Source organism: Nocardioides sp. Soil774 (assembly GCF_001428125.1).
In the GTDB taxonomy this organism is placed as follows: Bacteria; Actinomycetota; Actinomycetes; order Propionibacteriales; family Nocardioidaceae; genus Nocardioides.
In genome coordinates this window covers 394338-505161 of the sequence record NZ_LMSM01000008.1, presented here as the reverse complement: position 1 = coordinate 505161, position 110824 = coordinate 394338, and the positions used below count along the sequence as shown (strand labels likewise).

Genomic DNA, 110824 nt, shown 5'->3' with positions numbered 1-110824 from the left:
CGGAGCCGCTCACCGAGGTTCACGGCTGCTCGAGGCGGTAGCCCGCCCCCCGCACGGTGGTGATGGTGCTGGTGCCGAACGGCCGGTCCACCTTCGCCCGGATCGCGGCGAGGTGGACGTCGATGACGTTGCTGCGCAGGTCGGTGTCGCCGTCCCAGACCTCGTCGAGGATCGTGAACCGCGAGACGACCGATCCGGCGTGGGTCGCGAGGAGCCACAGGATGTCGAACTCGCGCGCCGACAGCTCGATGTCCACCGCCCCCCGTCGCACCTGCCGGGCGCCGAAGTCGACCACGAGGTCGCCGAGCGTCACGACCGGCTGCTGGTCGTAGGCCGCGCGCCGGTGCAGCGCGCGCAGGCGGGCGAGCAGCTCGTCGAGGTCGAAGGGCTTGGGGAGGTAGTCGTCGGCGCCCGCGTCGAGCCCGCTGATCCGGTCGGTCACCGCCGCGCGGGCAGTCAGCACCAGCACGGGGATGGTCACGCCCATCGCGCGCAGCCGGCGGCACACCGTGAGCCCGTCCAGGCCCGGCAGCATCCAGTCGAGCAGCAGCAGGTCGGGCGGGTCCTCCGCCAGCGCCCGGGCGTACGCCTCGCGTCCGTCGGCGACCGCCTCGACCGCCCAGCCCGCCTCGCCGAGGGCCTGCACGAGGATGGCCGCGAGACGCGGGTCGTCCTCGGCCAGCAGCAGCCGCACGGTCAGCCTCCTGCTCGGTCGCGGGTGCGGGCCCGTCCCGGGGGTGGACGGGCCCGCCCCACCATGGTGCGCGGGCGAACCTGCACACAACCTGACTCCGTGCAGGGGTCGTCAGAGGCGCGGCAGCCGGACCCGGAAGACGGCCCCGTCGCCGGTGCCTGCGGCCTCGTCGAGGGTGACCTCGCCCCCGAAGGACGTCGCGACGCGACGGGCGATGCCCAGCCCGAGCCCGGCTCCGTCACCGCGGGTCGACACCCCGGGCTCGAACAGCGTGGCCCGCACGGCCTCGTCGACGCCCGGTCCGTCGTCGCGCACGACGACCTCGACCCGGTCGGGCAGGTCGGTGGCGTCGAGCACGACGCGGCTCCGGGCGTGGCGCGAGGCGTTGTCGACCAGGGGAGCGAGCACGCGTGCCACCAGGCCGGCGGGCGCCGCGATCCGGGCCGTGGAGGCGACGGTGCGGTCGACGACCTCCACCGGACCGGTCGGCGTCGCTGCGACGAGCGCCGGCACCACGTCAGCGAGTCGGCACTCCTGCTCGCGGCTCGTGGTCCGGGCGTCGCGGGCGAGGTCGAGCAGGGTCGTGATCACACCGGCCATCTCCCGCGACGACGCCGCGATCTGGCGGAGGTCCTCGCGCACCGCCGGGTCGTCGACGCCGCGCAGGAGCGCGAGGTCGGCCGAGCCCTGGATGCCAGTGAGAGGGGTGCGCAGCTCGTGGGCCAGCTCGGACGTGAGCCGCTGCTCGGACCGGATCACCGACGCCACCCGGTCCAGGAGGTGGTCGAGGGTCTCCCCCAGCGCGGCCAGCTCGTTGGTGGGCGGCCCCAGGTCGAAGCGGTGCGACAGGTCGTGCTCGCTCCAGTCGGCAGCCCGCTGGGCCATCACCGTGACCGGCTTGAGCGCCTGCGCGGTCACGCGCAGCGCCATGAGGGCCGTGGCTCCCACGACCAGCACGCCGAGCACCGCGGCCGCCAGCAGGGCGTAGAGCTCGGAGCGCTCGTAGGGGGCCGTCTCCTGGCTCACGACGAGCACGCCCCGGTCGCCGGCCCGGGTGGTGAACGGGGTGGCGAGCAGGCGGTCCTCGTCCTCCGCCCCGCGCGTCGCGCGCACCCGGTCGGTCGTGGCGAGCCCGTCGGCGGTGTCGCGCACCGCGGTGGCCACCGATCCCGCGACCCGCTCGCCCGAGGCGTCGTAGACGACCATCCCGGGCTGGAGCACGTCGTCGTCCACCACCAGCGGGCTGTCCTCCGACTGGGCCAGCACGCTCACGACCGCACGTGAGCGCTCCTCCAGCACCTGCTGGACGTCGCGCTGCGCGGTCCACTCGAGCACGACCTGGATGCCGAGCACCACCACGACCATGGCGATCGTCATCAGCGCGACCGTGGAGGCGACGATCGACCCGCGGAACGACCGCGGCGCCCAGCGACGCAGCCCGGCGGGCGGTGCGTCCAGCGGCGGCTCGGTCTCCATCACCTCAGTGTGTAGCCGACACCGCGCACCGTCGTCAGGTGCAGCGGCGAGTCGACCTCGGCGAGCTTGACCCGGATCCGGCGGACGTAGGAGTCGACGGTGTTGTCACTGACCATCCCGCCCTGCGGCCACGCGGCGGCGACCACGGCCCGACGGCGTACGACCTCGCCGGGGCGCGAGGTGATCGCGGCGAGCATCCGGAACTCGGTCGGCGTCAGCATCGCCTCGCGACCGTTGCACGAGACCGAGTGGCGGGCGGGGTCGAGCACGAGGTCGGTCGGCGCCGACGCGACCACCAGGCGCCCGCGCCGGGCCAGCGCCTCGACGCGCGCGATCAGCTCGAGGACGTCGAAGGGCTTGGCGAGGTAGTCGTCGGCGCCGGCGCTGAAGCCGGCGAGGCGTTCGTGCACCGCGCCGAGGGCGGTGAGGAAGAGGACCGGTGCGCTCTGGCCGGCCGAGCGCAGCGCCTGGCACACGTCTCGACCGTCCGCGTCGGGGAGGCCGATGTCGAGGATGACCACGTCGAGGGCGTCGTCGTCGACGAAGAGGCGCAGCGCCTCACCACCGTCGTGCGCGGCCACCACCTCGTGCCCGGCGATGCGCATGGCGTCGGTGACCACGCGACGGATCGTCGCGTCGTCCTCGCAGAGTCCCACCCGGGCCATCAGTCGTCCCTCACTCCTCCTCGCGCCGCTCACCCTGCCACCCTGCCGCTCCGGGCCTGCACGCAACCTGACTGACGAGCCGGGTCACGCGGTCAGGCGGGGTGCAGGTTCGCCGTCCTAGCGTCCGCGTCATGTTCGATCTCATCAACGGCCTGCCCGTGCACCCCCTCGTCGTCCACGCCGTCGTCGTCCTGCTGCCGGTGGCCACGATCGGCACCCTCGCGATCGCCCTGCGACCCGCGTGGCGCCGCCCCTACGGCCTGCTGGTCGTGGCGTGCACCGCCGTCGCGACGGCGCTCATCCCCGTCGCGACGTCCAGCGGCGAGGCGCTCGAGGAGCGCGTCGGCAACCCCGGCGAGCACGCCGAGCTCGGCGACCAGCTGATCTGGTTCGCCATCCCGATGCTGCTGCTCGCCGCCGCCCTGTGGTGGCTCGACCGCCGCGCCGCGACCACGGACGCTGCCTCGGCGGGTCGCGCGACCAGCCTCACCACGATGCGCGCCGTCTCCGCGCTCGCGGTCGTCGCCGCCCTCGCCACGACCGTGCAGGTCTACCGCGTCGGCGACTCCGGCGCGCGCGCCGCGTGGGGTGACCAGGTGTCGTCGTCCTCGTCGGAGTGACCTAGCCTGCGGGGCGTGGACAGGCGACTGCTGGCGGACACCCGCCCCCTCGCCAACCCGCACTTCCGCCGCCTCTGGCGCGCCAACATCATCACGGTGGTCGGTGCCCAGCTGACCGTCGTGGCCGTGCCCGCGCAGATCTACGCGATGACCGGCTCCTCGGCCTACGTCGGCCTCACCGGCGTCTTCGGCCTCGTCCCACTGGTGGTCTTCGGCCTCTGGGGCGGGGCGCTGGCCGACGTATTCGACCGGCGCACGCTGCTGCTCATCACCACGGCCGGGCTCATCCTCACCAGTGCGGGCTTCTGGCTCCAGGCCGCGTTCGGCGCGGAGGACGTGTGGCTGCTGCTCACTCTCTTCTCGGTGCAGCAGGCGTTCTTCGCCGTCAACCAGCCGACCCGCTCGGCCCTGCTGCCCCGCATCCTCGACGAGCACCTGCTGCCGTCGGCCAACTCGCTCAACATGACCGTCATGCAGGCCGGCGGGATCGCCGGGCCCCTCGTCGGCGGCGCGCTCATCCCGCTGGTCGGCTTCTCGTGGCTCTACCTGCTCGACACCATCACCCTCTTCGCCACCCTCGGCGCCGTCGTACGACTCCCACCGCTGCCGGTCGTGGGGGTGACGGTGACGCCCGGCCTCCGGGCGGTGGTCGACGGCTTCCGCTACCTGCGCACGCAGCCGGTGCTGATGATGTCGTTCGTCGTCGACATCATCGCGATGGTCTTCGGGATGCCCCGCGCCCTCTTCCCCGAGCTGGCCCACGTCGACTTCGGCGGCCCGAGCGAGGGCGGGCTGGCCTTTGCGCTGCTCTTCGCCGCCATCCCGGCCGGCGCGGTCGTCGGCGGCGTGCTGTCGGGCTGGGTGTCACGCGTCGAGCGTCAGGGCCTCGCGGTGGTCGTCGCGATCCTGGTCTGGGGCGTGGCCATGGTCGGCTTCGGCGTCGCAGCGATGCTCGCCACCTTCGCGCCGGGCCCGATGCTCGTCGTCGCGGTGCTGATGCTCGCCGTCGGCGGCGCGGCCGACATGGCCTCGGCCGCGTTCCGTACGTCGATGCTGCAGGCCGCGGCGGACGACTCCGTGCGCGGGCGGCTGCAGGGGATCTTCATCGTCGTGGTCGCGGGCGGTCCCCGCGTCGCCGACGTGGCGCACGGCGCGACCGCCGCGGCCACCGGCGCCGCTGTCGCGGCCGCGGGCGGCGGGGTGCTGGTGGTCGTCTTCACGGTCGTCGCCGCGCTCGCCGTGCCGGCGTTCGTGCGCTACCGGGTGACGCGCCCGGCCCACGCCTGAGAGGCCACCGCCGCACATGCGGCGGATGTGGCCCCCGGACTCATTCCGCGAGGGCAACATCCGCCGCAGGTGCGGCGGCGTACGACGTCAGGTCACGAAGACCTCAGGCCACGCGGCCCTTCGGCGAGTTCTCCGCGGTCATCCTCGGGTCGCGGATCACGACCGAGCCCATCGCGTCGTCGATGCGCTTCATCACGTCGGCGTCGAGCTTCACGCCGGCGGCCTTGACGTTGTCGGCGACCTGCTCGGGGCGCGAGGCGCCGACGAGGGCGGCGGCGACGTTGTCGTTCTGCAGCACCCAGGCCACCGAGAGCTGCGCCATGGTGAGCCCGCAGTCCTCGGCGATCGGCTTGAGGTCCTGCACGGCGGACAGCACGTCGTCCTGCATCCAGCGCGAGATCATGTCGGCCCCGCCCTTGGTGTCGGTCGCGCGCGAGCCCTCGGGCGGCGCCTGGCCGGGGAGGTACTTGCCGGACAGCACGCCCTGCGCCATCGGGCTCCACACGATCTGCGAGACGCCGAGCTCGGCGGAGGCCGGCACGACCTCGTCCTCGATGACGCGCCAGAGCATGGAGTACTGGGGCTGGCTGGAGATCAGCTGGAAGCCGAGCTCCTTCGACAGCTCCACGCCCGCGCGGATCTGGTCGGCGGTCCACTCGCTGACGCCGATGTAGAGCGCCTTGCCCTGGCGGACGATGTCGGCGAAGGCCTGCATCGTCTCCTCGAGCGGGGTCTCCGTGTCGTAGCGGTGGGCCTGGTAGAGGTCGACGTAGTCGGTCTGCAGGCGCTGGAGCGAGCCGTTGATCGACTCCATGACGTGCTTGCGCGAGAGGCCAGTGTCGTTCTTGCCGCCGGGGCCGGTGGGCCAGTAGACCTTCGTGAAGATCTCCAGCGACTCGCGCCGCTCGCCCTTCAGTGCCTCGCCGAGGACGGTCTCAGCCGCCGTGTTGGCGTAGACGTCCGCGGTGTCGAACGACGAGATCCCCGCGTCGAGGGCCGCGCGCACGCACTGCGTGGCGACGTCGTTCTCCACCTGGGAGCCGTGGGTGAGCCAGTTGCCGTAGGTGATCTCAGAGATCTTCAGTCCGCTGTTGCCGAGGTATCGAAACTCCATGCCGTCGACACTAGCGGGGCACGCGAAGGCCCTCGGGGGTGGCGCGCAGCCGGCGGTCCAGCCGGGCGTACGCCGCGAAGAGCAGCAGGAACAGCACCGTGACGCCCACGCTCACCAGTGCGACCGCGCCCCAGCCCTCGGCGCCGGCGTCGAGGAACGGGTAGGGCACCCAGCCGCCGACCTGCCCCACGACGAGGGTCCAGACGAGCCACACGACCGGCCAGCACAGGGCGTACGCCGCCTCGCGCGCGGTGATCCGCGGGCGAGGCCCGACCGCCGCCCACGCCGCGACCGCGAGGAGCGGCACCGCGACGTGCAGCAGCTTGTCGGCGATCCAGTCGGCGCCGTGGAGGTCGAGCAGCGGGCGCAGCAGCACGAAGTGCACGAGGCCGGTCACGGTGATGCCGACGAGCCCGGCCAGCCGGACGACCCGCCAGACCGGGCGGTCGAGCGCCGGCTCACGTGCGAGGGCCGTGGAGGTGATCGCGACGAGCAGGTTGCTCTGGATCGTGAAGTAGGCGAAGAAGCGGTAGATGCGCGCCGCGAGCCCGGGCGGGTCGTCGTCGACGAGGATCACGGTGCCCTTCACGACCAGCACCAGCTGCAGCACCACCGCGACCCAGGCCACGACGGCGACGACCGCGTGGACCGATCGGGCGCGGGCGGTGGTCACGGGGTGGGCCGGTCGATCAGTCGAGGACGACCAGGACGTCGCCGTCCTGCACCACGTCACCGACGGTGACGCGGATCGCGGTCACGGTGCCGCCGCGCTCGGCCAGCATCGGGATCTCCATCTTCATCGACTCCAGCAGCACGACGGTGTCGCCGGCCTCGACGCGGTCGCCCTCGGCGACCTCGATGCTCAGGACGTTGGCGACCAGCTCGGAGACGATCTCGAGCGACGTGGTGCGGGCCATGGCGCCGACGCTAGCGGTTACCCGGGCGTAACCGATGATCGCGGCCCGGGCGCGCCCTCACAGCTCGGCAAAGCGACGCGGCTCGGGGCGGTGGGGTCCGGCCTCCTCGGCCCGCCGGCCGCCGCGGCCCTTGGTGCCGGTGAGCGCCAGGTCGGCGCGGATCAGGACGTAGCCGATGACCAGCCCGAGCACGAGGGAGTACGCCGCCCGCAGCGCCGCCTCGACGTACGAGCTGTCCGGGGCGACCAGGCCCGTCGCGAGCGGGACCGTGGCGGCCACACCGAAGGCGCACACCCACCAGCCCTGCCGGCGGCGGGCGCGCAGGTGGGTGCCCCACACCAGCGCCGGGATGCCCAGCAGCACCACCAGCGGGCGCGGGAACGCACCGATGCGGGCCGCGGTCCAGTCGGCGAAGTCGAGGACCGACGACACGAACGACTGGGCGCCGTAGCGCCGCAGCAGCTCGGCGTAGGCCAGCGTGACCACGAGGACGGCGAGGCCGGCCGCGACCACGAACATCCCGCGCCGGCCCAGGCCGTGGAGGCCGGCGCCGAGGCGGTAGACGATCGTGAAGGCCAGGCCGAGCGCGAGGAAGAGCGCCGCGAGGTCGAAGCGCTCGGTCGCGACGGTCGGCTCGAAGCCCACGGCGGCGAACGCGGTGACCGCGGCGACGAGCACGGCGATCAGCGCCTCGCGCACCGCCTTCCACCACGTCACCGCGGGCACGGTCACCATCACGGCGTAGACGCTGCCCACGACGCAGGTCATCACCGAGGCGCCGGTCGGCAGCACCTTCCCGCCCACCAGCAGGCTCGCGACACCGAGCGCCAGGGCCAGCCCGGCCGAGACGATGGCACGACCGGCGGTGCGGGTGGCCAGCAGCCACGACAGGGCGGTCACGACCGCCACGGCGCCGGCGCCGTCGAGCCACCCCGGCACCGGTCCGATCTGGCTGAGCTGCTGGCTCTCCTGGAAGAGGCCGTTGAGCGCCGCCCAGCCGAGTGCGGCGGTGCCCAGCACCAGGACGCCGAACCACAGCGCGAGGAGCGAGCGGCGCGGGCCGTCGGGGAAGTCGGTGGTGAGGGTGCGCCCGGCTGCGGGCTCCGCGACGACCGGCTCCGGTGCCGCCTCCGGCGTGACCTCCGCCGTCTGCTCCGGCGTCACGTCCGGCGTCACCTCGGGGGCCGGCCTGGGCCTCCGGGCCCGGCGCAGCCGCGAGGGCGGCCGCTCGGCAGCCCGCTTGCCGCGGGAGGACCCGCGCGGGCTGTCGGAGGTGGGGGAAGACACGTCGCAGGAGGTTACAGCCGACGGTTGGCCAGGGACGGATTGGTGCGCCGGGCCGTCTCGAGCGCGGCACGGTCGAGGGTGACGTCGAAGGTCTCCTCCGCACCACCTGCCTCGGCGAGCACGTCGCCCAGCGGGCTGACGACGGTGGAGTGGCCGCAGTAGCGCGGCTCGGGCTGGGCGGCGGCGACGACGAAGCAGGTGTTCTCGATGGCGCGGGCCGCGAGCAGCGTGCGCCAGTGCGCGACCTTGCGCTCGCCCGGCAGCCACGCGGCGGGGACGACCAGCACCTCGGCTCCGGCGTCGACCAGGCGCCGCGCGAGCTCGGGGAAGCGCAGGTCGTAGCAGGTCATCAGGCCGACCTTCCAGCCCTCGACGTCGACGACCACCGGCTCGGGGGCGCCACCGGTGAGGCGGTCGGACTCGCGGTAGCCGAAGGAGTCGTAGAGGTGGATCTTGCGGTACGCCGCCCGGCTCGCGCCCGCGACGACGAGGGTGTTGAACGGCCGCGCGGGGTCGGGCGAGGTCTCGAACATGCCCGCCACCACCGTGCACGAGGTGGTGTCGGCGACCCGGCCCACCGCGTCGGCGAACGGTCCGTCGAGGGGCTCGGCGTAGGGGCTCACGTCGGAGCCGGCCTCGCCGAAGTCGCGTGCGAAGGCCTCCGGCAGCACGACGAGGTCGGCCCCGGCGCCCACCTCGCGCACCAGCCGCTCCCGGTTGGCCGCGGGGTCGAGCCCGCTGGCCCACTGGTGGACGCGCACGCGCAGCTGCTCGCTCATCCGCCCAGACTGCCAGAGGACGACGCCATCGCGGGCTGGGAGGATGACCGCATGGACCTCGACCTGACCGCGGGCGGCTTCAGCGGCGTCGTCCTCGCCGGCGGGACAGCTGCGCGCATGGGCGGCATCGACAAGGCGAGCGTCGAGCTCGACGGCCGCACGCTGCTCGCCCACGCCCTCGACGCCTTCATCGACGCCGACGAGGTAGTGGTGGTCGCCCCGACGAGCGTCCCGACCGACCGACCGGTGACCACCGTGTGCGAGGACCCGCCGCGCGGGGGGCCCGTCGCCGGCCTCCTCACGGGCGTCGACGCGCTGCTGCGCCGGCCTCGGATGGTGGGGGTGCTGGCGGTCGACATGCCGCGGGTGGGGGCGGCGACGATGCGGCGCCTGCGCGAGGCGGCGCGCGGCCACGACGGGGCGTTCCTCGTCGGCGCCGACGGTCGCCGGCAGCTGGCGGGGGTGCTCGACGCGGCCCGCCTCGACGACGTACGCCCCGAGCTGGAGGGGCAGCACAGCATGGCGCTGCACCGGCTGCTCGCCCCGCTGCGCCTGGCGGAGGTGCCGGCGATCGGCGACGAGGCCGTCGACATCGACTCGTGGACCGACCTGCGCGACCTCGGTGGCCGCGGCGACTGACCCGCGCCCGAGCCCGGGTGGCCTTGCCGCCGCCCCGGACGGTGAGAGACATTGGGGGGGTGAACCTCCACGACTGGATCGACGAGCTCAGCGACGTCCTCGACGTCGAGACGGAGCTCGACGAGGGCCTCGTCCTCGACCTGGCCCGCACGGCGGCGCAGAACGTGCAGAAGACCGCGGCACCCATCACGACGTACCTGCTGGGCTACGCCGCCGGCGCAGGCGCCGCCGACCCCGAGACGGTCGAGCGGCTCGCCGCGCGCGCCCAGCAGCTGGCCGAGGGATGGGACCGCCCGGCCGACGCGCCCGACCCCGACGACGTCGACGACGAGGTGCCCGACGACTCCACGGTCGACCACTCCACCGACCTCTACGAGGACTGATCACGTGCGTGCTGTCGTGACCACCGGCACCGGTGGCCCCGAGGTCCTGTCCGTCGGCGAGGTCGCCGACCCGCGCCCCGCTGCGGGCGAGGTGCTCCTCGACGTGGTCGCCACCGCGGTCAACCGCGCCGACACCCTGCAGCGCCAGGGCTTCTACCCCCCGCCGCCGGGCGCCCCCGAGACCATCGGCCTCGAGTGCAGCGGCCGCATCGCCGAGCTCGGCGAGGGCGTGGAGGGCTGGGCGGTCGGCGACGAGGTGTGCGCGCTGCTCGCCGGTGGCGGGTACGCCGCCCGCGTCGCGGTGCCGGTCGGACAGGTCATGCCGGTGCCGTCGGGCGTCTCCCTGGTCGAGGCCGCAGCCCTGCCCGAGGTCGCCGCCACCGTGTGGTCCAACGTCTTCATGACCGCCCACCTCGCGAGGGGCGAGCGGTTCCTCGTGCACGGCGGGGCCGGCGGCATCGGCACCATGGCCATCCAGCTGGCGGCGGCCCGCGGCGCCGAGGTGTTCGCGACCGCCGGGTCGCCCGAGAAGCTCGAGCTGTGCCGCTCCCTGGGCGCCACCGCCATCTCCTACCGCGACGAGGACTTCGTCGAGGTGCTGACCGACGCCGGGGGTGCCGACGTCATCCTCGACAACATGGGCGCGAAGTACCTCGGTCGCAACGTCTCCGCGCTCGCCACCGGCGGCCGCCTGGTGATCATCGGCTTCCAGGGCGGCACCAAGGGCGAGCTCGACATCCAGGCGCTGCTGCGCAAGAGGGCCTCGGTGACCGCGACCTCGCTGCGCGCGCGGCCGCTGGAGGAGAAGCGGGCCATCTGCTGCGGGGTCGTGGAGAACGTCTGGCCACTCGTCGCCTCGGGCAAGGTGCGCCCCGTCGTCGAGACCACCATGCCGCTCGACGACGTCGCGCGCGCCCACCAGCTCATGGAGGACGGCGGCCACTCCGGGAAGATCGTCCTCACGCTCTGAGGGCGCCTCACGGGTCGGGTCCTAGGGTGGGTCGCATGAGCGAGCAGCCGCAGCCCGGGACCCCTGCGTCCGAGGACCAGGTCGTCGTGATCGGACCCGACGGACAGCCGATCGGCACCATCCCGGCGAGCGCCGTCCCGGCGATGGCCCAGGCGGCCGCCGACGCGTCCGACGGCTCGTCCGACGGTGACGGCGAGCGTCACATCACCGAGCTCGTCGAGCAGCCGGCCAAGGTGATGCGGATCGGCAGCATGATCCGCCAGCTCCTCGAGGAGGTGAAGGCCGCTCCCCTCGACGAGGCCAGCCGCCAGCGCCTCAAGGAGATCCACGCCGCCTCCATCAAGGAGCTCGAGTCGGGCCTCGCGCCCGAGCTGGTCGAGGAGCTCGAGCGGCTCTCGCTGCCCTTCACCGAGGAGGGCACGCCCTCGGAGGGTGAGCTGCGCATCGCCCAGGCCCAGCTCGTGGGCTGGCTCGAGGGCCTCTTCCACGGCATCCAGACCGCGATCTACGCCCAGCAGATGGCCTCGCGCGCCCAGCTCGAGCAGATGCGCCGCGCGCTGCCGGCGGGCTCCGGCCACGCCCCGCACCAGCAGCCGATGGGGATGCCGACCATGCCCTCCGAGGAGGGCCCGGAGTCCGGCAGCTCGAGCGGCGGCATGTACCTCTGACGCCCGCGCGATAGTCCGTATCAAGTGGGCTGCCTGACCCGGGTCCAAGCAGCCCTTTTGACACGGACTACGTCGGCAGCGGTGTGATGCGCGACCTCAGTGGCGCGCGAGACGGCGTACGACGACGAGGCCGAGCAGGCCGATGATCGCGGCAGCGGCCCCGGGAGCGGCCGCGCGCGCGAAGCCCGGCGGCGCGGAGTCCTCGACCTTGGTCAGGACGGCCTTCGGCGGCGGGGGCGGCTCGACCGAGGTGCCCTCGCCGAGCAGCTTCTCGATCTTGGCGACCTTGGTCGGGTTGGCCACGCTCGTGCCGCCACAGCTGTCGGCGTCGTAGGGCGCGGCGGTGCCGGTGGCGAGGAAGACGTAGGTCGTGCCGACCGAGAGCTCGCCGAGGCCGCAGGCGCTCTTGCCACCGGCGGAGAAGACCTGCGTGGAGCGCTCGGGCGAGCCCTGGTAGGCGCGCGAGGCGGTGATGTCGTAGGTGTAGTCGTTGCCGGCGGGCTCCACCTTGTCGATGGTGCCGATGAAGATCGCGTCGGCGCGCTTGACCTGCTGCTCGAGCTGGCCCTGCTTGCAGGTGCACGCGGCGGAGGCGGGCGAGCTGACGGTGAGGACGAGTCCGAGGCACGCGAGCAGCAGCACGGCGGCGAGGCGGGCGGCACGGATCATGGCGGGCAGCCTAGCGAGAGGGGGCGGCGGAGAGGCCGAAGAGGTCGGTGAGCACCCGTGCCACGCCGTCGTCGTCGTTGCTCGGCGCGAGGTGGTCGGCGAGGTCGCGGACGCTGCCGTGGGCGTTGGCCATGGCGTAGGACGTGCCGGCCCACTCGAGCATCGGCAGGTCGTTGGGCATGTCGCCGAAGGCGACCACCTCGGCGGCGACCACGCCCATCTCCGCGGCGAGCGCCTCGAGGGTCGAGGCCTTGGTGACGCCGGCGGCGCTGATCTCGACCAGGGCGAAGGACGACGACCAGGTGGTGACGACCTGGTCGCCCACCACGGTCTCGACCTGGCGCCAGAACTCCTCCGGCTCGAGGTCGCGGTGCACCGCGAGGACCTTCACCACGTCGTCGCGGAAGATGTCGGACAGCTCGCCGCTCGTGCGCTCGGCGCGGTCGTCGGGGTGGCGCGGGAAGTCGACCTCGCTGGCCCAGCCGGCGGTGTGCTCGATCGCGAAGTGCGTGCCGGGCACGGCCGCGCGCAGCTGCTGGGCGATCGACACGCCCACCTCGCGCGGCACCGCCCGGAAGTCACGCACCTGCCGGCGCGCGACGTCGTACACCAGGGCGCCGTTGCTGCAGATCGCGAGCCCGTGGCCGCCCACGTCGTCCCACAGCTCCTCCATCCAGCGGATGGGCCGCCCGGTGGTGAACACGACCGGTACGCCGCGGGCGTCGAGCTCGGCGAGCACGGCGCGGGTGCGGTCGGTGACGGTGCCGTCGGAGTGGAGCAGGGTGCCGTCGAGGTCGGTGGCGACCAGGCGGGGAGCGCGAGGGGGCACCTCAGCCGCCGGCGGGCGGGAACCAGCGCGACATCTCCACGGCGGCGCCCTCGTCGTGGACGGTCGCGGTCACGTGGTCGGCTGCGGCCTTGACCTCGTCGACGGCCTGGCCCATCGCCACGCCGAGGCCGGCCCAGCGCAGCATCTCGATGTCGTTGCGGCCGTCACCGATGGCGAGCACGTCGTCGGGGGTGAGCCCGATCTTGTCGACCACGTGCTGCAGACCTGAGGCCTTCGAGACGCCGACCGGCGACAGGTCCATCCAGGCTGTCCAGCCGACGACGTAGTCGGTGCCGTGCAGCCCGAGCTTGCCGGCGAGCTCGAGGAAGTCGTCGGCGGTCGCCTCGGGGTCGCGGACGATCACACGGCTCACCGGCTCGCCGACGATGTCGTCGACGTGGGTGATGATCTGGGCGCCGGACAGCTCGCCGTCGGGGAAGACCCGGTTGACCCGGTATCCGCCGACCTCGCGCTCCTCGACGGCGACCAGCGCGTGCGGGTGGTGCTCCAGCACGGCGGCGACGGCGGGGGCGGCGTCGAAGGTCTCCTCGTGGACGACCTCCATCGGCGGGTAGCGGAAGACCACCGCGCCGTTGGACGCCACGACCCACAGCTGGTCGGCCTCCTCGCGCGGGATGTCGAGCAGGTCGGCGATGCGGGTCATGCCGTGGGGCGAGCGCCCACTCGCCAGCACGACGTGCGCGCCCGTGTCGAGCGCACGGTGCACGGCGTCGTAGACGTCGCGGGAGACGGTCTCGTAGTCCTCGGTCTGCCCGTCGACCCACTTGAGCAGGGTGCCGTCGATGTCGAGGGCGACGACGCGGGGCTGCCAGTCAGACAAGGGGCTTCAGCACTTCCAGGCCGCCGAGGTAGGGACGCAGCGCCTGCGGCACGGTGACCGAGCCGTCCTCGTTCTGGTGGGTCTCCAGGATCGCCACGATCGTGCGGGTGATGGCGGTGAGCGTGCCGTTGAGGGTGGCGACCGGGACGGTCTGGCCGTCCACGCGGGTGCGGATGTCGAGGCGACGCGACTGGAAGTCGGTGCAGTTGGACGTCGAGGTCAGCTCGCGGAACTTGCCCTGGGTGGGGATCCACACCTCGCAGTCGAACTTGCGCTGGGCGCTCAGGCCCAGGTCACCGGCCGCCACGTCGATGACGCGGTAGGCCACCTCGAGCCGGTCGAGGAACTCCTTCTCCCACGCCAGCAGCCGCTGGTGCTCGGCGTAGGACTCCTCGACGGTGGTGTAGACGAACATCTCCACCTTGTCGAACCAGTGGACCCGGATGATGCCCTTGGTGTCCTTGCCGTGCGAGCCGGCCTCCTTGCGGAAGCACGGGCTGAAGGCGGCGTAGCGGCGCGGCAGCGCGGCGGCGTCGAGGATCTCGTCGGAGTGGTAGGCCGCCATCGCGACCTCGCTGGTGCCGACGAGGTAGAGGTCCTCGCCCTCGATGCGGTAGACGTCGTCGGCGGCCTGGCCGAGGAAGCCGGTGCCCTCCATCGCGCGGGGCTTGACCAGCGACGGGGCGATCACCTGGGTGAAGCCGGCGTTGCGCGCCTGGTCCATGGCCATGTTGACCAGCGCAAGCTCGAGCTGGGCGCCGATGCCGGTGAGGAAGTAGAAGCGCGAGCCGCTGACCTTGGCGCCGCGCTCGAGGTCGATCGCGCCGAGCATCTTGCCGAGCTCGATGTGGTCGCGCGGCTCGAAGTCGAACTCGCGGGGCGTGCCGACGTGCTCGAGCACGACGAAGTCGTCCTCACCCCCGGCCGGTGCCTCGTCGGCGGCCGGGTTGGGGATCGCCCTGATGGCCTCGTCCCAGGCGGCCTCGGCCGCGTTGCGGGCGGCCTCGGCGGCCTTGACCCCGGCGGCGAGGTCCTTGACCGCGGCGAGCAGGGCCTGCTTCTCCTCGCCCTGCGCCTTGGCGACACGGGCGCCGCTGGCCTTCTGCTCGGCCCGCTTCGACTCGAAGTCGGCGATCGCCTGCCTGCGGGCGGTGTCGGCCTCCAGCGCGCGGTCCACGACGTCGGCGGACAGCCCGCGCTTGGCCTGGGCGGCGCGCACGCGGTCGGGGTCGTCACGGAGCAGGCGGGGGTCGATCACGGTGAAAGGCTAGCCGGATGGGCGTGGGGCCGACGATTCGGTTTGGGCATACTGCGCGGGTGACTCCCCCCTCTCGCCGCCGCAGCGTGGTGCTCGCGCTCCTCTTCGGTGTGCTCTACGCCGTGCTCGCCTACTCGGTCACCCAGGACCGGGCCCCGCTCGACGGCTTCGACGTCGAGGGACGGGCGCTGGAGGACTGGGCCGACAACTCGCGGCTCGCCCTCGACACGCTGCGACTCATCGAGGAGCTCTTCGGCACCCTCGGCATGACGATCCTGACCGTGCTGCTCGTGCTCGCGCTCGTCGTACGACGCCAGCGCTGGGCAGCGCTGCTCGCCGCGGTCGTGATGATCGCCACCTCCCTGGCGACGACGTTCTTCAAGACCTGGCTGGGCCGCGACCGGCCGGAGTGGCAGGGCACCGACTTCAGCCCGCTCAACTCGTTCAGCTTCCCCTCGGGCCACGCGTCGTCGGCCGCCGCGTTCGCGGCGGTCCTGGTGACGCTGATCGTGCTGTTCGTGCGCCGGGCGAGCCTGCGCCGTCTCGGCATCGCGCTGGCGGTGGTCTGGTGGCTGACGGTGTGCCTCGACCGGGTGCTGCTGGGGCGGCACTTCCCGACCGACGTGATCGCCGGCTCCCTGCTGGCGCTGACGGTCTACTTCCTGGCGTTGGCCCTCATCGACCCGCGCCCGCGGTCGACGGCCGCGAAGGCCGAGCCGCTGCCGGAGGTCTACACCTCCGAGCGCCGGCTCGCGGTGATCCTGAACCCGATCAAGGTCGAGGACGTGGGCCAGTTCCGCGCGATCGTGTCGGAGATGGCGAAGGCGTCCGGCTGGTCGGAGCCGACCTGGCAGTACACGACGATCGAGGACCCCGGCACCGGGATGGCCGAGAAGGCGGCCGTCTCGGGCGCCGACCTGGTCATCGTCTGCGGCGGCGACGGCACGGTGCGCGAGGTGTGCGCCGAGCTCGCCGGGACCGGCATCCCCGTCGGGATCGTCCCGGCCGGCACCGGCAACCTGCTGGCCCGCAACCTCGACGTCCCGCTCTACCTGCGCTCGGCGATCGACGTCGCCCTCAACGGCCAGGACCGCGCCATCGACCTGGTCAAGGTGGGCGGCGACGGCATCGAGGACACCCACTTCATGGTCATGGCCGGCATGGGCTTCGACGCCGCGATCATGGAGGGCGTCAACGAGGACATCAAGAAGAAGATCGGCTGGGTGGCCTACGTCGTCTCGGGGCTGAAGTCGCTGATGTTCCCCGCGATCAAGGTGGAGGTGCAGATCGACGACGAGGAGCCCTCGGTGCACCGGGCGCGCACCGTCGTGGTCGGCAACGTCGGCTTCCTGCAGGCCGGGATGCCGCTCCTGCCCGACGCGACGATCGACGACGGCATCCTCGACGTGGTGATCATCCACCCGCGCCAGTTCCTGTCGTGGATCACCGTGGCGATGCGCGTGCTGCGCAAGAGCACGATCGTCGACGAGACGCTCGACCGCCGCACCGGCTCGCGGGTGCGGGTCAGGGCGTCGACCGACACCCCGCGCCAGCTCGACGGCGACTCGATCGGCGAGGGCCGCGAGCTGTGGATGGAGTGCATCCACGGGCGGCTGCTGGTGCGCGTCCCGCGCTGACGTACCCCCCCCTTGTAACGCCGGGTTGGTGCTTGTAGGCACCCCCGTAGGACATGGGTAGAACAAGACCCAACCCGGCGTTACAGCACCCGGCCTCCGCTCAGGGGCGGGCGTGCTCGATCGCCTCGTCCTCCTCGGGCGAGAGCTGCTGCTCGCAGGTCCAGCCGGCCACCGACTTGGCGTAGGTCCGGGCCTCGCTGCGGCCGTGGATCGAGGTGAGCACCACGCCGTTGCCGGCGTCGTCGAGCACGGCCAGGCTCCAGCTCAGGTGCCCGCCGACGTCGCCGAACGCGTCGTAGCGCACCACCGAGAGGTGCCGCAGCGCGTCGGAGCTCTCGGCCTTGAGGGCAGCGACCTCCTGCCGCAGGCCGTGCACGTCCTCGGGCAGCGCGTCGACGCCCTCGCCGCCGGGGCGCGACGTCGTACGACGCAGGGCGAGGCCGGCGAGCACGCAGGCCAGCGCGGCGAGGAGGACGGCGAGCACGGCGAGCATGGGGTGACCCTATGTTCGCCCGGCGGTCACGGCCCGCCGGACACGACGGGAGGTGACACACTCGCCCGGTGAGCCGCCGCATCGCCTACCAGGGAGAGCCCGGGGCCAACTCCCACCTGGTCTGCCAGCAGGCCTACCCCGACTGGGAGCCGTGGGCGTGCGCGTCGTTCGAGGACGCCTTCGCGGCCGTGGAGAACGGCGACGCCGACCTGGCGATGATCCCGATCGACAACTCGATCGCGGGCCGCGTGGCCGACATCCACCACTTCCTGCCCACCTCGAGCCTGCACATCGTGGGCGAGCGCTTCCTGCGCATCCAGTTCTCCCTGATGGCGCTCCCCGGGGCCACCGTCGACTCGCTGCGCACCGTCCACAGCCACGTCCACGCGCTCGGCCAGTGCCGTGGCGTCATCCGCGAGCTCGGCCTCACGCCGGTCGTCGCCGGTGACACCGCCGGCGCCGCCCGCGAGGTCGCGGAGGCCGGCGACCTCACCCAGGCCGCGATCGCGCCGCCGCTGGCCGCCGGGATCTACGGCCTGCAGGTGCTGCGCGAGGAGATCGAGGACGAGGACCACAACACCACGCGCTTCGTGGTGCTCTCGCGCGACTTCGAGCAGGCGCCCGCGGGCGTCGGGCCGGTCGTGACGACGTTCATCTTCAACGTGCGCAACCTGCCCGCCGCGCTCTACAAGGCGCTCGGCGGCTTCGCGACCAACGGCGTCAACATGACCAAGCTCGAGAGCTACATGGTCGGCGGGCACTTCACCGCCACCCAGTTCCTCGCCGAGGTCGACGGCCACCCCGACGACCCGGGCGTGCGCAACGCGCTGGAGGAGCTGGCGTTCTTCACCACCGAGGTCAAGGTGCTGGGGGTCTACCCCGCCGACGCCTTCCGCGCGGAGTGACTGACACACTTCCCCGGTGATCGATCTCCTCGTCGTCGCCCTCTCCTTCGGCGCCATCTTCGTCGTCGAGCTGCCCGACAAGACCTTCATCGCCACGCTGGTGATGTCGACCAAGATGCGCCCGCTCTTCGTCTGGATCGGCGTGGGCCTGGCCTTCCTGGTGCAGACCGGGGTCGCGATCGGGATCGGCAAGGCCGCGTCGTTCCTGCCCGAGCAGGTCATCCACACCGTCGCCGCGCTGATGTTCGCGATCGGCGCGGTCATCCTCGTGCGCGAGGCCCGCTCGGCCGACGAGGACGAGGCCGAGCAGGAGGCGGAGTACGCCGCCAAGGCCGACGCCACCGCCCACGGCCTCAAGGTCGTGGTGACGTCGTTCCTGGTGCTCTTCGCCGCGGAGTGGGGCGACCTGTCGCAGCTGCTCACGATCTCGCTCGTCGCGAAGTACGACGACCCCGTCTCGGTCTTCATCGGCGCGTGGGGCGCGCTGCTGGCCGTCTCCGGCCTCGCCGTCATCGTCGGCCGCGTGCTGCTCCAGCACGTCAAGGAGTCGGTCCTGCACTACGTGGGTGCCACGGTCTGCGTCCTGATGGCAGTCTTGACCGTGTGGGAGATGACGCGCTGAGCCCTCGGCTCGTGATGGCGGTCCACGACCGCTACGTCGCGGTCAACGGCGACCACCCGATGGGCCCCGACGACGAGGCCTACGTGCGCGAGCACTTCGTGCCCGCCACCTCCGAGGCGCTGGAGCTGATGCTCGCAGACCACCTGCCGCTGCCGTCGTACGTCCTCGGCGACCAGACGCCCATGGTGCCGCCCGCGCACGGCGAGCTGGCCGAGGTGGCCGGCGGCGTCGAGCGGCTGCGGAGGTGGTTCGTCGCGTTCTGGCCCGACGACCCCGCGACCGGCGAGCAGGAGTGGGTGCACTACCTGTCCGGGCAGCACGTCTGCCTGCGCGAGGTCACCCCGGTGCGCATCCGGCAGCGGACCGAGCGCATCGCCGAGGCCGCCGCCGCGCTCGACCTGCTGCGCCGCGACCCGCACGACCCGACCGGGCGCGGGATGCTCGGCGAGGCGGTCGACGGCGTGCTCGGGGTGCCGGGCCTCGACACGCTGCTGCTGCCGATGACGGCGTACGACCGGCTGCGCTTCGGCGGCCCCACCGACCGTGAGCGGTGGGTCGACGGCCCGCGCGCGGAGTTCCTCACCCCGGTGCCGCCCGTGTGGCCGCTGCGCACCGAGCGGCTGCTGCTGCGCCCCCACGAGCCCGGAGACGCGGAGGCCTACGTCGAGGCGTGGGCGTCGGAGGAGTGGACCAGCCTGCTGCTCAGCCGCGCGATGAACCGCGCAGAGGTGCACGAGATGGTGCGTCGTCGCACGCAGCCCGGCGACGGGAGGTTCGTCGGCCTCGTCGTCGAGCACGACGGCGAGGTCGTCGGCGACTCGATGCTGCACCTGCAGGGCACGGGTCTCAGCGAGGGCGAGATCGGCTGGACGGTCCTGCCCCAGCACGCCGGGCGCGGGTTCGCGACCGAGGCAGCCCGCGAGGTGCTGCGCATGGCGTTCGAGCACTACGGCCTGCGCCGCGTCGTGGCCAACCTCGACGCCCGCAACGAGCGCTCCGCCGCCCTCTGCGAGCGCCTCGGCATGCGGCGCGAGGTCGACCGGGTGGCCGACTTCTGGTCGAAGGGCACGTGGACCAGCTCCTACGAGTACGCCATCCTCCGCGACGAGTGGCGGGCCGCGTCGGCCTGAGTCCACCGCACGTGCGGCGGAACTGGCCCTCGGAGCGCGCGACGGAGGGCCACGACCGCCGCACCTGCGGCGGGGGCTGTGGATGACCGGCGCAGGACGCCGGCCGACGGCGGCACGATCACGGGATGGACCTCGACCTGCACCAGCCGTTCCGGCGCCAGGCGGCGATCACCGCGGGCATCACGCCCAAACAGCTGCGCGGACCGGGCTTCCGCACGGTGCTGCCCGGCACGTACGTCGCAGCCGCCACGGTGGTGACCCCGCTCGTCCGGGCGCGAGCGGCCCTGCTGCCGTACGCCGGTGTGGCCTGGGCGAGCCACGCCACTGCGGCTCGCGTCTACGACCTGCCGATCCCGACCATCGGGTGGGAGCACGTGAGCGTCCCGAGGGCGGGCCAGCGCCGCCGGCACCAGGGGGTGAAGGTCCACGTCGGCGGTCGGGCGGGATCGCGCACCGGACGGCAGGTGACCACCCGGGTGGTCCAGGGCGTACGGGTGTCGGAGCCGTGGATGCTGTTCGTGGAGATGGCGTCACTCCTGAGCCTGGTCGACCTCGTCGTGCTGGGCGACGCGATGGTGCGACGGGGGCTGGTGAGCCAGGCGGCCCTGGTGCGGTGGTGCGCCGAGGTGTCGCACCCGGCTGCGCGAGCGGCCGCGCAGGCAGCGGCGTACGTCCGGGCGAAGGTGGACTCACCGATGGAGACGCGACTGCGGATGCTGGTGGTCCTCGCGGGGCTTCCCGAGCCGGTCGTCAACCTCGAGGTGCGCGACGCGGACGGCGAGGTGCTCCGCAAGTACGACCTCGCCTATCCGGCGGTCAAGGTGGCGGTCGAGTTCAACGGCAAGGTCCACGTGCTGACGCCCGAGGCCTGGGAGGCCGACCTCGAGCGACGCGACGCGAGCGACGACGACGGCTGGCGCCTGCTGCCGGTGATCAGCTCGGGGATCTTCGCCAAGCCCGCCGAGACGCTCGCCCGCGTCCACCGGGTCCTGCTCGCTCGCGGACTGCCCGGCACACCGCTCCGTCTGAGTGACGCCTGGCGTGCCCACTTCCCGGGTCACGCCAACGCCGCGTGAGCACGTGCGGCGGACATGGCCCCTCCCGATCGGCAACGCGGGGCCACGTCCGCCGCACGTGCGTGCCCGTGGCTGCACATCGGCGAGCACCCCGGCCGCTCGCCCGGCCGCACCGACCGGCACTAGAGTCCGGGCCATGGTCACCTCTCCCCACGGCGCCGACAGCGAGGTCGGCCGGCTGGCCACCGTCATGCTCCACCGCCCCGGCAACGAGCTCAAGCGGCTCACGCCCCGCAACAACGACCGGCTGCTCTTCGACGGCATCCCGTGGGTCAGCCGGGCGCAGGAGGAGCACGACGCCTTCGCCGAGACGCTGCGCAACCGCGGCGTCGAGGTGCTCTACCTCACCGAGCTGCTCACCGAGACCCTCGACAGCGAGCTCGCCCGCAACCACGCGATCACCAGCGCGCTGTCGGGGCTGCACCTCGGCGACACCATGCGGCGCTACCTCGCGCAGGCGCTGCGCGACCTCGCCCCGGCCGAGCTGACCGACGTGCTCACCGCCGGCATCCGCAACGACGAGGTCCGCGGCGGCCACGGGCTGGTCACCAGCCTGCTCGACCCCCACGACTTCCTCGTCGACCCGCTGCCCAACCTGCTCTTCACCCGCGACTCCAGCGTGTGGGTGCGCGACCGGGTCGCCGTCACCAGCCTCGCGATGCCCGCGCGCAAGCGCGAGACGCAGCTGACCGAGCTGATCTACACCGAGCACCCGCGCTTCGCCGGCACCCGCAAGATCCACGGCTGGCACAACGAGCACGTCGAGGGCGGCGACGTCCTGCTGCTGGCCCCCGGTGTCATCGCCGTCGGCGTCGGTGAGCGTACGACGCCCGCCGGCGTGGAGCGCCTCGCCCGCCAGGTCTTCCACGCCGACCTCGCCCACACCGTGCTGGCCGTGCCGATCGCGCAGGAGCGCGCGACGATGCACCTCGACACCGTGTGCACGATGGTCGACGTCGACAAGGTCGTGATGTATCCCAACGTCGCCGACACCCTGCGCGCGGTGACCGTCACCCTGGCCGACCCCGGCTCGGGCGAGTCCGACCTCACGCTCGACGTCAGCGAGTCCGAGCCGTTCCTCGTGGCCGCGGCCAAGGCGATGCAGATCGACACGCTGCACCAGATCGACACCGGCCTCGACCCGGTCACCGCGGAGCGCGAGCAGTGGGACGACGGCAACAACACGCTGGCGCTCGCGCCGCGCGTGGCCGTGGCCTACGAGCGCAACGACGAGACCAACGACCGGCTCGAGGACGCCGGCATCGAGGTCGTCCGCATCGCCGGGTCCGAGCTGGGCTCGGGCCGCGGCGGACCGCGCTGCATGAGCTGCCCGGTCTCGCGCGAGCCGTTGCGGGCCGACTGATCGTGCGACGACGGGCATCACGTTCGGCCCGGTGGCTCGTTGACCGGGCATGACTGACTCCATCCTGGATGCCCTGGACCCAGCCGACGTCGAGCGCGTCCTGGCCGGCGGCAGCGCGCTGCGGCTCCCCCAGGGCTGGTCGCCCATCGCGGAGAGCACCCCGGCCGACAAGGCCTACCTGATCACCGAGGGCGAGGTGTCGGTGCGCAAGGGAGGCGTCGAGATCGCCACCCTCGGACCCGGCGCGGTCGTCGGGGAGACCGCGATCGTCAACCGCACCCTGCGCTCGGCGACGGTGGTGGCACTGACCCCGCTCCGGGTCGTGCACTTCACCAGCGAGAAGATCGAGCAGCTCGCCGACGAGGTCCCGGCCTTCGGCGCCGCCCTCCGCGCCGCAGCGGCCGGGCGCGTCACGGGCGACTGATCGCGGTGGGCGCGCTCGACGCGTTCCTGCTCGGGCAGGAGCCCAGCCTCACCCGGGTCGAGGTGGCCGAGCGCGCCGGCGTCCCGCTCGACCTCGCGGTGATGCTGTGGCACCAGCTCGGCTTCCCGCACCACACCGACGACGACGTGGCCTTCGCGGAGAGCGACGTCGAGGCGCTGCGCACGACCGTCGACCTGGTCGAGATGGGCATCCTGCCGCCCGAGTCGCAGGCGGCGCTGGTGCGCACGTGGGGTCGCAGCTTCGCCCGGCTGGCCGAGTGGCAGACCACCCTGCTTGCCGGCGCCGCTGTCGAGGGCGCCGACCCGAGCCGCGCGCTGACCGACCTGGCCAGCGACGTCCTCCCGCGCGTCGAGGCGCTCCAGTCCTACGTCTGGCGACGACACCTGGCCAGCGCCTCGCAGCACCTGCTGGAGGACGCCGCGACGCTCAGCAGCACCGAGACCCACATGTCCGTCTGCTTCGTCGACATCGTGGGCTACACCACGCAGAGCCGGAGCCTCGACGGGGCGGAGCTCGTCGAGTGGGTCGACCGCTTCGAGCAGGACACCACCACGCTCGTCGTCGACCACGGCGGCCAGGTGATCAAGACCATCGGTGACGAGGTGCTCTTCACCGTCCCCGACCCTGCCAACGCGGTGGCGCTCGCCCTCGCGCTGACCGCCCGCGGGGACGACCCCGACGACCCCTTCCCGGCGGTGCGCGTCGGCATCGCCCACGGAGCCGTCGTACGCCGTCTCGGGGACGTGTTCGGCTCGACGGTCAACGCGGCCTCGCGCCTGACCTCGGCCGCCCGACCGGGCACCGTGCTGGTCGACGCCGGCGTCCACGAGGCGCTCACCGGCGCCGACGAGGCGGACCCGGACGCACCGGACGCCCCGGACGCCCCGGAGCAGGAGTGGCGGTGGCGCCGCGTGCGGCGGGTGCCGGCGAAGGGTTTCAAGCACCTCGAGGCGTGGCGGGTGCGGCGGAGCCGCGACTGATCGCGCGAGCCCGGAGCGGACGATGTCGGGTCGCGGGCATGCGATCGGCATGCGGGGGTACTGGCGGTGCAGGCTCGACAGGCAGCCATGACTGCCCCTGAGCCGAGGCCCGAGTGCTCATGATGGCGGGCACTCGGGCCGCCCCCCGGGTCGAGCACAGGGCTCACCCGGCGTGGATGTGCGGCCGACGGCGCCGCTGGGGCTCGGCACGGCGCACCACCTCGCGGGTGACGGGTGCCACCTCGCCCACCCCGAAGAAGAGGAACCGGAGCAGGTTGGGCAGGGGGTTGCCCTCGGTCCACTCGAAGTAGATGTGGGGGCGCACGCCCGTGCGGTCACGGATGTCGAGCAGCAGCGACGCCAGCGTGTTGGGGACCGACGACCCGGTGACGGTGAGCACGCGGTAGTGGTCGTGCAGCACCTCGCCCCGCACGTCGATGCGGCTCTCGAAGTCGGAGTAGTCGCCGATCGTGACCTCGACGAAGATGATGTCGCCCGCGTTGGGGAGCTCGTGGTCATCGGTGACCTGGCGCACCTTCTGCTCGTACTCGTCCAGGTCGCGCGCACCGGGCTCGTGGGCGACGAGCCGGATCGAGCGGCGCGCGCAGTCGCGCAGGAAGGCCTCCGCCGTGCCGTCGTAGGTGATCTCGGTGGTCCGCAGCTCCAGCGCCCGCGCCAGGCGCGAGAGCACGGACACCCCGATGATGGCGGCGATGAAGCAGGCGCCGATCTTCACGCCGTCCGGTCGTTCGCGCACGTTGTCCAGGGTCGTGTAGACGAGCACGAGCGTGATCGCGGCGAAGCCCCACGTACGCCGTCGCTGCCCGGCGCGCCGGGCGGCCAGCGTGACGGCGACCGCGGCCGACGTCATCAGCACCAGCACGCCGGTGGCGTAGGCGCCGCCCTGGGCGTCGACGTCGGCGTCGAAGACCCACGTGATCAGGAACGCGGTGGCGGTCAGCACGAGCACCAGCGGGCGCACGGCCCCGGCCCACTCCGGTGACATCCCGTAGCGCGGCAGGTAGCGCGGGATCAGGTTGAGCATCCCCGCCATCGCGGAGGCGCCGGCGAACCAGAGGATGAGGATCGTCGAGACGTCGTACGCCGTGCCGAAGGTGTTGCCGAGGTAGCGGTGGGCCAGGTAGGCCAGCGCCCGCCCGTTGGCAGCGCCGCCCTTCTCGAACTCCGCGGCCGGGATGAGCAGCGTCGTGACCAGGCTGGAGGCGATGAGGTAGCAGCTCATGATGCAGGCGGCGGTGGTGAGCATCTGCTGCGTGTGCCGGATCCTGCCCTCGGGGCGCGCCGGTTCGTCGGTCGGCTCCCCGCGGACGTGGCTCATCACGGCCACCCCGGTCTCGAAGCCCGACATGCCCAGGGCCAGCTTGGGGAAGAGGGTCAGCGAGATCGCGACCATCATCACCACGTCGCCGTGCTGGGTGGTCAGGGCGGAGGTCCAGTCGGTGACGACGCGGGCGTCCTGCGCGACGTGGGCGGCGGCCACCCCGATCACGACCGCGTTGAGCGCCAGGTAGACCACCACGAGGACGACGGCCACCCCGATCGCCTCGGTGAAGCCCTTGAGGAAGACCGCCCCGAGCAGGGCGATGAGGCCGAGGGTGATCCACAGCTCCTGCCCGACGAGGAAGGCGGGCACGTGCGGGTTCTCCACCACGTGCGCGCTGGCGTCCGCGGCCGACAGCGTGATGGTGATGATGAAGTCGGTGAGGGCGAAGCCCAGCAGTCCCAGCACGAACAGCTTGCCGCGCCAGAAGGGCAGGAGACGCTCGAGCATCGCGATCGAGCCCTGGCCGTGCGGGCTCTCGGCCGCGACCCGACGGTAGACCGGCAGCGCGCCGAACAGCGTGAGCAGCACCAGGATGATCGTCGCCAACGGGCTCAGCAGCCCGGCTGCCAGGAACGCGATGCCGGGCTGGTAGCCGAGGGTGGAGAAGTAGTCGACCCCCGTGAGGCACATGACCCTCCACCACGGCTGGGGGGCGTCCCCGGCCGCCGCGCTCGCGTGCGGTCCAGCATGGCGCTCCGTGGTCTCGGGGCGCTCGAACAACCACTCCCTGAAGCGTTCTGCCCGCGGCTCGGCCGGGATCACGTCTGTGCTCACGCCTTCGATCAAACCCCGCCGGGGGCCCGTACCGGGGCGGCCTAACGCAGCCATAACGGCCTCGGTCCGCTCGGCCGCCTGAGTGCTGCAAGCGATCGGCTCCAGCGCGTCAGGATCGCGTCAGGACTCCCCGGTGGGCCCTGCATGCGCGCTTGACTCGGAGCCATGGAACACGGTGCGGTGACCGACGAGGTCGAGGTCCGGTGCGGCCTGGGCGCAGCGACGCTGCTGCTCCTGGCCGCCGTCGGACCGGCGGGGTTCGACGGCGTCGCGCTCCTGCTCGTCGCGACGACCGTGCTGGCGCACTTCCTCGACGCCACCCGCGCCCTGCTCCTGGGCCTCACGGGCTGGGCCCTCGCCACGGGCTTCGCCGTCAACACCGCGGGCGAGCTGACCCTGGCACCGTGGGACGCGGTGCGCCTGGGCGTCTTCGTGCTGGTCGCCGCCGGCGTGGCGGCACGGCGGGAGCGGAGGTGACCGGCACCACGCTCGCTCCCGGGGGCACAATGAGGACCCCGCGATCCGCGGGCGGCGATGCGTCAGGAGGAGCGATGGTCCGCGGCAGCCTCAGCGAGCGGCGCCGTCTCGCCGGCTACGCGCTCGCCGTCATCGGGGCGGCAGCGCTGGTGGCGGTGCTCGTGCCGGTGCGCGAGCACCTCGGCCTGGCCAGTGACGCCCTGCTGTTCATGCTCCTGGTCGTCGGCAGCGCCCTGGTCGGTGGCCTGGGGCCGGCCCTGCTCGCCAGCGCGCTGAGCGCGGGGCTGCTCAACTTCTTCTTCACCGAGCCGTTCCACACCTTCCGTGTCCAGCAGGACACCGACGTCGTCGCGGTCCTGGTCTTCGCGGCCATCTCGGTCATGGTCGGCTGGGTCGTCGACCTCGCCGCCCGCCGAGCGTCCGCCGTACGCCAGGCGGCCGAGCTCGAGGCGGGCAACAAGCTGCGTACGGCGCTGCTCGTCGCCGTGGGCCACGACCTGCGCACCCCCCTCGCGACCGCGAAGGCGGTGGTCTCGGGACTCCGGTCCCCCGACGTGGTGATCGACCGCGCCGACCGCGACGAGCTCCTGGCCACGGCTGACGAGGCGCTCGACACGCTCGCAGCGCTGGTCGACAACCTGTTGGACCTCAGCAGGCTGCAAGCGGGCGCCATGCCGGTGCGCACCCGACCGTTCCCGCTGGAGGACGTCGTGGCGTCTGCGCTCGAGGACATCGTCGTCCGACGCCGCAGGGTCCTGGTCGACCTCCCCGACCACCTGCCGGAGGTCGTCGCGGACCCCGGACTGCTGGAGCGGGTGCTGGTCAACGTCGTCGCCAACGCCCAGCGGTTCGCCGTCGATCCGCCCGTCGTGCGCGCCGGCGGAAAGCAGGACCGCGTGGTCGTGCAGGTGGTCGACCACGGACCCGGCATCGCCGCCGCCGACCGTGAGCGCGTCTTCGTCCCGTTCCAGCGCCTGGGCGACACGACGCCCACGGGGCTCGGGCTCGGCCTCGCCCTGTCCCGCGGCCTCGTCGAGGCCATGGGCGGCACCATCGAGCTCACGGACACCGTCGGGGGCGGGCTCACCGTGGTCATCGACCTCCCGGGCGTCGCGGCCGCCCGCGCCGGGGAGCCGGTGTCGCCGTGAGTCGCATCCTCGTCGTGGACGACGAGCCCCAGATCGTCCGAGCCCTCGCCATCCACCTGCGGGCGAGGGGCTACGAGGTGGCCACGGCCAGCGACGGCACGGAGGCGCTGGAGGAGGCCGCCGCGCGGGTGCCCGACCTCGTCATCCTCGACCTCGGGCTGCCCGACCTGGACGGCGTCGACGTGATCACCGGCCTGCGCGGCTGGTCGAGCGTCCCCATCCTCGTGCTCTCGGGGCGTGCGGACAGCATCGACAAGGTCGACGCCTTCGACGCCGGCGCCGACGACTACGTGACGAAGCCCTTCGGGATGGACGAGCTGCTCGCGCGCCTGCGCGCCATGCTGCGGCGCAACGCCCCCGAGGGCGAGCAGCCGCGGGTGGAGTTCGGCGAGGCCTGCGTCGACCTGGCCGCCACGCGGGTGACGGTCCGTGGCGCGGAGGTGCGCCTGACCCCGACCGAGTGGCGGCTGCTCGAGCTCCTCGTGCGCCACCCCGGCAAGCTGATCAGCCAGCGCCAGATCCTCGACCAGGTGTGGGGGCCAGGCTACGAGAACGCGCAGGGCAACCTGAGGCTCTACATCGCCCAGCTGCGGCGCAAGCTCGAGGCCGAGCCATCGCGCCCGCGGCACCTGCGGACCGAGCCGGGGATGGGCTACCGCTTCGAGCCGTAGCGGCGATCCCGGCGCCCGGAGACGTGAAAGCCCGGTCGTTGTTGACGGGGGAAACAACAACGACCGGGCAAGGACAAATCTACTCCCGCGCAGAGCGCCCGCACAACCGTTGGCCCGGTTGTGTTCAACCCGTGTCCAAGCCGTGGAGCGGGGTGGGGCCCGGGTGGACCCCGGGTGGAATCGTCCCTCAGGCCCCGCCCTCAGCGGATGGTGACCTGGCGGTTGGCGAGGCCGGCGCGGGCCGAGCGCTCGGCCGCGGTCAGCTCGCCACCACCCAGGGCCTGCTCGAGGTCGGCGGCGAAGCGGGCGGCCGGCTCCTCGAGCACCTCGGCACCGGTGCCGAGGGGCAGGTCCCACACCGGGGCGAGCAGCCCGTGGGCGCGGAACATCCCGACGAAGCGCGACCCCTCGGCGACCGAGTCCTGGCCCGCCGCGTGGAGACGCGCGAGCGCGTCGAGGAGCTGGTCCTCGGGGTGCGGCATGACCCAGCGCAGGTGCTCCTTGGTGCTGACGTCGGTCCAGTACGCCGCCTCGACCGAGGTGAGCCGCGTGGTCGGCATGACGCCGGCGTTGGCCTGCTCGAGCGCCGCCTCCATGCTCGCGTCGCGGTCGGGGATGTCGTCGATCCAGTAGTCGAAGCCCTCGTGGACGGTGATGTCGAGCGAGGTGTCGCTGATGAGGTCCTGCAGGGAGGGCCCGTCACCGGGAGCGCTCATGAGTCCCACGATGCCCGGCTCCTCGGTCGCAAGGGCGAGCTCGAGGACCGCGCCGAGGTCGCGCGCGGGGTTGCCGTAGGAGTGCTGCACCTGGAGGCCGAGCCAGATGTCGCCGGAGTCGCGCACCATCGCCGGCGCCGCACCCGGCAGGAGGGTGGCGAGACGGACCGTGCGCCCACCCTCCTCGAGCGTGAGCGGAGCGGTCGCGGCGGGCACCAGCTCGCGCAGGGCGATGACGTCGCACTCGCTGGGCATGCCCTCGAAGGGACGGGCCACGAAGGTCGGGGCCGCGCCGCCGGCCGCGCCGTGGCAGGCCTTGTAGCGCTTGCCCGAGCCGCAGGGGCACGGCTGGCGGGGGCCGACCTCGCCGGCGGCGGGGGCGGACGGGGTGCGGTTGCGCGACTTCTTGGCCATGCCCGAACCCTAGTCGTCAGCGAGGGACGAGCGGACGGCGTGGGTGAGGGGGTCGAGCAAGCCCGCGACCGAGCTCGCGAGGTCGCGACGGCGCGTCGAGACCAGCGAGCACGCCTAGGCGTCGAGCAGCTCCAGCATGTAGCCCGGCCTGTCGCTGATCACGGCCGTCACGCCCAGGTCGAGGCAGAGCTCGAGGTCCTCGGCGGTGTTGACCGTCCACACGTGGATCTCTCGACCCTCCCTGACCAGGTGCCGCCCGAGCCCCGGGTGGGCGCGCAGCTCGTCGATGCCGGGGCCGATGATCCAGTCGTCGCCGACGACCGGGCGCAGCACGGGCCAGTGGTGTGCCTTCTCGACGAGCATCACGACGTCGAGCTCCGGCGCCAGCCGGCGCACCCGGCTGACGGCGTTCAGCGAGAAGCTCATCACCCGCGCCGGGGAGCCGGCACCGTCCCACCCGAAGTCGCCGAGCGCGTCCACCAGGCGACGCTCGACCAGGCCGCCGTAGCGGGTGGGGTGCTTGGTCTCGATCGCGAGCTCGACGTGGCGGTCGTAGTCGGCGACCGTCTCGAGCAGCTTGCGCAGGGTCAGCACCTTGCCGTCGGCCGGGTCGCGCTCCGGTGCCTCGTCGTCGAGGTCGGACCACGGGCTCTTCCACGAGGCGAAGTCGAGCTCGTCGAGCTCGGCGAGGTTCATCGTCGACACCAGCCCGACGGTGGACGCCGTACGCCTCAGGTCGCGGTCGTGGACGCACACGAGGTGGCCGTCGGCGGTCAACCGGACGTCGCACTCCAGCGCCTCCGCGCCCTCGTCGAGGGCCTTCACGTAGGCCGCGAGCGTGTGCTCCGCCGCCTCGTGGCTGCTCCCTCGGTGCGCGACCACCTGCGGTCGGGTGCGGGGCTCTCGGGCGCGGCGGATGCGCGGCGTACGACGCATGGAGCGAGCATGGCACGTCGGGCGGGGCGCGAGGTGCAGGCCGTCCCGGTCGGGGTCAGTGCACGTGGTCGCGCCAGTCGTCGGGCACCCGGCCCGCCGGCCCCGGCACGGGCTGGTCCTCGGGCCGGCTCTGCGGGTCGGCCAGACGGGGACCCGCGACACCGACCGAGCGGGCGAAGTCCCAGAACCAGTCCTCGCCCGGCTCGAAGCTCTGCATCACCGGGTGCCCGGTCACCTCGAAGTGGGCGGTCGCGTGCTGGGCGGGACTGCTGTCGCAGCACCCGACGTGGCCGCACTGCGCGCACCGGCGCAGGTGCACCCACCAGCCCCCGGACGCCTCGCACTCCACGCAGCCCGGACCGGACGGCGCCACCTCGGGGTCGATGCCTGCTGTCGTCATCACCCCAGAGTGCCCGCTCAGCGGCCGGCGAGGAACCCCGGCAGCCAGTGCGCCTCCCACGTGGGGACCTCCTGCTGCTCCTGGGCCGAGCGCCGCGGGGCCGCCGGGGCGGTGCGGTAGCGCCCGTCCTCACGCTCGAGGTAGTGGTAGTTCACCAGCTCGCGGCGCAGGTAGGCGAAGTCCTCGTGCACCCCGAGGAGCACCTCGTTGACCTCCTTCTCGGAGTAGTCGCGGCCAGGCTCGAAGCGCGACACCACCTCGAGCAGCACTGCGGCGCGCACCTTGCGCTTCGCCGGCACCCGCTCGATGCGCCCGTCGGTGAACAGCCGCCCCACCAGTCGCTGCTGCTCAGCCCGCGCGGCGTCGTACGCCTCCTGCTCGAGCGCTGCCCGGGCCGCCGTGTAGGTCTCGCCGGTCCCGGCCATGCGCGCACGCACGACCTGCTTGAAGTCCTTGTCCTTGGTCATCCTCGATCACCTTCGACTGCGCTGCGTCCCCAGTACGCCGCTGCAGCGGGCGTCGATGATGTGACAGGAGGTCTGCGTCCGAGGATCTGCTCCCCTTCGCCACCTCGCACGGACTGGGGCCGACGCGCGGGCTGGGCGCTGGACGGCGCCCTCGGCGTTGAGTCTCCCAGAGACTCAACCGCCAGGGCAAAGGAAATGCCGCGGGGGTTGACCGCCGGCGGGCCGATCGGTTCAGGTGGGTCCAGCGACGAGGCCATCGGGGGTCTCGCCACGACCACGGAGTCATGCCCATGCACCTCACCGTCCGCCGTCTCCTGCTCACCCTCCTCGCGGCGCTCGTCGTGACCACCGGCCTCGTCAGTCCCGCCTCGGCGGTGACCAAGCTGACCGACGCGCAGGCCGCCAGCCAGCTCTCGGCCTCCGGGATCACCCGCGTCTCCAGCGGCGGCTGCACCAGCCGCTACACCTCGACCTGCACGTCCTACGACCAGATCAACCAGGAGACCGTCAGCGGCATCAAGACCTTCCGCTCGATCAGCGGCTGCGCGATCACCATCACCGGCGGCACCGAGACCGGCCACGCGTCGGGCACCTACAGCCACTGGAACGGCTACAAGGTCGACGTCAGCCCCACCACCTGCGTGTCGAGCTACATCACCAGCCACTACGCCTACTACGGCGTGCGCAGCGACGGCGCCACGATGTACCGCGCTGCCTCGGGCAACATCTACGCCCGCGAGAGCAGCCACTGGGACATCACCTACTACACCTGCGGCTGCTGACCGCCCGCTGAAATTCCCCTGACGCCGGCGACGGCACGGCCCCACACTGGGGCCATGCCGTCGTCGAGCCAGTGGGCCGCGTTCCTCCTCGCCTCGTTCTTGTTCATCCAGGTGCCGGGGCCGAGCCTGCTCTTCACGATCGGCCGGGCCCTGACCGTCGGGCGCCGTGAGGCGCTGCTCTCGGTGGTGGGCAACGGCCTCGGTCTCCTCGCCCAGGTGGCCCTGGTCGCGGTGGGGCTCGGTGCGGTCGTCGCGGCCAGCGCGACGGCGTACACCGCGGTGAAGATGGCCGGTGCCGCCTACGTCGTGTGGCTGGGCGTGCAGGCCATCCGTCACCGCAGCGACGCGCGCCTGGCGATGGCCACCGCGACGCCCGTACGCCGCGGGCACCCGGTGCGGATCGGCTTCACGGTGGGTGCCACCAACCCCAAGACGATCGTGTTCTTCGTCGCCTTCCTGCCCCAGTTCGCCGACCCGACCGCATCGGTCGCGCTCCAGACGATGCTGCTGGGGCTGGTCTTCGGCACGATGGCCATCGCCTCCGACGGCGCCTGGGCACTGGCGGCCGGCAGTGCGCGCGACTGGTTCGCCCGACGACCGACACGGCTCGACGCGCTCAGCGCGACCGGGGGCACGATGATGATCGGGCTCGGCGCCACCATGCTCACCGTGGAGTGAGGGACGCCGCGGCGTCCTTGCTGCGCTTGCGCTTGTTGGCCGCCAGGCTGGTCGCGATGGTCACGGCCAGGATGCCGACGATGACGAACAGCGACATCAGCGTGGGCACGTCGGGGACCGACGGCCAGACCAGGTGCGCCCAGTGCAGCACCAGCTTGGCGCCGATGAAGCCGAGGATCGCGGCGAGGCCGTAGCTGAGGTGCTCCAGCGCGCCGAGCGCGCCCTCGAGGACGAAGTAGAGCGCGCGCAGGCCGAGCAGCGCGAAGGCGTTGGTGACGAAGACGAGGTAGGGGTCGCCGGTGATGCCGTAGACGGCCGGCACCGAGTCGACCGCGAAGACGACGTCGGTGGCGAAGACCGCGACGGTGACCAGCGCGAACGGCGTCAGGGCGCGGGCGCCGTTCTTGACGACGGTCAGCTTCGCGCCGTCGTAGTCGTCGCTCACGGGCATGAAGCGCTTCATCACCTTGACCACGCGCATGTCGGCGACCTCGACCTCGTGCTCCTGGCCGCGGACCGCGTCGCGCAGCAGCTTCACGCCGGTGAGCAGCAGGACCAGGCCGAAGACGAGGAAGACCCAGTCGAAGCGGGACAGCGCCGCCGCGCCGAGGGCGATGAAGATGCCGCGCAGCACGAGCGCGCCGACGATGCCGTAGAGCAGCACGCGCTGCTTGAGCACCTCGGGCACCGCGAACGCCGCGAGCAGCAGCATGAAGACGAAGAGGTTGTCGACGCTCAGCGTCTTCTCGACGAGGTAGCCGGTGTAGTACTCCAGCCCGCGGTCGCCGCCGTGGACGTTCCAGACGTAGAGGCCGAACGCCAGCGGCAGCGCGACGTAGAACGCCGACCAGCCGATGGCCTCCTTCATCGACACCTCGTGCGGGCGGCGCGTGGCGATGAAGTCGACGACGAGCAGGGCGAGCACCACGCCGATGGTGATGAACCACAGGGTGGGCGATGCGATGGACGACATGGGTCTCCTCAGGATCTTGTCTCCTGAGGTCTCCCCCGCCGCACCGGGTGCGGCCTCCGCCGGGGTGCCTGTCGAGGCACCGTACTGACCGACGGATGTTGGGTGGGGTACTCCCCTCGGGCCAAAGTGTAGTTGAACGAGCAAGAGACCGGTCAATACCGCGACGTAGGGTCGCGTCATGGAGAGCACACGGGACTACGACGTCGTCGTCATCGGCGGCGGACCGGCCGGGGAGAACGCGGCGCAGTACGCCGTCGAGGGCGTCGAGGTCGACGGCCGCGCAATGACCGCGGCGATCGTCGAGCGCGAGCTGCTCGGCGGCGAGTGCAGCTATTGGGCGTGCATGCCCAGCAAGGCGCTGCTGCGCCCGATCGCCGTCGCGGACACCACCGCGGACCTGCCCGGCGTCTCCACCGCACGGGTCGCGCCGAAGGCGCTGCTCGAGCGGCGCGACACCTGGGTCTCGCACTACGACGACGCCGGACAGGTCACGTGGGCGGAGGGGGCCGGCCTCGCGGTCCTGCGCGGCGACGCCCGCCTCGTCGGCGAGCGCACGGTGCGCGTCTCCTCCTCCGACGGCGACGTGGTGGTGCGCGCGCGTCACGCCGTGGTGATCGCGACCGGCAGCGAGGCCAGGGTGCCCGAGATGTACGCCGACGTCCTGCCGTGGGGCTCGCGCGACGCGACCGGCGTCGTCGAGGTGCCCGACCGGTTGGTCGTCGTCGGCGGTGGCGTGGTGGCCTGCGAGGCGGCCGTGTGGATGTCGGCGCTCGGCTCTCGGGTCACGATGGTGGTGCGCGACCGACGCCTCCTCGGCCGCACCGAGCCGTTCGCCGGCCAGGCGGTGCTCGAGGGCCTGCGGGCCCGGGGGGTGACGGTCCTGCTCGGCGCCGAGGTCAGCGACGTACGCCGTGAGTCGCCCGCCGCGACCGGCACCGGCAAGGTCCACGGCGGGGCGGTCACCCTGACCACGTCGGCCGGGGAGGTCGTGGGCGACGAGCTGCTCCTGTCGGTCGGGCGCTCCCCGCGGCTCGACGACCTCGGCCTCGAGTCGGTCGACCTCACCCCCGACGACGTCACCGGGGGCAGGCTGCCGGAGTGGCTCCACGTCGTCGGCGACGCCAGCGGCGGTCCGCCGCTCACCCACTGGGGCAAGCACCAGGCCCGCGTGGTCGGCGCCCGCATCGCCGCCGCGGCGACCGGCGAGGTGGCGTGGGAGCCCGACCGCGAGGCGCCCGTGCCCCAGGTCGTCTTCAGCGACCCCGAGGTCGCCAGCGTCGGCCTCACCGAGGCCGAGGCCCGCGAGGCGGGGCACGACGTCGTGACCACGCGCGTGGCGACCTCCTCGGCGTCAGGCGCCGCGCTGCTGCGCGACCACGTCGCCGGTGACTCCCAGCTGGTGGTCGACGCCGGCTCGCGGCTGCTGCTGGGCGCGACCTTCGTCGGCCCGGAGGCCGCCGAGCTGGTGCACGCCGCGACCGTGGCGATTGTCGGCGGGGTGCCGGTGCACGTGCTGCGCCACGCCGTCGCGTCGTACCCCACCGCCAGCGAGCTGTGGCTGCGGCTGCTGGAGGAGCTGCCGCGCTCCTTCCGGACGCCGCCGGCCTGAGGTCAGCCGCGCTCGCGCAGGTAGCGGCCGAAGTGGGGCACGGTGAAGGCGATCCGGCCGCGCTCGCCGGAGTAGACGAGCCCCTTCTTCAGCAGCGAGTCGCGCGCCGGCGACAGTGACTGCGGCTTCTTGCCCAGTGCCGCCGCGACGTCGGAGCTGAGCACCGCGTCACCCTCGACGTCGGTGCCCGCCGCGGCCTGCGCGACGGCCACGTCGGCCATCGCCATGAGGTAGTCGCGCTCCCCCGGCGTGGCGCGCTCGTAGCGCGAGCCGAAGAAGCCGACCGCGAGCTCAGACTCCGCCTCCGGCGCGGCGACCGCGACGTCGGCGGCGGTGATCGGCGAGCGTGGGGCGAGGTCCCACACGGCCTTGCCGTAGGCCTGGATGAAGTAGGGGTAGCCGCCGGTGGCGTCGTACATCGCGGCGAGGGCGTCGGGCTCGTAGGCCGCGTCCTCGTCAGCGGCCGGCGCCTCGAGCGCGCGGTCCGCGGCGTCGCGGGTGAGCCGGTCGATGCGCTGGTAGCGGAAGAGGCGCTCGCTGTAGGACTTGCTGGCGCTGAGCACCGCAGGCAGGTGCGGGAGGCCGGCGCCGACCACGATCACCGGCAGGCCCGACTGGCTGAGCTCGTGGCACGCCGCGCACAGCGCCGAGATGTCGTCGGGGCCGAGGTCCTGCATCTCGTCGATGAAGATGCCGACCCCCTTGCCGACGTCGGCCGCGAGCCCGCCCAGGTCGGTGAACAGCTCGACGAGGTCGATCTCGATGTCGCCGGAGTCGGCGCGCCCACGCACGGCCGGGGCGTCGATGCCGGGGCTCCACTGGTCCTTGAGCCTCGCGCTCGCGCCCGCGTCGCGGTGGGCGAAGGACTTCACCACGCCCAGCACGTGGTCGACCGAGTCGGCGTCGCGGTGCCCGAGCTCGCGCACCGCCTGGTGCAGCGCGCTGCTCAGCGGTCGGCGCAGGCCCTGCCCGGGCCGCGCCTCGAGCTTTCCGGTGCCCCACCCCTTGCGCACCGCCGTGCCGCGCAGCGCGTTGAGCAGCACCGTCTTGCCCACGCCGCGCAGACCGGTCAGGACCAGGCTGCGCTCGGGGCGCCCCTTGGCGACGCGCTCGAGGACGACGTCGAAGGCCGCGAGCTGCTCGTCGCGACCAGCGAGCTCGGGCGGGCGCTGGCCCGCGCCGGGAGCGTACGGGTTCCGGATGGGGTCCACGATCAGACGGTATCGGGGAATCTAGCGAGGCCCTTAGACCGCGGGATATTCCGCGAGTCGCGGCCGTCGCGATCCCCGGATATCCGGGGAAACTGGAGCCTCACCCCCGAAACTTCGCACTGGAACCTCGAGCTTCCCCGGATATCCGGGGAAACCAACGGGGAGCCGACGAGGCCGGAGGAGGCCCCCCGGGTCAGCCCGCCTGGACGGGCCGCTCGACGCGCTCGACCCGCTGGCGGGCCGCGTCGTACGCCTCGTCGAGCCCGCGCCGCAGCAGGGCGATCAGGTCAGGCACCTCGTCGGCGGAGAGCCGGAAGGTGCCGGCGCAGACGTTGTCGCGCCACAGCGACAGCACGACCAGCTGCGACTCCTGGTGCCAGGTCACGCGCAGCGAGCGGTCCTCGCCGCGCGGGTCAAGGAAGACCGCGCCGGTGCGGGGTAGGGGCTGCCGGGCCATGTTCCATTGTGACCCCGCCCACAAGGATCTGCCTAGACTCAGGCTCGTGCCCGAGCTCCCCGAGGTCGAAGCCCTCGTCCAGGACCTGCGCGGCCGCCTCGTCGGTCGCGCGATCAGCCGCGTCGACCTGGCCGCCTTCAGCGCCCTCAAGACCTTCGACCCCCCGCTGCACGCGCTGCACGGCACGCTGGTCGACGAGGTGAGCCGTCACGGCAAGTTCCTCGACATCGACGCCAGCGGCGTGCACCTCGTGATCCATCTCGCCCGCGCCGGCTGGATCCGGTGGCGCGACGAGGTGCCGGCGCTGCCGGCCCGGCCCAACAGCAAGAACCCGCTGGCGGCCCGGGTGGTGATCGACGACCCCGACCTCGAGGTCCAGCCGGGGCTCGACATCACCGAGGCCGGCACCCGCAAGGGGCTCGCGATCTACGTCGTGCGCGACCCGCAGGAGGTCGAGGGCATCGCCCGACTCGGCCCCGACCCGCTCTCCGACGACTTCACCATGGACGTGCTGCGCGACATCCTCGCCGCGGAGGGGCGCAAGCAGATCAAGGGCGTCATGCGCATGCAGTCGATCATCGCGGGCATCGGCAACGCCTACTCCGACGAGATCCTGCACGCCGCGCGGATGTCGCCGTTCAAGCCCGCCAACAGCCTCGAGGACGACGACCTCCGAACGTTGTACGACGCCATCCGCGGCACGCTGGGCGACGCGGTCGCCCGCTCGAGCGGTCTGGCGGCCAGCGAGCTCAAGGGCGAGAAGAAGAGCAACCTCGCCGTCCACGGCCGCACCGGCGAGAAGTGCCCGGTGTGCGGCGACGTGGTGCGCGAGGTGTCGTTCGCCGACTCGAGCCTGCAGTACTGCCCGACGTGCCAGACGGGCGGGAAGCCGCTCGCGGACCGACGGATGTCGCGGCTGCTGAAGTAGCGGGCGCAGACATGACGAAGGTGCCGGTCGGGCTCACCCCCGTGTAGTCCGACCGGCACCTGTCGCGTCAAGCCTAGCCTGACGCGCAGCCGATCGTCTCACGCAGTGGCGCTCTTGTCGCCCGACTTCTTGGAGAACCGCTCCCACGCAGCCTGGCGCGAGACGCCGAGCGTGCGCCCGATCTCGGCCCACGACACGTTGCGCGAGCGCAGCAGGTCGACCCACTCGTGCGCGAAGGCGTGGTTCTGCTCGGCCGAGGCGAGGATCTGCGGCAGCGATGCGAGCAGCTCGGTGTCGGTCATCGACTCCCACGGCATGGCATGGCGCGCAGCGGCATGCTTCTGCTCGTCGTGCAAGATCGCGTGGAAGTCGTCGATGCAGCCGGCGCAGATCTGGGCGCCGAGGCCGCCGATGAGGGGCACGTCGGTCCCCGGCCCGCCGCTCGCACCGCAGAACGAGCAGATCCTGCCCTCACGCGTGATCGCCATGGTCTCGCCTCCTGCGGCGATGCTACCCGGCCCGCCGCGGGCCGACCGGCGTACGCCGGATCCTCCCGGTCGCGCGGTCACTCGGTCGCGTCCGGCATCTGCGGCATCTGCGGCATCTCGAGGTCGTCGAGCGGGTTGCCGCAGGTCTTGGTGAGGTAGTCGGCGAAGGCCTGGGCCTGCTTCTGCGCCTCCTTCGAGGCGTCCGCCCCACCCTTCTCGAGCTCCTCGAGCTTGTCGATGTCGAAGTCGGCGGCGTCGATCTCGTCGGCCTGCGCCACGACCCTCTCGAAGCCGGCGCGCGCGTCGTCGGGGATGTCCTCGGGCGTGCCGACCTGCTCGAGCTCGTTGCCCCAGTCCTTGACCGCCTTGGCCATGTCCTCGTCGCTCGGCACCTGCGGGTCCGCCATGTCGTCGGGCATGAGGTCGGCGAACAGGCTGCTCTGGGTGTCGCAGAACTCCTTCTCGCTCGCGTCCGTCGGGGCGCCGCTGCCACCCCCGCAGGCGGAGGTGACGGCTCCGACCAGCAGGGCAGCGCTGGTCAGGGTGAGGCGGGTGCGGATGTGCATGGATTCCCCTTCGACGTCGACGCCGGGGTGCGTCGCTCCGTCCCTACCCTTGCGGGCCGCGCCTCAATCGTCCACCTGGAAGGCACCCGGCAGGGGCAGGCGCAGCGCACGCCCGAGGCGCTCGAGGTACTCCCCGCGCGGACGGCGTACGACGCCGAGCGAGGCCAGGTGGGGCGTCTGCCACTGCACGTCGAGCAGCCGGTGCTCGGCGTGCTCGTCGCGCAGGAGGTCGACCAGGGCGAGCAGCGCGACCTTGGAGGCGTCGCGCTCGTCGTGGAACATCGACTCACCCGCGAAGAGCCCGCCGACGCTGACGCCGTAGAGCCCACCGGCGAGCCGACCGTCGCGCCACGTCTCCACCGAGTGGGCCCACCCGAGCCGGTGCAGGCGGCCGTAGGCCTGCTGGAACGGCTCCGTGATCCACCCGTCCGGGCGCTCGGGACTGCCACACCGGGCGACCACCTCGTCGAAGCAGGTGTCGATGCGGATCTCGAAGTCGCGTGCCGAGCGACGCAGCGAGCGGGAGACCCGCATCGCGTCGAGCGGCAGCACGCCGCGCTCCACGGGCGAGAACCAGCCGAGGTGCTCCTCGCCGTCGAGCGTCACCGGCATCGGGAACAGCCCCAGGCTGTACGCGGTGACGAGCGTGCCGGCCTCGAGGTCGGCGCCGAGCGCGACCAGGTCGTCGTCGGGGTCCCACGTGGCGTGGTGCGGGAAGGCCCACGGCGTCGGAGCAGGACTGAGGGGCACCCTCGGCACGGTAGCGAACAACCCGTCGCGTGGCGCCCGGCGGTACGATCGAGCCATGGGCTTGAAGCAGACCGTCGGGCGCCAGCTCGCGCCGAAGATCCAGGAGCTCACCCCCGGGCTGAGCACCGGGTTCGTCCGCGAGGCGCTCAACCGCGCCATCGACGGCATCGGCCCCCTGGCGCCTGCCGCGGTGGCCGCCGACAAGCAGCTCGCCGAGCAGCGCGGCAATGTCGAGCGCGCGATCCACGAGGTCATCGAGAACAACGTCCGCATCGCCGGCGCCCAGGGCTTCGCCACCAACGTCGGCGGGCTGGTGACCATGGCGGTCGCGATCCCGGCCAACGTCACCGGTCTCGCGATCATCCAGTGCCGCATGGTCGCCGGCATCGCGCACCTGCGCGGCCACGACCTCACCGACCCGCGGGTGCGCAACGCCGTCCTGGCGCTGCTGCTCGGCGAGGAGAGCGTCACCGAGATGGTCAGGAAGAAGAAGCTGCCGGCCACCCCGATGGCGCTGGCCACCGCGCCCGTGCACGACCCGACGCTCGACGGCACGATCTCGGCGGTCGTCGCCTCCGACATCTTCACCCGCGTGGTCGGCAAGCGCCTGGCCACCACGGTCGGGCGCCGCGTGCCGATCGTCGGCGGCGTCGTGGGCGCCGGTGCCGACGGCTTCGCGACCTGGAAGGTCGGCCGCTACGCCGACCGCGAGCTGCTGCCGCGCCGGCGCTGACTCACGCCTCGGTGCGGGCCGCCCACTCCTCGGCCAGCAGCGCGTAGCCGACCTCGTCGAGCCAGCCGAGCTGGTGGTGCCACAGTGCCTGGCGCTCGAGCCGCTCCCGGCGCATCCCGGCCGCGTCGAGCACGCCCACCGACCCCGGGTTGTCGGCGTACGCCGCCGCGGTGACCCGGCGCAGGCCGAGGCCCTCGAAGCAGGCCTGCAGCAGGGCTCGGGCGGTCGCCGTCCCGATCCCCTGACGCGCGTGGCGCGGGTCGACGATGTAGCCGATCAGCCCGTCGGTGCCGGCTGGGGCGCCCGGTTGGCCGGGGCCGTCGACGACGTCGAGGAAGCCGATCGCCACGACCTGCCCGTCGCGCTCGACGACGCACGAGAACTCCGTCGGGCTGGTGGGCACTGCGAGCACCTCGCGGCGCAGGTCGTCGGGGTCGACGTGGGTGCGGACCATGAAGTGGTTGACGTCCGGGTCGTTGCGGAACGACAGGAGGGCCTCGAGGTCGGCCTCGACGGGGTCGCGGAGGAGCAGGTCGTCGATCCGGACGGGCCAGGGGCTGGGGCGCATGGGCGAAGGCTCGCACGACGTGCGTGGCCCTCGCGCGTGGGTTTCGCCCCGACCCGGCTCACGCGCGTGGGCCCGACCGCGCTGCGAGTGCGAGCGCCGCGGCCTTCGCGGACGGGCCGACGCCGGCCAGCGTGGCGGACGCCGGGCCGGTCCAGTCGCCGTAGCCGACCAGGTGCAGCCTCGGCTCGTCGAGCGCAGCGGTCCCCGACGGCCCACCCACCCGCACCCGACCCCGCTCGGTGTGGAGCGCCAGCGCCCGCAGGTGGCGCAGGGCCGGTCGGAAGCCGGTGCACCAGATGACGGCGTCGCACTCCAGCTCGGTGCCGTCGGCCCAGGCGACGCCGCTGGGTGTGAGGCGGGCGAACATCGGCCGCGCCCGCAGCACGCCCCGCGCGCGTGCGTCCTTGACCGCGGCGACCATGACGATGTCGCCGAGGCCGGCCACCCCGGCGTGCTCGCGCCCCTGCGCGAGCGCCTCGATGCGGGCCCGTGCGGTCGCGAAGAGCACGCGGCCGTCGACGTCGTCGGGCAGGAACCGGGGTTCGCGCTGGGTGACCCAGGTCGTCTCCGCGACCGTCGACACCTCGGCGAGGACCTGCGCCGCCGAGTTGCCCCCGCCGACGACGACCACCCTCTGCCCGGAGAAGTCCGAGGGCGTGCGGTAGTCCGCTGCGTGCAGCTGGCGACCGGCGTACGCAGCCATCCCCGGGTAGGTCGGCCAGAAGGGTCGCTCCCACGTGCCGGTCGCCGACACCACCCCTCGGGCGAGCACCGTCGTGCCGGGCGCCGAGACGATCAACCGGCCGGTCGGGTCACCGTCGGCGCGCGTGACCGAGCTGACGCGGTGGGGTCGCAGCACCTGCAGGTCGTAGCGCTGCTCGTAGCGGGTGAGGTAGTCCACGACGTGGTCGCGCGGCGGGAAGCCGCGCGTGGCGTCGTCCCACGGCGGCATCATCCAGCCCGGCAACGACGAGAAGCCGGCCGGCGAGAAGAGCCGGAGGCCCTCCCAGGTCCGCGGCCACGCACCGCCCGGGCGGTCGGCCGCGTCCACGATGACGAAGTCGCGTCCCGGCACCAGCCCGGCACGCCGCAGGTGGAAACCGGTGGCCAGGCCCGCCTGCCCGCCGCCGACCACGGCCACGTCGACCTCCATCTCGACCTCGACCTCGACGGCGTTCAGGTGCGGTGCCGCCCCTTCAGCCGGCGATAGGCGTCGAGGGTGCCGCGACCGGCGGGGCTGTCCTCGAGGGTCGTCACCACCTTGCGCCTCGCGCGGTGGCCCAGCGTCGCGCGGGCGCGCTCGAGCTCCTCGTGCGCCTCCCGCAGCTCCTCGTGCAGCCGCTCCTCCACCGCGCGGAGCCGCGCGGCCTCCACGAGCAGCGCGCTGATCGCGTCGAGCGCGGGCGGCAGGAGCTGGTCGGCCGCGGTGGTGTCGGGGTCGGTGAAGGTGCCGGGCTCGGGGCCGACGAGGTCGTCGAGCGAGCCCACGACGTCGTAGCCGCGCTCGGCGAGCACGGCGATCCAGCTGCGGGAGAGCTCGCGGGCCCAGGCGTGGTCATCGGGGGCGAGCCCGAGGCGCGCGGAGGCCACGCCGCGCGACAGGGTCTGGTGGGCCAGCACCTCGCGCACGAGGGGGCGGTAGTCGGGGGGCGCGATGATCGAGGTGACGCGCTGGTTGATCGTGCGCAGCAGCGAGGTCTCCGGCACGCCGAGCGAGGGGTTCTCCCGCTCGGCGGTGAGGTCGAGCGGCAGGTCGTCGAGGCCGAAGGTGCGCGAGAAGCGCCGCCACAGCTCGCCGCGGTCGGAGCCCGACGGGGGCAGCGTGACCAGGTGGACCCGCTCGGGCGGCAGGGAGCTGCCCCACCGCTCGAGGATGTCGGGCAGCTCCTGCACCGCCCAGAACCACGACCCGATCCGCGAGCCGCGCTCGGGGTCGCGGATCGTCTCGAGGAAGCGGGCGTAGGTGACGTGGCTGCGGTGCTTGACGTTCTCCTGCCACTCCGCGGGGATCTGGCGCACCAGGTCGCGCGCCGACAGCACGAGGTGGACCTCGGCGTCGCCCAGGGAGGCGAGGGCGCGCTCGACCTGGAGCGGTGTGGCGCGGGCGAAGATCTCGTGGCTGATGATCGCGGTGCCGTGCCACTCCCGCACCTGCGCGGCCAGCCGGTCCCACGCGCCGACGGCCTCGGTCTCGATGCCGCCCCAGGGCAGGGTCATCAGGTCGAGCGCGGCGAGGAAGTGGGCGTCGAAGCGGTCGGCGGGGTAGAGGATGTCGTGCTCGCGCAGCATCGACTGGTTGCGGAAGAGCACGTCCTGGAGGTAGGACGTGCCGGTCTTGGGGCAGCCCACGTGCAGCAGCACTCGCCTGCTCACCGCTCCACCTGCTTCCCTGGCCGCTTCCCTGTGCGCCACGCCGGGTCGACGATCATCCTGATCGCCAGGTCCAGCACCTGCTCGTCGTCGGCGCCGGTCGGGGCGGCCGACGGGCCGCGCGGCGCGAGGTCGGCGAGGTCGCCGACGACAGGGTAGCCAGCCCGCGTCAGGGTGCGCGTCATCCGTGCCGCGGACGCGGCCACCCAGGCGTGCTCCCGCTCCGGTACGCCGACCGGCGCGGTGCCGGTGTCGGGGATCCGCCGCTGCAGGGTGCGCATCAGCGCCGGCCGCTCGTGGGCGGGGACGCGCAGCCCGACGACCGCGGCCACCCGTCGCGCCAGCTCGGCCTGGTCGGCGCCCGGCACCCGCACGGGCGGCAGTGACCGGACCCCGACCTGGCGGGGCAGCCGCTCGACGTCGGTGACGACGCGGACGAAGGGCCGGCGCGCGCCCCAACGGCGTACGGAGTCGGGGAGGTCGGCGCGCGCGGGGAGCTGGTCGCGCTCGCGCCAGAAGCGCAGCCACTCCGCCCACGGCTTGCTGCCGTGCTCGAAGCAGCGCTGGGTCCAGGTGTGGGCGAGCAGGTCGTCGAGCGGGGCACCCAGCGCGACCACGAACGGCCGCGGGCCGCCCTCGGGGCGACCGAGGCCGCGCAGGTGCTCGCGCAGCGAGGTCGCCACGACGGGATCGCCCACCAGCCGGTAGCGGCGACGCCACGGGCGCGCCCAGCGCGAGCGCACCGGGTCCGCGCCGAGCGCCACGAGGTCGTCGGCCAGCAGCACGCTCGCCACGCGCAGCAGCTCGTGGGCGCCCACCGCGGCCGGGTCGACCGGGGCGGGGCCGAAGCCGGGGACGGGGAGCCCGACCAGCGGCAGGTCGGCCTTGCCGCGGCCGGCGGCCGAGGTCGTCAGCACGCGGTCGGCGAGCCGCCGGCGTTCCGGCCCGGCCGTGCCGCCCGCCAGGTTGATGCGGCGCAGCAGCTCGAGCTGCTGGGCGCCCGGCAGCACCTGGCGCGACCCCTGGTCACCCGCGGCGGGGATGCCGGCGGCCCACGCCAGCCACGGCGTCGTACCGCCCTCGCGCAGGTGCTCGACCCAGCTCGCGGCGGGGCCGGAGGAGGCGCGGGTCAACGGTCGCGCAACCGGCGGGCGGTCTCGCGGATCCGACCGCTGACCGAGTCGGTGGAGGCGCGGTTGGCCGCCTCCTGCGTCATCACCGTCAGCGCGTCGAGCGCGGCGCCCAGCTCGAGCTTGGCCCGCACGCGGTCGGGGTTCTTCCACTGCTCGTCCTCGGCGGGACGGCGTGGGCGCAGGTCCTCCACGTCGCCGACCACGTCGACGCCGCTGCCCTTGATCCACTCGATCCAGGCCTCGGCGCGCTCCTCGGCGAAGCCGTAGCGCTCCGGGGGGAGCCGCACCGGGATCGCCGTGCGCGAGACGAGCACCTCCTGGGCCAGCACCTCGCGGATCAGGTTGTCGTAGGCCGGCTCGCGCCAGACGCCGAGCTCGAGACGGCGGTTGAGCTTGCGCAGCAGGGAGGTCTCGGCGATGCCCAGCGAGCGGTTGTCGCGCTCGGAGTCGAGCGGCGCCCACGCCGGGTCGATGCTGAAGGCGCGGCAGAAGCGCAGCCACAGCTCGTCGCCGTTGGGGCCGCGGTCGTGCGGGACCGTGACGACGTGCACCCGCTCGGGGGGCAGCTTGGCGCCCCAGCGGCCCAGCACCGAGGGCAGGTCCATCGCGTTGAACATCCACGTCTGGCCGCGCTCGACCTTGGTCAGGAAGCGCTTGAACGGCCACTTGCGCCCCTGCTTGATCGACTCCTGCCACGCGGCGGGCAGCTGCCGGCCGAGGTCGCGCGCGGAGTAGACGACGTGGATCTCGTTGCCCGCGAGGTCGTTCATGGCCCGCGCGATCTTGTCGGGCTTGGCCCCGGCGAGGATCTCGTGGCTGATCACCACGTTGCCCTCGGCCCGGTTGACCCGCTTGACCATCGCGTCCCACGCGCCCTTGGCGTGCCCGGGAGTGCCGCCCCAGTCCTGCTCGAGCAGGTCGAGCGCGGCGCGGAAGTGGAACATGTCCGAGCGGCTGCCCCGCGGCGAGGGGACGGTGACGCCGTGCCGCGCGAGCGATGCGGCGTTGAGCAGCAGCCGGTCCTGGAGGTAGGTCGTCCCGGTCTTGGGGGCGCCGATGTGGAGGTGGACGACGCGGCTCATGCGGGCGATTGTGCCAGTCCCGCACCCAGTGCTCGTACGACGGCACTCGGGCTCGGGCGACCGAGGCGGCCGGCCATCCACACGCTCGTCGACACCACGGCGTCGAGGTCGACCCCATGGTCGATGCCGAGGCCGGTCAGCATCCACACGAGGTCCTCGGTGGCGAGGTTGCCCGTCGCCGACTTCGCGTAGGGGCAGCCGCCGAGGCCGCCCGCGCTGGCGTCGAAGGTGGTGATGCCGGCCTGGAGGGCCGAGAAGGTGTTGGCGAGCGCCTGGCCGTAGGTGTCGTGGAAGTGCATGGCCAGCCGGTCGGTGCCGACCCCCGCCTCGGCGAAGGCCGCGACGAGCGCCTGCACGTGCCCCGCGGTGGCGACGCCGATGGTGTCGCCGATGCTGAGCTGGCTGGCGCCGAGGTCGAGCAGCCGGGTGCCGGCGGTGACGACCTGCTCGACCGGCACGGCCCCCTCCCACGGGTCGCCGAAGCACATCGAGACGTAGGCGCGCACGTCCATGCCGGCCTCGCGGGCGCGGGCGACCGTGGGCTCGAACATCGCGAACTGCTCGTCGAAGGTGCGGTTGAGGTTCTTGGACGCGAAGGTCTCGGTCGCGCTGCCGAAGATGGCGATGTGCTCGAGGCCGAGCTCCAGCGCGCGGTCGAGGCCGCGCTCGTTGGGCACGAGCACCGGCAGGTGCCGCCCGGCCTCGCCGAGGTCGGCCATCAGCTCTGCGGCGTCGGCCAGCTGCGGCACCCACCGCGGGTGCACGAACGAGGTCGCCTCGACGATCGGGAGGCCGGCGGCGACGAGGCGGCGTACGAACTCGGCCTTGACCTCGATCGGCACGATCGCCTGCTCGTTCTGCAGGCCGTCGCGCGGGCCGACCTCGTAGATCGTGACCCGCTCGGGCAGGCCGTCGGCGCGCACGGTCATGGGGAGCGCGCTCACTCGGAGGCCTCCACCGTGAAGAGGACCGCGCCGAGCTTGACGAGGTCGCCGGCGGCGGCGCCGACCGTGGTGACCGTGCCCGCGAAGGGCGCCTTGAGCGCGAGCTCCATCTTCATCGCCTCCATCACCCCCAGCGTCTCACCCTCGGCCACCTGCTGGCCGTCAGCGACGTGGACGGCCAGGACGGTGCCGGGCATCGGGGCGAGCAGGGTGCCGTCGCCGACCGTGCCGACGTGGTCGCCGAACGGGTCCGGCCGCTCCCACACCCACCGCTGGCCGCGGTGCACGACGTCGACGAGGTCGCGCTGCACGTTGAGCACGGCGTGCTCGGCGCGACCGTCGACGAGGGCGTGCACCGTGTGGTCGGCGGCCGACACGAGACGTACGTCGTGGGTGCGCCCGTCGTGGGTGACGGTGCCGCGGTGGCGGTCGACGACGACCAGCGCGTCGCCCAGCACCACCGTGTCGGGCGCGGGGTCGGCGCCCATCCGCCAGCCGTCGGCCTGCCACGGCCCGCCGGCGCCGTGCCGCGAGCCGGGCAGGGTGTCGAGGAGCACCTCGGTCCACGCGCCCAGGACCCGGGCGAGGCCGGCGTCGGGCGCCGGCACCTCGTGGTGGTCGAGCCAGGCGGTGTCGATGGTGGTGTCGCGGAACTCGTCGGAGGCCGCGAGCGCGCGCAGGAAGCCGGTGTTGGTGGTGATCCCCAGGATCGCGGTGCCGTCGAGCGCCGCGACGAGCGTGGCGCGTGCGGCCTCGCGGTCGGCGCCCCACGCGATGACCTTGCCGAGCATCGGGTCGTAGGACGTGGAGACCTCCTGCTCGGGCTCGAGCGCGTGGTCGACGCGGACGCCGTCACCGGAGCCCCACCTCACGATCGAGGTGCGGCCGGCCTGCGGCAGGAACCCGTTGAACGAGTCCTCGGCGTAGACGCGGGCCTCGATCGCGTGGCCCTCGAGGACGAGGTCGTCCTGGGCGATCGACAGCGGCTCACCGGTGGCGACGCGCAGCTGCAGCTCGACGAGGTCGACCCGCTGCGCCCCTGACGCCGTCCGGGCCCGCACGACCTCCTCGGTGACCGGGTGCTCGACCTGCAGTCGGGTGTTCATCTCGAGGAAGTAGAACTCCCCGGTGGCGTTGTCGAGCAGGAACTCCACCGTGCCGGCACCGGTGTAGCCGCACTGCTGCGCGAGCGCGACCGCGGCCGCGGTGATCGCGGCGCGCTGCTGCTCGCTGATCGTCGGGGCCGGGGCCTCCTCCAGCACCTTCTGGTGACGACGCTGGGTGGAGCAGTCGCGCTCGAAGAAGTGCAGGACGGTGCCGTGGGTGTCACCCATGACCTGCACCTCGATGTGGCGCCCCGACTCGACGTACTTCTCGATCAGCAGGGTGTCGTCGCCGAACGAGCTCGCCGCCTCGCGCGCGGCCGCGGCACGGGCCTCGGGCAGCTCGGCCGCGCTCCGCACGACCCGCATCCCCTTGCCGCCACCGCCGGCGGCGGCCTTGACCAGCACCGGGTAGGCCAGGGTGGCGGGGTCGTCGTCGAGGGCGTACGCCGGCACGACCGGCACCCCCGCCGCCACCGCGACCTCGCGGGCGGCGTCCTTGCGGCCCATCGCGTCCATCACGTCGCCCGAGGGCCCCACCAGCGCGATGCCGGCCTCGGCGAGCGCGCGCGCGAAGGGTGCGCGCTCGGACAGGAAGCCGTAGCCGGGGTGCACGTAGCCGGCGCCGGACTCGCGTGCCGCGGCCACGACCTCGTTGATGTCGAGGTAGGAGCCGACCCGCACGGCCCGGTCGGCCGCGCGCACGTGGGGCGCGTCGGCGTCGAGGTCGGTGTGGATGGCGACGCATGCCCAGCCGAGGCGGTGCGCGGTGCGCATGACGCGCAGGGCGATCTCGCCGCGGTTGGCGATCAAGACGGTGTTCATGGCGGTCACATCCTGAAGATTCCGTAGCGGGGCTCGGGGATGGGCGCGTACGACGTCGCCGCCAGCGCCATGCCGAGCACGCGGCGGGTGTCGGCGGGGTCGATGATCCCGTCGTCCCACAGCCGCGCGGAGGCGTAGTAGGGCGAGCCCTGGGTCTCGTACTGCTCGCGGATCGGGGCCTTGAAGGCCTCGACCTGCTCGTCGGTCTCGAGGTCGGTGCGCACGGTCGCGAGCACCGACGCGGCCTGCTCGCCACCCATCACCGAGATGCGCGCGTTGGGCCACATCCACAGGAAGCGCGGGTCGTAGGCGCGCCCGCACATGCCGTAGTTGCCGGCGCCGAACGAGCCTCCGATGACGACGGTGAACTTCGGCACCACGCTGCACGCCACGGCAGTGACGAGCTTCGCGCCGTCGCGCGCGATGCCCTTGTTCTCGTACTCGCGCCCGACCATGAAGCCGGTGATGTTCTGCAGGAAGACCAAGGGGATCTTCCGCTGGTTGCAGAGCTCGATGAAGTGCGCGCCCTTGAGCGCCGACTCGCTGAACAGGATGCCGTTGTTGGCCACGATCCCGACCTCGTGGCCGTGGATGCGCGCGAACCCGCACACGAGCGTGTCGCCGTAGAGCTTCTTGAACTCGTGGAAGCGGCTGCCGTCGACGACACGACGGATCACCTCGCGCACGTCGTAGGGCGTGCGGGTGTCGGTCGGCACCACGTCGTAGAGCGACTCCGGCGGCTCGTGCGGCTCCTCGACCTCCGCGACCGGCGTACGCGCCGGGGTGGCGGCCGGGAGCGTGTCGACGATCGAGCGGACGATGGCCAGAGCGTGGGCGTCGTCCTCGGCGAGGTGGTCGACCACGCCCGAGGTCCGCGCGTGGACGTCGCCGCCGCCTAGGTCCTCGGCCGTGACGACCTCGCCGGTCGCGGCCTTCACCAGCGGCGGTCCGCCGAGGAAGATCGTGCCCTGGTTGCGCACGATGACGGTCTCGTCGGACATCGCCGGCACGTAGGCCCCGCCGGCGGTGCACGAGCCCATCACGCTGGCGATCTGCGGGATGCCCTGGGCCGACAGGTTGGCCTGGTTGAAGAAGATCCGGCCGAAGTGCTCGCGGTCGGGGAAGACCTCGTCCTGCATCGGCAGGAACGCACCGCCGGAGTCGACGAGGTAGATGCACGGCAGCCGGTTCTCCGCGGCGATCGTCTGCGCGCGCAGGTGCTTCTTGACCGTCATCGGGTAGTAGGTGCCGCCCTTGACGGTGGCGTCGTTGGCCACGATGACGCACTCGCGGCCCGACACCCGGCCGATGCCGGCGACGACGCCGGCGGACGGGACGGCGAAGTCGTCCCCGTCTCCCCCCGCGCCCGTGCCGTACATGCCGTACGCCGCCAGCGGCGCGAGCTCGAGGAACGGGCTGCCGGGGTCGAGCAGCCGGTCGACGCGGTCGCGGACCAGCAGCTTGCCGCGGTCGGTGTGCTTGCGGCGCGCGCTCTCCGACCCGCCCTGGCGGACCCGGGCCAGCCGGGCGCGCAGGTCGTCGACGAGCTCGCGCATGGAGGGGGTGCTCAGGGGCTCGGACACCCGCTCAGGTTAGCGATCGTTAACCTCTGGTGTCCATCGTCGGCTCGTCGACCGACGCGAAGTCCGCCCGCAGCGTGGTGCCGCGTCCCGGCGCGCTGTCGAGCTCGAGGGTCCCGCCGACGGCGGCGATCCTCGCCTCCATGCCGAGCAGCCCGCCCGGGGTGACGACGTCGCGGTCGAAGCCCACGCCGTCGTCGCTCACGCTGAACGCCAGGTGCGGCAGGCCGCGCACGGTCACCAGCACCTCGCCCGCGCCCGAGTGCTTGGCCGCGTTGGTGAGGGCCTCGAGGATGCAGAAGTAGGCCGCGGCCTCGACCTGCGGACCGGGCCGCACGAAGTCGGCGACGTCGAGCGTCACCGGCACGGTCGAGCGGCGCGCCGCCGACTGGAGCGCGGCGACGAGGCCGCGCTCGGCGAGCAGTGGCGGGTAGATGCCGCGCGCGAGCTCGCGCAGCTCGAGGAGCACCTCCCGGTTGTCGGCGGCGAGCCGTCCCAGCAGCGCGGCGGCCCCCTCGTGACGGCCCGCGAGCAGCTCCTTGCGTGCGCGCTCGATCGTCACGCTCATGGCCAGCAGGCGCTGCTGCGCGCCGTCGTGGAGGTCGCGCTCGAGGCCGCGCCTGGCGGCGTCGGCCACCTGCACGATGCGCGTGCGTGACTCGAGGAGCTGCGCGGACTGCTCGCGCAGGCGGTCGTAGGCGTCGCGCACGAGGAACACCACCACGACGACGCCCGCTGGGAGCGAGGAGGCGATGACCACTGCGTTGACCCACCACGCGTCGTTGAGCTGGTCGACGCGGCGCCACTCGCCGAGGGCGGCGACCGACGCGCTGCCCACGACCGCGACGACCATCAGGATGCGGATCCAGGTCCGGCTCAGGTAGGGGAAGCCCACCAGCAGCGGCACCATCGTGAGCAGCGCGGTCAGCGGACTGAGGTTGGGCGTGGCCCAGGTGCCGCCGACCGCGAAGGCGAGCGCCGAGAGGGTGAGGCCGACGATCGCGGCGGGTGCGCCGTAGCGCCGGCACAGGGGCGGGGTGACGAGCATCAGCACGATCGACAGCACCATCACGGCCAGGTCGATCTCGACGGCGGTGTGCTGGAACCCGAGCAGGTAGGCGGCGCCCAGCAGCAGCGTCGCGGTGGTCAGCGCGAGCAGGTTGATCCGCAGCAGCCGGCGCAGCGCCGGGTCGAGACCGTCCCAACCCGCCAGCAGGCCGCTCATCGGCAGCTCTTCATCGGCAGGTCCTCATCGCTGGTGCGACACCCCGCCGCCCACACCGGCCTCGCTGAGGAAGACCAGCGTCGCCGCCACCCGGCGGTGCACGGACGCGTCGGCAGGCAGGTCGAGCTTGGTCAGGATCGAGCTGATGTGCTTCTCCACGGCGCGGTCGGTGACGACCAGCTCGCCGGCGATCGCAGCGTTGGTCATGCCGCGCGCGACCATGCCCAGCACCTCGAGCTCGCGCGGGGTGAGCCGGTCGAGGCGCGAGTGGCGGCGGGTGCCGGTCGCCATCAGGGCGTCGACCACGATCTGGTCGATGACCGAGCCGCCGGCGGCGACCGTGCGCAGTGCGGCGACCAGCTCGTCGACGTCGGCGACGCGCTCCTTGAGCAGGTATCCCCGGCCGTCGCTCCCGTCGCGGACCAGGTCCAGGGCGTACTCCACGTCGGAGTACTGCGTCAGCGCGACCACGCCGGTCGCAGGATGCGTACGCCGCAGCTCACCGGCCGCGCGGATGCCCTCGTCGGTGAAGTCGGGCGGCATCCGGATGTCGGTGAGCACGACGTCGGGACGATGGGTCTCCACGGCCGCCAGCAGCTCGGGCAGGCTGGTGGCGGTGGCGACGACCTCGATGTCGTCGACGGCCTCGAGCAGCGCGAGGATGCCGGCGCGCAGCAGGTCGCCATCCTCGGCCAGGACGACGGTGATCTGCGGCATGCGCGCACTGTAGCCACGGCCCGGGCCGGTCGTCGGTAGAGCAGGCACCACCTCCCGCGTCGTGTGTCCGGCACGTGTCCCGGCTGTGGATCTGACATTTGTCCACGTGGTGTAAACCAGAGGTGTGGTGCTGGCACCACTGCACCGATCCGTCGTGAGGAGCACACTTCTCGACGGGTGGGGGGGTTCGCTGATCGTGGGGATCAGTGGGCCGCTGCGGGGGTGCGGCCCACTGCAGCGCGCACGTAGGACGAGCTGGGCCTGGGTGGGCCTGGGTGGGAGGCACCAGTGATTCCGCTGGCAGTGTGGGAGACGCCGAGCCGTCCCCTGACGCTCCCGACCCCTCGCTCGTCACACGAGGAGGCGGCGGGCACTAGCCTCGGGCCCGTGACCCCGCGCCGCCAGCAGATCCTCGACATCGCGGCCGACCTCTTCGCCGCCCGGGGGTTCCACGGGGTCTCGGTCGCCGAGCTCGGTGCGGCGTGCGGGATCTCCGGACCGGCGCTCTACAAGCACTTCGAGTCCAAGGACGCGATGCTGGCCGAGATGCTCGTGACGATCAGCGAGACGCTGCTCGCCGAGGGTCGCAGCCGCGTCGCCCAGGCCGAGGGCCCCCGCGAGGCGCTCGAGGCGCTGGTCGAGTGGCACATCGAGTTCGCCATCGCCCACCGCTCCCTCATCGTCGTCCAGGACCGCGACTGGAGCAGCCTGCCCGACCAGGCCCGCGAGCGGGTGCGGGCGCTGCAGCGCGCCTACGTCGACGTGTGGGCCACCCAGGTGCGGCGCTTCGACACCTCACTGAGCCCCGAGGCGTCGCGCACCCGCGCCCACGTGCTGTTCGGCCTGCTCAACTCCACCCCGCACAGCGGCCGGCTGCCCGACACCCAGATGCACGACGTGCTGCGCGACATGGCGCACGGGGCCCTCGGCCTGGCCTGAGCCCCCGATAGTCCGCTGCACATAGCTGGTGGAACACCGTTCCCGACCAGCTTTTTGCAGCGGACTACCTGGGGTCGGGTGGGGATGAGCACCGCGGCTGACGGTTCAGATCGGGTCGAACGGGCTCTCGAGCTCCAGGAGCTGCGCGGCCCGGGCCGCCGCGTCCTCGGCGACGAGCAGGTCGTCGAGGCGGTCGGGGTCGCCGCTGGCGGTTGAGTCTCCCAGCGACTCAGCAGCCAGCGGAGCCGCGGAGCCACTCGGGCGCCCGATCCGGTGCAGGTCGCGCAGCACCCGGTCGCGGGAGAGCCCGCGCAGGTGGGTGAGGACGAACGGGTCGACCTGGATCAGCCAGCCCAGCTGGGTCAACACCGCCAGCGCGTGGGGGCACGGGTCCAGCCAGGCGTCGCAGGTGCAGGCCGAGCCCAGCTCGCCGCCGTACGGCAGCAGCTCGACGCCTGCCTCCTCCATCGACTCGACGAGGGCGAGCGGCAGCTGGCCGGCCATCAGCGCGGCGATCCGGCCGGCCTCCGCGGCGACGAGCTCGGTGAACGCCGCCGCGTCGGTGTCGTCGAGCACCGGGACGGTCACCTCGACGGTGAAGGCGTCCTGGCCCTCGCTCACGGCGGCGACCGCGCGGCCCTCGGAGACGGTGATCGACCCGACCGAGCCTGCCCGGGCCAGCGCCCGTCCGCGCCTGAGGTCGGTCGCGCTGTAGGCCGCCTCCTCGACCGAGCGCAGCACCGCCTTGCTCCACCAGGTGCCGGCGGTGCCGCCCCGCCGGGCTGCCAGCCGAGGGTGCGTCGTGCCGACGGGGTCGGGGGACGAGGTCATCGCCGCAGCTCCACGAGGTCGCGCAGCTCGGCGTCGGACAGCTCGGTCAGCGCGGTCTCGCCGCGGGCGAGCACGGAGTCGGCGATGGACCGCTTGCGCGCGAGCAGCTCGGCGATCTTCTCCTCGATCGTCCCCTGGGTGATCGCGCGGTGCACCTGGACCGGCTTGGTCTGCCCGATCCGGTAGGCGCGGTCGGTGGCCTGGTCCTCGACGGCGGGGTTCCACCAGCGGTCGAAGTGGACGACGTGGTCGGCGCGGGTGAGGTTGAGCCCGGTGCCGCCGGCCTTGAGGGAGAGCAGGAAGACCGGCACCTCGCCGGCCTGGAAGCGCGCGACCATGGCGTCGCGCTCGCGCACGGGCGTGCCGCCGTGCAGGAGCTGGTGGGGCACGCCGGTGCCGGCGAGGTGGCGCTCGAGCAGCCGCGCCATGGCGACGTACTGGGTGAAGACGAGGACGGCCCCCTCCTCGGCGACGACGGTGCCGACGAGCTCGTCGAGCAGGTCGAGCTTCTCCGAGCGTCCGCGCAGTCGCGGGTTGGGCTGGCGCAGGAAGTGGGCCGGGTGGTTGCAGATCTGCTTCAGCCCGGTGAGCAGCTTGAGCACGAGGCCGCGCCGGGTCTCCTCGTCGGCCTCCTCGATGCGCCGCATCGAGTCGCGCACAAGGGTCTCGTAGAGCACGACCTGCTCGCGGGTGAGGCCCAGGAGGTGATCGGTCTCGGTCTTGGCCGGCAGCTCGGGCGCGATGCCGGGGTCGGACTTGCGGCGGCGCAGCAGGAACGGGCCGATCAGGTCGGCGAACTGCCGTGCCTTGGTGGGCTCGAGGCCCGACTCGATGGGACCGGCCCACACCTTGCGGAACGCGTTGCGGCTGCCCAGCAGCCCGGGGATCGCCCAGTCGAGGATCGACCAGAGCTCGGTGAGGTCGTTCTCGACCGGCGTGCCGGTGAGCGCGACCCGCGCGGTGCCCGGGATCGTGCGCAGGGCGCGGGCGGCGGCCGAGCGGGAGTTCTTCACGTGCTGGGCCTCGTCGGCCACGACCAGGTCCCACGCCACCTCGGCGAGGATCGCGGCGTCGTTGCGCATGGTGCCGTAGGTGGTCAGCACGAAGCCGTCGGTGACGCCGCCCAGGTCGCGGGCGCTGCCGTGGTGGCGGCGTACGTCGACACCGGGCGCGAAGCGACGGATCTCGGCCTCCCAGTTGCCGAGCAGCGAGGCCGGGCAGACCACGAGCGTCGGACCGGTCGCGCCCGCTGCGACGCGGTGCAGGTGCAGGGCGATGACGGTGACCGTCTTGCCCAGGCCCATGTCGTCGGCCAGGCACGCACCGAGGCCGAGCGAGGTCAGCTCGGCGAGCCAGGACAGCCCGCGGCGCTGGTAGTCGCGCAGCTCTGCCTGCAGTCCGGCCGGGACGTCGACGAGCTCGCCGGTCGCGGCGGCCTCGCGCAGCCGCTCGCGCACCGGCAGCAGGCTCGCGCCGACGACCGCCTCGTAGGGGACGTCCTCGATGTCGACGACCCCGGTGAGCGTGGCGGCCAGCGCCTGGACGGGCGTGACGGTGCGGATCAGCCGCTTGCGGGCGCGCTTGATGACCGCGGAGTCGACCGCCACCCAGTTGTCGCGCAGCTTGATGATCGGGCTGGTCGCGCGGGCCAGCTCGTCCATCTCGTCGTCGCTCAGCTCCTCGCCGTGCAGCGACAGCTGCCACTCGAAGCCGAAGAGCGCCTGGGGCCCGAACAGCCCGTCCTGGAGCGGCTCCTCGCCACGCGGGGCGGCCGACGAGCGCCGGCCGAGCTCGACGCGCTGGGTGACCTCGCGGTCGAGGTACTTCGGCCACATCACCGGGTGGCCGGCCTCGATCAGCGCCGCGGCTCCCTGGTCGAGGAGCGAGAGGATCTCGTCGGTGTCGAGCGTGATCTCGTCGGGGACGCGCAGGTCGAGCAGGCGCTCGAGCACGGGCCACGCGTCGGCCGCCGAGCGCAGCGCGATGGCCGCGTGGGTGCGGGCCCGCTCACCGAAGCCGTGGGCCGCCGACGGACCCGTGTCGGCCCACAGCTCGGAGGCGTCGGCCACGTGGGCGGCGTTGTCGACCGCGTGGACCTGGGTGACCAGGCGCACCGCACCGGCGACGAGCTCCTCCTCGTCGGCCTCGACCCGGAACGAGATCGTCACCAGCTGCGGGCGGTCGTCGCGCCCGCGCGAGCGGATGCGCGCGATGCGCTGCTGGAGCTGGTCGCTGAACTCGTCGGGGCTCGTCGCGGGCCCTGGCTGCTGCCGCACGGGTGACATCGCACCCCGGGCCCGGCCCGGTGTGGTGCGCGGCATCGTGTCGACGACGGCGTCCAGCACGCCGCGGACCATGCCCTCCGCGGTGGCCTCGTCGAAGCCGTCCCACGATCGTGAGCGCGCCAGCTCGGCGACCCGGCGCTCGTCCGCGCCGTCGAGCCCGGCGGCCTGCCAGTGGCGGCCCTCGGGGTCGGGGGCGAACTTGCCGGAGGCGACCAGCTGCAGACCCATCAGCGCAGCACCGGCGAGCAGCGCGACGGAGGGATGGATGGCGTCCTGGTCGCGGACCTTGCCCAGGACAGGCAGCGCGCCGCGGATGGGCATCACGATCGTGCGCCGGGAGTCGGTGAACTCGATCGAGCCCTCCCGCGGGGGCTCTCCCACCAGCAACCGCGCGGGTCCGGTCACGGGGACGAAGCTCATGCGACCTCCCTCGACTCGTGGACGCCGACAGGACGCTAACGCGTGGCACCGACACGGAGTTCCCCGGCGGTGCCCGGCGACTAGGGTCGCGTCGCATGGACATCTCGGACCTCCTCGCCGCGCACCCCGTCATCGACGGCCACAACGACCTGCTGTGGGAGGCGCGCGAGCAGGCGGCGTACGACTTCGCCCGCCTGGACGTGGACGCGGGCGGCACCACCACCCACACCGACCTGCCGCGGATGCGGGCCGGCGGGATGGGCGCACAGTTCTGGTCGGTCTACGTGCCGTGCCACCTCGCCGGCGACGACGCGGTCAGCGCGACGCTGGAGCAGGTCGACGCGGCACGCCTGCTGACCAGCACGTACGCCGACCAGCTGGCGTGGGCGACGAGCGCCGACGACGTCGAGCGCGCGTGGGCCGGAGGCCGGATGGCGTCGCTGACGGGCGCCGAGGGTGGGCACTCCATCAACTGCTCGCTCGGCACCCTGCGCGCGCTGCACGAGCTCGGCGTGCGCTACCTGACGCTCACCCACAACGCGAACACCCGGTGGGCCGACTCTGCGACGGACCGGCCGGTCGCCGGCGGGCTCACGCCCTTCGGGCGCGAGGTGGTGCGCGAGATGAACCGGCTCGACATGATGGTCGACCTCTCCCACGTGTCCCCCGACACGATGCGCGACGCGCTCGAGGCGAGCGAGGCGCCCGTGATCTTCAGCCACAGCTCGGCCCGTGCGGTCACCGACAGCCCGCGCAACGCCCCCGACGACGTGCTCGAGTCGATGGCGCGCGGCGGCGGGGTGTGCATGGTGACCTTCGTGCCGAAGTTCGTGAACGCCGCCTGCGCCGAGGCGCACCGCGAGATGGTGCTGGCCGCCGCGACCGATGGCGTGCCGGAGGCGGACGGGCCGCGCTTCGCCGCCTTCGAGCGCACCTGGGTCGAGGCCCACCCGCCGCCGACCGCGACGCTCGCCGACGTGGTGGCCCACTGCGAGCACGTGCGCGAGGTGGCCGGCATCGACCACGTCGGGCTCGGGGGCGACTACGACGGGGTCGCGGTGCTGCCGGAGGGGCTGGAGGACGTCACCGCCTACCCCGCGCTGCTCTCGGCCCTCGCCGACCGCGGCTGGTCCGCGGACGACCTCGCCCGGCTGACCTGCCGCAACACCCTGCGCGTGATGCGTGACGTGGAGGCGGTCGGCCGCGCGGTGCGTGAGCGCCGCGGTCCCAGCCTCGCGCGGATCGAGGACCTCGACGGCGTACCTCCCCAGGGGTGATGCAGGCCACCGCGAAAAGGATTGGGTCGTTGTCGGACGCAACCAATACCGTTGCGGCGTGACCGACACCCAGACCTCTCCCGGCGAGACCCAGCCGGACCACTCCGACAAGCTCGACAAGAACGTGCTGATGGTGGCCGGGGTGGTCGTCCTCGGCGCGATCATGTCGATCCTCGACATCACCGTCGTCTCGGTGGCCCTCGAGACCTTCCAGCGCGAGTTCGACGCCACCGCGGCCGAGGTCGCGTGGACGATGACCGGCTACACCCTCGCCCTGGCGAGCGTCATCCCGCTCACCGGCTGGGCGGCCGACCGCTTCGGCACCAAGCGGCTCTACCTCCTCGCCGTGCTGCTCTTCACCGCCGGCTCCGTGCTGTGCGCCAGCGCCAGCTCGCTCGAGCTGCTCGTGCTCTTCCGCGTGCTGCAGGGTCTCGGCGGCGGCATGCTGATGCCGCTCGGCATGACGATCCTGACCCGGGCCGCCGGCCCGGAGCGCGTCGGTCGCGTGATGGCCGTGCTCGGCATCCCGATGCTGCTGGGCCCGATCTTCGGCCCCATCATCGGCGGCGCGCTCATCGACAGCGCCTCGTGGCACTGGATCTTCCTGATCAACCTGCCCATCGGCATCGCGGCGATCGCCTACGCCTGGGTCGTGCTGCCGAAGGACGAGGTCGAGCCGTCGGAGACCTTCGACTGGCTCGGCATGCTGCTGCTCTCGCCCGGCCTGGCGGCGTTCCTCTACGGCGTCAGCTCGATCCCCGAGCACGGCACCGTCACCGCGACCGAGGTGTGGCTGCCCGCGCTGCTCGGCATCCTGCTGATCGTGGCCTTCGTGCCGTGGGCGCTCAACCGCCGCAACATCCACCCGCTGGTCGAGCTCCGGCTGTTCCAGAACCGCAACATGACGGTCGCTGTGCTGGCGATGATGCTCTTCGCGATCGCCTTCTTCGGCGCCTCGCTGCTCTTCCCGCTCTACTTCATCCAGGTCCGCGGCGAGGACGCACTCGGCGCCGGCCTGCTGCTCGCGCCGCAGGGCGTCGGCGCGATGCTCACCATGCCGGTCGCCGGCATCCTGGCCGACAGGATCGGGCCCGGCAAGATCGTGCTGGTCGGCATCACGGTGATCACGGTCGGGATGGCGATGTTCACCCAGATCGGCGCCGACACCTCGTACGCCTACATGCTGGGCGCGCTGTTCGTGATGGGCCTCGGGATGGGCGGCACCATGATGCCGATCATGACGGCGGCGCTCGCCACGCTCACCGCGCACAACGTCGCGCGCGGCTCCACCCTGCTCAACATCACCCAGCAGGTGGCGGCCTCGATCGGCACCGCGCTGTTCTCGGTGATCCTCACCAACCAGATCAAGGGCAGCGACGCCGCCGGCGCCTACCTCGCGTCGCGGTCGGCCGAGGGCGACCAGGGCGTGCTGGCCGCGATCGCGGAGAAGATCGGCATGCCGGTCGAGAAGTTCGTCGCCTTCGCCGCCTCCGGGCAGGCGCCGCTGGCCGACGCCTTCGCGACGGTCTTCATCGTGGCGACCATCCTCGTCGCGTGCTGCCTGATCCCGGCCGCCTTCCTGCCGCGCAGGAAGGTCGCCCCGGTCGACCCGACCGCGATGATGGGTCACTGAGCCCCGGCCCACGACGTCGAAGCGGCCCGCCCTCCAGCAGGAGGGCGGGCCGCTGGCGTGTGCGGGGGCCCTATTCTCTGGCGACATGGACGGTCTCGGGACTGAGCTCCCCCAGCGCAGGACGATCACGTGGATCCTCCTCGCGGCGGCCGTGGTCTTCCTCGTGCCGTGCGTGCAGACCTCGCGACGCGCCGCTGGTGAGGCGGGCGCGACGGCGGCGGGCCTGTGGGCGATGACCGCGGTCATGGCGCTCCTGCTGGTGGCGGTGCCGCTGGTCATCGCGCGTTCGATCCACCAGCGCCACACCTACCTGTCGGACGACGGGGTCACCGTGGTCTCCGGTGGCGAGCGACGTTCGGTCGCGTTCTCGGACCTCGACGAGATCAAGGTGCGCTACTCCACGCGCGGCGGTGCAGTGCTCAGCAACGAGAAGGTCTTCCTCATGGGACGGCGGCCCGACGGTGAGCGCACCGTCATCGTCGTCTCGCGCTACTACGTCGAGACGCTGCAGCCGCTGCTCCGACGCCTCCGCGAGGAGGTGGAGCGCCGACCCGAGCTCCTCGACGGCGACCTCGAGCGCACCTACTTCGACTACGCGCTGTCCACGGCCCCCTGACCGCACGCAGGTCCGGTCAGGACCGGCTGCCCAGCCACAGCGGCAGCACCGCGGACGCGCCCGCCTCGCGCAGCGCGACCGCCGCGAGGGTCGAGCTCCACCCCGTCTCGACCTGGTCGTCGACGAGCAGCACCGTCGCGCCGGGCGGGACCTGCGCGTCGAGCCGGCAGCGACGGCGTACGGCGGCGACCCGCTGCGCCGAGTTGGACTGACCGGCTCGCGGCGGGACGGTCTCGTCGCGGATCGACCAGGTGCCGACGACCGGCACCTGCATCACCCGCGCCAGGCTCTCGCCCAGGTCGCGGGTGAGGAGCGGACGCGTCGCGGACTCCGCCACCACGATCGCGGTCGGTCGCGACGACCACTGCGACGACCAGTCCTTCATCACGTCCATCACCGCCTGCGCGAGCCCGGGCGGGACGGGCCCGTCGGGCGTGCCCTCGCGGAAGAGCTCGCGCAGCGCCTGCCCGTGGCCGAGGTCGGTGAGGCGGGCGACGGCGCGTCCGGTCTCCGCTCCGGCGGAGATCTTGCCCTTGAGGTCGACCCCGAGGTTGGCCAGCGCGGTCGGCCACATCTTGCGCGGCTCGACCGCCACGCCCGGCCGCGCGAGCCGGGCCCCGGCCTCCGCGACGGCGGCCTGGCTGACGGAGTCGGACAGGCTCAGCCCACCGCAGTTGTCGCAGCGACCGCAGTCGGTGGCGCCCTCGTCGTCGAGCTGCTCGCGCAGGTAGCGCATGCGGCACCGGTCGGTGGCGAGGTAGTCGAGCATCGCCTGCTGCTCGCGCTCGCGGGCCTCGGCGACGCGGGCGTAGCGCTCGGCGTCGTAGTGCCAAGGGCGGCCGGTCGCGACCCAGCCGCCCTGGACACGCTGCACGGCACCGTCGACGTCGAGCACCTTGAGCATCGACTCCAGCCGGTTGCGACCGAGCTCGACGCGCGTCTCGATCGTGGCGGTCGACAGCGGACGACCGGCGTCCGCGAGCGCCGCGAGGGTCTCGCGCACCTGCTCCTCGCGCGGGAAGCCGAGGGAGGCGAAGTAGGCCCAGATGTCGCGGTCCTCGACCTGCGGCAGCAGCACCACGGTGGCGTCGTCCGTGCCGCGGCCGGCGCGGCCGACCTGCTGGTAGTAGGCAACGGGCGAGGCGGGGGCGCCCAGGTTGATGACGAAGCCGAGGCTGGCGTCGAAGCCCATCCCGAGCGCGCTCGTGGCGATGAGCGCCTTGACGCGACCCTCGACCAGCGCCTGCTCGAGGCCGTGGCGCTCGTCGGCCTCGGTCTGCCCGGAGTAGGCCGCGACCTCGAGGCCGCGGTCGCGGAGGTAGCCCGCGACCTCCTGCGTGGCGGCCACCGTCAGGCAGTAGACGATGCCGGAGCCCGGCTGCTCGGCGAGGTGGTCGGCCAGCCAGGCGAGCCGCTGCTCGGGCGTCCTGAGCCGTACGACGCCGAGGCGCAGCGACTCGCGGTCGAGCGTGCCGCGCTGCACGAGGACACCTTGGTCTCGTGGCGGGCGCTGGGCGCCCTCCTCGACCGACGGGGATCCGTGCACCCCCAGCTGCTCGGCGACGTCGCCGGTGACGCGGGCGTTGGCCGTCGCGGTGGTGGCGAGCACCGGGATGCCGTCGGGCAGCTCGGCGAGGAGGGTGCGCAGGCGGCGGTAGTCGGGGCGGAAGTCGTGGCCCCAGTCGGAGATGCAGTGCGCCTCGTCGACCACCAGGAGCCCGCAGGTCGCGGCCAGTCGCGGCAGCACCTCGTCGCGGAAGCCCGGGTTGTTGAGCCGCTCCGGGCTCACCAGCAGGACGTCGACCTCGCCGGCGTGGATCTGGTCGTTGATCGGCTGCCACTGGTCGATGTTGGTCGAGTTGATCGTGACCGCGCGGATGCCGGCACGCTCGGCCGCGGCGATCTGGTTGCGCATGAGCGCCAGCAGCGGGCTGACGATCACGGTCGGCCCGGCGCCCGCCTCGCGCAGCAGCTTGGTGGCCACGAAGTAGACCGCCGACTTGCCCCACCCGGTGCGCTGCACGACGAGCGCGCGGCGGTGGTCGACGGCGAGCGCCTCGATGGCGGCCCACTGGTCCTCGCGCAGGACGGCGGCGTCACTGCCGACCAGGGCCCGGAGGTGCGCCTCGGCGGCCTCGCGGGCCCGGTGTCGTACGTCGTCGGTGACGGCGGCGGGTGCAGGCGTGGTCATGCCCCCTGTCTACCAACCGCCACCGACGGGACGCTCAGGCCGGTTGCGGATCTCGGTAGTTGTCGGTCTGGGTCGCCGACTTGATCAGCTGGCTCAGCGCCGTCAGCTCGGTCTCGTTCATCTCCCCGGCGTAGCGCGAGGCCTTGGCCAGCGCGGTCGAGGCCTTCTCGAGCGCCGGGGAGATGTCGGAGACCAGGTCGGCGAACTTGTCGAGCGACTTGGCCAGGTCGGACATCAGCGTGCGCGTGCGCTGGATCAGGTCGTGGCACTTGTTGACCGCGGTCGTGATGGCGTGCGGGGCGGCGATGCCCAGCGTGAAGGCGGACTCGCCGAGCAGCTTGATGATCTGCCCGATGGCGTCGGACATGATCTGCACGATGAACTCGCGCACGCCGGCGAGCACGGTGCCGCCGAGGGCGACGCCGGCGCCGACACCGGTGCAGACGTTGCCCATGCCACGCACGAGCGACTCCTCGGTCTCGGCGAAGTCGCGGTAGGCGTCCATCGTCATCCCGCGCAGGCCGCTGAGGTCGCCGGCGACGGCCGAGCGGTAGTCGTCGGCCAGCCCGCGCAGGTGCACGGCGCAGTTCTCCCAGGTCTGGGCGAAGGACTGGATCGTGGCCGGGTCGCCGAGCAGCTCGTCGAGCGCGTCCTGCACCGGGCCGATGTGCGAGATCAGCCAGCCGGCGAACATCGAGCCGATGGTGCCGATGGGGTCGACGATCGCGCCGACGACGTCGATGCCGGCGCTGAGGCCGTTGACCGAGCCCTCGATCCAGTCCCCGCGGCCGAAGGCCTCGGCGGAGTCGGCGGCACCGTCGATCATCTTCAGGCCGTCGGTCATGTCGTTGAAACCCGGGTTGCGGTCGGCGTGGGCGATCAGGTCGTTCACGACAGCGCCTTCTGGAGCTTCTCGTTGAGCTCGGCGACGGTCTCGTCGACGAGCTCGAACAGGTCCGCTGCGGCGCGCATGCCCGACGCCGTGGCCGAGAGCGAGCCGCTGGCGGCGCGGGTCGCACCGACGCCGGCCACCTCGAGGGGGGCGATCAGCGGGTAGACGAGCGCGGCGCCGATCTTCCCGTAGGTGTTGGGGTGGAACGAGACCGAGTCGGCGGCCTGCACCGCCTTCTCCGCCTGACCCTTCAGGTGGTCGACCTTCGCCGCGTGGCTGCGCATCGCGGACAGGCTGACGTCGATGCTCATCGCTGGTACTCCTCGTAGCCGAAGGTGCTGCGGTAGGACTGGGTGATCGTCGACGCGGCGGCGACGTCGGGACCGTAGATGTCGCGAGCCGCCTGCTCGACCGCGAAGCTCAGGCGTCGCTTGGCCTGCGCGTGCGCCTCCAGCACGCCGTGGGCGAGCTGGCCGGCATCGAGGCGGGCGAAGGAGTCGTCGAGGCGCAGGTCGACCATCTGGCCGTTGCCGTCGACGACGACGGTGACGACGCGGTCGGTGGACTCACCCTCCACACGCATCTGCTCGGTGGTCGTCGCCAGCGCCCGGGCCTGGTCGAGTCGGGACTCGGCGGCATCGAACGACTCGTTCATCGCCGCCAGGTAGGCATCGAGACGTGAGCTCATCGGGGTTCCTCCTCGGTGTCGTGGTGCGAAGGGCATCTTCCCCGCCCTACTGTGGGCAAACATGGAGAGCCATCTCGGCGCGTCGTCGCCTTCCACCGTCCTGACTCCCCGACCGCTCGTCCGCAACCTCGCACTCGCCGTGCTGGTGCTCGGGATCGTCCTGACCCCCGCCACCTGGCTGGACGGCGGTCCCCACCGGGGACTCCTCACGGCGGCTGTCGCCCTGCTGATGGTCGTGCTGCCCCTGTGGGCCGTCTGGTGGCTGCGGGGTCGCACGATCATCGTGCACCCGGACCGCGTCGTCGTACGCCGGGGGGAGCGCGAGGTGCGCTCCTTCGCGTTCGACGACCTGATCGAGGTCCGGCCCGGGAGGGATGCCTCGGTGGGCGCGGCCACCCCGGAGTTCTGGAACAAGTCGGTGACCCTGATCGGCCGCACCACGGCGGGTCGGCGGCGCGGGCTGAAGGTGACGGCCCAGACGGTCGAGAGCATCGACCCGCTGCTGGTGGCGCTCGCACCGGTGGTGGCGCGACGTCCTGACCTGCTGCCCCACGACGTCCACCGCGCCCTCTTCGAGGAGTACGTCCGCGACCTCGGCACCGAACGTGGCACCCAGCGCGGCTGACGCCGGTGCCGGATGGGTCGTGCTGGAGCCGCGGACCTCGCTGGTGTGGGCATGCCTGCTCGTCGCGGCCCTGATGGTGTGGCCCGTGCTGCGCACCTGGCAGGCGTGGCACACCTCCACCGCACGGCGCAGCATGGCCCTGCTCACCGCGGGTGGGTGCAGCCTGCTCTTCGTCGGCGCCCCGCTCGCGCTGGCCGCTGACGTGGCCACGAGCGGCGTACGGGTGTCGGGCGAGCGCGTCGAGACCACCCGACTGGGACGCACGCGGACCGCGATCGACTTCGCCGACCTCACCGGGGTCGAGCGCGGCCACGAGGGCAGCCTCGGCCCGCTGACCCCCTCGGCGTGGGACGACTACGTGCGGCTGACGGGTCGTACGCCGTCGGGCGCGAGCGTCGAGCTGGAGGTCACCACGGCACGGTTCGAGAGCCTGCAACCCCTCCTCGCGGCGCTCGGGCCGGTCGTGCGCGACCGGCCCGAGCTCTCCACGACCTGGCGTGTCCCGGGTGACGGCTCGTCGGTCGACCCGCCTCAGCCCTGAGCGCCCGACCGCGCCCGCTCGAGGAACCTCTCGATGTCGACCCCGGCACGGCGGGCGGCACGACGCGCCTCGGGCGTGGTCAGGTCGGGCGCGACGAAGGTCTCCGGCTCGATCGAGCGGTCGGCGTCGGCGTACTGGCGCTGCAGCGCGGCCTGGCTGTCCGCGCTCGCGGTCGAGTCGGCGACGACCTGGGCGGTCACCGCGACCACCGCGCCGGTCAGCAGCGGGCTCACGGTGGGGGTGTAGCCGTTGGCGTGGCCGATGACCTTGGGGTGGTAGCTCTCGCTGACCGGGCTGGAGAGGCCGTTGATCCACTCGTCGGCGTCGCACACCGCGTGGCCGACGAAGCGGCTGGTGGGGTTGGCGAAGGAGAAGCCCGCGGCGGACGCCGCAGTCGCCAGACGGCTGTTGAGCAGGTCGGCGGTCTGGTTGAGCCGCGACTCCTCGGCCGGGGAGAACCAGGTGAAGGCGTTGCAGTCCTCGCCGTTGAAGATGCGCGGGTAGCCGACCACGACGACCTTGGCGTAGGGCGAGCGGCTGCGGATGCTCGAGTAGAGCGTGGTGAGCCGCGACGGCAGCGTGTTGTTGATGAACGACTGGGCGGTGTTGATCGCGCCGTCGCAGTTGCTCGACCACCACGGCTGGGCGCACTCGGTGAGCACGTCGGCGAAGCCGGCGTCGTTGCCGCCGACCGAGATCGAGACGTAGTTGGTCGCCGAGGTCAGGGCGCCGAGCTGGGTGTTGGTGACGTCGGGGATGGTGGCGCCGGAGCAGGCGCGGAAGTTGAGCGCGTAGCCGCGGGCCGCGGCGATCAGGCTCGGGTAGGCGTAGGTGGAGCGCTGGCAGGACGTGCCGTCGGCGATGTAGGAGCGGGTGCCGGTGCCCGAGGCGTAGGAGTCGCCGAGGGCGACGTAGACCGGTGCCGCGGCCTGCGCGGGCTGGAGCAGGAGCGGGGCGAGCAGGCCGGCGAGGGCCGAGCCCAGCACCGCCAGACGTCGAGACGTGCGGATCATCTGCGTGAGTCCTCCGAGATCGTGGCCACCCGAGTGTGACCGCGCTCACACTAGGCACTCGCGGACCGCCGCCACCAGAGGTGATCGAGCAGGTTCTCTCAGGAGTCGATGCGACGCAGCCGCGGCCCGGCCCCGGGCAGCGTCGCGGCGTCGCGGAACGACTCACCCGTGAGCACCGGGACGACCTCGCTGACGTCGTGCTGCGCGGCGATCGCCACGTCCGCGGCGAACCCGGCCTCGGCCAGCTCGCGGCCTCCCGCACAGTCGGCGAGGTCGTGCGGCATCTCCGCGGCCCGCCAGGCGGCGACAGCCATCCGGGCCTCGGGGCTCGCCGTGGCGTCAGCTGCCACGAGGTCGCCGAGGGCGTCGAGGACCGCACCCGCACCCCACAGGTCCTCGACCGCCGGGCGCAGCGTCTCGTCGTACCACCGCTCCCCCGCGGGTACGACGACGACGCTGGCGCCGGCGTCGACCTGCGGCGCGAGCCAGCGGGCCACCGCGCCCGCGTTGCGCAGGCACGCGCCCACCACCCGCGACCCGGCGTCGGCCAGGCCGAAGGCGATGGAGGAGCCGTTGGGTGAGGGCAGCACCAGCCGCTCGACTCCCTCGACCTCCGCGAGGCTGGCCGGGGAGAGCGACACGTGGCGGGCGTCGCCGCGCGAGAGCGCCTCGAACCGGCCGACCGCGAGGGTGGCGCCGTGGCGCACCGCGTGCTCGGCGGCCCGGGAGTCGCGCCACAGGAACGGGAACACCTCGATGCCGCGCTCGACCGCGACGCCCAGCGTGGTGGTGAAGGACAGCACGTCGACGACCACGGCCACGTCGGCGCGCACCGCCTCCGCGCCGGTGGGACCCCACTCCAGGCGCAGCCGGTAGGAGGACTGGTCGTGTCCCGGGATCGTCACGTGCTCATTCAACATCTCCGGCTGGGGCGCTGCCGAATTCTGCGAACGCGCCACGCAGCCCGCCGTCGGCCCCTAACCTGCGACCTACTCGGGACGTCTACGAAATGTCCACACCTCACTCCCTGGAGAGTCCTGTGAAGATCGCCCCCCGCACGGTCATGGCCGTCATCGTCGCCGTCGTCGCGCTCGTGCTGTCGGCCGGCGTCGGCGCGACCGCATCCATGATGATCACCGGCAAGCAGATCACGAACAACACCGTCACCAGCAAGGACGTCAAGAACCGCACGCTCAAGGCAAAGGACCTCTCTCTCGGCGCCAAGAGCAAGCTCCGCGGCCTTGTCGGCGCCACGGGTCCCCAGGGTCCGGCCGGCCCCGCCGGGCAGCTGGGCGCGAAGGGTGAACAGGGTCTCCAGGGACTCCAAGGCCTGATCGGGCTCACTGGCGATCAAGGCATCCAGGGGATCCCGGGCGTGCCAGGGCTGAGTGGCCCTGTTGGCCCCGTTGGCCCCGTTGGCCCTGTCGGCCCCGTCGGCCCTGTCGGCCCTGTCGGCCCCGTCGGCTCCCAAGGCCTCCCCGGGCTCCCCGGGCTTCCCGGGCTCAGCGGCTTCGAGGTCGTCACCCGCACGGTCACCATCCCCGGCATGGGTGGCACCGACTCGGTGACCGCAGCGTGCCCGGCAGGCAAGAAGGCGATCTCCGCGACCGCCGGCTACGCCGCGCCTCTGGCCAACCTGACCAGCCAGGTCACGCGCACCAGCGACAGCGCCTTCCAGGCGGCCGGGCTCAACCTCATCGGGAGCATGGCCGGACAGGTGCTGACCCTCGACGTGGTCTGCGCGACGGTTCCGAGCTGAGCCGAGGGCCACGAGCGCGGAGTCCGCGAGCCATCTGCTGACTCGCGGACTCCGCGTCCTCCGGTGGGACCGGGCGGATCACCAGATCCGGACGCGCGCCTCCGGCTCGAGCCACAGACCGTCGCCCGGCTCGGTCTCGAAGACCTCGTGGAACTCGTCGAGGTTGCGCACGATGTTGGCGCGGAACTCGGCCGGGCTGTGCGGGTCGATGGTGAGGTACTGCAGCTCCTGCTCCTTGCGGCGCTTGGTGCGCCACACGTGGCTCCAGTTGAGGAAGAGCGTGCGCCGCTCGTCGAGCGAGGCCTCGCCACCACGGCTGATGACGTAGGCCTTGTGCGCGATGGTCAGCCCCCCGAGGTCACCGATGTTCTCACCGACCGTGAGGCTGCCGTTGACGTGCTCGCCGGGCAGGTTGCGCGGCTCGAAGGCGTCGTACTGCGTGATCAGGGCCTGCGACTTGGCCTCGAACGCCGACTTGTCGTCGGCGGTCCACCAGTCGTGCAGGTTGCCGTCGCCGTCGTACTGCGCGCCCTGGTCGTCGAAGCCGTGCCCGATCTCGTGGCCGATGACCGCGCCGATGCCGCCGTAGTTCTCCGCGTCCTCGGCGTCGGGGCTGAAGAACGGGGGCTGCAGGATGGCGGCCGGGAAGCAGATCTCGTTGGTGCCGGGGTGGTAGTAGGCGTTGACGGTCTGCGGCAGCATCAGCCACTCGTCGCGGTCGACCGGTTGGCCGACCTTCTCCAGCTGCCGGTCGGTCTCGAACGCCGAGGCGGAGGCGACGTTGCCCATCAGGTCGTCGGCGGAGACGGTCAGCGAGGAGTAGTCGCGGAACTCGGTCGGGTAGCCGATCTTGGGGTAGAACCGGTCGAGCTTGTCGTAGGCCTTCTCCTTGGTGTCCTCGCCCATCCAGTCCAGCGCCTCGATCGAGCGGCGGTAGGCGGTGACGAGGTTGGCGACGAGCTCGTCCATCATCTGCTTCGACGCCGGCGGGAAGTGGCGCTCGACGTAGACCTTGCCGACGGCCTCGCCGATGGCGCCCTCGACGAAGTCGACGCCGCGCTTCCAGCGCGCACGCAGCTCGGGGGTGCCGTTGAGGGTGCGGCCGTAGAAGTCGAAGTTGGCCTCGACGAACGCATCCGGCAGGTAGGGCGCCGAGCTGCGGATGACGCGCACGTGCAGGATGTCGTGCCACGTCTCGATCGGCGTCTCCTCCAGCACCGTGGACAGGTGGGAGAAGAAGTCGGGCTGCATCACGATCGTGGTGCGCAGCGTCTCCTCGGTGCCGCCGAGGCCGGTGACGTAGGTGATCCAGTCGAAGGCCGGGCAGAGCTCGCGGAGCTCCTCGAGGCTCTTGTGGTTGGTCGTCTTCTGCACGTCGCGGGTCGCGGCGGCCTCCCAGTGGCCCTCCGCCAGCCGGGTCTCGTACGCCAGCACGCGGGCGGCGGCACCGGCCGGGTCGTCGTGCTCGCTGAGGGTCAGCAAGGTGGTGAGGTACGCGAGGTACTTCTCGCGGATCTCGGCGAACTTCTCGTCGCGGTAGTAGGACTCGTCCGGCAGCCCGAGACCGCCCTGGGCGAGGTAGACGACGTTGCGCGAGGCGTCCACGCGGTCGGGGGTGATGTAGGAGCCGAACAGGCCCGGGCCGCCGATGCGCTCGAACATCCCGAGGAAGGCCGCGAGCCCCGTGAGGTCGTTGACGCCGCGCGCCTGGTCGAGCAGGCCGCGGACCGGCTCGAGGCCCTTCGCGGCGATCGTGTCGGTGTCCATGAAGGAGGCGAACAGGTCGCCGATCTTGCGCTCGTCGGCGTCGAGGCCGTCGGCCGGGCGGTCGGCGAGCTCAGTGATGATCTCGCGCACCTGCTGCTCGGCGGCGTCGGCGAGGGCGATGAACGCGCCCCAGCTCGACTTGTCCGAGGGGATCTCGGTCTCGTCGAGCCACCGTCCGTTGACGTGGCCGAAGAGGTCGTCCTGCGGACGGATGTCGGGGTTCATGCCCTCGCGGGCGGCGTCGAGGATCGTCACGCGCCGACCCTAACGCGGGCGTCCACCCGCCTGCCTCAGCGCAGGTGCACGACCGACTTGCCCAGGGTGCGACGCTCGTCCATGTCGACCAGCGCGCGGCCGAAGTCGGCGAGGTCGTAGGTCGCCCCCACGGGTGGGCGCACCACGCCGGACTCGACCATCGGGGCGAGGCGGTGCCACTGCTTCTGCATGTAGCCCGGACGGGTCATGGCGTAGGCACCCCAGCCGACTCCGCGCACGTCGGTGTTGCCGAGCAGCAGGCGGTTGACCTTGACCTCGGGGATGCCCTGTCCGGCCGCGAAGCCGACGACGAGCACCCGGCCCTGCTCGGCCAGGCAGCGCAGCGAGTCGGTGAAGGCGTCGCCGCCCACGACGTCGAGCACCACGTCGACGCCCTTGCCACCGGTGAGGTCCTTGACGGCGTCCTTGAAGTCGGGACCCACGACGACGTCGTCGGCTCCGGCCGCACGGGCGAAGTCGGCCTTCTCCTCGGTGCTGACCACGCCGATGGTGCGGGCGCCGAGGCCCTTGGCCACCTGGAGCGTCGCGGTGCCGACGCCGCCGGCCGCACCGTGGACCAGGACCGTCTCGCGGTCGCGGAGGCCCCCGCGCTCCTCGAGCGCGAAGAGGGCGGTGAGGTAGTTCATCGGCATCGCCGCGCCCTCGTCGTACGACAGCGCGTCGGGCAGCGCGAAGGTGAAGATCGCCGGGTTGGCGACCTGCTCGGCCGCGCCGCCGTGCAGGTTGACTCCCGCGACCCGCTGGCCGACGGTGAAGCCGCTGGACTCCGCGGAGCCCGGGTCGAGGACGACGCCGGCGAAGTCGACGCCGAGGGTGAAGGGCGGCTCGGGCTTGAACTGGTACTCCCCGCGGCTCAGGAGCAGGTCGGGGAAGGCGACCCCGACGCTGTGGACCTCGACGAGCACGTCGTGGGGGCCGGGTGTCGGCGCGTCGACCTCGCGCACCTCGACGTCGGTGGGACCGGTGAGCGAGACGACCTGGACTGCCAGCATGGGGGTGAGCGTAGCCAGACGGGTCAGGCGCGCTTCCACATCAGCGCGAGCACGGCGATGTCGACGACGATGACCGGCACCGCGACCGCCCACATCACGGGGTCGGGCCACTTGCGCGCCAGGCCCGTCCAGGGCAGCACCATCCCGGCGAGGCCGACCACGACACCGAGGGCGATCCAGCCCGGCTGCTTGGTGATGACTCCCGCGATGACCACGATGAGGGAGAGGAACACCGCGCCGTTGGTGAGGGCGTCCAGCACGAACCCCTGGAGGAAGCGGGCGAGGAAGCCGCCCGCGCCCATGTCGTCGTCGCCCTGCGGCCGGTCGATGCTCATTCGTCCTCCATGGGGTCGTGCCCAGTGTCCACGATCTCGTGCGCGATCTCGTGCGCGACCTGGTCCCCGACCGCCGCCCTCATCTCGTCGCGGACCTCCTCCTCGACCGTCCTCGGGTCGAAGGTCGGGTCGTCCTCCAGGGCACGCTTCCAGTCCTCGGCGTAGCGCTGCTCCATGGTGTCGAGGTGCGAGTGCAGCAGCTCGGCGTGCGGCGAGCTGCCCTCGAAGACCTCTCCCCAGCTCGTCTCGCCGTCGTCGACGAGCCGCGCCAGCCGCTCCATGTCGGGCCCGAGCGCGCCCGCGAGCGCGTCGCGGTGCAGCTGCTCGCGCTCCTCGCGCGTGTGGACGGGTGTGGCCGCGACCCGAGCGAGGTGCCCCTGGGCCATCTCCAGCGTGGCCCGGAACGCGACCAGCGCCGCGGCCACCTCCTCCTCGGGCGTCAGCTCGGTCATGCGGGCACGCGGGGTGCGTCGGGGAGGGACTCGACCGTGACGGCGTGCACGAGGCTGATGATGAGGTTCTTGATCGTGGTGATGATCTGCCAGAACGCCATGATCGCCTTGCGGGCGGTCTTGAAGAGCTCCCAGCCCTCCTTGATCGTCTTCACTGCCTTCCACTGGCCCCACAGGGGGATGTAGGACGACGAGATCGCCGCGCTGCAGATCGAGATGATCATCCGGATGATGTCGACGACGTTCTGGGCGAGGTCGACCGACGACCGGATCATGTCGCGCAGGTGGCCGCTCACCTTGCTCATCGCGCGCGACTGGCTCGACAGCTCGGTGATCCACTTCTCCACGTGGTCGGCCGACCGGTCGGCGGCCCCGCCGCGCCAGGTGCGCGAGATGGCCGACTGGCCGTGGGCGAGGTTGTCGGTCACCTTGTCCAGGCAGTCGCTGACGTGCTGCCAGGCCGACGCCTGGAGGGCGGCCTTCTCGATGTCGCCGGCGATCCAGCGGGTGACGTACTCCCGCGGGTCGATGCCGATGATCCACTCGGTGAGGTCGCAGATCTTGTCGAGGACGAAGCCGAAGGAGACCTCGGGGAGGGAGGCGGTGTCGCAGGTGGGGGCGCCGACCGGCAGGACGCCGGCCACGTCGTAGAACCCGGCGGCGCGCATGTCGTCGTCGATGGCCCGGCCGACCCCGAAGTCCTGGGCCACGCGGGCGTCGGTCTCCTGGAAGTCGTGGGCCGTCTCGCGCAGCGCCGTCGCGGTCGCGCCGAGCCGCGTGCCCTCCTCGCCGAGCACGGTGGTGAACGCCGGGATGAGGCTCTCGTAGTCGTAGGTGACGAGCTCGAGGATGGCGCCGAAGTCGCCGTCGGGCACGTGGGCGGAGAGGTAGGACGACAGGCCGTCGCAGTCGGTGCCGGCCCGCCCGACCTGGCGGGACCAGCCGCGGAGGTCGGACAGCTCGACCTGGAGTTGGCTCATGGTGTTCCCCTTCGACGGCTGGTGTCCCCCCGAGATGCCCGCTGCTGCGCGCGTCGAAACCTCAGCCGGGCCGCTTCACCTCGGCCAGCTCGAAGTGCATCGGGTCGGTGAAGCGCCAGTCGCCGCCCCACGCGAAGCCCCACGTCTTGAAGATCGACACCACGTCGCGGTCCATCTCGCCGACGGTGCCGCGACCGTTGCCCGGCACGTTGAGGTCGAGGGCCAGGCCGAAGGAGTGGTTGGACAGCGTGGTGGTGCCGGCGATGAAGCGCGGGTAGTAGCACCCGGCGTACTCGTCGGGGTGGATCGCGCTCGCCAGCCCGCGCTGCTGCACCTCGAGCAGGGCGGCGCGCAGCTGCGGGAAGAGGTCGCGGTGGCAGGTGACGCTGCCCAGGATCGGCACGACCTCGGTGCGGATGTTGGCCGCCACCCAGGAGGCGTCCGGAGCGATGCGGCCACCGCCGATGACACGGTAGGTGTAGGTGCCGACGACGCTGCCGAGGGTGCCGCCGGTCGGGATCGCGGTGAGCCGGGCGTCGGGGTCGAGGCCGATGCGCGAGGCGACGTCGAGCATCTGCACCGAGGCGTCCTTGCCGACGAGGCGCTCGAGCGGCTTGCGGATGGTGGCCGGCGTGATGCTGTCGGTGGAGATCAGCAGGCCGTTGTCGACCGACATCTCGATGTCGTCGGCCCAGGCGGTGTTGACGACCATGTCGATCGTGGGGATCTGGGGGGTGTACGCCCCCACGTGCAGGGTCGGGGCCTCGTCATCGCTGCCGAGCGTGATCATGCCTGCCTTGTCGACCAGGCGCCGTGCGACAGCCTGGTCGATCGCCATCTCCCCGCCGGCGACGCGGTCCCAGGCCTCCTGCAGGTCGGCGACCTCGGCCTGGGTGAAGAGCCGGTAGCCGTCGGGGTCGACCGCGGCGACCGTCAGCACGCGGTTCTCCAGGCTGACCTGGCCCAGCCCGATGCGCTCGGTGTGGGCGACGCCCTTCAGCTTCTCGATCTGCTCGACGAGGTCGTCGTCGAGGGGCTTGTCCCACTGCACGAGGATGTCGGCGCTCCACAGCCGGCCCTTGCGCCTGCCCGGCGGGTCGACCGCGTGGGCCGGGTCGGCGACGGGCGCGGCCGTGCTCGACGGCTTGCCGGTCGGGGCCTCGCGGGTCTCCTGGGCGGAGGTCGGTGCCGGGTCGGGCCCGGCCGTCCCCCCGGAGCCGCTGCACGCGCCGAGGAGCACGACCAGGGCAGCGGTCGCCGCGACCCCGGCCCCCCGTCGTACGCGCATGGCCACGACTCTAGGCATCGGGTGCACGGAGCCGGGCCGGGATGGTCAGCCACGAGATCACGCCGCCCAGCACCAGCAGCACCGCGCAGGCCGTCAGCGCGCTCCCGTACGCCGTGTCGAAGCGCGCCGGGTCGCGGTAGTCGTCACCTGCCAGGCCGACCGCCATCGGCAGCGCGGCGACGGCGAGCAGCGACCCTGCGCGGGCGACGGCGTTGTTGATGCCGCTGGCGGTGCCGGTGACCTCGTCGGGCGCCGCGGCGAGCACGGTCGCGGTCAGTGGCGCGACCATCAGCGCCAGCCCGAGGCCGAAGACGGTGAGACCCGGAGCCACGTCGCGCCACCACACGACGTCGGGACCGACCGCGAGCAGGCCCAGGGTGCCCGCCGCCATCACGACCGGCCCGAAGGTCATCGGGATGCGGGGGCCGATGCGCTCGCCGAGCGCGCCGCCGCGAGCAGCGAGGAACAGCATGCAGACCGTGATCGGCAGGGTCGAGAGGCCGGCCCCGAGGGCGCCGTAGCCGCCGACGGTCTGCAGCTGGAGGACGAGGAAGAAGAGGATCGCGCCGAGCGCGGCGTAGACCAGGAGCGTCATCGCGTTGGCCGCGCTGAAGGTGCGGTCGGCGAAGAGCTCGAGCGGCACCATCGGGCGGCGGGTGCGGCGCTCGACGAGGACGAACGCCACCGCGGCGGCGAGCCCGACCGCAGCGGCCCACCACGTGGCTGCGCCCCCGGCGTCGGTCAGCGCCCAGGTGGTGCCGGCCAGGGCCAGCGAGGCGAGGACCGCGCCCGGGACGTCGAAGCGGCCCGGGGCGCGTGGGTCGCGGGTCTCCGGCACCCACCGCTGCGCCAGCCACACCGTGAGGGCTGCGAGCGGCAGGTTGATGAGGAAGATCCACCGCCACGACGCGTGGTCGATGAGCAGGCCACCGACGAGCGGGCCGAGCGCCGCCGCGATGCCGCCGAGGCCCGACCAGGCGCCGATCGCACGGCTGCGGTCCTCGGCCCGGAAGGCCCCCTGGATCATCGCGAGGCTGCCCGGCGTCAGCAGCGCGCCGCCCACGCCCTGCAGCACCCGCGCCGCGATGAGCACCTCGGCGGTGGGCGCGAGCCCGCACGCCAGGGAAGCCAGCGCGAACCAGACCGTGCCGACCACGAAGACCCGGCGCCGGCCCAGCCGGTCACCCAGCGAGCCACCGAGCAGGATCAGCGAGGCCAGCGAGAGGAAGTAGCCGTTGGTGATCCACTGCAGCTGCTCCAGCGAGGCGTCGAGGTCGGTGCCCATCGTGCGCAGCGCGACGTTGACCACGGTGCCGTCGAGCAGCGTCAGCCCCGAGCCGAGGGTCGCCGCTGCGACGATCCCCCGCGCTGCCGGCGTACCCCACGCGACTCCGCTCACGAGGACAGGCTAGGGGGCCGAACGTCGTCAGGTGCGGCTGCCGCTCGAGCGACGCAGACCTACGGCGTGCGCGTGACGAGCGACGACCACTCCGGTTGGTCGTGACGCGCGCCCTCGTCGGTGAGGCTGAGCATCACGTGACCGTCGGCGATCCCGAGCACCCAGCGCGAGTCGTCACCGAGGAGGGCGCGCGCATCCGCCTCTGCCAGGGCCCGTGGACGACCTCCGTCCCGCCGACGAGGTCGCGCACCTCGTGGGTCACCTCGTGGAGCGGGGCCTGCTCGCGGACGAGGGCGTACATCTCGGCCACCAGGTCCGACCGGTCATCCGACGACACGACCGTGATTGTGGCGCACGCGCCGTCAGCCCTGGAGCACCCGCCCGGCCAGCCACGCGATGTCGGCGCCGGTCTCCTCCGGCGAGCCCGACGGCTGCATCACGTGGCTCAGCACGACACGGACGACCATGTCGATCGCGGGGTCGAGGTGGGCGGCGTCGATGCCGGGGGCGTACGGCGCCACGCGCGCGCTGATGACGTCCTTGGCCACCCCGAGCAGCGAGCCCGCGTTGGTCGTCAGCAGCGGGAGCAGCTCGGTGTCGGCGCCGTGGGTGGCGCTGACGACCGCGTGCAGCAGCGGGTTGGCGCGGGCGTAGGTGAGGACGTCGCAGACGGCGCGCTCGATCGCGCGGGTCAGCTCGGCGGGCTCGGCGTCGAAGGCCTCCTCGACCACCCGCAGGAAGCGTGCGAGCTCCTCGAGGATCATCGTCTCGGCGAGCACCGGCTTGGAGCCGACCTCGTTGTAGACCGTCTGCCGGCTCACGCCCGCGGCCTCGGCGAGGCGGGCCATCGTCACCGAGGCCCACCCCGCCGACGTGGTCAGCTCGACGGCCACCGCGATGATGCGCTCACGGGTGCTGGTGGCGGTGGCCATGCGAGGAGTCTCGCAGCCCTCAGGCGCGCTTGACCTCCCGGCCCTCGGGCACCTTGGTGATGAAGGTGAGCGCCACCGACGCGAGCGCGATGATGCCGATCACCGTGTAGGCCACCGTGTAGGCCTTGTCCTCACCGATCAGCGCGGAGGCGATCAGCGGGCCGATGACGCCGCCGAGGCTCCAGCCGACGAGCATCAGGCCGTAGATCGCGCCGGCGTTGCGCACGCCGAAGAAGTCGCCGGCGGTGGCGGGCATCGTGCCGAACGTGCCGCCGTAGCAGAGGTAGACGATCGCGGCGAGGATCGCGAAGAACGCCGCGTTGGAGGCGTGCGGCAGCAGCAGCAGGCACACGCCCTGCAGCACCAGGATGGCGGCGAAGGTGCGCATCCGGCCGATCTTGTCCGACACCGCGGCCCAGAAGATCCGGCCTCCGCCGTTGAAGATCGCGAGGACGCCCACGAGGGTCGCGGCCGCGGTCACGCTGTAGCCGGAGATGTCGGTGGCGCTCGTCTTGGCCTGCGAGATCAGAGAGATGCCGGCGCTGACGCTGAGGGTGAGGATCGCGGTCAGGAGGTACCACTGGGGCGTGCGCAGCGCCTCGCCCTGCGTGTAGTCCTTGCCGACCTCCGAGCCGCCGCCCTCCGCGGACACCGGCTCGAAGCCGGGCACGACGTAGCCCTGCGGCGGGTTGCGGAAGAACGACGCGCCGATCAGCGACATGACCAGGTAGGCGATGCCGAGCGGGAGGAAGGCCCCGGTCGGGTCGTCGGGGCTGCGGTCGATGAGCCACTGCGCGACCGGCGAGGTCAGCACGGCGCCGAAGCCGAAGCCGCCGACGGCCAGGCCGGTGATGAGTCCCTTCTTGTCGGGGAACCACTTCTGCAGCATCGCGATCGGCACGATGTAGGCGAAGCCGAGGCCGAAGCCGCTGATCACGCCGTAGCCGAGGATGAGCAGCCAGTAGTCGCCCTCGCCGTTGGTGAACGAGGCGAGCAGGATGCCGACGGCGTAGATGACGCCACCGATGAGCGCGACGATCCGCGGTCCGCGCGCGTCCTGCAGCCGGCCGCCGACATAGCTGCCGATGAAGATCATGCCGATCGTGACCTCGAACGGCAGCGCCGCGCGCACCTTGCTCAGCTGCCACGGATCAGCCTTCTCCAGCGCACCGCCGAAGACCGACCAGGCGTAGACCGCGCCGATCGAGAACTGCAGCAGCAGCCCGGCGGCGACCAGCATCCAGCGCAGGCCGCCAGGCGAAGCACCGTGCGTCGAACCGTCCGCGGGGTGCGGGCTGTCGTGGGTGACGTCGCGATCGCTCATCTGTTCCTCCATCCGGGCCCGAGTGCCGGTCGGCACGCACGGGTCATTCCTGGTGACGTACCGGTACCCCTTGGTCCACCCGCTCACGCTGCGGCACGACGGTGTACTTCGGGTCGCGCGCGGAGGCGAGGCCCGCCTCGAAGACGCCCATGCGGGTGCACAGCGAGCCCGCCATCAGCGCCGCGCCGGACGCCATCGACAGCAGCCTGCTGCGGCGTCCGGCCAGGGCACCGACCGCACCGGCGACGGTGAGCGCCTTGCTGGCGCGCATCCACCGACCTGCCACGCCCTGGTGCAGCGTCTCGGCGGACAGGCCCATCGAGGCCTCCATCCGCTGCTCGGCGGCCAGCTCGACGAGCGCGCCACCGACGGCGAAGGCCCTGGCGGGGCCGGCTTCCGCGACCGGCGCACCCAGCAGGCCCAGCCCGCCCGACGCGGCCGCGGCGGAGCCGCAGAAGACGAAGGGGAGCTCCTCGTGGGCGGAGTGCCAGGCGGGAGTCGCGGTGTCGGCGAGCAGCACCGCGGTGTACGCCGCCACCGGCGGGGCCGTCACTGCGCCGACCAGGCCGGCGGGACGGCCCAGGGTGACGACGAGCCCGAGCGGGCCGCGCTGCCAGTGCGCAGGCAGCATCGCGACGATCTCGGAGCCCGACGCGAGCGCGGCGAAGGGCCCGTGCAGGCTGAGGATCCAGGTGCCGACCGACATCGGCGAGGTCAGCTTGGCGACGCGCAGCATGTTGAGGAAGCGGCTCGGCTTGCCGAGGTCGTGCACGAGGAAGCCGATGCTCAGGCCCAGTCCGCCGAGCGAGCCGAACCGTGCGACCCGGCGCAGGCCGGGTCGACCGGTGAGGTCGGCGCCGGCGGCGAGCAGTGCGCTGCCGGCCGCCACCCCTCCGGTGAAGAGGTAGTAGGCGATGTCGTTCTCCCACGGCGCGGGCTTCACGATCGGCCGCCCGTAGTAGGAGCTGAAGTCGGCCTCCGGCACCATGATCCGGTCGCCGCCGCGCCTGCTGCCACGCTGCCGCGACGGGCTGCCGCCGTGCACCTGGGTCATCGGTTCCTCCGCAGGAACGACGCCGCGGCACCGGCGAGCATGAACGTCGCTGCCAGACCCGCGCGGTTGAACATCCGCGGCAGGTCCTTGGTCGTCACCACCGGGTCGGGCGGCAGGCCGTAGACCTCCGGCTCGTCGAGCAGCAGGAAGAAGGCACCGGTGCCGCCGACGCCGTCGTCGGGGTCGTTGCCGTAGAGCCGGGCGTCCATCACCCCCTGCTCGTGCAGGGCCGCGACGCGCTCGTTGGCGCGCTCGCGCAGCTCGTCGACGTCGCCGAAGAGGATCGACTCGGTCGGGCAGGCCTGCGCGCACGCCGGGCGCTGGTTGTCGGTGAGCCGGTCGTAGCAGAGGGTGCACTTCTGCGCGATGCCCACGCGCGGGTCGCCCTCGGGTCCCTCGCGGCGGTCGATCACGCCGTAGGGGCAGGCCGCGACGCAGTAGCCGCAGCCGTTGCAGATGTCGTCCTGCACCACGACCGTGCCGAACTCCGAGCGGAACAGCGACCCTGTCGGGCACACGTCGAGGCAGGCCGCGTGGGTGCAGTGCTTGCACACGTCGGACGACATCAGCCACTGGAAGTCCGGCTTCGCCTCCTCCGGTACGTCGCTGGGCGCGGCGCCGACCGTCGGCATCCCGAGGTCGACGGCGGGCCGGTCCGGCACGGGCGCGGTGCCCGGACGCTCGATGAACGCGACGTGGCGCCACTGGTTGGCGTTGAGCGAGTGGCTGTTGTCGTAGGACGTGCCGAGCATCTCGAACAGGTTCTCCGGGACGTCGTTCCACTCCTTGCACGCCACCTCGCAGGCCTTGCAGCCGATGCAGACGCTGGTGTCGGTGAAGAACCCCTTGCGTGGCGGGGGCGCCTCGTAGCCGGCGTCGGGCGCCGGGTCGAGGGGCCCGAATAGACTGTTGCGGCCGATCACTGGTCCTCCACCTGGTGGGGCGCGTGCTGTTCCTTGCCCTCGTCCTGCACGTCGTGCGAACGGCGTACGGCGTCGGCAGAGGCGGTCACGACCGGGACCACGTGGTCCACGGCGCCCGAGCGTGCGACGTAGCCGTCGACGTAGTCACGCAGCGCGGTGCCGGTGGGACGCCTGCCGGGCTGGACGTCGCACGTGCCGACCTTGCTCTCCTGGATGAGCACGTTGGGGTCGAGGGAGATGCCGAAGAGGTCGTTGGCCGAGTCGCCGCTCACCAGGCCGCCCTGTCCCCAGTGGTAGGGCATCCAGACCTGGTGGACCGTGCGGCCCTCCACGCGCAGCGGGCGCAGCCGCTCGGTGACGAGCACCCGACCCTCGATCGCCGAGCGCGCGGTGATCACGTGGCACCAGCCCATGTGCTCGAGGCCGCGCTCCTTCGCGAGCGCCGGGGACACCTCGACGAACATCTCCGGCTGTAGCTCGGCGAGGTGCTCGAGGTAGCGGCTCATGCCGCCGGCGGTGTGGTGCTCGGTGAGGCGGCTGGTGGTGAAGACGAAGGGGAACACGTCGGCGTGGTCGTCGTCGGGCACCGGGTTCATCCGGTTGTCGTCGCGGCGGTACTCCTTGCGCGTCGGGTTGCCCTGCTGGCCGTGCATGAGGTTGCGGAACGGCGACTCGACGGGCTCGTAGTGCGTGGGCATCGGACCGTCGACGAGGCCCTGCGGCACGTAGAGCGCGCCCTTCCCGTCGCCCTGCATGATGAACGGGTCGATGCCCTCGATGGCCGCGACGCCGTCGGAGCCCTCGGGCGCGCGGTAGGACGGCGGCTTGGTCTTCTCGAAGTCGGGCACGTCGTCGCCGGTCCACTCGCCGGCCTCGCCCTTCTCCGGGTCCCACCAGACGTAGGCCTTGCGCTCGCTCCACGGCCGGCCCTCGGGGTCGGCGGAGGCGCGGTTGTAGAGGATGCGGCGGTTCATCGGCCACGCCCAGCCCCACTCGGGGGCCACGGGCGACTGGTCGTGGCGCGACTTGCGGCGCGCGGCCTGGTTGACGCCGTCGGCGTACACGCCGGTGTAGATCCAGCAGCCGCCGAGGGTGGAGCCGTCGTCCTTCATCTCGGTGAACGACGACAGCGGACGGCCGGTGGCGACCTCGAAGCCGTTGATCTCCTTGAGCACCGCCTCCGCGCTGGGCTCTCCCCAGCCGGCCGCGACCTGCTCGGGGTCACCGTGGAGGGGGTAGTCCCAGGCGAGGTCGAGGACCGGGCGGTCGCGCTCGTCGCCGGAGCCCGCCAGGCGCTCACGCACCATGCGACCGAGGTGGTAGAAGAACCACAGCTCGGAGGTGGCGTCGCCCGGCGGCTCGACCGCCTTCTCGCGCCACTGCAGCATCCGCTGCGTCTGGGTGAAGGTGCCTTCCTTCTCCACGTGGGAGGCGGCGGGGAAGAGGAACACCTCGGTGCCGCACTCCTCCGTGACGATCTCGCCCGTCGCGATCTCGGGCGAGTCCTTCCAGAAGGTCGCGCTCTCGATCTCGAACAGGTCGCGGACCACGAGCCAGTCGAGGTTGGCCATCCCGAGGCGTTGCGCGCGTCCGTGCGCCGAGCCGACCGCGGGGTTCTGGCCGAGCAGGAAGTAGCCCTTCACCTTGCCGTCGATCATGTCGAGCACGGTGCGGTAGGTGCCGTGGTCGCCGGTGATGCGCGGCATGTAGTCGAAGCAGAAGTCGTTGTCGGGCGTCGCGGCGTCGCCCCAGTAGGCCTTGAGCAGGTTGACGCCGTAGGCCCCCGCGTTGGCCCAGAAGCCCTTGGCGCCGGGGTTGCGCACGCTCTCGATCCAGTCGCTCAGCGTCTGGTGCTTGGCCGCGTTGGGCATCGGGAGGTAGCCCGGGAGGAGGTTGAACAGCGTGGGGATGTCGGTCGAGCCCTGGATGCTGGCGTGGCCGCGCAGCGCCATGATGCCGCCGCCCGGGCGGCCCATGTTGCCGAGCAGCAGCTGGAGGATCGCGCCGGCGCGGATGTATTGCACCCCGACGCTGTGCTGGGTCCAGCCGACGCTGTAGACCAGCGCGGTGGTGCGCTCGCGCCCGGAGTTCTCCGTCCACGCCTTGCACACCGCGAGGAAGTCGTCCTGCGAGACGCCGCAGACCTGCTCGACGACCTCGGGGGTGTAGCGGGCGTAGTGGCGCTTGAGCACCTGGTAGACGCAGCGCGGGTGCTGCAACGTCTCGTCGCGCGGAGGGTGCGCGCTGGCGCTGTGCCCGTGGGACTCGTGCTGCATGCCGGCGGCGGTGTCGCGCTGCTCCACGTGGTCGCCGGCCGTGCTGGCCTGGGAGCGGTGCGTCTCCTCGTCGTCGTCCTCCTGGGCGTACTGCCAGCTCGAGGGGTCGTACGTCCGCGTCTCCGGGTTGAACCCGGAGAACAGGCCGTCGAGGTCGTCGACGTCGACGAACTTGTCGCTGACGATCGTCGCGGCGTTGGTGTAGCTGACGACGTAGTCGCGGAAGTCGAGCTCGTTGGTCAGGACGTAGTTGATGATCCCGCCGAGGAACGCGATGTCGCTGCCCACGCGGATCGGCACGTGCTGGTGCGCGAGCGCGCTGGTGCGGGTGAACCGCGGGTCGACGTGGATGACCCGCGCACCGCGCTTCTTCGCCTCCACGACCCACTGGAAGCCCACCGGGTGGGCCTCGGCCATGTTGGAGCCCTGGATGACGATGCAGTCAGCGTTGGCCAGGTCGGCCGTGTAGCCGGTGGCGCCTCCGCGTCCGAAGCTGGTCCCCAGACCGGGGACGGTGGCGGAGTGTCAAATACGCGCCTGGTTCTCGATCTGGATGGCGCCCATCGCGGTGAAGAGCTTCTTGATGAGGTAGTTCTCCTCGTTGTCCAGCGTCGCCCCGCCGAGGCTGGCGATCCCCATCGTGCGCCGGACCTTGCGACCGTGCTCGTCGATGTCCTGCCAGCTGTCGCGCCGCGCCTTCACGACGCGGTCGGCGACCATGTCCATCGCGGTGTGGAGGTCGAGCTCCTGCCACTCGGTGGCGTAGGGGGCGCGGTACTTCACCGCGGTCTGGCGCAGCGAGCTGGTCACCAGGTTCTTGCTGGCCGAGCCCTTGGGGCACAGCCGCCCGCGGCTGACCGGGCTGTGGGGGTCGCCCTCGATCTGCACGACCTGCTCGTCCTTGACGAAGACCTTCTGCCCGCACCCGACGGCGCAGTAGGGGCAGACGCTGCGGGCGACGCGGTCGGCGGTCGCGGTGCGGGGCTCGATGTCGTCGGTGCGCTTCGAGCGCACGGAGCGGCCACGGCCGAGGACGTCGCCGTCCTTGAGCTGGCGCAGGACCGGCCACGGCAGCGACGAGCGCTTCGTGCGAGCCGCCTTCTCCGTCACCCGAGCCTCCTGGTCAGTGGACCCCCGTCCGCCTCCCGACCATAGGCCGGGGTTCCAACCTCGTCCACCATCCCCGGGGGTGAGTCAGCGGACCGTCAGCAGGTGGTCGCCGCGCGGCACGACCTCGCCGACCACGGGGTGGCCCGGCAGCTCGCCCACGACGAGCAGGCCGCCGGAGGTCTGGGCGTCGGCGAGGAGCAGCAGCTCGTCCTCGTCGACCTCCGCGTCGAGGTGCGGACGCACCCAGTCGAGGTTGCGCCGGCTCCCACCCGGCACGTGGCCCGCGGCGAGCGACTGCCGGGCCCCGTCGACGTACGGCACCGCGGCGGCGTCGACGACCGCGGAGGTCCCGCTGGCACGCATCATCTTCATCAGGTGGCCGAGCAGGCCGAAGCCGGTGACGTCGGTGGCGGCGCGGTGCCCGACCCTGAGCGCCGCGAGCGACGCGTCGCGGTTGAGGGTGGTCATCACCGCGACCGCCTCGTCGAACCGCTCGCCGGTGGCCTTGTGCCGGTTGTTGAGCACACCGAGCCCCAGCGGCTTGGTCAGCGTGAGGGGCAGCCCGGCGCGCGCGGCGTCGTTGCGCAGCAGCCGGTCGGGGTCGCCGAGCCCGGTCACCGCCAAGCCGTACTTCGGCTCGGGGTCGTCGATGCTGTGCCCGCCCGCGAGGTGCGTGCCGGCCTGCGCACACACGTCGGCGCCCCCACGCATCACCTCCGCGGCCAGCTCGAAGGGCAGCTTCTCGCGCGGCCAGCCGAGCAGGTTGACCGCGACGACCGGGGTGCCGCCCATGGCGTAGACGTCGGACAGCGCGTTGGCGGCCGCGATGCGCCCCCAGTCGTAGGGGTCGTCGACCACGGGGGTGAAGAAGTCGGTGGTGAGGATGACGACGCGGCCGGTGCCGTCGGCGGCAGGGTGGATCCGCACAGCCGCCGCGTCGTCGCCGTGCTCGACGCCGACGACGAGCTCGCCCTCGGCGCCGGGGTCGCCGGCGCGGCCGCCGGGCAGGCCGGCGAGCACGCGCTCGAGCTCGCCGGGGGGCACCTTGCAGGCGCATCCGCCGCCGGCGGCGTACTGGGTCAACCGGAGGGGTGACGTCATGGGGCCAACCTAGGAGGGCTGTGGCTACGCTGCACGCGGAGGCGGTTCTCGTCTGGTGACGGACGCGGTCCTCAAAACCGTGGTGGCCCAGCACCTGGGCCAGGCGGGTTCGATTCCCGTCCGCCTCCGCCAGTCGTCAGCGGGGCGTTCGGAGGGGAGTGCGGTGCCGGATCCGAGACGCGCGGTCCCCCGCACCGACCAGGTCCTCGCCGACCCGCGGCTGCGCGAGGCCGCGGAGCGGCTCGGCCCCGACCTGGTCAAGCGCTGCGTCGTCGCGGCGCAGGCGCGGTGCCGCTCCGGTGAGATCGCGCCGGCCGACGTCGCCGACGAGGCCGTCGCGACGCTGCCGCCGGGCGCCACCACGCTGCGTCGCGTCGTCAACGCCACGGGGGTGCTGGTGCACACCAACCTCGGCCGCGCCCCGCTCTCCCCCGCCGCCGTCGACGCCCTGCGCACCGCGGCCGGGCCGACCGACGTCGAGCTCGACCTCGCCACCGCACGCCGTGGACGCCGCGGGCGGGGCACGCTCGAGGCGCTCGCCGAGCAGGTGCCGGCCGCCGAGGCGGTCCACGTGGTCAACAACGGTGCCGCCGCGCTCGCCCTGGTCACCCGCGTGCTCTGCCGCGACGGCGGCTCGGTCGTGATCGCGCGCGGCGAGCTGGTGGAGATCGGCGACGGCTTCAGGATCCCCGAGCTGATGGAGTCGGTCGGCGCGCGGCTGCGCGAGGTCGGCACGACCAACCGGGTGCGGCTCGAGGACTACGAGCGAGCCGTCGACGACGACACCGCCTTCGTCCTCAAGGTGCACCCCTCCAACTTCTCGGTCCGCGGCTTCACCTCCCAGGTCCCCGCCGGCGAGCTCGCGACCCTGGCCGCGCCGCTCGTCGTCGACATCGGCTCCGGCCTGCTGCGGCGCCACCCCCGCCTGCCCGACGAGCCCGACGCCACGAGCGCGCTCGAGGCCGGGGCCGACCTGGTCACCGCGTCCGGCGACAAGCTGCTCGGGGGGCCGCAGTGCGGGCTGCTCCTGGGCCGCGAGCCGCTCGTCGAGCGGCTGCGGCGCGACCCCTTCGCGCGGGCGCTGCGCGTCGACAAGCTGACCCTCGCCGCGCTGGAGGCGACCCTCACCGGACCGGTGCCGCCCGTGCCCGCAGCGCTCGCCCGGCACGTCGACGACCTGCGCACCCGGGCCGAGCGGATCGCCGCGAGCCTGCCCGACCACCTCGGCGCCGAGGTCGTCGACAGCGACGCAGCCGTCGGAGGTGGCGGTGCGCCCGACGTCGTGCTGCCGAGCGTCGCGATCGCGCTGCCCGAGGCCTACGCCGTCGCGCTGCGCGCAGCCGACCTGCCCGTCGTCGGCCGGCTCGAGCGCGGGCGGCTGCTCCTCGACCTCTTCGCCGTCGACCCCGCGGAGGACGCCGACCTCGCCGAGGCCGTGCGCGGCGTGGCGGAGCCCGTCTGATGGAGCGCCCCTGATGCACGTCGTGGCAACCGCCGGCCACGTCGACCACGGCAAGTCCGCGCTGGTCGAGGCGCTCACCGGCACCCACCCCGACCGGCTGGCCGAGGAGCGGCGGCGCGGCCTGACGATCGAGCTGGGCTACTGCTGGACCGAGTGGCCCGGGACCGGCGAGGTGGCGTTCGTCGACGTGCCCGGCCACGAGCGCTTCCTCACCACGATGCTCGCCGGGGTCGGCCCGGTGCCGGCCGTGCTCCTCGTGGTCGCCGCCGACGACCCGTGGATGCCGCAGGCCGCCGAGCACCTCGCCGCCCTCGACGCGCTCGGCGTACGTCACGCGGTGGTGGCCGTCACCCGCACCGACCTCGCCGATCCGCACCCGGCGATGGCGCGCGTGCAGGCGGAGCTGGCCGGCACCGGCCTCGCGGGTGCGCCCGTCGTGCCGGTGAGCGCGCGCACCGGGGCCGGCCTCGACGACGTGCGAGCGGCGCTGGTCGCCCTGGTCCGCGCCCTGCCCGAGCCCGACCCGGCCGCCGACGTGCGGCTGTGGGTGGACCGGCGCTTCACCGTGCGCGGCGCGGGCACCGTCGTGACCGGCACCCTGGTCGCCGGCACCGTCCGCCGCGGCGACACGCTGGCCCTCGGTGCCACGCCGCTGCGGGTGCGCGAGGTGCAGGCGCTCGGCCGCGACCGCGACGCGGTCTCCGGCGTGGCCCGGGTGGCGCTCAACCTGGGCGGCCGCACCGACGAGCTGGCCCGCGGCAGCGTGCTCGTGACCCCCGACGCGTGGCACCACACCGACACGGTCGACGTGCGGTGGTCCGGGCCGGGCGAGCCGCCGACCTCGCCGGTGCTGCACGTCGGGGCGGCCGACGTGGACGTGCGGTTCCGGCCGCTCGGCCCGGGCGTGGCCCGGCTCACGCTGTCACGGCCCCTGCCGCTGCGGATCGGCGACCGCGCGCTGCTGCGCGACCCCGGACGTCGCACGGTGTGGCGCACCGACGTCCTCGACCCCGACCCGCCCCGGCTCCGCCGCCGCGGTGCGGCCGCCCGCCGCGCCGTCCAGCTGGCCGGCGCCGACGGCACACCGCGCCTGGCCGACGAGGTGGCACGGCGCGGCATCGCCCGCGTCGACCACCTGCGCCGGCTGGGCGTCCCCGTCGAGGACGGCACCGGGCCGTGGCTGGTCGACCCCGGTGTCGCCCGGTCCCTCGCGCAGCGCCTGCCCGCGCTGGTGGCCGAGCACGCCGCCGCGCACCCCCTCGACCCGGCGGTGCCGCTCTCCGTGCTGGCCGCGCGGCTGCGGCTGCCGTCGCCCGAGCTGGTCCGGCCGCTCGTGCGGGCGCCGCTGCGGGTGGTGGACGGTCGGGTCGTCGGGGAGGCGACCGGCCTGCCCGACGGCGTACGTCGCTCGGTGGAGGCGGTGCTGCGCGACCTCGCCGCCGCGCCCTGGTCCGCCCCCACCGCCGACCGGTTGCGCGACCTCGGCCTCGACGAGCGCGCGCTGGGAGCCGCCGAGCGCAGCGGCCTGCTGCGCCGGGTCGCACCCGGCATCGTGCTGGCGCCCGGTGCGGTCGACGGGGCGGTCGAGCTCCTGCGCGGCCTCGAGCAGCCGTTCACCACCAGCGCGGCGCGCGAGCGGCTGGGCACGACCCGCCGGGTCGCGCTGCCGCTGCTCGACCACCTCGACCGCACCGGGCGCACCCGGCGCCTGCCGGACGACCGGCGCGAGGTCGTCGCCCGGTCAGGGAGCTAGGCGACCGACCTCTCGGGCTCGCAGGGCACGAAGTCGACCTTCTCGCGCACGCCGCAGTCGGGGCAGCACCAGTCGGCCGGGATGTCGGCCCAGGCGGTGCCGGCGGCGAAGCCCTCGTGCTCGTCGCCCGCGGCCACCTCGTAGACGTACTCGCAGCCGGGGCACCGGGCGGCGAGCACCTCCGCGACCGCACCCGGCAGCACCTCCCCCTCGGCCGGCGCGGCAGCCGCGGCGGTGCCCTGCGCGGCGTACCTCCTGAGGTAGGCCTCGCGCTTGCGGGGGCTGATGTTGGCCAGCGACACGTCGCCGCCGAAGTGGTCGACCACCCGCTGGTCCATCACCCGTCGCCACACCGCGGGGACGATGGCCAGCACGATCATCCCGGCATAGCCGGTCGGCAGCGTGGGGCTCTCCTCGAAGTCGCGCAGCGTCTGGTAGCGCCGGGTGGGGTTGGCGTGGTGGTCGCTGTGGCGCTGCAGGTGGTAGAGCAGCACGTTGGTCGCGATGTTGTTGGAGTTCCAGCTGTGACCGGGCAGCACGCGCTCGTAGCGCCGGCGGTCGCCCTCGCCGACCTTCTGGCGCAGCATCCCGTAGTGCTCCATGTAGTTGACGACCTCGAGGAGCGAGAAGCCGACGACCGCCTGCACGAGCAGGTACGGCGCCACCTCGACGCCGAACGCCGCGATCACCGCAGCCCAGAGCACCAGCGACATCAGCCACGCGTTGAGCACGTCGTTGTCGAGGCGCCACGGGCCCTGCTTGCGCCGCGCGAGCCGGCGCTTCTCCAGGCGCCAGGCCGACTTCACCGAGCCGCCGACCGTGCGGGGCCAGAACTGGTAGAAGTTCTCGCCCAGCCGGGAGCTCGCCGGGTCCTCCGGCGTCGCGACGCGCACGTGGTGGCCGCGGTTGTGCTCGATGTAGAAGTGGCCGTAGAAGACCTGGGCGAGCGCGATCTTCGACAGCCAGCGCTCGTTGGCCTCCTTCTTGTGCCCCAGCTCGTGGGCGGTGTTGATCCCGATGCCGCCGATGCAGCCGATCGAGATGGCCAGGCCCAGCTTGTCGACGGTGCTCAGCGGGGCGTCGGCCAGCACGCCGAACGCGTCCCAGCCACCGGCCACGGCCATGGCCGCGACGAAGCCGACGTACTGGATGGGCAGGAAGAGGTAGGTGATCCACCGGTAGTAGCGGTCGTTCTCCAGCGCCTCGATCACGTCGTCGGGCGGGTTGGAGCGGTCGAGGCCAGCGACGAGGTCGATGGCCGGGACGATGCCGAGGATCACGATCGGCCCGATCCAGAACCACACGCTCCAGCCCGTCGCGACGTAGCCGCCGAACCCGACGAAGGCCAGGCTCGGCACCACCAGCCCGATGAGCCACAGGTAGCGCTTGCGGTCCTTCCAGAGCTCGGTGGTGCCCTCGGGCACCGTGCCGCTGGGTGCGAGTCGCGCGGGAGTCTGGGTGGGGTAGCCGGCCATCTGACGGACCTCCTGCCGTGGGGTTTACAAGACCATATGATCTGTAAACCACTTTGACAAGAGGCTGGGTTCTGTCAACCACGATGGCGTCGCCGTCTCGTCGCGTGTTGCCCCCGTCACACCCGCCGAGGGCTGGCGATAGGTTGGAGCCATGGAGCACCCCTTCGGCATCGACTTCGGCGGCACCGGGATCAAGGGCGCCCCGGTCGACCTCGCGATCGGCGACTTCGCGCACGACCGGGTCCGCATCGACACCCCCAAGCCCGCCACCCCGCAGGCGGTGGCGGCGGTGTTCAAGCAGATCGTCGGGTCGTTCCCCGACTCCACGAAGCCCGTCGGCGTGACCGTGCCGGGCATCGTGCGCCGCGGCGTGGTGCTGTCCGCGGCCAACATCGACCCGTCGTGGATCCACCAGGACGCCGACGCCATCTTCACCGAGGCGCTGGGCCGCGAGGTCCACGTCGTCAACGACGCCGACGCCGCCGGCCTGGCCGAGGCTGAGTACGGCGCCGCGCGCGGGCGTCGCGGCCAGGTCCTGGTCATCACGCTCGGCACCGGCATCGGCTCGGCGATGATCTGGGACGGCGAGCTGGTGCCCAACACCGAGCTCGGCCACCTCGAGCTCGACGGCGCCGTCGCCGAGGTCACCACCGCCACCAGCGCCCGCGAGCGCGAGGGCCTGTCGTGGGAGGACTGGGCCACCCGCCTGACGGCGTACTTCCGCCACGTCGAGCGCCTCTTCACCCCCGACCTGTTCGTCGTCGGCGGCGGGGTGAGCAAGTCGTGGGAGAAGTTCGGCCACCTCATCGAGATCGACACCGAGATCATCCCGGCCAAGCTGCAGAACCGCGCCGGCATCGTGGGTGCCGCGCTCGTCGCGCACCGCAAGGCCGGCCTCGAGGACTGACGTCCCCGGCCCGCCTCAGGGCTCGAGCACCCGCTCGAAGGCGCGCGTCGCACCGCGCAGGTAGCGCTCGACGACCGCCTTCTCCTCGTCGCTGAACTCCGCGTCGTGACGGTCGAGCGCCGCGAACATCGGCATCAGGTGGCCGACGATCTCGCCGCGCCCGGAGTCGGTGATGTGCAGGTCCGTACGCCGTCGGTCGACCTCGTGCGGTCGCCGCTCGACGTGCCCCCGGGAGACGAGGCGGTCCACGATGCCGGTGGCGGCGGCGGTCGAGACCTCCAGGCGTCGGGCGACCTCGGCCGGGCCGATCTGCTCGCGGCTCAGGTGCTCGAGCGTGACGAGCTCGGTCTCGCTGAGGCCGGCGCGGCGCGCCACCACGTGGGTCACCCGGCTGCCCGCCGCGACGAGGTCGCGCAGGGCGAGCAGGGTCGGCGGCTGCTGCCGCTCCTGTCCACGCTCGGCCCACACGGGTGCCGTCGTCGGCTGCTGCTGGTCGGTCACGACCGTCCTTCCGGATCGAGGTGCGCTTGGCACTGTAGCTATTCTACCGCTAACTTGATAAGTAACTTGCTTAGCAATCTCCCTGACTAGCTACTTCTCACCCCTTCCTCCGAGGAGCACCCGTGTCCCCCCACCGCACCCCCGCCCTGGCCCGCGCCATCGCCGGGCGCCGGCTCGCCTGGCTCGTCGCGCTCGTGCCGCTCTTGGTCGCCCTCGCGGTGATCGCGCTGGTGCCCGAGGGCTCGCGCGAGGCCTCGGCCACCGACACCCTCCCCTCCGGGGCCGACAGCACCCTCGCGGTGCAGCTCGCCGACCAGCTGCCCGAGGACGAGGGCCAGGTGGCGATCGTGCTGTGGACGGCCGACTCGGGGGAGCTCGACCGGGCGGTGCAGGGCGACCTGTCCCAGCAGGCCGTCGGCCTGCTCTCGAAGGCCGGCGACGGGGAAGGCGCTCCCGAGGGCGCCGGTGGTCCTCCCGGAGCCGGGGCGGGCGGGCAGCAGTCACCCGTCGTGGTGTCCGAGGACGGCACGGCCGCATTCGTCGCCGTACCGGTGACGTCGTCGTCCGCGACCGACAACATCGACAAGGTCGAGGAGCTGCGCGACCAGCTGCGCGCCGACGCCCCCGACGGCGTCACGGTGCAGGTGACCGGACCCGCCGGCATCCAGGCCGACATCGGCCAGGTCTTCGACGGCGCCGACTTCCGCCTGCTGCTCGCCACGGCCGGCGTCGTCGCGCTGCTGCTGATCATCACCTACCGCAGCCCCGTGCTCTGGCTGGTCCCGCTGATCGTCGTGGGAGTCGCCGATCGGCTGTCCGCGATCGTGGCGACCAACGTGCTCGAGGCGACGGGCGTCGCGTGGGACGAGTCCACCGTCGGCATCCTCAGCGTGCTCGTGTTCGGCGCCGGCACCGACTACGCCCTGCTGCTGATCTCCCGCTACCGCGACGAGCTCAAGACCACCGACTCGCGCCACCAGGCGATGGCCCACGCCCTGGCGCGCACCACCGAGGCGGTTCTGTCGAGCGCCACCACCGTGGTGCTGGGCCTGCTGACCCTGCTGCTCTCGGCCATCCCCACCACCCGCGGGCTCGGCGTCGCGTGCGCCGTCGGTGTCGTGATCGCGGCCGCCTTCGCGCTCGTCGTGCTTCCCGCGGCACTGGTGCTGTTCGGCCGCTGGGTCTTCTGGCCGCGCGTGCCGCACGTGGGCGACACGGTGCTGGTCGAGTCGAACTCGCTGTGGCACCGCGTCGGCGAGGCCGTCGCCAGGCGCCCGCGCACGTTCGTCCTCGGCACCGTCGCAGCCCTGGTCGTGCTGGCCTCCGGCACGCTGTCGATCACCACCGGGCTCGACCCGGCCGACCAGTTCCTGCAGCGTCCCGAGGCCATCTCGGCCGCCGAGCGGCTCGGTCAGTCCTTCCCGGCCGGCACCAGCGATCCCGTCCAGGTCGTCACCCGCGACACCCCCGAGCAGGTGCTCTCGGCCGTGGAGGCCGTGGAGGGTGTCGACTCCGCCCGCATCTCCACCACCGGCGACGGCATCACCCGCATCGACGCGGTGCCCGACGCCGAGCCCGGCAGCGACGCCGCCCAGGCGATCGTGCTCGACGTCCGTGACGCGGTGGCCGGCTTCGACGACACCCACGTCGGGGGTGGCGACGCCGAGTCGCTCGACGCGGGCGACTACGCCGCGCAGGACCGGCTGCTCATCCTGCCGCTGATCCTCCTGCTGGTGCTGGGCGCGCTGCTCCTGCTGCTCCGCTCGGTCGTGGCGCCCATCCTGCTCGTGGCCACCGTCGTGGCGACGTACGCCGCCAGCATGGGCGCGTCGTGGGTGCTGTTCCGCACGGTGTTCGGCTTCGAGGCGATGGACACCGGCGTGCCCCTGCTCGCGTTCCTGTTCCTCGTCGCGCTCGGCGTCGACTACAACATCTTCCTCGTCACCCGCGCCCGCGAGGAGGCGCGCGAGCACGGCACGCGCACCGGGATGCTGCGCGCGCTCACCGCCACCGGCGGGGTGATCACGAGCGCAGGCATCCTGCTGGCCGCGGTGTTCGCCGTCCTCGGCGTGCTGCCCCTGGTCGTGCTGGCCCAGCTCGGCGCGATCATCTTCGTGGGCGTGCTGCTCGACACCCTCGTCGTACGCACGGTGCTGGTGCCGGCGCTCGCGCTGACCCTCGGCGAGAAGTTCTGGTGGCCGCGGAAGGTGACCGGCTGACGCGCGCGGGGTCCGACCTCAGCCCTCGCGGCCGCTGATCGCGGCCGCGACGCGCTTGGTGACGTCGGGGTGGAACACGCTCGGGATGATGAAGGCCGCGTGCAGCTCCTCCTCGCTCACCGTGTCGGCGATGGCCTGCGCGGCGCGCAGCAGCATGTCGGTGGTGACCTCGTCGGCGCCGGCGTCGAGCAGGCCGCGGAAGACGCCGGGGAAGGCGAGCACGTTGTTGATCTGGTTGGGGTAGTCGGAGCGGCCCGAGGCCACGACGGCGGCGTACTTGTCGGCCTCGGCCGGGTCGATCTCCGGGTCGGGGTTGGCGAGGGCGAAGACGACCGGCTTCGCGGCCATCGTAGGGATCCACTTACCCTTGAGGATGCCCGGGGCCGAGACGCCGACGAAGACGTCGGCGTCGACCAGGACGTCCTGCAGCGACCCGGTCGCGCGACGGGGGTTGGTCACGGCCGCGAGCTCGGAGTGCGCCGCGGACAGCGACTCGTCGCCCGCGGCGAGCGCACCCTCGCGGTCGACGACGACGACGTCGTGGGCCCCGGCGGCGAGCAGCAGCGTCACGATGGCGGTGCCCGCGGCACCTGCGCCCGAGACCACGATCCGCACGTCGGCGAGCTGCTTCTCCACGCAGCGCAGCGCGTTGGTCAGCGCCGCGAGCACGACGATCGCGGTGCCGTGCTGGTCGTCGTGGAAGACCGGGATGTCGAGCGACTCGCGCAGGCGGGCCTCGATCTCGAAGCAGCGCGGAGCGGCGATGTCCTCGAGGTTGATGCCACCGAAGCCGGGCGCGATCATCTCGACCGCGCGCACGATCTCGTCGGTGTCCTGGGTGGCCAGGCAGATGGGCCAGGCGTCGATGTCGGCGAAGCGCTTGAACAGCGCGGCCTTGCCCTCCATCACCGGCAGCGCGGCGCCGGGCCCGATGTTGCCCAGCCCCAGCACGGCCGAGCCGTCGGTGACGACCGCGACCGAGTTGCCCTTGATCGTGAGCCGGCGCACGTCCTCGGGGTTGTCGTGGATCGCCATCGACACCCGCCCGACGCCGGGCGTGTAGGCCATCGAGAGGTCGTCGCGGGTGCGCAGCGGGACCTTGGAGGAGACCTCGATCTTGCCGCCGAGGTGCAGCAGGAAGGTCCGGTCGCTGACCTTGTGCACGGTGACCCCGTCGACCGCGTCGACCGCGGCCACCAGCTCCTGGGAGTGGGGGGCGTCGGCCGCCGAGCAGGTCACGTCCACCACGAGCCGGTCGTGGCGCGACTCGGTGACGTCGATCGCGGTGACCACACCGCCGCCCTGCGCGATCGAGGTGGCGACGGCGCCGACCACGTGGTGGTCGGGGGCGGTGTGCAACCGCATGGTGATCGAGTACGACGACGCGGTTGCTGCCATGCCCAGACCCTCCCCCTCCGCCGGGGTTACGCACAAGTCACCTCAGGCTAGGGTCGCGTTGTGGACATAGAGTTCGCCGACGCCCCGGACCGCAGCCGCTACGAGCTGCGCGCCGGTGACCAGCTGGTCGGCTTCATCGACTACCGCCTCTCGCGCGACGTGATCGACCTCGTGCACACCGAGGTCCCCGACGAGTTCGGCGGGCAGGGCCATGCCGCGACGCTCGCCGGCCGCGCGCTGGCCGACGCCCGTGAGCGGGGGTTGCGCGTCGTCGCGTCATGTCCCTACGTCGCGGCCTACGTGAAGAAGCACCCCGAGCACACCGACCTCGTCGTGTCATGAGTGCGCCCGCGCGCCGCCGGATGCGCTCCGCAAGCATCTCGCTCGGCATCACGGCGGTGATGGCCTCCAGCCTCACCGGGTGCGCCTCCAGCGCCGACTACGCCGCGGTGTGCGTGGACCCCGACACCCAGGAGCGCGTCGCCGACGACCAGTGCGACGACGACTCCGACTACAACGGCAGCGGGTCGGGCTTCTTCTGGTACTACCTCGGCGCCAGCTCGCGCGTGCCGGCGATCGGCCAGACCACCTCGGGCGGCACCTTCCGCGGCAGCACCCTCAACGGCACCGTCCAGCGCGGCGGCCTGCCCAGCACCGGCGGCTCCACCGTCAGGTCGAGCACCACCAAGGGTGGCTTCGGCGGCTCCTCGCGCGGCTTCGGCTGACCCCCGCCCTCCCTCGCCACCTGCCGCCCCCCTCCCAGGAGAACTCGTGACCGACCTGCTCAACGCCCTGCTCCACGCCGTCGCCTACGCCCTCGTCGGGGGCGCGATGCTCGTCGTGGCCTACTACGTCCTCGACCTGGCCACGCCCGGCCACCTCGGCACCCACCTGCGCGGCGTCGACGACAACGGCATGGAGTCGGTCCACGCCCACTCCCGCTCGGCCGGCGTGGTGACCTCCGCCTGGCTGGTCTCCAACGCCGCGGTGCTCTTCACCGCGATCTGGACCAACGGCGAGACCTCGCTGGGGTGGGCGCTCGGGTGGACGGTCTCCTTCGGCGTGGTGGGCATCGTGCTCAACACGGTGATGTTCTTCGCCGTCGAGGCGATCACCCCGGGCAACCTGCGCCGCATCATCACCGAGCCCGGCCCGGTGCGCCCGCTGGCCTACGTCGCCGCGTCGGTCGCGCTGTCGGTGGGCGCGATCGTCTGCGCCAGCATCGCCTGATGTGGCGCCACCGCTCGCGCGCCCGTGAGGGCTGGCGCGACACCGTGGTCGAGCAGGGCCTGGTCTTCCCGGTGACGAAGATGCCCGACGGCTCCGAGCTCCCCTACTGGAACGAGGAGGCGTGGTACGAGGTGACCATGGAGGAGGTGGAGGCCCTCGAGGCCGCCACTGAGGAGCTGTGGGCGATGTGCCTGCAGGCCGTCTCCCACATGGCCACCACGATGACCGACGAGCGGCTCGGCCTGCCGCCCGGCTCGCTCGACGTCGTACGCCGCTCCATCGAGGCCCGCGACCCGGCGCTCTACTCCCGCTTCGACCTGGCCTACGGCGCCGACGGGTCGATCAAGATGCTCGAGATCAACGGCGACACCCCGACCGGTCTCGTGGAGACCGGGATCATCCAGTGGAACTGGATGGAGGACGTGATGCCGGAGATGGACCAGTGGAACTCCGTCCACGACCGGCTGGTCGCCGCGTGGCGCACGCTGCGCCGCTCGGGGCGCTTCGACGGCGACCGGATGCACTTCCTCTACGACCTGGGCGAGGAGGACTCCTACGACGGCGGCGAGATGGAGATGACCGTCCACTACCTGATGGACACCGCCGTCCAGGCCGGGTGGCTCGCGCTCGCCCACCCCGTCGCCGAGGTCGGCTGGAACCCCGACGCCCGAGAGTTCCGCGACGTCCACGACGAGCCGCTGCGCAACGCCTTCAAGCTCTACGCCTGGGAGGAGATGCTCGCCGAGCCGTTCGGGCAGTACGTCGTCGACCGGGCCGAGGCGCGCCCGACCCGGTGGATCGAGCCCGCCTGGAAGGCGCTGCTCAGCACCAAGGCGCTCCTGCCGGTGCTGTGGGAGCTCTTCCCGCGCCACCGCCTGCTGCTGCCGGCGTACTTCGACGAGCCGCGCGACCTCGAGCGCTGGGTCGCCAAGCCGCTCCACGGCCGCGAGGGCGACAACATCCGCATCCACCTCGACGACATGCTCGAGGACGTCGTGATGCCCGGTGGCTACGGCGCGGAGGGCTGGGTCTACCAGGGCTACACCGAGCTGCCCAGCTTCGAGGGCAACCGCGTGGTGCTCGGCTCGTGGATCGTCGACGGCGAGGCCGCCGGGATGATCGTGCGCGAGTCGGACTCCATGGTCACCGACTACTTCTCGCGGGTCGCGCCCCACGTCATCTCCGACGGGCTCGCGCCGAGCGAGCAGCAGGTCGCGCAGTGGCTCGCCGAGCGGGTCGGGCCGGACGCGCCCACGATGCGCGGCTAGCGCCTCAGAGCGCCTTCTCGATGTCCTTGCTGAGCTTCTCCGGCTCCGTGGTGGGCGCGTAGCGGTCGATGACCTGACCGTCGCGGCCCACGAGGAACTTGGTGAAGTTCCACTTGATCTTGCTGCCGAGCATGCCGCCCTTGGAGTCCTTCAGCCATGCGAAGAGCGGGTGCGCGTCGTCGCCGTTGACGTCGACCTTCGAGAAGAGCGGGAAGGTCACGCCGAAGTTGCGCTCGCAGAACTCCGAGATCTCCGCCTCCGTGCCGGGCTCCTGGTTGCCGAACTGGTCGCACGGGAAGCCGAGCACGACCAGGCCCTGGTCGGCGTAGGTGTCCTGGAGCTGCTGGAGACCCTTGTACTGGCCGGTGAACCCGCACTGCGAGGCGGTGTTGACGACCAGAACGACCTTGCCGTCGTACTGCGAGAGGTCGGTGTCGGTGCCGTCGATCGCGGCCGCCGAGAAGTCGGAGAGAGAAGTCATGCCCGCGAGTCTGCCAAACGGTCCCGCACGCTCACTCGGCGCTCAGCCTCGCCTCGAGCGCGTCGAGCCGCTGCTCGATGCGGGCGAGCGCGTCGAGGACCTGCTGCTCGCGCGACGACTCCTCCTCCAGGAGCGGCATCTCCTCCTCACGCACGAAGAGGGCCGCCAGTGACGCGCTGACCATGGCGAGCGTCAGGAAGCCCACGACCATCAGCAGCGCGGAGAGCAGGGCGCCCGCCGTCGTCTCCGGCGGCTCGCCGATGAAGCCGACCGTCGTGATCAGGCTCGTCGCCCACCACAGCCCCCGCCAGAACCCGTCGACGGTGCGGGTCTCGATCGCGGCCGCGGCGGCCGCGGACACCACGACCAGCAGGACCGCGGAGAAGATGACCGGCACCAGCCAGGCCGAGCTGATGGGCAGTCGTCGTGTGCCCAGAACAAGGTGCTTCATGGTGCTCCTCCTCGTGGTCCGACCCGAGTGCCAGCGTAGGCCGGTCCCGGCACCTCACCTCTGGGTGCGTGGTGCGCGCGGAGGGCGGTGCCTAGGTTCGAGGACGGCCCACGCGACGGGGACCACCCCGTCGGGCCACGACGAGAGGACCACCTGATGTCCGTGTGGGACAAGATCAAGGACGCGCTGACCACCGACGACGCCGAGGCGGCCGAGGAGGCCCGCAAGGAGGCGGAGGCAGCACAGGCCGAGGCCGACAAGGCCAAGGTCGAGGCGCAGGCCCGTGCCGACGAGGCGCGTCGCAAGGCCGACGAGGCCGCGGCCAAGGCCGGTCTGCCGACCGCCACCGACGAGGAGAAGGCGCAGGCCGACCAGGCCCGTCAGGACGCCGAGGCCGAGGCGCGCAAGGCCCAGGAGGACGCCGCAGAGGCCGAGCGCAAGGCCGACGAGCGCGCCCAGCGTGCCCTCGAGAAGGCCAACGCCCGGCGGGAGAAGCGCCAGGAGGCCCGCCAGGAGGCCCGCGAGGAGCGGCAGGACGCGCGTCAGGAGGCCCGCCAGGACGCTCGCGAGGCCGCCCACGCCGATGAGGTCTACACCGTGAAGTCGGGTGACACGCTCTCCGAGATCGGTGCCCGCTACGGCGTCGACTACCACGTGCTCGCGCGGGTCAACAACATCGACAACCCCGACCTGATCTTCCCGGGCCAGAAGATCCGCATCCCGAAGTAGTCAGTCGTCCAGGGCGTCGAGCTCGGCCAGCGCGGAGGTCCAGTGCTGCCGACGCTCGGCGTCCGGGTGCTCCCGCCACGTCGGACCGCGACGAGTCCGCAGGCTCATCAGGCGAGGTGCGCGACGCTGTCGAGCCGGACGACCTGGCGGTTGCGGAAGAATTCGTCCTCGCGCAGGACCGTGATGCCGCCCGACGAGCTCCGCAGGTTGACGTGACCCAGTGCGTCGATCGGCATGCGGCTCCACGCCATGACCAGGAACGTCAGCGCGAAGCCGTGCGACACGATCACGACGTGCTCGGCAGAGCCCGCGAGTGCCTTGTCCATCGCCGCGTAGATGCGTTCGGCGAACTCGCGCTTGGTCTCCGAGCCCTCCACGCCCTCGAAGTGATTCATCCGGTCGCCGTCGGCCGGCGGCGGCACGAACCGCTCGTCGAGCCACTCCTGAGGGCGTCCTTCGGCGACGCCGTAGGACTTCTCACGCAGTCCGGGATCGGTGTTGATCGGCGCGTCCAGCGTCTGGGCGAGCTCCTCGGCCACCTCGACGCACCGCTTCAGGTCCGAGGAGTGGAGCTCGACCGTCGCGTCCTCGGGGATCATCTGCCGGATCGTCGCGGCGATCTGGGCAGCGTGCGCGCGACCCATGGCGGTCAACGAGGAGTCGTGCCATCCACCCACGACGTCCTCGAGGTGGTGCGTCGCCTCAGGGTGGGCGATGACGTAGACCGTGCGCATGTGACGTCCTTTCCGACGTGGAACCCGAGAGCAGGAGCGGCACCCGTGACGCCGACGGCGCGGCGGGTGGCCGAACACTGCGGCGCACCCTAGCCGTTCGGACGACCTCACTGCGGCGGCCGGCGACCCCCGCCGGTCGTGTCCCGGCCACCGTCGAGCGCATCGAGCTCGGCCAGCGCGGAGGTCCAGCGCTGCCGACGCTCGGCGTCCGACTGCTCCCACCACTTCGGTCCGCGCTCGCCGAGGCCCGTCTTGGCCAGCTGCGTGCGGTGGCGGGTGGCGGCGAGCTCCTCGTCGGTAGTCGCGGTGCGCACGCCCGAGCGCCCGCGGCCGAGGTGCGACTTCAGTCGTGCGAGCTTGTCGGCCGGGATCGCCGGGTCCGTACGCCGCCAGCGCCGGCCGTCGACCACCAGCCACTTCTCGTCTTCGGTGGGGAGGTCGCTCGGCCCGGTCATGTCGAGAGCATGCCCGACCCCGGCTCGAGGGCGTCCGCGAGGACCGGGCGCCACGCGCCGGCCGCCTCCGCGGACCTCTGGGCGGCATCGACGACGAGTGCGCAGCGCCAGGCGTCCTCGATCGTCGGGCACGCCACGCCCCGACCCAGGTGGTGGTCGACCGCGCGCTTGTGCAGCGACACGAACGCGTCGACGTAGCCCAGGCCGAGGCCCGCGACGGGGAAGCGCAGGTCACCGTCGGGGTCGTCCGGGCCGATGACGACGGTCTGCGGGTGCTGACCGAGGCGAGCGACGTGGAGCTCCTCCGGTCGCCGCCACGTGAAGCGCAGGCTGCCCTTCGTCCCCAGCACCTCGAAGGCCACGTCGGTGCTCTCCCCGCCGGCCACCCAGGTGACCAGGACCTGTCCGGTCGCGTCGTTGTCGAACCGCATCAGCAGCGCCGTGTGATCGTCGACCGTCACCGGTGACCGGTGGCTCCCGCCGCGCACCGTGGGACGTTCGGGGATGACCGTCAGGCTCAGCGCGGACACCGCTGCGACCTCTCCGACGAGGTAGCGCGCGAGGTCGATGGCGTGCGACCCGATGTCGACGACCGCGCCGCCACCGGACCGCAGCGGGTCCATCCGCCAGGAGTGGGGATGGCCCGGGTCCAGCGCGTGCCCGTGCACCATGTGACCCCGGTAGCCGAAGACGTCGCCGATCTCCCCCGCATCGATGAGCTGCTTGGCGAGCTCCACCGTCGGCCAGGTGCGGAAGACGAACGACACGTAGTGCTCGCGCGACGACTCGAGCCCGGCCCGGTGAATCGTCCGGGCGCCCTCGAGGGTGGACGCGAGCGGCTTCTCGCAGACCACGAGCTTGCCGTGGCGCAGCGCGTCGACGACGACCGTGGCGTGCTGGTCGTTGGGGGTCGCGACGACCACCACGTCCACGTCGTCTGCCCGCGTGACGTCGCGGTGGTCGCCGGAGACGCGCGGCAGACGCAAGGGGAAGGCCCTGACGACAGCGGGGTCGACGTCCACCCCCGCCACCGCCTCGAGCTCGACGTCGCAGTAGTGGGTCAGCCGTTCGAGCGCCGCCAGGTGGAGCTGGGCGATGAAGCCCAGGCCCACGATCCCGTAGCGCAGGCGCCCGCGGGCGGCGGCGTCGTGCACGTCGTCGGTCATCGAGGTCCGCCGTCCAGGAAGTCGGCGACGACGCCCTCGCCGGCAACGGCCAGCGCTGCCGCCAGGTCGTCGCGGTCGAGCCGGTCGAGCTCGGTGCTGAACACCTCGACGCCGACGACCCGGCCCGCGCCGATGGCCTTCAGCGCGGCCACGATCCTCCCCAGGTCGAACTGGCCCTGCCCCGGCAGCAAGCGCGAGTTGAGCATGTCGTGGACGAGGTCGACGCCCACCGGTGGCTGCACAGCGCCGTCCGAGAGCTGGATCGCCGCGATGAGGCGTCCGTCCACATCCAGGACCTCGTCCGGGGTGCCTCCCCCACGGACGAAGTGGTAGACGTCGAAGAGCACCTTCCCGTTGTCGCGACCGGCGCGCTCGACGATCTCTACCGCCGCGCCCAGGGTGCGTACGCCGCTCCAGTAGGGCAGGAACTCCAGGTCGCACCGGATGCCGAGCGGACGCGCCCGGTCACACACCCGCGCGAAGTCGTCGGCCAGCTCCTCGGGGGTGGCGCGCTCGCCCGCGACGATCGCCGGCAAGGTGATCGACTCGACGCCGAGGAGCTCCGCGCAGGCGAAGAAGTCGTCCTGCGACGTCGTCGAGAACTCCTGGAGCTGCGGGCTCAGGTCGTCGGGGTGGTGTCCGCGGTTCCAGCGGACCAGCGGATCGAGGTGCGCGAGCCTCACCTCGCCGCAGATGTCCTCGATCTGGGCGAGGGACAGCCCGTCCGCCCGCCAGGTCTGGAGCGTGTGGGGCGACAGCGACATCTTGCGGCAGCCGAGACGCCGGGCCACCTCGACGCGGTCGGGCAGGCCCAGGGCCCGGACGTTGCCCTCCCACAGGATCGTCTCGACCACCGGGCGTGCTCCGGTCGCGACTCGGCCGGTCATGCTGCTCGCCTCGCGCGCGAGCTGATCCCCAGGATGACCAGGATCAGCACGCCCTGGGTGATGTTCTGGTAGGCGGTGCTCAGGCCCATCGTGATCACGAGGGTGAGGATCAGGCTGAGCAGCACCGCGCCGCCCCAGAGGCCCAGGACGTAGGACTTGCCACCGGTGATGAGGGTGCCGCCGAGCACCACGACCGCGACCGACGACAGCAGGTAGGGCGCTCCCAGACCGATCTCGGCCCCGACGTCCCAGCCCGCGAGCAGACCGCCCACCGCCGCGAGGACGCCGGACGCCACGAAGGCCGCGGCCTCTCCCGCCCGCCAGCGATAACCGGCGAAGAAGGCCACCCGCCGGTCCTGGCCGATGCCGGAGAGGCAGCGGCCCCACGTGGTGCGGGCCAGGACGAAGGCGCCCGCGACGCTCACCGCCACCGCGATCCAGACGAGGTTGAGGACTCCGAGGGTGTGCGACGCCAGCACGCTGGAGATGCCAGGAGGGATGCCGGTCGTGAGCTCCTCGGACAGTCGCAGCGAGAGGCTGTCCAGGATGAAGGCCACGGCCATGGTGGCGATGATGGCCGGCAGGTCGAAGAGGCGGATGAGCAGGGCGTTGACGAGGCCGATCGCGGCTCCGCAGGCGATCGTCGCCGCCACTGCGATCGGCACCCGTCCGGCATCTCCGTCGAGGGCGACGGCGCTGACGTAGGCGGCGAGGGTCATCGTGCTGGGGATCGACAGGTCGATGTTGGCGTTGCCGGTGGTGATCACGATGAGCTGGCCGAGGCCGACCACGATCAGGATCGAGGAGCTGTCGAGCGCACCCGCAGCGATCCCCGGGAGGCCACGGCCTGCGATGAGCCAGATCACGATCCAGAGGACGACCGAAGCCAGGAGCGGCCAGGCCGCGGGGGGCACCCGCCGGAAGGCCTCGCCGGTGCGCTCGCCGCGGGCCGTCGGCTCGGCCGCGGCCGGGTCGGAGGTGCGGATCCGCAGGGGTGCATCGGTGGGCGGCGCATCAGGCGTCATCGCGAGCCCCCCTCGAGCATCGCGCGCTCCTCCGCCAGCTGGTGGGACAGCTGACGGCGGAGCAGGAGCTGCTCCAGCCCCTGGCGGACCCGGCGCAGCGCGACGATCACGATGAGGACCACCCCGACCACGGCGCTCTGCCACACCGACGACAGGCCGACCAGCGACACGACCGAGCCGACCATCGCCAGGCTCAGCGCGCCGAGCACCGCCCCGACGACGGAGATCCGACCACCGCTGAACTCGCCGCCACCGAGGATGACCCCACCCACGGCGAGCAGTGTGTACTGCGCCGTGCCCGTCGCGTTGCCCCCGCCGGTGATGCCCGTGAGCGCGATGCCGGCAAGCACCCCGAGCAGCCCCGCGACGAGGTAGGCGACCACCCGCAACCGGAGTGCGGAGACGCCGGTGCGGACGAGGTTGGCCCGGTTCGAGCCCAGCGCCCTCAGGTCGAGCCCGGTCCGGGTGTGGAACAGCACGCCGTGGAAGACGGCGCCGGTGGCGAGAGCCAACCAGATCGCGACCGGAAGCAGCGGCGGACGGGACTGGAGCAGCGCCGACAGCCAGGCGGGCGCCGCGCCTCCCGGCTGAGGGAGCACCAGGGTCGCGAGCCCAAACCACACGAACGCCGCACCGAGGGTGGCGACGATCGCCGGGATCTGGACCGCCTCGATGAGGACGGCGAGAGCGCCGTAGGCGGCGATCATCGCCACGAGGAGGAGCACCCCGACGACGGGACGTGTGGCGAGGTGGACCGCGGCGACCACGTTGGCCAGACCGATGAAGTTGCCGATGCCGAGGTCGATGTCCCCGATGAGGATGACGAACGCCGCGCTGCAGGCCGCGAAGACCAGCACGACCGAGCTCTGGAGCAGCAGCGACAGCCCGAGGTAGGACAGGACGCGATCGTTCAGCGTCGCGGCCCAGACGATGAGCACGAGCAGGGCCAGCGACGCGATGACGACGCTGCTGCTGTCCCTCGCGTGGGCCTTCGCGATCGTGACGACGCGCGACGCCGGGCTCGACGGCGGGCGGACCTGGACCGTGGGTGACATGGGTTCACTCCCTGAAGACGTCGGTCAGCTCTGGAAGGAGCTGGTCAAGAAGGTGTTGCTGGTGAGCTCTCCCGCGCCCACGCGTCGCACCAGCCGGCCCTGGTACATGACGTACACGGCGTCGCAGCGCTGGAGCTCGTCGAGCTCGCTGGAGTACCAGAGGATCGCCACTCCCTGCTCGGCGGCTAGGCGTTGCAGCAGGTCGTAGGAGTCGAGCTTGCTCCCCACGTCGACCCCCCGGAACGGGTCGTCCAGGATCAGGAGCCGTGGGTCGTCCGCGAGCGCCCGGGCGAAGAGGACCTTCTGCTGGTTCCCGCCGCTGAGGGTCATGATGTTGTCCTGGCGCCGGCCGATGATGCCCAGCTCGTCGATCCAGTGCTCGGCCACCGCCGCCTCCCGCCGCCGGCTCAGGACGCGTGAGCGCGACACCCGGCCCAGGCTGCTGGCGACCACGTTCTGCTCGATCGACCACAGCAGGAAGAGCCCCGCGCCGGCGCGGTCGCCGGTGACGAAGGCGGTGCTGGGACGTCGTGTGCGGCTCGGTCGTCCGGGGCCTCGGAGCGACATCCGCAGCGAGGTCCACGCCCGTTCGAGCACGTCGCTCTGGCCCTGGCCCTCCAGGCCCCCGAGGCCGACGACCTCACCCGCGCGGACGACCAGGCGTCCGGGTGAGTCCTCTCGCAGGCCACCGACCTCGAGGCTCAGGACGGGCTCGGCAGGGGGTCCGACCACGGCGGAGCCGCTGGCCCGCGTGGGACCGGTGGCCGAGCGGTGGGCCGCGCTCAGCTCGGTGCCGGCCATCGCGCTGATGACACCGTCGAAGTCGAGCGCCGCGGTGGGAGAGTCGAGGATGACGCGTCCCGCGGCCATCGCCACGATCCGCTGGCACTGCTCCAGGACCTCGCGCACCTTGTGGGTGATGAGCACGACCGAGCGCCGACCGTGGACCAGCTCCTTGATGCCGGTGAAGAGCTCGTCGGACAGCTCGTCGGGGAGGGACGCGGTGGGCTCGTCCAGGAGCAGCACGGAGTCGGGCCGCGACAGGCCGCGCGCGACCAGCGCCAGCTGGAGCGCCTGCCGGTGCACGACGCTCAGCGAGCCTGCCCTGACGTCCGGGTCGAGGGTGATGCTGGGGAACAGCCGCTCGACGGCCCCGACCACCGCCTCCCGCGCAGCCCGCCTGCCGCCCCGGAAGTCGGGGTCGAGGATGAAGACGTTCTCGTAGGCCCTCAGGTCCTCGCACAGCATCGAGGTCTGGGCCGAGCAGGACACACCCAGCGCCCGGGCCGTGTTCGGGCCGTAGGGCTCGGGAGCGGCCCGGCCGTGAAGCGCGAGCCGGCCGGACGAGGCCGGTTCGGTGCCGGCAAGGACACGCATCAGAGTGCTCTTGCCGGCACCGTTGTGGCCCACGACCCCGAGGAACTCGCCGGGCTCGAGCCCCAGCGTGACGTCGCTGAGCGCCTTCGTCCGGCCGTAGCGCTTCGAGACGCCGACGAGGTCGAACATCCGCTCTCGCTCCTGCGTGCGGTTCATCGCCTGGGGATCCGGGTCGGAGGTCGTCGCTCGTCGCATGGTCCCTACAGGGACTCGTCCGGGATGGCCGGCTCGTGGAGGTCGGCGCCCTGGGTGTCGATCACCTGCTGCACGTCGTCCTCGGTCCACAGCCACTGGGCGACGGCTCCGGGTCCGGTGACGGCGATCCAGGCGTCCAGGTCGTCCTTGGGGACGTTGATGACCGGCGTGATGATGTTCTTCGGGAGCTTGGTGCCCTCCTTCATCAGCATCGTGGCCTGGAAGGCGGCAGCACCCTGGCCCGGATCGGTGAACACGCCGCCGCCCGAGAAGTCCGGGTCCTGGCCGTAGAGCTCGGCGAGCTTGCGCAGGCTCTCGCCGCTGTTGTCGAAGGCGAGGGCGGGCAGCGGCCGGTCGGCCTTCTCGAAGGCGCTGAGGATGCCGCTCGTCCCGCCCCAGGAGATGACTCCGCCGACCTCGTCGAGCGTGGGGAGCACGCCGGTGAGCGCCTTCTCGGTGACCGAGTCGCTCGACTCGCCCACGACCTTGGAGACCACATCGATGTCGGGATAGCCCTGCAGGGTCTCCTCGACGCCCGACAGGATCTCCGCGTTGGGCTTGCCGCCCACCACGCCCTCGACGACGATCATGTTGCCGGAGCCACCCATCTGCTCGGCGACCGACGCCGCGATGGCCGCTCCGTAGTCCTTGAGGGGGTTGTAGAGGAACGTCGCGCAGTCGTCGGTGGCGTCGGTGGTCTGGTCGAAGACGATGACGTCGATGCCCGCGTCGCACGCCTGCTTGATGACGGGGTTGAGGGCGGTGGGCGACTCGGCGTCGATGTTGAGCGCGTCCGGGCTCTCCAGGATGAGGCTCTGGATCTGGGAGATCTGCGAGGTCGCGGTGCCGTCGGGGGCCACGGAGACCTTGAAGTCGGAGATCCTGCCGGCGTCCTTGGCCGCCTGCGCGGCGTGCTCCCAGCCCTGGATCATCGACTTGCGCCAGGCGTTGCCGGTGAACGCGACGCTGAGGGCGACGGTGTAGTCGCCGCTGTCGTCCGCGCCGGATCCGCCGTCGGCGCCGGAGTCCGACCCGCATCCCGCGGTGGCGAGCACGACCGCCGTCGCCACCAGCGCGGGCACCACCTGCCGTGATCGATTCAGTGTCTTCATGTCTGCGTGTCTCCTTGGAAGTGTCGCCGCACCTGGTGCGGACCTGGAGCGATGACCCGACACCGCGTGTGCTGTTCCTCCCGTGGCCGTGCTGGGACGCGTGTCATCGCACGATGTCGTCGACGATCGGGTTGCGGACCTGTCCGACCGACTCGACGGTGACGACGACCTCGTCCCCGGGTCGGAGGAAGACCGGCGGCTTGAGCCCGGCCCCCACTCCGCCGGGCGTGCCCGTCGCGATGACGTCTCCGGGCAGCAGGGTGAGCGTGTCGGTGATGTAGGCGATGATGCGAGGGACGCTGTGGATGAGGTCGCGCGTGTTGCCGTCCTGTCGCAGGCGTCCGTTGACCTCGGTGGTGACCCGCAGCCCGAGCCGCGGGTCGCCCACCTCGTCCTTGGTCACGACAGGACTGATGGGGCCGCTCCTGTCCGCGTTCTTCCCGACGGTGAACTGCGCCGTCTCCAGCTGCTTGGTGCGGGCGCTCAGGTCGTTGAACGCCGCGTAGCCGAGCACGGCGTCCAGCGCGGTGTCCTCGTCCGCGCGCCAGACCCGGCGTCCGATGACCACCGCCAGCTCGACCTCCCAGTCCAGGCCCGGCTCGTTGGGCGGGACCGGGACGGGCGTGCCGTCGACCACGAGGCTCTGCTGCCACCGGCCGAAGATCATCGGCACGGTCGGCTCGTCGAGCCCGGCCAGGTCCTTCGACTCCGCAGCATGGCTGCGGTAGTTGATGCCGACGCAGAAGATCCGCGACGTCTCGGGCACCGCGGGTGCCAGCTCGACGGTGTCCAGGTCGTGCATGTCGCCGCCGGGGTTCGCCAGGGCGGCGCCCGGGTCTGCGAAGAAGCCCGGTGCCGGTCCGAGGTCACGGACCTGTCCGTCCTCGATCGCCCCGATGTGCCGTACGCCCCCGAGGACGAGTCCAGTCAGCTTCATGTCGGTGCCTCCTCTTTCCCGGTGCTCGTCACCACTGACCGAAGTGCGGTCCGTCGTTGAACTCCTCGCTGACCGATCCCTCCGGGATCGAGTCGACGTCGGTCGGGCCCTTGAAGGGCCGGCAGACCTCGTAGGCGATCTCGCGTGCGATCCGCCCGTCCTTCATCTCGAAGCAGTGCACGAGCCGCATGCTGATGCGGTCGCCCGGCGCGAAGCCGAGGTGGGGCATCTCCTCACCGACGACCGTCATGTCGATGACCTGGTCGTCGAAGACGTAGTCCTCGGTGGCGAAGCGTCGCAGCGTGGTGGCCTTGTTGAAGTGCACCGTGCGGTAGATGCCCATGTAGGCGTCCTTCACCTCCGCCGGGTCGGTGAGGAGCACCCCTCGAGCCGGTGCCTCCCACACCACCTCGGGCCCGTAGAGGGCGATGGCACGGTCGACGAGCTCGGGTGACTCGTTGTGGAAGTGGGCCTCGACCACGCGCAGGTTGTGCGCGATGAGCTCCTCGCGGGTCATCGAGGCGATGTCGACGGAGAGGTCGACCTCACCCGGGGCGGTGTCGTGCTGGATCGTTTCGCTGGTCACGGGGGGTCCTTGCTCTCGGTGCCGTACGACACTGGTGGGGGCCGGAGGGGTCGCTGCAGCACGCGGCGTCCGGGGGGCCGTCGCCGCACTCCGCGCGTGGCCCGCTGCCGAGGTCCGCCGTGACGCCCGGCGCACCATCAGAATCAATCGCTATTAATTGATAGAGTGCCGGGTGCGCCAGCAAATGTCAATAACCATCATGATGAATTAGGCTGGATTTCCCGACACCACAGAGAGTGGGACCCCGATGGCCTCGACCCGCGGCACCTCCTTCGGCTCCTCGCGCGCGGAGGTGGCAGCAGCGAAGCTCGCCGACATCCTCGCCGGCCAGCAGACCGGCGCCCGCCTCGGCACCAAGGAGGAGGTGCGGGCCTCCGTCGACGCCTCGCTGTCGCTGGCGTCGTTCAACGAGACGCTGCGGCTCCTGCAGTCGCGAGGACTGGTCACGGTGCGTCCGGGCCCGGGCGGTGGCGTCTTCGTCGCCGAGCAGTCGCCGATGGCGCGCCTGGGCAACGCCTTGCTGGGCCTCAACATCGACCGGTCCACGGTCGGGGAGGCGGTGAGGATCCGCAACGCCCTCGAGGCTCTCGTGGTGGAGGACGCGTGCCTGTACGCCACGCGCGCCGACGTCGCGGCGATGGAGCAGGCGCTGGCGAGGATGAGGGACGCCCTGCGCGAGGAGGACGGCATCGAGTTCCTGCACTCCAACTGGGAGCTCCACTCCAAGATCGCCGCCACGGCCCGCTCGGAGATCCTGAGCTCGCTCTACCTGTCGTTGCTCGACCTGGTCGAGGAGCACACGATCTCCGTGCGATCGGCCGGACCGATGTCCCTGACGGAGTTCCACCGCGAGCGCCTGGGGATCCACGAGGACCTCGTCCGGGCGATCGAGCAGGGCGACCTCGTCGAGGCCGCCGCGACCGTCGAGCTGCACAACAAGGGCCTCGGTGTCGAGGCGCGCCCGAGCCGGGGCCATCGCAGGCGGTGACGCACGTCGGGGCGCGCGCACGGCCGCCTACAGGCCGATGGTCACGGTCTTGCGGTGGGTGAAGGCCTCGACGGCGGTCTCGAGCGAGAACTCGCCCCCGATGCCGCTGGCCTTGACCCCGCCGTACGACAGGCCCGGCAGCTGCCCGAGGCCGCGATTGACCTGGACCCAGCCCGCCTCCACGGAGTGCGCCAGCCTCAGCGCGGTCGAGACGTCCTTTGTCCAGACGAAGGCGGCCAGGCCGTAGGGCGAGTCGTTGCACAGCCCGACGACCTCGTCGAGCTCGCGCCAGCGGCTGATGACCATGACCGGACCGAAGATCTCCTCGCACGCGGCAGGCGCGTCCGGCGCCAGCCCGCCCAGCAGGATCGGGTCGAGGTAGTAGCCGGCCCCGCGGACGGACTCGTCGGGATGCGTGCCGGCGAGGAGCTCCCCTCCGGCGCTGAGGGCTCCCCGGACATATCCGCGCACCCGGTCGTACTGCGTCTGGTTGATGAGCGAGCCCATGTCGGACCGCTCGTCCATCGGGTCGCCCACCACGAGCTCGGCGACGTGCGCGCGGAGGCGGGCGACGAAGCTGTCGTAGACCGCGTCGTGGACGTAGAGCCTGCTGCCCGCGGTGCACGACTGTCCCTGGCGGTGGAACCGCATGCCGTTGACGACACCGCGCGCGGTCTCGTCGTCGTCGGCGTCCGCGCAGACGACGGCCGGGCTCTTTCCCCCCAGCTCGAGCGAGACCGGGATGATGCGGTCGGCCGCCGCTCGCATCACCACGCGCCCCACGCGCGTCGAGCCGGTGAACGAGAGCTTGGCGACCTTCCGGTCCTCCAGCAGCGCCGCGCCGGCCTCGGGGCCGAGACCCGTCACGACGTTGAGGACACCCGGGGGGAGCACGTCCTGCGCGAGCCGGGCCACGCGCAGCACCGTCAGGGGAGCCTCCTCGGACGCCTTCAGGACGACGGTGTTGCCGGTGACGATGGCTGCGGCGGCCTTCACCACGGCCAGCTGCACCGGTGCGTTCCACGGGGTCATCGCGCCGACCACGCCCATCGGCTCGCGCACGGTGTAGTTGAAGATCCCCGGACCCAGCGGGACGGTCTCACCCTTGGTCTCCTGGGCGACGCCGGCGAAGTAGCGGAGGATGTCGATCGCCGACCCGATCTCGGGTCGCGACTGGGTGCGGATCGCGTTGCCCGTCTCCCTGCACAGCAGCTGCGCGAGCTCCTCGCGCTCGTGGTCCAGCAGGTCGGCCAGCCGGTTGAGCGCGCGCCCGCGCTCGGTCGCCGACACCGCCCGCCAGGACGGGAAGGCCTGTGCCGCTGCTTGTGTCGCGGCGTCGACGTCGGCGGCCCGGCCGCGTGGCACCTCGCTGAGGACGGCACCGGTCGCGGGCTCGAGCACCTCGATCCAGTCGTCGTCGATGGCAGCGGTCTCCCCGCCTGCGAGGACCATGAGGGTCCTGAGCGCGAGCTGCGGCATGGGTCCACCACCTGTTCCCCAGCTCCAGGGCTGGTCCTGCCGGCCGGGGCGGCCGATCGAGTTCGTGAGCTGGTGCGTCGTACGGCGCGGTGCTAGGACTGAAGGAGCTCGTCGAGGGGGACGCGGATGCCGTCGTGCTCGGCAGAGCGCAGGGCGGCAGCCACCACCAGTGCCACGTCGAGGGCGGTGGAGGGAGGCACGCCGCCGTCGTGCTCGTCACCGCGGATCGCGGCGACGAACTCCTTGATCTCGGCGTCGAAGAAGAACCTGTTGCCGATCTGCGGGAGCTCGCTGAAGGTCGACTCGTCCCCGCCCCACGGTGTGGTGAACCGGCCCTCGGACCACTCGTTCCACCCGGCCCGCGTCCGGTCGTCGTCCACCCGGAGGAGGGAGACGCGACCCGGGAGGATGCCCATCGTCAGCTGCCCACCCGTGCCGTAGAGGGTCACCTCGGACGACTCGAACCACTCACACTCCTCGTGGACGGTGAAGTCGAAGGTCGCGATCTTGTCGGGATAGAGCAGGGTGAGGCTCGCGACGTCCTCGCGCGACGCGGCGGTCGAGAGTGGGGCGAGCTTCTCGACCGAGGCACGCACCGCATCGGGGCGTCCCAGGAGCTCCACCACCAGGTGGAGGGTGTGGCAACCGATGACCCACAACCCACCGGACATGTCGGCGGGCTGGTTGAGGTGCGCGGAGAGGTGCTCCTGGCGTGAGCATGCGCCGTGCCCGCGCACCAAGCTGACGGTGCCGATGGCTCCCGCCCCGAGCTGGGCGAGCGTCTTCTCCACGGCGGGCGAGAAGTGGAAGTTGTAGCCCACTCGCACGACGCGGTCGCTCGCCGCGTGGGCCTGCGCGAGGGCTCGGAGGTCGGCCAGGTCCGCGCCGCCGGGCTTCTCGACCAGGAGGTGCTTGCCCGCCTCGATGGCAGCGACGCCCAGGGCGGCCATCCGGTAGGACTTGGAGTGGACCAGCACGGCGTCGACGTCGGGATCGGCCAGGATGTCGTCGGTCGTGCGGGCCGTCGCCCCGACCTCGTCGCAGAAGGCGCGCAACGCCACGCCGTCGTCGTCCGCGGCGCCGGCGAGCTCCACCCCGGCGGCCGCCAGGGCGCTGCGGTAGCGGCCGGAGGAGTGCGGGTGGGTGATGCCCAGGAAGGCCACCCGGACCGGACCTCGCGCCATGCTCCACCTCTCGGCTCCTGCTCGCGCTCGCCAC

General features: G+C 72.5%; 112 protein-coding genes, 1 tRNA gene and 1 pseudogene (1 of these 114 running past the window's edge). 40 read left to right on the top strand and 74 right to left on the bottom strand.

What is annotated here, in order from left to right:
- From ASG76_RS13735 to ASG76_RS13720, 4 genes are all read right to left on the bottom strand, one after another.
- Positions 1 to 23, bottom strand: the beginning of a protein-coding gene (locus ASG76_RS13735) for a sensor histidine kinase (protein ID WP_056604239.1). 1444 nt of this gene lie to the left of the window's left edge; only the first 23 of its 1467 coding nucleotides appear in the window; the start codon lies at positions 21 to 23; its stop codon lies off the left edge, out of view.
- Complete coding sequence (locus ASG76_RS13730; RefSeq protein ID WP_056604236.1) at positions 20 to 694, bottom strand: response regulator transcription factor; 675 nt, start codon at positions 692 to 694, stop codon at positions 20 to 22. The genes ASG76_RS13735 and ASG76_RS13730 overlap by 4 nt, the downstream gene beginning before the upstream one ends.
- Before the next feature lie 111 nt (positions 695 to 805).
- The gene (locus tag ASG76_RS13725) at positions 806 to 2170 is read right to left on the bottom strand and encodes a sensor histidine kinase (RefSeq protein WP_056604233.1); all 1365 of its coding nucleotides are present in this window, start codon (positions 2168 to 2170) and stop codon (positions 806 to 808) included.
- Positions 2170 to 2835 (bottom strand): response regulator transcription factor, encoded by a 666-nt coding sequence (locus ASG76_RS13720; RefSeq protein WP_056604230.1) that lies wholly within the window; start codon positions 2833 to 2835, stop codon positions 2170 to 2172. Before ASG76_RS13720 ends, ASG76_RS13725 begins: the two co-directional genes overlap by 1 nt.
- 131 nt (positions 2836 to 2966) lie before the next feature.
- Here ASG76_RS13720 and ASG76_RS13715 point away from each other — a divergent pair, with 131 nt between their 5' ends.
- A complete protein-coding gene (locus ASG76_RS13715) occupies positions 2967 to 3455 on the top strand; it encodes a DUF2231 domain-containing protein (protein ID WP_056604227.1) in 489 nt (162 codons plus the stop codon).
- Positions 3456 to 3470: 15 nt separating this feature from the next.
- Positions 3471 to 4742, top strand: a complete 1272-nt coding sequence (locus ASG76_RS13710) for an MFS transporter (protein ID WP_056604224.1) — start codon at positions 3471 to 3473, stop codon at positions 4740 to 4742.
- 103 nt (positions 4743 to 4845) lie between these two features.
- Here ASG76_RS13710 and ASG76_RS13705 read toward each other — a convergent pair whose 3' ends face one another.
- From ASG76_RS13705 to ASG76_RS13685, 5 genes are read right to left on the bottom strand one after another with little or no spacing between them, the layout of a single operon-like run.
- Entirely contained in the window at positions 4846 to 5856 is a 1011-nt protein-coding gene (locus tag ASG76_RS13705) for an aldo/keto reductase family protein (RefSeq protein WP_056604221.1), read from the bottom strand.
- Positions 5857 to 5866: 10 nt separating this feature from the next.
- A complete protein-coding gene (locus ASG76_RS13700) occupies positions 5867 to 6529 on the bottom strand; it encodes a Pr6Pr family membrane protein (RefSeq protein ID WP_056604217.1) in 663 nt (220 codons plus the stop codon).
- Between the two features lie 16 nt (positions 6530 to 6545).
- On the bottom strand, positions 6546 to 6773 hold the full coding sequence (locus ASG76_RS13695) for a biotin/lipoyl-binding carrier protein (RefSeq protein WP_056604214.1): 228 nt from the start codon (positions 6771 to 6773) through the stop codon (positions 6546 to 6548).
- 57 nt (positions 6774 to 6830) lie between these two features.
- Complete coding sequence (locus tag ASG76_RS13690; RefSeq protein ID WP_157559112.1) at positions 6831 to 8060, bottom strand: hypothetical protein; 1230 nt, start codon at positions 8058 to 8060, stop codon at positions 6831 to 6833.
- Positions 8061 to 8071: 11 nt separating this feature from the next.
- Positions 8072 to 8839, bottom strand: a complete 768-nt coding sequence (locus ASG76_RS13685) for a carbon-nitrogen hydrolase family protein (RefSeq protein ID WP_056604208.1) — start codon at positions 8837 to 8839, stop codon at positions 8072 to 8074.
- A gap of 51 nt (positions 8840 to 8890) precedes the next feature.
- Here ASG76_RS13685 and ASG76_RS13680 point away from each other — a divergent pair, with 51 nt between their 5' ends.
- The 4 genes from ASG76_RS13680 to ASG76_RS13665 are packed head-to-tail and all read left to right on the top strand — an operon-like array spanning position 8891 to position 11499.
- Positions 8891 to 9478: a molybdenum cofactor guanylyltransferase gene (locus tag ASG76_RS13680; RefSeq protein WP_056604205.1), complete on the top strand. Its 588-nt coding sequence runs from the start codon at positions 8891 to 8893 to the stop codon at positions 9476 to 9478.
- 59 nt (positions 9479 to 9537) lie between these two features.
- Positions 9538 to 9861: a DUF6457 domain-containing protein gene (locus ASG76_RS13675; RefSeq protein ID WP_056604203.1), complete on the top strand. Its 324-nt coding sequence runs from the start codon at positions 9538 to 9540 to the stop codon at positions 9859 to 9861.
- A gap of 4 nt (positions 9862 to 9865) precedes the next feature.
- Positions 9866 to 10831, top strand: a complete 966-nt coding sequence (locus tag ASG76_RS13670; protein WP_056604200.1) for an NAD(P)H-quinone oxidoreductase — start codon at positions 9866 to 9868, stop codon at positions 10829 to 10831.
- A gap of 35 nt (positions 10832 to 10866) precedes the next feature.
- Entirely contained in the window at positions 10867 to 11499 is a 633-nt protein-coding gene (locus tag ASG76_RS13665) for a bacterial proteasome activator family protein (protein ID WP_056604197.1), read from the top strand.
- A gap of 96 nt (positions 11500 to 11595) precedes the next feature.
- Here the strand turns inward: ASG76_RS13665 and ASG76_RS13660 are convergent, their stop codons facing one another.
- Genes ASG76_RS13660 through serS form a run of 4 tightly spaced genes read right to left on the bottom strand, consistent with a single transcriptional unit; the run spans position 11596 to position 15096 of the window.
- Complete coding sequence (locus ASG76_RS13660; RefSeq protein WP_056604194.1) at positions 11596 to 12168, bottom strand: hypothetical protein; 573 nt, start codon at positions 12166 to 12168, stop codon at positions 11596 to 11598.
- A 10-nt stretch (positions 12169 to 12178) separates the two neighbouring features.
- Positions 12179 to 12997, bottom strand: coding sequence for a Cof-type HAD-IIB family hydrolase (locus ASG76_RS13655; protein WP_056604191.1), 819 nt, complete (start codon positions 12995 to 12997; stop codon positions 12179 to 12181).
- Between the two features lies 1 nt (position 12998).
- Entirely contained in the window at positions 12999 to 13838 is an 840-nt protein-coding gene (locus ASG76_RS13650) for an HAD family hydrolase (protein WP_056604186.1), read from the bottom strand.
- Complete coding sequence (gene serS, locus ASG76_RS13645) at positions 13831 to 15096, bottom strand: serine--tRNA ligase (RefSeq protein ID WP_056604182.1); 1266 nt, start codon at positions 15094 to 15096, stop codon at positions 13831 to 13833. The genes ASG76_RS13650 and serS overlap by 8 nt, the downstream gene beginning before the upstream one ends.
- Before the next feature lie 59 nt (positions 15097 to 15155).
- On the opposite strand from serS, the gene ASG76_RS13640 reads away from it, so the two are divergent.
- Positions 15156 to 16733 (top strand): YegS/Rv2252/BmrU family lipid kinase, encoded by a 1578-nt coding sequence (locus tag ASG76_RS13640; protein ID WP_056604178.1) that lies wholly within the window; start codon positions 15156 to 15158, stop codon positions 16731 to 16733.
- 100 nt (positions 16734 to 16833) lie between these two features.
- Here the strand turns inward: ASG76_RS13640 and ASG76_RS13635 are convergent, their stop codons facing one another.
- On the bottom strand, positions 16834 to 17226 hold the full coding sequence (locus ASG76_RS13635; protein WP_056604169.1) for a DUF4446 family protein: 393 nt from the start codon (positions 17224 to 17226) through the stop codon (positions 16834 to 16836).
- A gap of 68 nt (positions 17227 to 17294) precedes the next feature.
- Here ASG76_RS13635 and ASG76_RS13630 point away from each other — a divergent pair, with 68 nt between their 5' ends.
- The 7 genes from ASG76_RS13630 (at position 17295) to ASG76_RS13600 (ending at position 23747) form a co-directional block, all read left to right on the top strand.
- Positions 17295 to 18131 (top strand): prephenate dehydratase, encoded by an 837-nt coding sequence (locus ASG76_RS13630; protein ID WP_056604166.1) that lies wholly within the window; start codon positions 17295 to 17297, stop codon positions 18129 to 18131.
- Positions 18132 to 18147: 16 nt separating this feature from the next.
- The gene (locus tag ASG76_RS13625) at positions 18148 to 18753 is read left to right on the top strand and encodes a TMEM165/GDT1 family protein (protein ID WP_235529605.1); all 606 of its coding nucleotides are present in this window, start codon (positions 18148 to 18150) and stop codon (positions 18751 to 18753) included.
- Positions 18735 to 19883 (top strand): GNAT family N-acetyltransferase, encoded by a 1149-nt coding sequence (locus ASG76_RS13620; RefSeq protein WP_157559111.1) that lies wholly within the window; start codon positions 18735 to 18737, stop codon positions 19881 to 19883. Before ASG76_RS13625 ends, ASG76_RS13620 begins: the two co-directional genes overlap by 19 nt.
- A gap of 125 nt (positions 19884 to 20008) precedes the next feature.
- Positions 20009 to 20959, top strand: a complete 951-nt coding sequence (locus ASG76_RS13615) for a hypothetical protein (RefSeq protein ID WP_056604160.1) — start codon at positions 20009 to 20011, stop codon at positions 20957 to 20959.
- Positions 20960 to 21095: 136 nt separating this feature from the next.
- Positions 21096 to 22322, top strand: coding sequence for an arginine deiminase (locus ASG76_RS13610; RefSeq protein WP_056604157.1), 1227 nt, complete (start codon positions 21096 to 21098; stop codon positions 22320 to 22322).
- 49 nt (positions 22323 to 22371) lie between these two features.
- Entirely contained in the window at positions 22372 to 22746 is a 375-nt protein-coding gene (locus ASG76_RS13605; protein WP_056604154.1) for a cyclic nucleotide-binding domain-containing protein, read from the top strand.
- A 5-nt stretch (positions 22747 to 22751) separates the two neighbouring features.
- Entirely contained in the window at positions 22752 to 23747 is a 996-nt protein-coding gene (locus ASG76_RS13600; RefSeq protein ID WP_235529602.1) for an adenylate/guanylate cyclase domain-containing protein, read from the top strand.
- A gap of 163 nt (positions 23748 to 23910) precedes the next feature.
- On the opposite strand, the gene ASG76_RS13595 is transcribed toward ASG76_RS13600, so the two are convergent.
- The gene (locus ASG76_RS13595; protein WP_056604148.1) at positions 23911 to 25866 is read right to left on the bottom strand and encodes a hypothetical protein; all 1956 of its coding nucleotides are present in this window, start codon (positions 25864 to 25866) and stop codon (positions 23911 to 23913) included.
- A 165-nt stretch (positions 25867 to 26031) separates the two neighbouring features.
- On the opposite strand from ASG76_RS13595, the gene ASG76_RS13590 reads away from it, so the two are divergent.
- The 3 genes from ASG76_RS13590 to ASG76_RS13580 all read left to right on the top strand — a co-directional run bounded on the left by ASG76_RS13590 (position 26032) and on the right by ASG76_RS13580 (position 28162).
- Positions 26032 to 26343: a hypothetical protein gene (locus ASG76_RS13590; RefSeq protein WP_056604145.1), complete on the top strand. Its 312-nt coding sequence runs from the start codon at positions 26032 to 26034 to the stop codon at positions 26341 to 26343.
- Positions 26344 to 26417: 74 nt separating this feature from the next.
- On the top strand, positions 26418 to 27491 hold the full coding sequence (locus tag ASG76_RS13585; protein WP_056604142.1) for a DUF4118 domain-containing protein: 1074 nt from the start codon (positions 26418 to 26420) through the stop codon (positions 27489 to 27491).
- Positions 27488 to 28162 (top strand): response regulator, encoded by a 675-nt coding sequence (locus ASG76_RS13580; protein WP_056604139.1) that lies wholly within the window; start codon positions 27488 to 27490, stop codon positions 28160 to 28162. Before ASG76_RS13585 ends, ASG76_RS13580 begins: the two co-directional genes overlap by 4 nt.
- A 200-nt stretch (positions 28163 to 28362) precedes the next feature.
- Here the strand turns inward: ASG76_RS13580 and ASG76_RS13575 are convergent, their stop codons facing one another.
- The 4 genes from ASG76_RS13575 to ASG76_RS13560 form a co-directional block, all read right to left on the bottom strand.
- Complete coding sequence (locus ASG76_RS13575) at positions 28363 to 29292, bottom strand: DUF5926 family protein (protein WP_056604136.1); 930 nt, start codon at positions 29290 to 29292, stop codon at positions 28363 to 28365.
- A 114-nt stretch (positions 29293 to 29406) separates the two neighbouring features.
- The gene (locus tag ASG76_RS13570; RefSeq protein WP_056604133.1) at positions 29407 to 30228 is read right to left on the bottom strand and encodes a glycerophosphodiester phosphodiesterase family protein; all 822 of its coding nucleotides are present in this window, start codon (positions 30226 to 30228) and stop codon (positions 29407 to 29409) included.
- 55 nt (positions 30229 to 30283) lie between these two features.
- Complete coding sequence (locus ASG76_RS13565) at positions 30284 to 30628, bottom strand: UBP-type zinc finger domain-containing protein (protein WP_056604130.1); 345 nt, start codon at positions 30626 to 30628, stop codon at positions 30284 to 30286.
- Positions 30629 to 30645: 17 nt separating this feature from the next.
- Complete coding sequence (locus tag ASG76_RS13560; RefSeq protein ID WP_056604127.1) at positions 30646 to 31095, bottom strand: DUF2087 domain-containing protein; 450 nt, start codon at positions 31093 to 31095, stop codon at positions 30646 to 30648.
- 290 nt (positions 31096 to 31385) lie between these two features.
- On the opposite strand from ASG76_RS13560, the gene ASG76_RS13555 reads away from it, so the two are divergent.
- Both ASG76_RS13555 and ASG76_RS13550 read left to right on the top strand, forming a co-directional pair.
- Positions 31386 to 31877, top strand: a complete 492-nt coding sequence (locus ASG76_RS13555; protein WP_200948171.1) for a hypothetical protein — start codon at positions 31386 to 31388, stop codon at positions 31875 to 31877.
- A gap of 54 nt (positions 31878 to 31931) precedes the next feature.
- A complete protein-coding gene (locus ASG76_RS13550; RefSeq protein ID WP_056604121.1) occupies positions 31932 to 32555 on the top strand; it encodes a LysE family translocator in 624 nt (207 codons plus the stop codon).
- Here ASG76_RS13550 and ASG76_RS13545 read toward each other — a convergent pair.
- Complete coding sequence (locus ASG76_RS13545; protein WP_056604118.1) at positions 32542 to 33528, bottom strand: TerC/Alx family metal homeostasis membrane protein; 987 nt, start codon at positions 33526 to 33528, stop codon at positions 32542 to 32544. The genes ASG76_RS13550 and ASG76_RS13545 overlap by 14 nt on opposite strands.
- Before the next feature lie 178 nt (positions 33529 to 33706).
- Here ASG76_RS13545 and ASG76_RS13540 point away from each other — a divergent pair, with 178 nt between their 5' ends.
- Entirely contained in the window at positions 33707 to 35137 is a 1431-nt protein-coding gene (locus ASG76_RS13540) for a dihydrolipoyl dehydrogenase family protein (protein WP_056604115.1), read from the top strand.
- Between the two features lie 2 nt (positions 35138 to 35139).
- Here the strand turns inward: ASG76_RS13540 and ASG76_RS13535 are convergent, their stop codons facing one another.
- Positions 35140 to 36348, bottom strand: coding sequence for an ATP-binding protein (locus tag ASG76_RS13535; RefSeq protein WP_056604112.1), 1209 nt, complete (start codon positions 36346 to 36348; stop codon positions 35140 to 35142).
- Positions 36349 to 36541: 193 nt separating this feature from the next.
- The gene (locus ASG76_RS13530; RefSeq protein ID WP_056604109.1) at positions 36542 to 36805 is read right to left on the bottom strand and encodes a hypothetical protein; all 264 of its coding nucleotides are present in this window, start codon (positions 36803 to 36805) and stop codon (positions 36542 to 36544) included.
- Positions 36806 to 36851: 46 nt separating this feature from the next.
- On the opposite strand from ASG76_RS13530, the gene ASG76_RS13525 reads away from it, so the two are divergent.
- Complete coding sequence (locus tag ASG76_RS13525; RefSeq protein ID WP_056604105.1) at positions 36852 to 37733, top strand: Fpg/Nei family DNA glycosylase; 882 nt, start codon at positions 36852 to 36854, stop codon at positions 37731 to 37733.
- A gap of 98 nt (positions 37734 to 37831) precedes the next feature.
- Here ASG76_RS13525 and ASG76_RS13520 read toward each other — a convergent pair whose 3' ends face one another.
- The 3 genes from ASG76_RS13520 to aat all read right to left on the bottom strand — a co-directional run bounded on the left by ASG76_RS13520 (position 37832) and on the right by aat (position 39537).
- Positions 37832 to 38221, bottom strand: coding sequence for a ClpX C4-type zinc finger protein (locus ASG76_RS13520; protein WP_056604102.1), 390 nt, complete (start codon positions 38219 to 38221; stop codon positions 37832 to 37834).
- Positions 38222 to 38298: 77 nt separating this feature from the next.
- Entirely contained in the window at positions 38299 to 38787 is a 489-nt protein-coding gene (locus tag ASG76_RS13515; RefSeq protein WP_056604099.1) for a hypothetical protein, read from the bottom strand.
- Between the two features lie 63 nt (positions 38788 to 38850).
- Complete coding sequence (gene aat, locus ASG76_RS13510) at positions 38851 to 39537, bottom strand: leucyl/phenylalanyl-tRNA--protein transferase (protein WP_056604096.1); 687 nt, start codon at positions 39535 to 39537, stop codon at positions 38851 to 38853.
- A 55-nt stretch (positions 39538 to 39592) separates the two neighbouring features.
- Here aat and ASG76_RS13505 point away from each other — a divergent pair, with 55 nt between their 5' ends.
- A complete protein-coding gene (locus tag ASG76_RS13505) occupies positions 39593 to 40270 on the top strand; it encodes an EcsC family protein (protein WP_056604093.1) in 678 nt (225 codons plus the stop codon).
- A gap of 1 nt (position 40271) precedes the next feature.
- On the opposite strand, the gene ASG76_RS13500 is transcribed toward ASG76_RS13505, so the two are convergent.
- Genes ASG76_RS13500 through ASG76_RS13455 form a run of 10 tightly spaced genes read right to left on the bottom strand, consistent with a single transcriptional unit; the run spans position 40272 to position 51808 of the window.
- The gene (locus ASG76_RS13500; protein WP_056604091.1) at positions 40272 to 40838 is read right to left on the bottom strand and encodes a GNAT family N-acetyltransferase; all 567 of its coding nucleotides are present in this window, start codon (positions 40836 to 40838) and stop codon (positions 40272 to 40274) included.
- 58 nt (positions 40839 to 40896) lie between these two features.
- On the bottom strand, positions 40897 to 41991 hold the full coding sequence (locus tag ASG76_RS13495) for an ArsO family NAD(P)H-dependent flavin-containing monooxygenase (protein ID WP_056604088.1): 1095 nt from the start codon (positions 41989 to 41991) through the stop codon (positions 40897 to 40899).
- Positions 41992 to 42014: 23 nt separating this feature from the next.
- A complete protein-coding gene (locus ASG76_RS13490; RefSeq protein WP_056604084.1) occupies positions 42015 to 43211 on the bottom strand; it encodes a hypothetical protein in 1197 nt (398 codons plus the stop codon).
- Positions 43208 to 44341 (bottom strand): hypothetical protein, encoded by a 1134-nt coding sequence (locus tag ASG76_RS13485; protein WP_056604082.1) that lies wholly within the window; start codon positions 44339 to 44341, stop codon positions 43208 to 43210. Before ASG76_RS13485 ends, ASG76_RS13490 begins: the two co-directional genes overlap by 4 nt.
- Entirely contained in the window at positions 44338 to 45423 is a 1086-nt protein-coding gene (locus ASG76_RS13480; protein ID WP_056604079.1) for a hypothetical protein, read from the bottom strand. Before ASG76_RS13480 ends, ASG76_RS13485 begins: the two co-directional genes overlap by 4 nt.
- Entirely contained in the window at positions 45420 to 46352 is a 933-nt protein-coding gene (locus ASG76_RS13475) for a hydroxymethylglutaryl-CoA lyase (protein ID WP_056604076.1), read from the bottom strand. The genes ASG76_RS13480 and ASG76_RS13475 overlap by 4 nt, the downstream gene beginning before the upstream one ends.
- 11 nt (positions 46353 to 46363) lie before the next feature.
- Positions 46364 to 48295 carry a biotin carboxylase N-terminal domain-containing protein gene (locus ASG76_RS13470; protein ID WP_056604480.1) on the bottom strand — a complete coding sequence of 644 codons (1932 nt, stop codon included), beginning with the start codon at positions 48293 to 48295 and terminating at the stop codon, positions 46364 to 46366.
- Between the two features lie 5 nt (positions 48296 to 48300).
- Positions 48301 to 49851: a carboxyl transferase domain-containing protein gene (locus ASG76_RS13465; RefSeq protein ID WP_082587543.1), complete on the bottom strand. Its 1551-nt coding sequence runs from the start codon at positions 49849 to 49851 to the stop codon at positions 48301 to 48303.
- A gap of 46 nt (positions 49852 to 49897) precedes the next feature.
- Positions 49898 to 51100 (bottom strand): sensor histidine kinase, encoded by a 1203-nt coding sequence (locus tag ASG76_RS13460; RefSeq protein WP_056604069.1) that lies wholly within the window; start codon positions 51098 to 51100, stop codon positions 49898 to 49900.
- Between the two features lie 24 nt (positions 51101 to 51124).
- On the bottom strand, positions 51125 to 51808 hold the full coding sequence (locus ASG76_RS13455; protein ID WP_200948187.1) for a response regulator transcription factor: 684 nt from the start codon (positions 51806 to 51808) through the stop codon (positions 51125 to 51127).
- A gap of 396 nt (positions 51809 to 52204) precedes the next feature.
- Here ASG76_RS13455 and ASG76_RS13450 point away from each other — a divergent pair, with 396 nt between their 5' ends.
- Positions 52205 to 52756, top strand: a complete 552-nt coding sequence (locus ASG76_RS13450) for a TetR/AcrR family transcriptional regulator (RefSeq protein ID WP_056604063.1) — start codon at positions 52205 to 52207, stop codon at positions 52754 to 52756.
- A gap of 105 nt (positions 52757 to 52861) precedes the next feature.
- Here ASG76_RS13450 and ASG76_RS13445 read toward each other — a convergent pair whose 3' ends face one another.
- Entirely contained in the window at positions 52862 to 53587 is a 726-nt protein-coding gene (locus ASG76_RS13445; protein ID WP_056604060.1) for an SWIM zinc finger family protein, read from the bottom strand.
- Entirely contained in the window at positions 53584 to 56292 is a 2709-nt protein-coding gene (locus ASG76_RS13440; RefSeq protein ID WP_056604057.1) for a DEAD/DEAH box helicase, read from the bottom strand. The genes ASG76_RS13445 and ASG76_RS13440 overlap by 4 nt, the downstream gene beginning before the upstream one ends.
- 95 nt (positions 56293 to 56387) lie before the next feature.
- Between ASG76_RS13440 and ASG76_RS13435 the strand changes: the two genes are divergently transcribed.
- The 3 genes from ASG76_RS13435 to ASG76_RS13425 all read left to right on the top strand — a co-directional run bounded on the left by ASG76_RS13435 (position 56388) and on the right by ASG76_RS13425 (position 59818).
- Entirely contained in the window at positions 56388 to 57569 is a 1182-nt protein-coding gene (locus ASG76_RS13435; protein ID WP_056604054.1) for a dipeptidase, read from the top strand.
- A gap of 58 nt (positions 57570 to 57627) precedes the next feature.
- Entirely contained in the window at positions 57628 to 59202 is a 1575-nt protein-coding gene (locus ASG76_RS13430; protein ID WP_056604052.1) for a DHA2 family efflux MFS transporter permease subunit, read from the top strand.
- Positions 59203 to 59287: 85 nt separating this feature from the next.
- Complete coding sequence (locus tag ASG76_RS13425; RefSeq protein ID WP_056604049.1) at positions 59288 to 59818, top strand: hypothetical protein; 531 nt, start codon at positions 59288 to 59290, stop codon at positions 59816 to 59818.
- A 16-nt stretch (positions 59819 to 59834) separates the two neighbouring features.
- Here the strand turns inward: ASG76_RS13425 and ASG76_RS13420 are convergent, their stop codons facing one another.
- From ASG76_RS13420 to ASG76_RS19290, 4 genes are read right to left on the bottom strand one after another with little or no spacing between them, the layout of a single operon-like run.
- Positions 59835 to 62009 (bottom strand): RecQ family ATP-dependent DNA helicase, encoded by a 2175-nt coding sequence (locus tag ASG76_RS13420; RefSeq protein ID WP_056604046.1) that lies wholly within the window; start codon positions 62007 to 62009, stop codon positions 59835 to 59837.
- A 34-nt stretch (positions 62010 to 62043) separates the two neighbouring features.
- Positions 62044 to 62901 (bottom strand): hypothetical protein, encoded by an 858-nt coding sequence (locus tag ASG76_RS13415; protein WP_056604043.1) that lies wholly within the window; start codon positions 62899 to 62901, stop codon positions 62044 to 62046.
- The gene (locus ASG76_RS13410; protein WP_056604039.1) at positions 62898 to 63212 is read right to left on the bottom strand and encodes a type VII secretion target; all 315 of its coding nucleotides are present in this window, start codon (positions 63210 to 63212) and stop codon (positions 62898 to 62900) included. Before ASG76_RS13410 ends, ASG76_RS13415 begins: the two co-directional genes overlap by 4 nt.
- Positions 63209 to 63589, bottom strand: coding sequence for a YbaB/EbfC family nucleoid-associated protein (locus ASG76_RS19290; protein ID WP_056604036.1), 381 nt, complete (start codon positions 63587 to 63589; stop codon positions 63209 to 63211). Before ASG76_RS19290 ends, ASG76_RS13410 begins: the two co-directional genes overlap by 4 nt.
- 61 nt (positions 63590 to 63650) lie before the next feature.
- Between ASG76_RS19290 and ASG76_RS19285 the strand changes: the two genes are divergently transcribed.
- Positions 63651 to 64214, top strand: a complete 564-nt coding sequence (locus tag ASG76_RS19285; RefSeq protein WP_056604033.1) for a hypothetical protein — start codon at positions 63651 to 63653, stop codon at positions 64212 to 64214.
- Positions 64215 to 64233: 19 nt separating this feature from the next.
- A complete protein-coding gene (locus ASG76_RS13395; protein WP_157559109.1) occupies positions 64234 to 64755 on the top strand; it encodes a hypothetical protein in 522 nt (173 codons plus the stop codon).
- On the opposite strand, the gene ASG76_RS13390 is transcribed toward ASG76_RS13395, so the two are convergent.
- On the bottom strand, positions 64746 to 65768 hold the full coding sequence (locus tag ASG76_RS13390; protein ID WP_056604027.1) for an SGNH/GDSL hydrolase family protein: 1023 nt from the start codon (positions 65766 to 65768) through the stop codon (positions 64746 to 64748). The two genes, ASG76_RS13395 and ASG76_RS13390, sit on opposite strands and share 10 nt — an antisense overlap.
- Positions 65769 to 65866: 98 nt before the next feature.
- Positions 65867 to 66673 carry a 2-phosphosulfolactate phosphatase gene (locus ASG76_RS13385; protein WP_235529600.1) on the bottom strand — a complete coding sequence of 269 codons (807 nt, stop codon included), beginning with the start codon at positions 66671 to 66673 and terminating at the stop codon, positions 65867 to 65869.
- Positions 66674 to 66807: 134 nt separating this feature from the next.
- On the opposite strand from ASG76_RS13385, the gene ASG76_RS19760 reads away from it, so the two are divergent.
- Positions 66808 to 67527 (top strand): collagen-like protein, encoded by a 720-nt coding sequence (locus ASG76_RS19760; RefSeq protein WP_056604021.1) that lies wholly within the window; start codon positions 66808 to 66810, stop codon positions 67525 to 67527.
- Positions 67528 to 67605: 78 nt separating this feature from the next.
- Here the strand turns inward: ASG76_RS19760 and ASG76_RS13375 are convergent, their stop codons facing one another.
- The 14 genes from ASG76_RS13375 to selD all read right to left on the bottom strand — a co-directional run bounded on the left by ASG76_RS13375 (position 67606) and on the right by selD (position 83736).
- Positions 67606 to 69549 carry a M13 family metallopeptidase gene (locus tag ASG76_RS13375; protein ID WP_056604018.1) on the bottom strand — a complete coding sequence of 648 codons (1944 nt, stop codon included), beginning with the start codon at positions 69547 to 69549 and terminating at the stop codon, positions 67606 to 67608.
- Positions 69550 to 69584: 35 nt separating this feature from the next.
- Complete coding sequence (locus tag ASG76_RS13370) at positions 69585 to 70562, bottom strand: NADPH:quinone oxidoreductase family protein (protein WP_056604015.1); 978 nt, start codon at positions 70560 to 70562, stop codon at positions 69585 to 69587.
- A 23-nt stretch (positions 70563 to 70585) separates the two neighbouring features.
- Positions 70586 to 70897, bottom strand: a complete 312-nt coding sequence (locus ASG76_RS13365) for a hypothetical protein (protein ID WP_056604012.1) — start codon at positions 70895 to 70897, stop codon at positions 70586 to 70588.
- A complete protein-coding gene (locus tag ASG76_RS13360; RefSeq protein ID WP_056604011.1) occupies positions 70894 to 71349 on the bottom strand; it encodes a hypothetical protein in 456 nt (151 codons plus the stop codon). The genes ASG76_RS13365 and ASG76_RS13360 overlap by 4 nt, the downstream gene beginning before the upstream one ends.
- The gene (locus tag ASG76_RS13355) at positions 71346 to 72329 is read right to left on the bottom strand and encodes a hypothetical protein (RefSeq protein ID WP_056604008.1); all 984 of its coding nucleotides are present in this window, start codon (positions 72327 to 72329) and stop codon (positions 71346 to 71348) included. The genes ASG76_RS13360 and ASG76_RS13355 overlap by 4 nt, the downstream gene beginning before the upstream one ends.
- A 61-nt stretch (positions 72330 to 72390) precedes the next feature.
- Positions 72391 to 73617, bottom strand: coding sequence for a M15 family metallopeptidase (locus ASG76_RS13350; RefSeq protein ID WP_157559108.1), 1227 nt, complete (start codon positions 73615 to 73617; stop codon positions 72391 to 72393).
- A 10-nt stretch (positions 73618 to 73627) separates the two neighbouring features.
- Positions 73628 to 75016 (bottom strand): MFS transporter, encoded by a 1389-nt coding sequence (locus tag ASG76_RS13345; RefSeq protein WP_056604002.1) that lies wholly within the window; start codon positions 75014 to 75016, stop codon positions 73628 to 73630.
- A 133-nt stretch (positions 75017 to 75149) separates the two neighbouring features.
- Positions 75150 to 75353 carry a hypothetical protein gene (locus tag ASG76_RS13340; protein ID WP_056603999.1) on the bottom strand — a complete coding sequence of 68 codons (204 nt, stop codon included), beginning with the start codon at positions 75351 to 75353 and terminating at the stop codon, positions 75150 to 75152.
- 25 nt (positions 75354 to 75378) lie between these two features.
- Positions 75379 to 75948, bottom strand: a complete 570-nt coding sequence (locus ASG76_RS13335; RefSeq protein WP_056603996.1) for a TetR/AcrR family transcriptional regulator — start codon at positions 75946 to 75948, stop codon at positions 75379 to 75381.
- 19 nt (positions 75949 to 75967) lie between these two features.
- Positions 75968 to 77272: an OFA family MFS transporter gene (locus ASG76_RS13330; protein ID WP_056603993.1), complete on the bottom strand. Its 1305-nt coding sequence runs from the start codon at positions 77270 to 77272 to the stop codon at positions 75968 to 75970.
- A gap of 43 nt (positions 77273 to 77315) precedes the next feature.
- Positions 77316 to 78326, bottom strand: coding sequence for an NrfD/PsrC family molybdoenzyme membrane anchor subunit (gene nrfD, locus ASG76_RS13325; RefSeq protein WP_056603990.1), 1011 nt, complete (start codon positions 78324 to 78326; stop codon positions 77316 to 77318).
- A complete protein-coding gene (locus tag ASG76_RS13320; RefSeq protein ID WP_056603987.1) occupies positions 78323 to 79249 on the bottom strand; it encodes a 4Fe-4S dicluster domain-containing protein in 927 nt (308 codons plus the stop codon). The genes nrfD and ASG76_RS13320 overlap by 4 nt, the downstream gene beginning before the upstream one ends.
- On the bottom strand, positions 79246 to 82635 hold the full coding sequence (gene fdh, locus ASG76_RS13315; protein ID WP_268788364.1) for a formate dehydrogenase: 3390 nt from the start codon (positions 82633 to 82635) through the stop codon (positions 79246 to 79248). Before fdh ends, ASG76_RS13320 begins: the two co-directional genes overlap by 4 nt.
- An 84-nt stretch (positions 82636 to 82719) precedes the next feature.
- A complete protein-coding gene (gene selD / locus ASG76_RS13305; protein WP_056603979.1) occupies positions 82720 to 83736 on the bottom strand; it encodes a selenide, water dikinase SelD in 1017 nt (338 codons plus the stop codon).
- Between the two features lie 37 nt (positions 83737 to 83773).
- Here selD and ASG76_RS13300 point away from each other — a divergent pair.
- The 3 genes from ASG76_RS13300 to ASG76_RS13290 all read left to right on the top strand — a co-directional run bounded on the left by ASG76_RS13300 (position 83774) and on the right by ASG76_RS13290 (position 86951).
- Positions 83774 to 83868, top strand: a tRNA-Sec gene (locus tag ASG76_RS13300).
- A gap of 31 nt (positions 83869 to 83899) precedes the next feature.
- Positions 83900 to 85198, top strand: coding sequence for an L-seryl-tRNA(Sec) selenium transferase (gene selA, locus ASG76_RS13295; protein WP_056603976.1), 1299 nt, complete (start codon positions 83900 to 83902; stop codon positions 85196 to 85198).
- A 13-nt stretch (positions 85199 to 85211) separates the two neighbouring features.
- Positions 85212 to 86951: a selenocysteine-specific translation elongation factor gene (locus ASG76_RS13290; protein ID WP_056603974.1), complete on the top strand. Its 1740-nt coding sequence runs from the start codon at positions 85212 to 85214 to the stop codon at positions 86949 to 86951.
- Here ASG76_RS13290 and ASG76_RS19810 read toward each other — a convergent pair.
- Positions 86948 to 88426: a fatty acid desaturase gene (locus tag ASG76_RS19810; protein WP_056603971.1), complete on the bottom strand. Its 1479-nt coding sequence runs from the start codon at positions 88424 to 88426 to the stop codon at positions 86948 to 86950. The two genes, ASG76_RS13290 and ASG76_RS19810, sit on opposite strands and share 4 nt — an antisense overlap.
- 151 nt (positions 88427 to 88577) lie before the next feature.
- Between ASG76_RS19810 and ppgK the strand changes: the two genes are divergently transcribed.
- A complete protein-coding gene (ppgK, locus tag ASG76_RS13280) occupies positions 88578 to 89333 on the top strand; it encodes a polyphosphate--glucose phosphotransferase (RefSeq protein ID WP_056603968.1) in 756 nt (251 codons plus the stop codon).
- A gap of 15 nt (positions 89334 to 89348) precedes the next feature.
- Here ppgK and ASG76_RS13275 read toward each other — a convergent pair whose 3' ends face one another.
- Positions 89349 to 89834 carry a MarR family winged helix-turn-helix transcriptional regulator gene (locus ASG76_RS13275; protein ID WP_235529595.1) on the bottom strand — a complete coding sequence of 162 codons (486 nt, stop codon included), beginning with the start codon at positions 89832 to 89834 and terminating at the stop codon, positions 89349 to 89351.
- A gap of 122 nt (positions 89835 to 89956) precedes the next feature.
- Between ASG76_RS13275 and ASG76_RS13270 the strand changes: the two genes are divergently transcribed.
- Entirely contained in the window at positions 89957 to 92053 is a 2097-nt protein-coding gene (locus ASG76_RS13270; RefSeq protein WP_056603965.1) for an MMPL family transporter, read from the top strand.
- 18 nt (positions 92054 to 92071) lie between these two features.
- Here ASG76_RS13270 and ASG76_RS13265 read toward each other — a convergent pair whose 3' ends face one another.
- On the bottom strand, positions 92072 to 93451 hold the full coding sequence (locus ASG76_RS13265) for an NAD-dependent malic enzyme (RefSeq protein ID WP_056603962.1): 1380 nt from the start codon (positions 93449 to 93451) through the stop codon (positions 92072 to 92074).
- Positions 93452 to 93511: 60 nt separating this feature from the next.
- Between ASG76_RS13265 and ASG76_RS13260 the strand changes: the two genes are divergently transcribed.
- Genes ASG76_RS13260 through ASG76_RS13245 form a run of 4 tightly spaced genes read left to right on the top strand, consistent with a single transcriptional unit; the run spans position 93512 to position 95949 of the window.
- Positions 93512 to 93793 (top strand): GNAT family N-acetyltransferase, encoded by a 282-nt coding sequence (locus ASG76_RS13260; RefSeq protein WP_056603959.1) that lies wholly within the window; start codon positions 93512 to 93514, stop codon positions 93791 to 93793.
- Positions 93790 to 94176 (top strand): hypothetical protein, encoded by a 387-nt coding sequence (locus tag ASG76_RS13255; protein ID WP_235529593.1) that lies wholly within the window; start codon positions 93790 to 93792, stop codon positions 94174 to 94176. Before ASG76_RS13260 ends, ASG76_RS13255 begins: the two co-directional genes overlap by 4 nt.
- A gap of 46 nt (positions 94177 to 94222) precedes the next feature.
- Positions 94223 to 94681, top strand: coding sequence for a DUF350 domain-containing protein (locus ASG76_RS13250; RefSeq protein ID WP_056603952.1), 459 nt, complete (start codon positions 94223 to 94225; stop codon positions 94679 to 94681).
- Positions 94681 to 95949, top strand: a complete 1269-nt coding sequence (locus ASG76_RS13245; protein WP_056603948.1) for a glutathionylspermidine synthase family protein — start codon at positions 94681 to 94683, stop codon at positions 95947 to 95949. The genes ASG76_RS13250 and ASG76_RS13245 overlap by 1 nt, the downstream gene beginning before the upstream one ends.
- 4 nt (positions 95950 to 95953) lie before the next feature.
- Here the strand turns inward: ASG76_RS13245 and ASG76_RS13240 are convergent, their stop codons facing one another.
- A complete protein-coding gene (locus tag ASG76_RS13240) occupies positions 95954 to 96430 on the bottom strand; it encodes a glutathione peroxidase (protein WP_056603944.1) in 477 nt (158 codons plus the stop codon).
- A gap of 31 nt (positions 96431 to 96461) precedes the next feature.
- Complete coding sequence (locus ASG76_RS13235) at positions 96462 to 96881, bottom strand: ion channel (RefSeq protein WP_157559106.1); 420 nt, start codon at positions 96879 to 96881, stop codon at positions 96462 to 96464.
- Between the two features lie 156 nt (positions 96882 to 97037).
- Between ASG76_RS13235 and ASG76_RS19870 the strand changes: the two are divergent.
- A pseudogene (locus ASG76_RS19870) lies at positions 97038 to 97367 on the top strand (hypothetical protein); the annotation flags it as partial.
- A gap of 350 nt (positions 97368 to 97717) precedes the next feature.
- On the opposite strand, the gene ASG76_RS13225 reads toward ASG76_RS19870, so the two are convergent.
- From ASG76_RS13225 to ASG76_RS13180, 10 genes are all read right to left on the bottom strand, one after another.
- Positions 97718 to 98344, bottom strand: coding sequence for a histidine phosphatase family protein (locus ASG76_RS13225; RefSeq protein WP_056603935.1), 627 nt, complete (start codon positions 98342 to 98344; stop codon positions 97718 to 97720).
- A gap of 107 nt (positions 98345 to 98451) precedes the next feature.
- Positions 98452 to 98799, bottom strand: coding sequence for a hypothetical protein (locus ASG76_RS13220; protein ID WP_056603932.1), 348 nt, complete (start codon positions 98797 to 98799; stop codon positions 98452 to 98454).
- A complete protein-coding gene (locus ASG76_RS13215; protein ID WP_056603930.1) occupies positions 98796 to 99965 on the bottom strand; it encodes a Gfo/Idh/MocA family protein in 1170 nt (389 codons plus the stop codon). Before ASG76_RS13215 ends, ASG76_RS13220 begins: the two co-directional genes overlap by 4 nt.
- Positions 99962 to 100852, bottom strand: coding sequence for a sugar phosphate isomerase/epimerase family protein (locus tag ASG76_RS13210; protein WP_082587508.1), 891 nt, complete (start codon positions 100850 to 100852; stop codon positions 99962 to 99964). Before ASG76_RS13210 ends, ASG76_RS13215 begins: the two co-directional genes overlap by 4 nt.
- Complete coding sequence (locus ASG76_RS13205; protein WP_082587507.1) at positions 100849 to 101877, bottom strand: ABC transporter permease; 1029 nt, start codon at positions 101875 to 101877, stop codon at positions 100849 to 100851. Before ASG76_RS13205 ends, ASG76_RS13210 begins: the two co-directional genes overlap by 4 nt.
- Positions 101874 to 102932, bottom strand: a complete 1059-nt coding sequence (locus ASG76_RS13200) for an ABC transporter permease (RefSeq protein ID WP_056603924.1) — start codon at positions 102930 to 102932, stop codon at positions 101874 to 101876. Before ASG76_RS13200 ends, ASG76_RS13205 begins: the two co-directional genes overlap by 4 nt.
- 24 nt (positions 102933 to 102956) lie before the next feature.
- Complete coding sequence (locus tag ASG76_RS13195; protein WP_056603921.1) at positions 102957 to 104465, bottom strand: ATP-binding cassette domain-containing protein; 1509 nt, start codon at positions 104463 to 104465, stop codon at positions 102957 to 102959.
- 44 nt (positions 104466 to 104509) lie between these two features.
- Complete coding sequence (locus ASG76_RS13190) at positions 104510 to 105616, bottom strand: ABC transporter substrate-binding protein (RefSeq protein WP_082587505.1); 1107 nt, start codon at positions 105614 to 105616, stop codon at positions 104510 to 104512.
- Between the two features lie 103 nt (positions 105617 to 105719).
- Entirely contained in the window at positions 105720 to 106553 is an 834-nt protein-coding gene (locus tag ASG76_RS13185; RefSeq protein WP_056603914.1) for a fumarylacetoacetate hydrolase family protein, read from the bottom strand.
- Positions 106554 to 106581: 28 nt separating this feature from the next.
- Positions 106582 to 107139 (bottom strand): nuclear transport factor 2 family protein, encoded by a 558-nt coding sequence (locus ASG76_RS13180; protein ID WP_200948170.1) that lies wholly within the window; start codon positions 107137 to 107139, stop codon positions 106582 to 106584.
- Positions 107140 to 107386: 247 nt separating this feature from the next.
- On the opposite strand from ASG76_RS13180, the gene ASG76_RS13175 reads away from it, so the two are divergent.
- Entirely contained in the window at positions 107387 to 108127 is a 741-nt protein-coding gene (locus ASG76_RS13175) for a FadR/GntR family transcriptional regulator (RefSeq protein ID WP_056603911.1), read from the top strand.
- A gap of 27 nt (positions 108128 to 108154) precedes the next feature.
- Here ASG76_RS13175 and ASG76_RS13170 read toward each other — a convergent pair whose 3' ends face one another.
- Positions 108155 to 109606, bottom strand: coding sequence for an aldehyde dehydrogenase family protein (locus ASG76_RS13170; RefSeq protein ID WP_056603908.1), 1452 nt, complete (start codon positions 109604 to 109606; stop codon positions 108155 to 108157).
- Positions 109607 to 109698: 92 nt separating this feature from the next.
- Positions 109699 to 110790, bottom strand: coding sequence for a Gfo/Idh/MocA family protein (locus tag ASG76_RS13165; RefSeq protein ID WP_082587504.1), 1092 nt, complete (start codon positions 110788 to 110790; stop codon positions 109699 to 109701).
- Positions 110791 to 110824 lie beyond the last annotated feature (34 nt).

Excerpts from the sequence above, each read along its gene's own strand:
- ASG76_RS13725 (WP_056604233.1), bottom strand. The coding sequence starts at position 2,170 with ATGGAGACCGAGCCGCCGCTGGACGCACCGCCCGCCGGGCTGCGTCGC.
- ASG76_RS13720 (WP_056604230.1), bottom strand. The coding sequence starts at position 2,835 with ATGGCCCGGGTGGGACTCTGCGAGGACGACGCGACGATCCGTCGCGTG.
- ASG76_RS13715 (WP_056604227.1), top strand. The coding sequence starts at position 2,967 with ATGTTCGATCTCATCAACGGCCTGCCCGTGCACCCCCTCGTCGTCCAC.
- ASG76_RS13705 (WP_056604221.1), bottom strand. The coding sequence starts at position 5,856 with ATGGAGTTTCGATACCTCGGCAACAGCGGACTGAAGATCTCTGAGATC.
- ASG76_RS13695 (WP_056604214.1), bottom strand. The coding sequence starts at position 6,773 with ATGGCCCGCACCACGTCGCTCGAGATCGTCTCCGAGCTGGTCGCCAAC.
- ASG76_RS13685 (WP_056604208.1), bottom strand. The coding sequence starts at position 8,839 with ATGAGCGAGCAGCTGCGCGTGCGCGTCCACCAGTGGGCCAGCGGGCTC.
- ASG76_RS13680 (WP_056604205.1), top strand. The coding sequence starts at position 8,891 with ATGGACCTCGACCTGACCGCGGGCGGCTTCAGCGGCGTCGTCCTCGCC.
- ASG76_RS13665 (WP_056604197.1), top strand. The coding sequence starts at position 10,867 with ATGAGCGAGCAGCCGCAGCCCGGGACCCCTGCGTCCGAGGACCAGGTC.
- ASG76_RS13660 (WP_056604194.1), bottom strand. The coding sequence starts at position 12,168 with ATGATCCGTGCCGCCCGCCTCGCCGCCGTGCTGCTGCTCGCGTGCCTC.
- ASG76_RS13635 (WP_056604169.1), bottom strand. The coding sequence starts at position 17,226 with ATGCTCGCCGTGCTCGCCGTCCTCCTCGCCGCGCTGGCCTGCGTGCTC.
- ASG76_RS13615 (WP_056604160.1), top strand. The coding sequence starts at position 20,009 with ATGGACCTCGACCTGCACCAGCCGTTCCGGCGCCAGGCGGCGATCACC.
- ASG76_RS13610 (WP_056604157.1), top strand. The coding sequence starts at position 21,096 with ATGGTCACCTCTCCCCACGGCGCCGACAGCGAGGTCGGCCGGCTGGCC.
- ASG76_RS13605 (WP_056604154.1), top strand. The coding sequence starts at position 22,372 with ATGACTGACTCCATCCTGGATGCCCTGGACCCAGCCGACGTCGAGCGC.
- ASG76_RS13590 (WP_056604145.1), top strand. The coding sequence starts at position 26,032 with ATGGAACACGGTGCGGTGACCGACGAGGTCGAGGTCCGGTGCGGCCTG.
- ASG76_RS13585 (WP_056604142.1), top strand. The coding sequence starts at position 26,418 with ATGGTCCGCGGCAGCCTCAGCGAGCGGCGCCGTCTCGCCGGCTACGCG.
- ASG76_RS13575 (WP_056604136.1), bottom strand. The coding sequence starts at position 29,292 with ATGGCCAAGAAGTCGCGCAACCGCACCCCGTCCGCCCCCGCCGCCGGC.
- ASG76_RS13570 (WP_056604133.1), bottom strand. The coding sequence starts at position 30,228 with ATGCGTCGTACGCCGCGCATCCGCCGCGCCCGAGAGCCCCGCACCCGA.
- ASG76_RS13565 (WP_056604130.1), bottom strand. The coding sequence starts at position 30,628 with ATGACGACAGCAGGCATCGACCCCGAGGTGGCGCCGTCCGGTCCGGGC.
- ASG76_RS13560 (WP_056604127.1), bottom strand. The coding sequence starts at position 31,095 with ATGACCAAGGACAAGGACTTCAAGCAGGTCGTGCGTGCGCGCATGGCC.
- ASG76_RS13555 (WP_200948171.1), top strand. The coding sequence starts at position 31,386 with ATGCACCTCACCGTCCGCCGTCTCCTGCTCACCCTCCTCGCGGCGCTC.
- ASG76_RS13550 (WP_056604121.1), top strand. The coding sequence starts at position 31,932 with ATGCCGTCGTCGAGCCAGTGGGCCGCGTTCCTCCTCGCCTCGTTCTTG.
- ASG76_RS13545 (WP_056604118.1), bottom strand. The coding sequence starts at position 33,528 with ATGTCGTCCATCGCATCGCCCACCCTGTGGTTCATCACCATCGGCGTG.
- ASG76_RS13540 (WP_056604115.1), top strand. The coding sequence starts at position 33,707 with ATGGAGAGCACACGGGACTACGACGTCGTCGTCATCGGCGGCGGACCG.
- ASG76_RS13530 (WP_056604109.1), bottom strand. The coding sequence starts at position 36,805 with ATGGCCCGGCAGCCCCTACCCCGCACCGGCGCGGTCTTCCTTGACCCG.
- ASG76_RS13520 (WP_056604102.1), bottom strand. The coding sequence starts at position 38,221 with ATGGCGATCACGCGTGAGGGCAGGATCTGCTCGTTCTGCGGTGCGAGC.
- ASG76_RS13515 (WP_056604099.1), bottom strand. The coding sequence starts at position 38,787 with ATGCACATCCGCACCCGCCTCACCCTGACCAGCGCTGCCCTGCTGGTC.
- ASG76_RS13505 (WP_056604093.1), top strand. The coding sequence starts at position 39,593 with ATGGGCTTGAAGCAGACCGTCGGGCGCCAGCTCGCGCCGAAGATCCAG.
- ASG76_RS13500 (WP_056604091.1), bottom strand. The coding sequence starts at position 40,838 with ATGCGCCCCAGCCCCTGGCCCGTCCGGATCGACGACCTGCTCCTCCGC.
- ASG76_RS13495 (WP_056604088.1), bottom strand. The coding sequence starts at position 41,991 with ATGGAGGTCGACGTGGCCGTGGTCGGCGGCGGGCAGGCGGGCCTGGCC.
- ASG76_RS13480 (WP_056604079.1), bottom strand. The coding sequence starts at position 45,423 with ATGAGCCGCGTCGTCCACCTCCACATCGGCGCCCCCAAGACCGGGACG.
- ASG76_RS13475 (WP_056604076.1), bottom strand. The coding sequence starts at position 46,352 with ATGACCGTGCGCGCCGACGGCCTGCCCGAGCGGGTCACGATCTACGAG.
- ASG76_RS13470 (WP_056604480.1), bottom strand. The coding sequence starts at position 48,295 with ATGAACACCGTCTTGATCGCCAACCGCGGCGAGATCGCCCTGCGCGTC.
- ASG76_RS13465 (WP_082587543.1), bottom strand. The coding sequence starts at position 49,851 with ATGCGCGAGCTCGTCGACGACCTGCGCGCCCGGCTGGCCCGGGTCCGC.
- ASG76_RS13460 (WP_056604069.1), bottom strand. The coding sequence starts at position 51,100 with ATGAGCGGCCTGCTGGCGGGTTGGGACGGTCTCGACCCGGCGCTGCGC.
- ASG76_RS13445 (WP_056604060.1), bottom strand. The coding sequence starts at position 53,587 with ATGACCTCGTCCCCCGACCCCGTCGGCACGACGCACCCTCGGCTGGCA.
- ASG76_RS13440 (WP_056604057.1), bottom strand. The coding sequence starts at position 56,292 with ATGAGCTTCGTCCCCGTGACCGGACCCGCGCGGTTGCTGGTGGGAGAG.
- ASG76_RS13435 (WP_056604054.1), top strand. The coding sequence starts at position 56,388 with ATGGACATCTCGGACCTCCTCGCCGCGCACCCCGTCATCGACGGCCAC.
- ASG76_RS13425 (WP_056604049.1), top strand. The coding sequence starts at position 59,288 with ATGGACGGTCTCGGGACTGAGCTCCCCCAGCGCAGGACGATCACGTGG.
- ASG76_RS13420 (WP_056604046.1), bottom strand. The coding sequence starts at position 62,009 with ATGACCACGCCTGCACCCGCCGCCGTCACCGACGACGTACGACACCGG.
- ASG76_RS13410 (WP_056604039.1), bottom strand. The coding sequence starts at position 63,212 with ATGAGCATCGACGTCAGCCTGTCCGCGATGCGCAGCCACGCGGCGAAG.
- ASG76_RS19290 (WP_056604036.1), bottom strand. The coding sequence starts at position 63,589 with ATGAGCTCACGTCTCGATGCCTACCTGGCGGCGATGAACGAGTCGTTC.
- ASG76_RS19285 (WP_056604033.1), top strand. The coding sequence starts at position 63,651 with ATGGAGAGCCATCTCGGCGCGTCGTCGCCTTCCACCGTCCTGACTCCC.
- ASG76_RS13390 (WP_056604027.1), bottom strand. The coding sequence starts at position 65,768 with ATGATCCGCACGTCTCGACGTCTGGCGGTGCTGGGCTCGGCCCTCGCC.
- ASG76_RS13370 (WP_056604015.1), bottom strand. The coding sequence starts at position 70,562 with ATGCTGGCAGTCCAGGTCGTCTCGCTCACCGGTCCCACCGACGTCGAG.
- ASG76_RS13365 (WP_056604012.1), bottom strand. The coding sequence starts at position 70,897 with ATGAGCATCGACCGGCCGCAGGGCGACGACGACATGGGCGCGGGCGGC.
- ASG76_RS13360 (WP_056604011.1), bottom strand. The coding sequence starts at position 71,349 with ATGACCGAGCTGACGCCCGAGGAGGAGGTGGCCGCGGCGCTGGTCGCG.
- ASG76_RS13355 (WP_056604008.1), bottom strand. The coding sequence starts at position 72,329 with ATGAGCCAACTCCAGGTCGAGCTGTCCGACCTCCGCGGCTGGTCCCGC.
- ASG76_RS13350 (WP_157559108.1), bottom strand. The coding sequence starts at position 73,617 with ATGCGCGTACGACGGGGGGCCGGGGTCGCGGCGACCGCTGCCCTGGTC.
- ASG76_RS13335 (WP_056603996.1), bottom strand. The coding sequence starts at position 75,948 with ATGGCCACCGCCACCAGCACCCGTGAGCGCATCATCGCGGTGGCCGTC.
- ASG76_RS13330 (WP_056603993.1), bottom strand. The coding sequence starts at position 77,272 with ATGAGCGATCGCGACGTCACCCACGACAGCCCGCACCCCGCGGACGGT.
- nrfD (WP_056603990.1), bottom strand. The coding sequence starts at position 78,326 with ATGACCCAGGTGCACGGCGGCAGCCCGTCGCGGCAGCGTGGCAGCAGG.
- selD (WP_056603979.1), bottom strand. The coding sequence starts at position 83,736 with ATGACGTCACCCCTCCGGTTGACCCAGTACGCCGCCGGCGGCGGATGC.
- ASG76_RS13290 (WP_056603974.1), top strand. The coding sequence starts at position 85,212 with ATGCACGTCGTGGCAACCGCCGGCCACGTCGACCACGGCAAGTCCGCG.
- ASG76_RS19810 (WP_056603971.1), bottom strand. The coding sequence starts at position 88,426 with ATGGCCGGCTACCCCACCCAGACTCCCGCGCGACTCGCACCCAGCGGC.
- ppgK (WP_056603968.1), top strand. The coding sequence starts at position 88,578 with ATGGAGCACCCCTTCGGCATCGACTTCGGCGGCACCGGGATCAAGGGC.
- ASG76_RS13265 (WP_056603962.1), bottom strand. The coding sequence starts at position 93,451 with ATGGCAGCAACCGCGTCGTCGTACTCGATCACCATGCGGTTGCACACC.
- ASG76_RS13255 (WP_235529593.1), top strand. The coding sequence starts at position 93,790 with ATGAGTGCGCCCGCGCGCCGCCGGATGCGCTCCGCAAGCATCTCGCTC.
- ASG76_RS13245 (WP_056603948.1), top strand. The coding sequence starts at position 94,681 with ATGTGGCGCCACCGCTCGCGCGCCCGTGAGGGCTGGCGCGACACCGTG.
- ASG76_RS13240 (WP_056603944.1), bottom strand. The coding sequence starts at position 96,430 with ATGACTTCTCTCTCCGACTTCTCGGCGGCCGCGATCGACGGCACCGAC.
- ASG76_RS13235 (WP_157559106.1), bottom strand. The coding sequence starts at position 96,881 with ATGAAGCACCTTGTTCTGGGCACACGACGACTGCCCATCAGCTCGGCC.
- ASG76_RS13225 (WP_056603935.1), bottom strand. The coding sequence starts at position 98,344 with ATGCGCACGGTCTACGTCATCGCCCACCCTGAGGCGACGCACCACCTC.
- ASG76_RS13220 (WP_056603932.1), bottom strand. The coding sequence starts at position 98,799 with ATGACCGGGCCGAGCGACCTCCCCACCGAAGACGAGAAGTGGCTGGTG.
- ASG76_RS13215 (WP_056603930.1), bottom strand. The coding sequence starts at position 99,965 with ATGACCGACGACGTGCACGACGCCGCCGCCCGCGGGCGCCTGCGCTAC.
- ASG76_RS13210 (WP_082587508.1), bottom strand. The coding sequence starts at position 100,852 with ATGACCGGCCGAGTCGCGACCGGAGCACGCCCGGTGGTCGAGACGATC.
- ASG76_RS13205 (WP_082587507.1), bottom strand. The coding sequence starts at position 101,877 with ATGACGCCTGATGCGCCGCCCACCGATGCACCCCTGCGGATCCGCACC.
- ASG76_RS13200 (WP_056603924.1), bottom strand. The coding sequence starts at position 102,932 with ATGTCACCCACGGTCCAGGTCCGCCCGCCGTCGAGCCCGGCGTCGCGC.
- ASG76_RS13195 (WP_056603921.1), bottom strand. The coding sequence starts at position 104,465 with ATGAACCGCACGCAGGAGCGAGAGCGGATGTTCGACCTCGTCGGCGTC.
- ASG76_RS13190 (WP_082587505.1), bottom strand. The coding sequence starts at position 105,616 with ATGAAGACACTGAATCGATCACGGCAGGTGGTGCCCGCGCTGGTGGCG.
- ASG76_RS13185 (WP_056603914.1), bottom strand. The coding sequence starts at position 106,553 with ATGAAGCTGACTGGACTCGTCCTCGGGGGCGTACGGCACATCGGGGCG.
- ASG76_RS13175 (WP_056603911.1), top strand. The coding sequence starts at position 107,387 with ATGGCCTCGACCCGCGGCACCTCCTTCGGCTCCTCGCGCGCGGAGGTG.
- ASG76_RS13170 (WP_056603908.1), bottom strand. The coding sequence starts at position 109,606 with ATGCCGCAGCTCGCGCTCAGGACCCTCATGGTCCTCGCAGGCGGGGAG.
- ASG76_RS13165 (WP_082587504.1), bottom strand. The coding sequence starts at position 110,790 with ATGGCGCGAGGTCCGGTCCGGGTGGCCTTCCTGGGCATCACCCACCCG.